Genomic DNA, 111,085 nt, shown 5'->3' on the forward strand with positions numbered 1-111,085 from the left:
CACCAAGTGCGGGCTGGTGTGGCACACGCAGAAGGGAACGCACTTCTTCGAAGAAGACGGCCACCCGGTGTACCGCTACCTCGGGCGCGAATCGATCATTCACGAATGCGAACAGAGCCTGAAGCGCCTGCAGACCGACTACATCGACCTCTACATCACGCACTGGCAGGACGCCACCACGCCCGTGGCCGAGACCATGGACACGCTGCTCGCGCTGAAGAAGCAGGGAAAGATCCGCGCCATCGGCGTGAGCAACGTGAGCCCCGAGACGCTGGCCGAGTACCTGCAACACGGCCCGGTGGATGCCGCGCAGGAGCGCTACAGCCTGATCGACCGCGAGATCGAGCAGACGCTGGTGCCGCTGTGCACCGAGCACGACGTGGCGGTGCTGGGCTATTCGTCGCTCGCGCTCGGCCTGCTGGCCGGCCCCATCGACCCCGCGCGCCAGTTCACGGGCGACGACCAGCGCGCGAGCAACCCGCGCTTCAGCGCCGGGAACCGCGCGAAGCTCAAGGCCTTCTTCGAAGAGCTGGAGCCGCTGCGCAAGCAGCTCGAATGCTCGTTCGGCCAACTGATGATCGCGTGGACGCTGGCGCGCGGCAGCGTCTCGGTGGCGCTGTGCGGCGCCCGCGTGAGCAAGCAGGCCGTCGAGAACGCGGCCGCCGGCTCGGTGCGCCTGCAGGGCGACGCGCTGGCGCTCATCGACGCCGCCGCGGCCCGGCATCTGGCCGCGCTGGGCTGAGGCCCCTTCCATCCCATCTCAACACAAGGATTTCTTCCGTATGTCGAAGGACAAGACCGCACGCCTGAACCGGCTGCTGAACAACGGGCGCTGCCTGGACATCGCGCTGGACCACGGCGTGTGCAACGAGCCCTCGTTCCTCAACGGGCTCGAGGACATGCCGGCGGTGATCGACAAGCTCGTGGCCGCCGGCCCCGACGCGATCCAGCTCAACCACGGCCAGGCCGACCTGCTGCAGGACCGCCCGGGCCGTGACAAGCCGGCGCTGGTGCAGCGCATCGACATGGGCAACCCCTACAACGCCACGGCGCACCGCGTGATGTGGGCGGTGCTGCAGAACGAGCACGACCCGGTGCTGCCGGCCGTGCAGCGCGACGCGGCCTGCGTGGTGGTCAACCTGTTCATGCTGCCGAACGAGCCCGACCTGTTCCGCCAGTGCGTGCAGAACATCGCGCGGGTGCGCGCCGACTGCGACCGCTACGGCATGCCGTTGATGATCGAGCCGCTGGTGATGCGCCCGCACAGCGAGCAGGGCGGCTACATGGTCGACGGCGACGCCGAGAAGATCGTCACGCTCGTGCGCCTGGCGCGCGAGATGGGCGCCGACATCGTCAAGGCCGACCCCACCAGCGACCCCGCCGACTTCCACCGCGTGGTGCAGGCCGCGCGCTGCCCCGTGCTCGTGCGCGGCGGCGGACGCGAAGACCTGCAGCAGGTGTTCGCCCGCTCGCGCGTGCTGATGGACCAGGGCGCGGTCGGCATGGTGTACGGGCGCAACGTGTACCAGCACGCCAACCCGTCGGCGGTGGTGGATGCGCTGATGGCCATGATCCACCGCGGCGCGAGCGCCAAGGAGGCATGGGACATCTACGAATCGGGCGGCGCGAAGAAGAACTGAGCCGGGCCGATCCGGCGGGAGCTGAGCGACGGCGCAACGCCGTCCAGAAAAACGAGGAGGGAGAGGCTGTACGGCCGGCGACGCATGTCGCCGGCCGGGGTGCGCCCTGCGCGCGCGCTTTTGCAAGTGACCGATACAACAACCTGGAGGCGACGATGAGAATCCGGTATTACTTGATGGCGTTCCTGCTGCCGTTCGTCACGCTGCTGACGCACGCTGCAATCACCGGGGTCAGTCCGATGACGACCCTGAACAACATGGCGGCGGCGGTTTCCGCTGCGGTCGCCGACCCGCTCCCGCTGCAGGGGCCGGGCCTGGGCAACCTCACCTACACCTCGGCGGAACTGTTCAAACCGGTGTCGATGATCACCAGCGCCGCGCATCCGCTCGACCCGGCGCACAGCAGTGCCTACGAATCGCGCGAGGTGCCCGCCACCTACCCGGGCCGCAAGGACTACGGCATGAACGCGGGCATCATGATCAACGGCTACTTCCTCACCTCCTTCGCGCCGGACAGCGGCCTGGGCCCGGGAGGCTTCCTGCTGTACGACGTGTTGAACCCGCGCCAGATCCAGCTCGTCAAGAAGATCTACGAACCCGAGGGCCGCACCAAGGAGTTCCGCGAGACGCACTCCTTCGGCACGGCCAAGGTCGGCGGCAAGACGTACGTGGTGCTGCCCAGCATCAACGGCGTGGAGTTCTGGGACTTCACCGACATCAACGACATCAAGCAGGTGAAGAAGCTGGCGCTGCCCGGCGTCAACGGCGGCGACTACGAAGACGTGGCCTGGCAGCTCTGGTGGCAGGCGCCCTACCTGTACGTGGCCTCGGCCGGCCGTGGCATCTTCATCGTCGATGCCACGGACCCCGCGAACGCGGTGGTTGCCAACCGCGGCGCGGGCAAGCCCAACCCCGTGCCCACCGGCGAACTCGGCGGTTTCCGCATCGGGCCGATCTTCACGATGGGCAACCACATGGTGCTGACCGCGATGGAAAGCAACGGCGGCTTCGCGAGCCTGGACATTTCAGATCCGCTCAACCCCAAGGTGCTCGACTCCATCGTGGGCACCACGCCGTTCTATTACGCGACCTGCTTCGACGGCCGGAACCTGCACGTCTCCACGCGCAACAGCGGCGCGAAGATGTACAGCTACGACCTGAGCGACCGCTCGCGCTTCGTGGCAGAAGACAACCGCCTCGTCATCGACGAGCAGCTCTACTGCGCCACGCAGGACAACTACGTCATACAGGGCGCGCAGACCCGCATCCACAAGGTCGACGTGAGCAACCCGCTCAACCACGTGGAGGTGGGCCGCGGCAGCATCCTGCGCGAGGACGACCCGAACTTCTCGCACTCGGACAACGGCCAGGTCGCGATGTTCGGCAACCTGGTCTTCGTGGGCAACGACCACGGCTCGGGCAGCGGCTTCATCGTGCATTCGGTGGATCCCGACATCACCAGGCCCGAAGTGAAGCAGGTCTCGCCCGCCAGCGGCGCGAAGCAGCAGGCGCTGACCTCGCGCATCGGCCTGGGCATGACCGACAACATCCGGCCGGAGAGCGTGAACGCCAACACCTTCATCGTGCGGCCGGTGGGCGGCAACACGCTGGCAGGCACCTACAGCGTGCAGCTGGGCATCATCAACTTCTCGCCTGACCAGCCGCTGCAGCCCGGCACCAGCTATGAAGTGTTCCTGCCCGCCAACGGCGTGAAGGACTATGCGGGCAACGCCATCGCGGCGGACTACAAGTCGGTGTTCCACACCGGCAACGCGAGCGACATCAGCCTCATGCACTACTGGACGCTGGCGGGCAGCCTGTCGGACCAGATCGGCGCCAATAACGGCACGCCCGCCACCGGCGACGCCTTCGAGAGCATCGGCCTGAACTTCGCCAACCGCACGGCAGGCGTGCCGCTGAAGAACGACACCGTGGCCACCGTGCTCGGCGGCACCGCTTCGCTGAGCTTCTACATGAAGACCACGCAGACAGGCGCGGCCAACTCGTGGACCGCCCCCGGTGTCTTCGGGCGCGACCAGGCGAACGGCACCGACGACGTGTTCTGGGGCTGGCTCGACACCAGCGGGCGCATCAAGCTGTCGGTCGGCAACGACGCGGGCACCGCCTCCTCGGCCGCGGTGAACGACGGCAACTGGCATCACGTGGTGATGACGCGCGACGCCGCCTCCGGCGCGCAGGCGGTGTACGTCGACGGGGTGAAGACCACCTCCGCCGGGCTCGCCGGCACCAAGGGCCTCGCGAACAAGTTCCAGCTGCTGGGGCAGATCCAGGGCAACGCCGCGCTCTTCAAGGGCACGCTGGCGGAAGTGCGGGTGTACGGCCGCGTGCTGAGCGATTCCGATGTGGCCACGCTGCGCGGCCAGGCCATCATCGGCGACCCCGGCATCGGCGGCGGGCCGAAGCTGGTCAACGGCCAGCTGGTGTTCAACCCCGCGACGCTGGGCGCGAGCGGCGCGCAGTACCGCTGGAACTTCGGCAACGGCACGCAGACGGCCTTCTCGAACCAGGCGAACTACACCTACACCTACAACATGCCCGGCCACTACACCGTGACGCTGACGGTGCGCGACGCCCAGGGCCGCGAGACCTACTACACCTACAACCTGACGGTGATCGCGCCGGTCACCGCACAGGCGCCCACGCACACCACCAACATCGCGGGCGACGCCAACTCGGTGTACTCGGTCAACCCCGACAGCGGCACGGTGGCCGCCATCGATGCGCAGACCCTGGCCAAGCGCTGGGAGACCCGCGTGGGCGACGAGCCGAAGACGCTGGCCGTGGGCCCCGACGGCCGCATCTGGGTGCCGGTGCACGGCGAGGACAAGCTGGTGGTGCTCAACCCGGCCAACGGCACCATCTCGGCCACCGTGGCGCTGGCCTACGGCAGCGGGCCCTACGGCGTGGTCTTCACGCCCAACGGCAGCAAGGGCCTGCTGACGCTGGAGAGCAAGTCGGTGCTCATGAGCTTCGACCCCGCCAACGGCAGCACCACCGGCGCGGTGGCGCTCGAGGGCGATGTGCGCGGCATCGCGGTGGCGGCCGATTCGCAGGTGGCCTACGTCACGCGCTTCAAGTCGAAGATGACGGGCAACCAGCTGCACAAGGTCAACCTGCAGAGCATGAGCGGCATGGGCGCCATCGCGCTGCCGGTGGACACCACCACCGTCGACACCGAGAGCCGCGCGCGCGGCGTGGCCAACTACACCGCGCAGGTAGTGATCTCGCCCGACGGCAAGCGCGCCGTGCTGCCTTCGAAGAAGGACAACATCGTGCGCGGCAAATTCCGCGACGGCACGAACCTCGTGCACGACCAGACGGTGCGCTCCATCCTGTCGCAGGTCGACCTGCAGGCGGCGGCGCACAAGTTCGACGAGCAGATCGACTTCGACGACCGGGCACCGGCGCGCGCCGCGCTGTTCTCGCCGGCCGGCGACTACATCTTCGTCGCGCAGATGGAAGGCAACCGCGTGGCCATCGTCGACGCCTACAGCCGCTCCATCCGCGGCGAGATCAACGCCAGCAGCGCGCCGCACGGCCTGTACCTGGACGCGGCGCGCAAGCGGCTGTTCGTCAACAACTTCCTGGCGCGCTCGGTGTCGGTGCACGACGTGGCCTCGGTGCTGTCGTCGGAGACCAATGCGCCGAGCTTCCTGCAGAACGTGCAGACAGTGGCGGTGGAGCCCATGGGCGCCGCGGCGCTGCGCGGCAAGCAGGTGTTCTACAACGCGTCGGACCGCCGCATGAGCAAGGACAACTACCTGTCATGCGCGAGCTGCCACGCCGACGGCGGCGACGACGGCATGGTGTGGGACTTCACCCAGCGCGGCGAGGGCCTGCGCCGCACCATCAGCCTGCAGGGCCGGCGCGGCATGGGCCACGGCAAGCTGCACTGGACGGCCAACTTCGACGAGGTGCAGGACTTCGAGAACGACATCCGCAACGAGTTCGGCGGCACCGGCTTCCTGAGCAATGCAGACTTCGCGGCCACCTCCGACCCGCTGGGCGCGCCCAAGGCCGGCAGGAACGCGCAGCTCGACGATCTGGCGGCCTACCTGACTTCGCTGAACAAGTTCATGCGCAGCCCGGCGCGCGCGGCGGACGGCAGCCTCAGCGTGGACGCGGTGCGCGGCCAGACCGTGTTCAACACGGCACAGTGCGCCACCTGCCACACCGGCGCCACCTTCCGCGACGGGGTGCGGCATGACGTCGGCACGATCCAGGCCTCCTCGGGCAAGGGCATGAACCAGTCGCTGGCGGGCGTGGGCTTCGACACGCCGACGCTGCTGGGCACCTGGAACACCACGGCGTTCTTCCACAACGGCCAGGCGGCCACGCTGCAGGACGTGCTCGCCAGCGGCCACGGCAATGCGCCCAGCCTGCCGGCCAACGACGTGGTGGCGCTGCGCGAATACGTTCGCTCGCTCGACAACGACCCGACGCCGGTGGTCACGCGTATCCGCTCCAACCTGAGCAACCTGTGCGTGAACGTGAAGGGCGCGGCAACCACGAGCGGCACGACGGTGGTGCAGTGGCCGTGCGGAAACGCCGGCAACGAGCGCTTCACCATGGCGCAGACCGGCGACGGCTTCGTGCAGTTCAAGGTCGAGCACAGCGGCCTGTGCCTGGCGCAGAGCGGCACCGCGACCACCAACGCGGCCGTGGTGCAGCTGGCCTGCTCGGCCGGCAACACGACGCACTGGAGCCTGGTGGGCTCGACCCTGCGCAACCGCGCCTCGGGCTCCTGCCTGGACGTGCCCGGCGGCGCGACCGCCCAGGACACGGCGCTGATCACCTGGACCTGCAACGGCGGCAACAACCAGAACTGGACGCAGGCGCCCTGAGGCTTCGACGCTTCGCCTGCGAGCCGGCCGTATTCACGGCCGGCTTTTTTTCGCTTGCCCCATGACCTCCCACGTCATGGACCGTGCGCACCCGCTCTGGGAAAGTCTCTCCATCAATCAACCAACCAGGAGAAAACACCATGACCGGCTTCAACATCCTTCCGCTCGCAGTCGCATTGCTGATCGGCATTGCCGCACTCGGTTCGTGCCTCGGCATCGGGCTGGTGGGCCAGAAGTTCCTGGAAAGCAGTGCGCGCCAGCCCGAGATGGTGGACACGCTGCAGACCAAGTTTTTCCTGATCGCCGGCGTGACCGACGGCGCATTCATCATCGCCACCGGCATCGGCCTGTGGTTCGCCACGGCCAACCCCTTCGGCTGAACGGAAACGACACGACGCACTGGCACCATTCGTGCTAGTACCGTTGACACCAAATCGTTTATGGCTAAAGTATTTAGCTATCAACGGTTCGGTGCCATGGCTGCCGCAAGACGCGGCAGCCGGTGCGTCGTTTCATCCTTCCACGCCGGAGAATCCATGAGCCATCTGCCCCCGAAGTCGCCCGCGCTGCCGCGCACCCTGCTGTCGCTGCTGCTGTGCGGCGCCGCCCTTGGCACCGCCGCGCAGGCCATGGCCGCACCCGTGAAGGTGGGCCTGGCGCTCGACATCTCGGGGCCCTTCGCGGCACTTGGCGCCGAAGCGCGCGACGGCTTCGCGCTGGGCATCAAGCAACTGGGCGGCAAGCTCGGCGGACAGGACGTGGAGTTCGTGCAGGCCGACATGGCCGGCAGCCCCGACCAGGCCAAGCAGCTGGTCGACCGCATGATCCAGCGCGACAAGATCGACCTCTTCAGCGGCCCCATCGGCTCCAACGTGGCGCTGGCCGTGGGCCCGACGCTGTTCAACGCCAAGGTGCCCTACCTCTCGGCCAACGCCGGCCCGAGCCAGTTCGCCGGTGCGCAGTGCAACGCCTACTTCTTCGGAACCGCCTACCAGAACGACCAGTTCCACGAAGCCGCCGGCAAGTTCGCGCAGGACCGCGCGTTCAAGAAGATCGTGCTGATCGCGCCCAACTACCCCGCCGGCAAGGACGCGCTGGGCGGCTTCAAGCGCCAGTTCAAGGGCCAGGTGGCCGACGAGCTCTACACCAAGCTCGGCCAGATCGACTACGCCGCCGAACTCGCGCAGCTGCGCGCGGCCAAGCCCGATTCCATCTACTTCTTCCTGCCCGGCGCGATGGGCATCAACTTCATCAAGCAGTTCGTGGGCGCGGGCCTGTCGAAGGACATCACGCTGGTGACCAGCGGCTTCTCGGCCGACGAAGACGTGATCGGCGCCGTGGGCGATCCGATGCTCGGCCTGTTCAACACCTCGCACTGGGCGCACGACCTCGACAACCCCGCCAACAAGGCCTTCGTGGCCGCTTTCCGCAAGGAATACAACGGCCGCTATCCATCGGTGTACGCCGCGCAGGCCTATGACGCGATCCTCGCGATGGACGCGGCGGTGAAGCAATCGGGCGGCAACGCGCAGAACCGCGAAGCCGTGGTGGCCGCGCTGAAGAAGGCCAACTACGCATCGACGCGCGGCAGCTTCAAGTACGCCAACAACCACTACCCCATCGAGAACTTCTACCTGCGCGTGATCGGCAAGGATGCGCAGGGCAAGGTCACGAACAAGCTGATCAACACCGTGCTCACCAACTACGGCGACTCCTACGCCGACAAGTGTCCGCTCAAGTAGCTTGCCCCCAGGCTTCGCGCACTTCGTGTCGCTTCGCCTACCCCCTGCCGGGGGCGACACCTGAGGCCCGGCGAAGCCGGTTCCTCGGTGTCTCCTGAATGAAAACGCGGGCAACCCTGTTGGTTCTTCTATGAGTGGAATTCTTGTTCTGGAGCAGCTGCTCAACGGCCTCGGCTACGGGCTGATGCTGTTCCTGCTGGCGGCCGGGCTGACGCTGGTGTTCGGCATCATGGACGTGCTGAACCTGGCGCACGGCTCGCTGTTCATGGCGGGCGCGTATGTGGCGGCCGAGGCGCACACGCGCACCGGCTCGTTCGCCGCGGCCATCGTCATCGCGGTGGCGGTCACGGTGGTGGTGGCGCTGCTGCTCGAAGTGCTGCTGATGCGCCGGCTCTACACACGCGACCATCTCGCGCAGGTGCTCGCCACCTTCGGCGTGATCCTGGTGGCCGACGACATCGTGACGATGACCTGGGGGCCCTCGCCGGTGATGGCGCCGACGCCTGCCGCGCTCTCGGGTCCGGTGCAGCTGATGGACGGCCTGCCCTATCCGGCGTACCGCCTGGTGATCCTCGTGGGCGGGCTGCTGGTGGCGCTGGCGCTGTACCTGCTGGTGAACCACACGCGCATCGGCATGCGGGTGCGCGCGGGCGCCTCCGACCGGCCGATGGCCGAGCTGATGGGCGTGCGCGTGGGCCGCATCTTCAACGGCGTGTTCCTGCTGGGTGCCGCGCTGGCGGCGCTGGCCGGCGCGCTGATGGGGCCGATCGTCGCGGTGCAGGTCGGCATGGGCGAAGCGATCCTGATCCCGGCGCTGGTGGTGCTGGTGATCGGCGGCATCGGTTCGGTGCGCGGCGCCTTCGTGGCCGCACTGTTGGTGGGCGTGGTCGACACCGTGGGGCGCGCCTTCGTGCCGATGCTGCTGCGCGCCACGCTGCCGCCGGCCACCGCCGCCGACCTGGGGCCGCTGTTCGCCGAAGTCGCGATGTACGCGCTGATGGTGGTGGTGCTCATCTTCCGGCCATCAGGCCTTTTCTCGGCACGCGCATGAAGTCACCCTCACGCTACATCGGCCTCGGGCTGCTCCTTGTGCTGCTCACGGCGTTTCCGCTGGTCGCGCCGCTGTTCGGGCTCGAGTTCTACATCGGCTTCGTGCGGCGCGTGCTCATCGTGGCACTGGCGGCGGCGAGCCTCAATTTCATCCTCGGCTTCGGCGGCATGGTGGCGCTGGGGCATGCGGGCTTCATCGGCATCGGCGCGTACACGGTGGTGGCGCTGAGCGACGCGGGCGTGATGTCGGGCTGGATCATGTGGCCGGCCGCCGCGCTCATGGCCGGCCTGGTGGCCACGCTGATCGGCACGGTGGCGCTGCGCACGCGCGGCGTGTACTTCATCATGACCACGCTGGCCTTCGCGCAGATGCTGTACTTCGTGGTGGTGTCGCTGCGCCGCTATGGCGGCGACGACGGCTACACGCTGATGTCGCGCCCCACGCTGCTGCCCGGCCTCGACCTGGGCAATGAGTCGAACTTCTACTGGGTGGTGCTGGCGATCGTCGCGCTGGCGCTTTGGTGGCTGCACCGCGCGACGCAATCGCGCTTCGGCCATGCGCTGATGGGCATCCGCGACAACGAGACGCGCATGCGGGCGCTGGGCTATCCGGTGTTCCGGCTGCAGCTGGTGGCGTTCGCCATCGCGGGCGCCATCGCGGGGCTGGCGGGTGCACTGCTGGCCGGCGGCAACGGCTTCGTGAGCCCGGCCACGATGCACTGGACGCAGTCGGCGACGCTGCTGGTGATGGTGGTCATCGGCGGGCTGGGGCGCAGCTGGGGCGGGCCTGTGGGAGCTGTCGTGTGGCTGGTGCTGGAAGAAGCGCTCAAGCAGCATACGGAGCATTGGCACATGCCGCTGGGACTGTTGCTGATTGCCGTTGCCCTGTGGGCGCCCAAAGGATTGGCCGCACTGTACAAGCGCCGCCTGCCCCTCACCCCAACCCTCTCCGCAGAGGGGAGAGGGAGTAAAGCACCATGAGCCTCTTCAGAATCGAAGGGTTGGTCAAGCGCTTCGGCGGACTGCTGGCCACCGACCACGTGAACCTCACGGTGGAGCGCGGCGAAGTGCATGCGCTCATCGGGCCGAACGGGGCGGGCAAGACCACGCTGGTGAACCTGATCACCGGGCTGCTGAAGGCCGACGCCGGTCGCCTGCTGCTCGACGAGAAGGACATCACCTCGCTGAAAGACCACCAGCGCGTGGCCGCCGGCATGTCGCGCTGCTTCCAGGTGACGCGCGTCTTCGCCAAGGAAACCGTGCACGACAACCTGATGCTCGCGGCGCAGGCCCATGCGGGCAGCAGCCTGCGCTTCATGGCGCCGCGCGCCAAGGAGCGCGACCTCGTCGACCGCGCGGTGACACTGGCCGACCGCGTGGGCCTGGGCAGCGAGCGCGACCGCATCGCCGGCACGCTGCCGCACGGTGCGCAGCGCGCGCTCGACGTGGCGCTGGCACTCGCGGCCGAGCCCAAGCTGCTGCTGCTCGACGAGCCGATGGCCGGCATGGGGCCGGACGAATCCGCGCGCATGGTCGAGCTGATCGAATCGCTGCGCGCGTCGATGGCCATCCTGCTGATCGAACACGACATGGACGCGGTGTTCCGCCTGGCCGACCGGCTCACCGTGCTGGTGCAGGGCAAGGTGCTGATGAGCGGCACGGCCGACGAAGTGCGCGGCCATCCCGATGTGCAAGCCGTGTACCTCGGCACCGAAGCGGAGGGGCATTCATGACTCGCCCCCAGGCTGCGCGCACTTCGTGTCGCTGCGCCAACCCCCTATCGGGGGCAACACCTGCGGCCCGGCAAAGCCGGTTCCGCGGTGTTCCTCAAACTGGAAACACCCACTTCGCACTTCAAAGTGCGACGAGGTACTGAGATGCTGTTGGAAGCGAAGGCCATCGAAGCCGGCTACGGCGCGAGCCAAGTGCTGTTCGGCATCGACATCGACATCCGTCCCGGCGAAGTGCTGGCGCTGCTCGGCCGCAACGGCATGGGCAAGAGCACGCTGCTCAAGGTGCTGACCGGCACGCTGGCACCGATGCGCGGCGACGTGCGTTTCGACGGCGCGGCCATCGGCGGGCACAAGCCCGACGCCATCGCGCGGCGCGGCGTGGCCATCGTGCCCGAGGGGCGGCATGTGTTCCCCAACCTCAGCGTCGACGAGCACCTGCGCGCCTTCGCACGGCCGCGCCCCGGCAGCGCGCCGCGCTGGACGGTCGAGGCGCTCTACGGCCTGTTTCCGCGCCTGTCGGAGCGCAAGGCCAACGCGGGCAACCAGCTCTCGGGCGGCGAGCAGCAGATGCTGGCCATCGCGCGCGCGCTGTCCACGCACCCGCGCCTGCTGATCCTGGACGAAGCCACCGAAGGCCTCGCACCGGTGATCCGCGAGGAAATCTGGAATTGCATCGCCACGCTCAAGGCAGAGGGCGAAGCGATCCTGGTGGTCGACAAGTACGTGCAGCGCCTGCTGCCGCTGGCCAACCGCCATGTGATCCTGGAGCGCGGACGCGTGGTGTGGCAGGGCGACTCGGCGGCGCTGGATGCCGACCGGTCGCTGTGGACGCGCTACCTGGGCGTTTGAGCCTGGGGCGCCGCGTCGAGCTGCAGGATCAGGTCCTGGCTGGCGCGGTTGAGCCCGCTCACTTCCACCACGCTGCCATGCTTGCGCAGCCGCTCGACCACCTTCCTGAGTGCGGCCACGGCCGTCACGTCCCAGAAGTGCGCGCCTGACACGTCGATGTGCACCGGCGCACCGTCGATCTCGCGCACGTCGAATGCATCGACCAGCATGTCTGCCGATGCGAAGAACACCTGCCCGGTGACGCGGTACACGCGCGTGCCATCCGCGTGCTGCGCGGCATGCACGTGCAGCAGCCGCGCCACCTTGAAGGTGAAGAACACGCCGCTGAGCATCACGCCCGTGGCCACGCCGGCCGCGAGGTTGTCGGTGGCGACGGTGACGGCCACCGTCGCGAGCATCACCGCGCTGGACATGCGCGGATGCCGCACCAGCGCGCGCAGCGAACCCCAGTCGAAGGTCGATGCCGACACCATCACCATGATCGCCACCAGCGCCGCCAGCGGCACCTGCGACACCCAGGGCTTGAGCAGCACCATGAGGATCAGCAGGAAAGCGCCGGCGAAGAGCGTCGACAACCGCCCTCGCCCGCCGTAGCGCACGTTGCTCACCGTCTGGCCGATCATTCCGCAGCCCGCGATGCCGCCGAAGAAGCTGGCGGCTACGTTGGCCACGCCCAGGCCGCTGCATTCGCGGTTCTTGGAGCTGGGCGTGTCTGTCAGCTCGTCGACCACGCTGGCGGTCATCATCGATTCGAGCAGGCCGACCATCGCGATGGCGAAGGCAGGCAGCGCGATGATGCGCAGCGTGTCCAGCGTCAGCGGCACGTCGGGCATTGCGAACGCCGGCAGCGCGCCGGGCAGTTGCCCGAGGTCGGCCACCGTCTTCAGCGGCAGGCCCAGCCAGTGGCCCGCCAGCGTCACGACCACGATGCACACCAGCGGCGACGGCACAGCCGTGGTGATGCGCGGCAGCAGGTAGATGACGGCCAGCCCCAGGCCGACCATGGCCCAGGTCGCGGTGTTGGCGCCGATGAAGTGCGGCATCTGCGCCGCGAAGATCAGGATGGCCAGCGCATTGACGAAACCGGTGCGCACCGACGACGACACGAAGCGCATCAGCACCCCGAGCCGCAGCAGCCCGAACACGATCTGCATCAGGCCCGCGAGCACGCCGGCCGCCAGCAGGTATGGCAGGCCATGCGCATGCACCAGCGGCGCAGCCACCAGCGCCACCGAACCGGCCGCGGCCGACACCATGGCCGGCCGCCCGCCCGTGAAGGCGATGACGATGCCGATGACGAAGGAAGCGAACAGCCCCACGGCCGGATCGACGCCGGCCACGAAAGAGAAAGCGATGACTTCGGGAATGAGCGCGAAGGTGGCGACGGCGCCGGCCATCAGCTCGCGGGGAATGCTCGGGCACCACTCGGCGCGCAGGCGACTGTGCGGGGAAGAAGACATGGGAAGAAGAAAAATGAAGGCGCCCCGCATCGGCCGACGAGGCGATGCGGGACATGCATGGGCAGGAAGCGAAAAGGAAGCCGGCTTGCTTGCGGCTCCCCAGGTGTGGTGGCGGCCGGAGCAGGCCGCCGCGCATCACTGCGCAGCCTTCATCAAGGAGGCGTGGGCCGCGAGCAGCCTGACTGCCGGCGACGGATGGGGAAGCGGGGCATCCTCGGACACATGGGCCGCAATTGTAGGCAGCCCGAAGGACTGCCCTCTACGACTTGCTCACTTACACCGAGCGCGTGATGCCGCCGTCCACCCGCAGGTTCTGCCCCGTGATGTAGCCGCCGCCTTCCGACGCCAGGAAGCCGATGACCGCCGCGATCTCGCTGCTCTTGCCGTAGCGGCCCATCGGAATGCGCGAACGGAACTCGGCCTTCTCGGGCAGGCTGTCGATGAAGCCCGGCAGCACGTTGTTCATGCGCACGTTCTGGGCGGCGTACTTGTCGGCGAACAGTTTGGTGAAGGCCGCGAGCCCGGCGCGGAATACGCCGGAGGTGGGGAACACCGGGTCGGGCTCGAAGGCGGCGAAGGTGGAGATGTTGATGATGCTGCCGCCGCCCTGCGCCACCATCAGCGGCGCGACGAGCCGGCTGGGCCGCACCGCGCTCAGCAGGTAGACGTCCATGCCGCGGTGCCAGTCTTCGTCGGTGATCTCGAGGATGGGCGCACGAGGCCCATGGCCCGCGCTGTTGACCAGCACGTCGACGCGACCCCACTGGTCGGTGACCTTGTCCACCAGGCGCTTGATGTCGTCGTTCGACTGGTTGGAGCCCGTCACGCCGATGCCGCCCAGTTCCGCGGCCAGCGCCTCGCCCTTGCCAGACGACGAAAGAATGGCGACACGAAAGCCATCGGCCGCGAGCTTGCGGGCCGCAGCCGCGCCCATGCCGCTGCCACCGGCGGTGACTATGGCTACTTTTTTCTGTGCTTCGGAAGACATGTATGGGGTCCTTGGTTCATGCTGGACCTGCATTTTTAGCCGAGGATTTTCTGGGGGGTGTGCACAGGCCACCGGGTACTCCCCTCCGCGAATGTCCCCCGGGGCTGCGCCCCTCCTCCTTTATTTCGCTGCGGGGAGCACCCGGTGTCCTGTGCACGGGGCACGCTGCCGGTGCTCGACCGGTCAACCGGCGCTGCGTCCAACGCTCACGCCGGCGGGGTACCTTGCGCAGCGAAATAAAGGAGGAGGCCGCAGGCCGGGGGACATTCGCGGAGCAAGGTACCCCGTCGGCGTGAGCGCGCCCCGAGCCGAACGAAACTCAGGCAGTAGGCAAAGTGGCCTGCATCGACGAACGCTGGTTGAACACCTCGAACCACTTCGCGCTGTTAGGCGCTTCGGCACGCCAGTCGACCGAAGGAAAGCGGAAGTCCATGTACCCCAGCGCGCAACCGAATGCGATGGTGCCGATGTCCACTCGGTCGCCGAAGGAGGGCGCCGCAGTCTCGAGCCATTCGAGGCCGGTGCGCACCTTCGACAGTTGGCCATCGGTCCACTCAGACCAGCGCAAGGCCTCGGGACGCAACACGTTCTCATACCGTGCGAGCAATGCGGCACCCGTCATGCCGTCGGCCAGCGACAGCTCGGTCAACCGCGCCCAGCGCTGCGCACCTTCGGCCGGGAACAGCTTGCCCGACTGCGTGGCGTTGAGGTACTCGCAGATCACGCGGCTGTCGAACAGCACCTGGCCGTCGTCCGTGAGGAACGTCGGCACCTGGCCGAGCGGGTTCTTCGGGATGATGGTGGCGTCGCGCTTCACGGGGCCGGCCGCGCTCGGCAGCTTCTCGATGCGATCGGCAATGCCGAGCTCGTGCGCCACGACCATGCACTTGCGGACGAAGGGGGATGCGGGAGAGAAGAAGATTTTCATGACGAGGTGCTGTTGTCTTTCAATGGTGTTCGGCGGCGGAGCCGTGTGCCAGGTGCATGCCCGCCACCCAGCCGAAGGTTAGCGCGGGTCCGAGCGTGATGCCCGGCGCAGGGTACTCACCACCCATCACGGAGTGCATGTCGTTCCCGGCCACGTACAGGCCAGCGATGGGCTCGCCCTGCGCATCGAGCGCCCGCGCGTTGCCGTCGGCGCGGATGCCCAGCGCGGTGCCGATGTCGCCGGGGTACACCTTCACGGCATAGAACGGCGCCTGATTCACCGGCGCGAGGCAGGCATTGGGTTGATGCTCCGGATCGCCGAGGTAGCGGTTGTAGGCATCGCTGCCCTTGCCGAACACCGGGTCCTGGCCCTGCGCGGCAAGCGGGTTGAACCTGGCGACGGTTCGCGCCAGCCCGGCCGGGTCCACGCCCGCCTGCTGCGCGAGCGCTTCGAGCGTGTCTGCGCGATGGAGATAGCCGGCGCGCACCAGATGCTCGCGCGGACGACCGCCGGGCAACGCAAGGCCCAGGCCCCACTTCTCCATGAACGCGCTGTCGCACACCAGCAGCGCCGGAATGCTCGCGGCCTTGGCGTTCGCACGGTACATGCCGCGCACGAACTCGTGGTACGAGGTCGATTCATTGACGAAGCGCTCGCCGCGCGCATCGACCGCGATCAGCCCCGGCTTGGCGCGGTCCCACACCAGGTGCGGGTACCGCAGCACGCTGCCGTCAGGGCGCGTGAGCAACGAGACGGGCGCCCACAGCGCCGGCCCCGCGTGGCCCGTGCCGAGCACGCCGCCGGCCTGCTGCGCCATCGCAATGCCTTCGCCCGCATTGTCTTGCGGCGACATCGAGTACGGCCCGGTGGGTGCCGGATAGTGCTGGCCGCGCATGGCTGCGTTCCACGGAAAGCCGCCGGTGGCGATGACCACGCCGCGCCGCGCGTGCACCGTCAGTTCCTTGCCGTCGCGGCGCAGTCGCACGCCGGTGACCGCGCCTGTCGCGTCTTTCTCCAGCCCCAGCGCCGGCGTGTTCAGCCAGAACGGAATGCCCTTCTTCAGCACGCTGTGAAAAAGCCGGGCAGCCAGCGCATTGCCGAGCAGCAGCCGCGTGCCGCGGTGGTGGCCGCTCAGGCGGTCGCCGAAGTAGCGCAGCACCATCTTCACCCCATGCTTCCACGACGCGAACGAACGCCAGACCGCAAGCAGGTGCTTCACGTCGGTCATGTTGACCATCATGCCGCCGAGCACGCAGAACTCGGGCAGCGGGTCGCGCAGCGTCTTGAAGTGCGGACCGAGCAGCCGGCCGTCGAACTCGATGGGATCGAGCGAGCGGCCGCCCATCGCGGCGCCTTCGCGGTCGGGGTAGTAGTCGGGCGAGTAGGTGCGCGCGGCGAGCTGCACGTCGGTGCGCTCGCGCAGGTAGCGCAGCGCGAGCGGGCCGGCGTCGAGGAATGCGTGGCGCAGATCTTCGTCGCCGGCCGCGCCCACGGTGTTCTGCAGGTAGGTCCAGGCCTTGCCGCGCGTGTCGGGATGGCCGGCCGCCTCGGCTTGGTCGTTCAGCGGCACCCACACGGCGCCGCCCGAGATGGCCGTCGATCCGCCGATGCGGTCGGTCTTCTCGACCACCAGCACGTCGAGGCCTTCGAGGCTGGCGGTGAGCGCGGCGGAAAGGCCGCCCGCGCCACTGCCGACGACGACCACGTCGTACGCGGTCTTTTCCTGTTGTTGCTGCCGTGCCATCAGGACCCCGACCCGCCGAGCGACTTGCCGCCGTCAACGAACAGCACCTGCCCGGTAACGAAGCAGGTCGCCGGCGACGCGAAGAAGGCCACCGCGTGCGCGATGTCCTCGGGCCGTCCCGCCGCGCCGGTGGGCTGCAGCGCAAGCTGCGCGGCCAGGCGTTCGGGCGACAGCGCGCGCAGCAGCGGCGTGTCGATCAGCCCCGGCGCGATGGCGTTGACCATGATGCCGCGCGGCGCAAGCTCCATCGCGCTGGCGCGCGTGTAGCCGACCAGTGCCGCCTTCGAGGCCACGTAGTGCGCGTGGTTTTTCGCGCCCAGGTAGGCACGCGATGCGATGTTGACGATGCGCGCGCCGTCCGCCATCTTGCGCGCGGCCTCTTGCGTGAGTGTGGCCACGGCCAGCAGGTTCACTTCGTACATGCGGCGGAAGTCCGCCGAGGTCACGTCGAGGAAGGCTCGCTCGTCGAAGATGCCTGCGTTGTTGACCAGCGCGGTGAGCGGCGGCAGCTGCTGCACCATCGCGCGCACGGCGGCTTCGTCGGTGAGGTCGATGGCGCGGCATTCCACGTCGAGGCCCGCGCTGCGCAGCACCTGCGTTTCGCGCTCGGCAAGCTCGCCGTTGTAGTCGGCCATGACCACGCGCCAGCCGCCCTGCGCCATGCGCTCGACGATGGCGCGGCCCATGCCGCTGGCGCCGCCCGTCACCAGGACGAGCGGCTTCTCTGTACTGCTGTTATTCATGATTGTTCCGATGTGCGGCGGTGCTCAGACCGCCAGGTAGCCGCCATCGACCGGCAGCACCACGCCATTGACGTAGCTGGCCATCGAGGACGCAAGAAAGACGACCGGCCCGGCGATCTCGTCGGCCTCGCCGTGGCGCTTGATGGGCACGCGGCTCATGTACCAGTCGGTGCCGTGTTCGGTCTCGCGCTGGCCGGCCGTCATGTCCGTGACCATGAGGCCCGGCGCCACCGCGTTCACGCGCACGCCGTAAGGCGCCAGGTCACGCGCCAGCACCTGCGTGAGCGAACGCACGCCGCCCTTGGCCACCACATAGCCGGCCGACGAGATGCCCGCACCGAAGGCCACGATGGACGACAGGTTCACGATGCTGCCCTGCGTGCGCTTGAGCGCCGGCACGAATGCCTGCGTGACGTTGAACACGCCCTGCAGGTTGACCGACATGACGCGGTCCCAGGCTTCGCGCGCACCGGGCTCGTCGAACTTCGAGCGCGCGGAGATGCCCGCGTTGTTGACCAGCACGTCGATGTCGCCGTGCGACGCCGCGACGCGCACCGCGAGCGCATCGACCGCCGCCGCATCGCTCACGTCGACGCTCTCGGCATCGGCGCGGCCGCCGGCTTCGCGGATCGATGCGGCCACCTTTTGCGCGACTTCGAGGTCGCGGTCCACCACCAGCACATGCGCGCCTTCGGCCGCCATGCGGCGCGCGATGGCTTCGCCCAGGCCGCGCGCGGCGCCGGTGACCAGCGAGAGTTTGTCTTTGAGGAGCATGAACTTTCTTTCTGGGAAGCGGCGTCAGACGCCGAGGTAGGCGCGGCGCACCGCTTCGTCGTTTGCCAGTTGTGCGGCGGGACCGTGCAACGAGATCTCGCCGTTCTCCAGGATGTAGCCGTAGCTCGACACCGCCAGCGCGAGCTGCACGTTCTGCTCGACCAGCAGGATCGTGATCTTCTGTTCGCGGTGCAGGCGCTCGATGATCCCGAACATCTGCTCCACCAGCAGCGGCGACAGGCCCATCGACGGTTCGTCGAACAGCATCACGCGCGGGCGCGCCATCACCGCGCGGCCGATGGCCAGCATCTGCTGCTCGCCGCCCGACAAGGTGGCGGCCATCTGGTGCTGGCGCTCCTTCAGGCGCGGGAACATCGCGTAGACCGACTCCAGGTCGTTGCGGATGCCCGCGCGGTCGCGCCGCAGGTAGGCACCGAGGTCGAGGTTCTCGCGCACGCTCATGTCGCGGAACACCTGGCGGCCTTCGGGCACCTGCACGATGCCGCGCTTGACCAGCGCGTCGGAGCCCAGCCGGTCGATGCGTTCGCCGTCGAGCCGCACCTCGCCCTCGGTGCAGGCGACCAGGTTCGAGATGCAGTTCAGCGTGGTGGTCTTGCCTGCGCCGTTGCTGCCGAGCAGCGCGACGATCTCGCCCTCCGGCACGTCGACCGACACGTCGCACAGCGCCTGGATGCGGCCGTAGGCGGCCGAGATGGCGCGCAGGGACAACAGTGCTTCAGCCATGCGCGGCTCCTTTTCCACTTCCTTTGCCAAGATAGGCCTCGATCACGCGCGCATTGCTGCCGATTTCCGCGGGCGTGCCTTCCGCGATCTTTTCGCCGAAGGCCATGACGGTGATGCGGTCCGAAATCGACATCACCAGCTGCATCACATGTTCGACCAGCAGCACGGTGATGCCGTCGCGCGCCACCAGTTCCTTGAGCAGCCGGTCGAGGCTTTCGATCTCGCGGTTGCGCAGGCCGGCCGCGGGCTCGTCGAGCAGCAGCAGCTTGGGCTTGATGGCGAGCGCGCGCGCCAGCTCCAGCAGCTTCTGGCGGCCGAAGTCGAGGTCGCGCGCCGGCTGGTGACGCTCGTCGGCCAGGCCGACGCGCTCCAGCAGATGCATCGCGAAGTCTTCGGTCTCGCGGTCGGGACGGCGCAGCAGCCTGCCCAGCGTGGCGGCGCCGCGCGAGTGCGTGCCTAGCAGCACGTTTTCGAGCACCGACAGTTCAGCGAACAGCTCCAGGTTCTGGAAGGTGCGCGCGATGCCAAGAGAGGCCATGCGGTGCGGCGACACGCTGGTGAGCTCGCGGCCTTCGAAGGTCACGCTGCCGCTGCTGGGCGTGTAGAAACGCGAGATGCAGTTGAAGGTGGTCGACTTGCCCGCGCCGTTCGGCCCGATGAGCGCATGGATGCGGCCCTGCTCCACCTGGAACGAGAGCCCGTTCACTGCCTTCAGGCCGCCGAACACCACGCTGATGTCGCGCACGTCGAGGAATGCTGTCGTGTTCATTGAATAACCTCCGCGCTGCGCGCTACGGTGCGAGCTTGCTCGGGGCGGCCCAGCGCGGCGCTCATGCGTGCTTCTCCGTTGCGTTCACGGAAGTCGCGCGCTGCGACTTGCGGCGCGCCGCGAAGAGCGACGCCATGCCCTTGGGCAGGAACATCATGAAGAGCATGAGGATGCCGCCGTAGATGATTTCCTGGTACGACGGCGCCTGCCGCAGCAGCTCCGACGCCAGGCCGAACACGATGGCGCCGGCCACCGCGCCGCGCACCGAACCCAGGCCGCCCACCACCACCATCGTGAGGATCAGGATGGTGGTCTGGAAGCCCAGGCTCTCGGGATGGATGAAGGAGGTGAACAGCGTGTACATGCCGCCAGCCACGCCCGCGAAGGCGGCCGACAGCACGAAGGCCGTGACCTTCACCGCGCGTGTGTTCACACCCATGGCGATGGCCGCCACGTCGCTCTCGCGCACCGCGCGGAACGACGAGCCCAGCCGAGAGCGCGACAGCGCCACCGTGAGCCACAGCATCAGCGCCGCGATGGCCACCACGAAGGGGTATGCCTGCAGGTCGTTGAGCAGCTGGTGGCCGCCGAGCGAGGCCGGCTTCATCTGCAGGCCGTTGGAGCCGTTGGTCACCGATTCCCAGTTCAGGAACACCCACTGCATCGCCTCGCCGAAGGCGAAGGTGGCCAGCGCCAGGTAGATGTCGCGCATGCGCAGCGCCAGCAGTCCGATCACCCAGCCCAGCGCGGCCGAAAGCACGGCGCCCGCGAGGATCGACACGAAGAACGGCGGCTGCCACTGGTTGTTGATGAGCCCGGCCGTGTAGATGCCGATGCCGAAGAAGGCCGCGTGCGACAGCGCGAACTGGCCCGTCTCGCCGATGACCAGGTGCATGCCCAGCGCCAGCACCGAGAACACCATCAGCAGGTTGACCACGTACAGCACATAGCCGCTGGTGGTGAAGGGCAGCACCGCGAGCACCACGGCCATGCCGAGCAGCACCCCGCGGTCCCACCAAGGGGACGAAACTGTCGAAGCGCTCATACCTTCTTCACCTGAGGCTTGCCGCCGAGCAGCCCTTGCGGACGCACCAGCAGCACCACCATGATCGCCACGAAGGGCGCGACCACGATGGCGTTGGACGAAATGAAAAGCCCCACCAGGTTCTCGACGATGCCGATGATGAAGCCGCCGACCACCGCGCCCGGCAGGCTGGTGAAGCCGCCGACGATGGCCGCCGCGTAGGCCAGGATCGCGATGTGGCCGATGTCGGGCGTGATGAGGATCTTGGGCGTGATCAGCAGCGCCGAGATGGCCGAGATGACACCCGTGAGCGCCCAGATCTTCATGCGGATGGTGCCGAGCTTCACGCCCACGATCTGCGCGCCGCGCGGGTTCATGCCCACCGCGCGCATGGCCTGGCCGGTGCGGGTGCGCGTGAACATCAGGTACAGCAGCACCATCACCACCACCGCCGAGCCGAAGATGGCCAGGTCGAGCAGCGTGAGCGAGGCCTGCCCGATCATGATGGGGTCCTGCGGCACCAGCGAGGGCAGCGAGCGCGGCGTGTCGCCCAGGCCGGTCTTGCGCACCAGCCCCTTGAGCAGGTACGCGAAGCCGAGCGTGGCAATGACGAGCTGCACGCCCACGCCGCGCGAGGCGGTCACGCGCTGCATCACCACGCGCTGGAAGGCCGCGGCGAGCAAGGCGGTGACCACGATGCTCGCGAGCACCGCGGCCCAGTAGGGCCAGCCCCACACCACCAGCGGAAAGAGCGCGGCGTAGCCGCCGGCCATGAAGATTTCGCCTTGCGAGAAGTTCGGCACGTCGGTGGTCTTGAAGACCATGACGATCGCCACCGCGAGCAGCGCGTAGACGCTGCCGGTGACGATGCCGGACAGCACGCCCTGCTGGACGAACAGCCAGATGTCGGAAAGACTCATGTCGCGCCGGCCGTTAGGGCTTGTACTGCCACACGCTCTTGTAGCTGCCCGGCACCAGCGCCATGTTGCTGCCGTCGAACTTGATGTAGATCGCCGCTTCCTGCGCCGCGTGGTCCTGCGGGCCGAACTCGATCGGGCCGGCCATCACGCCGGAGTCGAACTTCATCGTCGACAGTGCCGCGAGCACCTTCTCGCGCGTCGGGTTGGGGCCGGCCGCCTTCAGTGCGTTGACCACGGCCATCGCGGGCGGAATGCCGTAGGGCATGTAGGCCTGCGGATAGCCCGGCTTGGAGGCCAGGTCGGGGTAGGAGGCCTTGTACATGTCGTACACCCACTTGAGCTTGGGGCCGCCGGGAACGTCGGCCAGCACTTCCTGGATGTAGACGTTCTTGAAGGCATCCTTGTTGCCCACGTTCTCCACCAGCTGCTTGAGGTCGGCGGTGGAGTTGACGGCCAGCACGATGGGCTTGTTGAAGCCCAGCTCGAAGGCGCGCTTGACGATCAGGCTCACCGGCCGTGCATAGGTGGTGAGCAGCAGCACGTCGGGGTTGGCGGCCTTGATCTTCAGCATGGGCGCGGTCACGTCGGTGATGTTCGGGTTGACCGACTGCACCTGCAGGTCGACGCCGCCCAGGGCCTTGGCCTGCGCCTGGGCCGACTCCAGGTTCCAGCCGCCGTAGGCGTCGTCGTGGTTGATGTAGCCGATCTTCTTCGCCTTGAGCTGCTCGCTCGCGAACTGCACCATCGAGCCGCCCACCGCATGCTGCGAGATGGAGAACGCGCCGTAGATGTACTTCGACGGCGGATACAGCGCGCCGTCGCCCGAGGCGTTGAGCATGACCAGCGGGATCTTCGCGCGCTCGACGTATTCGCGCGCGCCCACCACGGCGGCCGAGCAGGAGCCGCCGTTGAGCAGGAACACCTGGTCCTGCTCGGTGAGCTTCTTCACCGCGGCCAGCAGGTCGTTGGCGTTGCAGCGGTCGTCTTCCACCACGAGCTCGATCTTGCGGCCGTTCACGCCGCCTTCCTTGTTGATCTTGTCGTAGTACATCTTCGCGGCGTTGATGACGTCGAAGCCGTAGTTCATCGACGGGCCCGACATCGGCGAGAACATGCCGATCTTGATGGTCTTGTCGGTCAGGCCGGGCTCGGCCTGCGCGAGCGCGGCGGGCGCCGTCGCGCAGAGCGCCACGCCCAGGGCCAGTGCCGAAATCAGGAAGTTCTTTTTCATGAGCTGTCTCCGTTGCAATGAAAGGGTGAAAGACCTGCGCGGCCGTCACTGCATGCGGTAGCCGCCGTTGACGTCGATCACGTTGCCGGTGATGTACGCCGCCTGCTCCGACACCAGGTAGTCGACCGCGCCGGCCACGTCGTCCACCGTGCCGATGCGCCCGAGCGGGATGCTGGCGGCGGCCGCGTCGAGCGCGCCGCTGCTGCGCACGGTGCCGCGCAGCATGTCGGTGTCGATCAGCCCGGGGGCCACCGAATTGACCGTGACGCCCAGGTGCGCCGATTCGCGCGCCATCGCCTTCGTGAGGCCGAGCACCGCCGACTTGGCGCCGATGTAGGTGGCGCTGGAGCGGTAGCCCCCCAGCTGCGCCGCCACCGAGCCGAAGGTGACGATTCGGCCGTGCGCCACGGGCGCCGCTTCGCGCCGGCGCAGGTAGGCGCGCCCGCACAGGAACACGCTGCGCGCGTTGACGGCGAAGGTGCGCTCCCAGTCTTCGAGCGTGGTGTCCTTGATGGGCGAACGCTCGCCGCCGGGCATCAGCAGGATGCCGGCCACGCAGACTATTGCGGCCACCGGGCCGAGCATGCTCTCGATGTCGTCGAACGCGGCTTCGACGGCGGCTTCCTGGCTCACGTCGAACTGGCGGAAGTGGTGGCCCTCGCCGAGCGACCGGGCCACGGCGCGGGCGTTGTCGCCGTCGATGTCGGCCACCACGACGCGAAAGCCGCTGGCCGCGAGGCGGCGGCACACGGCCTCGCCGATGCCGCGGCCGCCGCCGGTCACGAGGGCCAGCCGGCCGTGAGGTTGTGCATGATGTTCCGACATGGGCTGCAAGGTCTCCGGGCCGCTTCGAGGCGGCATGAAAGTTGATCGAGGGCCGCATTGTGTATACATGAACACTTTTCGAAGCCCTCGTTTTCCCTGATATCACGCCTTATTTCTGACTTTCACTGGCATCATGTATACCTGACATGGACACACTCTCCCAACAAGTCACCGAGACGCTGCGCACCTGGATCCTTCACGGCAGGCTGCAGCCGGGCATGCGCGTGGAAGAAGTGCCGATCGCCGAAACCCTCAAGGTGTCGCGCACGCCGGTGCGCGCCGCGCTGGCTGCGCTGGCGATGGAAGGGCTGATCGACCACCAGCCGAAGAAGGGCTACCTTGTGCGCTCGTTCGCGCTCGAGGACATCCTCGCGGCCTACGAGGTGCGCTCGGTGCTGGAGGGGCTGGCCTGCAGGCGCTTCGCCGCGCTGGGCGTGGACGAGCCGACCGCCGCGCTGTTGCAGGAGTGCCTGCGCGAAGGCGACGAAATACTTGCGAAGGGAAAGCTGCTGGCCGAAGACCTCGCGCCCTACCAGCAGATGAATGTGCGGCTGCACAACGCGCTGATGCATGGTGCGGGCAACCAGTGGATCGTGCGCTTCGGCGCGCAGGCGCAGGCGGTGCCGTTCGCCTCGGACCGCATCATGCTGTGGCACGACCACGGCGTGATCCTGCGCTCGCACGACGACCACCACCGCATCGTGCAGGCCGTGATTTCAGGCGACGCCGCTCGCGCGGAGCAGCTGATGCGCGAGCATGTGTACTACGCAGGCATCCTGCTGCGCGACAACTACCAGCGGCTGCTGGGCGAGCGCAGCCGCGACGGGCTGCAGCAGGCCGCGCTCACGGGCGAGTCGTCGCCGTCCACGGCTTCCTGATGCGCAGCATGCCTTCCTGCGCGGCCGAGGCCACGAGGCGGCCGTCGCGCGCATAGAGGCTGCCGCGGCACAGGCCGCGCGCGCCGCCGGCGCTGGGCGAGTCGAGCACGTACAGCAGCCAGTCGTCCATGCGGAAATCGCGGTGGAACCACATCGCGTGGTCCAGGCTGGCGGGGCGCACCTGGCCGCTCATGAAGCTCAGGCCGTGCGGCAGCATCGCGGCGCGCAGCAGGCCGTGGTCGGAGGCGTAGGCCAGCAGTGCGCGGTGGACCATCGGGTCGTCGGGCAGCGGCGCGATGGCGCGCATCCAGATCGCGCTTTGCGCCGAGGCCGGACGCGGCAGCGGCGCCATCAGGTCCTCGGGGTCGACGCGGCGGTACTCGATGCCGTGCGGCTGGATCGCCTTGCTGCGCCATGGCTCGGGCAGGCGGTCGCCGAGGGCGATGCGCTGGTCGAGCTCGCTGGCGAGGCCTTCGGGGCCGGCCACGGCGGGCATGTCGAACTGGTGCTCGACGCCCTCGTCCACGGTCTGGAACGAGGCCGACATCTCGAAAATGATGCGTTCCTGCTGGCGCGCCACCACGTGGCGGGTGGTGAAGCTGCGGCCGTCGCGCACGCGGTCCACGCTGTATTCGATGGGCGCATGCTCGCCCGGCAGCAGGAAGTAGGCGTGCATGGAATGCACCGGGCGCTCGGCGCCGACCGTGAGGCTGGCGGCCATGAGCGACTGGCCGAGCACCTGGCCGCCGAAGACGGCGGGGGTGCCGATGTCCTCGCTCCGGGCCCGGAAGCGGTCGCCGCCCAGGGGTTCGAGCTGCATGAGCGCGACGAGTTCGTCGACGAGGCGGGAGGCGGTGGCGGAGTCGGTGGTCATCGGAAGGGAGAAAGCGGGTCGAGGCTATCGAAGCGGGCTGGAAGCAACCCTCCACCATAGCAAAGCCCGGGCCGGCCAGCTGTCGCGGGCCGGTCAGCAGCCCCACCGTCAGCTGCTGCTACTTGTAGAAGCACATGCCCATGAGGCGGGCGCGGCAGCCGTAGTCCGTGCCGCCCTGCACCACGCGCACCGGCACGCCGGCCAGCAGCAGCGAACCGTCGTCGGCATACACCAGCGGCGAAGGCGCGGCCTTGCTGAAGGGGGCGCTGAGCGTTTCCTGCTCGACGTAGCCCAGGTACTGGCGCCGGGAGAAGTCGACCGTGTCGGCCGACTTGATCGGCACCGCCGCGTAACGCTTGCCGTAGACGGTGCCGAAGTAGCGCAGCGTGGGGCCGGGGCGGTCGCCGTATTTCGCGTCGGTCCTGGCGAAGCCGGTCTGGATCAGGAAGGCGCGGTCCTCGGGCGTCAGGTCGGCGTCGAAAGCCATCAGCACGTACTGGCCCTCGAAGCTCTGGTTGCGCGCCACCTTCAGCTCGCCGAGCAGCGCGGGCGTGACCTTGGCGCGGCCTTCCCAGCGCAGCAACGCCGCCACCGAAGGATCGCCGTCGAACACGTAGTGGTAGTTCTCGCCGGCAATGGCGACCTTGCGGCCGTCCTTGGCGGCGAAGAAGCTCAGCAGCCGGTCCTTGCCGTGCACGGGCTCGCCTTCGGGGGTACTGGCGCAGCCGGCCAGCATGAGGCCGATGGCGGCGCAGGACAGCGTCAGGAGGGTGCGACGCGCGGGTGTCGACAACGAAGGAAAGTGCACGGTTCGTCCGGGGTTCGAGTTCATCAAGCCCCGGACTCTAGCGCGCCGCCGCGATCAGCGGTCGAGGTCGACGCCGTCGGCGAGCAGCTTTTGCTGCAGCGCGGGAACGTCCACCTTCGCGAAGCTGCCGCCGCCCAGCGAGGCCGCAGCGGTGCCCGCCGCCTGCCCCATGACGAAGCAGCCCCCGCTCGCGCGCGCGGCCGACTGGCCTTCGTGCGTCATCGATGCGCAGCGGCCGGCCACCAGCAGGTTGTCGACCGCCTGCGGCACCAGCATGCGCCACGGCAGGTGGTTGTAGGCGTTGTCTTCGTCGCGCGGGAAGGCCCACTCGATGCGGCCGTCGGCGTGCATTTCCATCGGCCAGGCATTCAGGCCGATGTTGTCGTCGAACTTGGCCGAAGAAAGGATGTCCTCGCGCCCGAGCGCATAGAGGCCCTGGATGCGCCGCGTCTCGCGGATGCCGACCTGCGGCGCGATCTCCACGATGGCCGACTGCGCGAAGCCCGGCACCTCGGCCTTCAGGAACCTGAAGTACTCGCTGATCTGGCGGCGGCCTTCGAGTTCGCCTTCGGTCAGCTCGCGCGCGTCCACGCCGTTCATCGCGCGGCCCTGGGCGTTGCGGATCTGCGTGACGTTGGCGCGCCATTCGCGCGGGTCCTTGTTGGGCCGCAGGATGGCGCCTTCGCGCGGGAACTTGTAGACACCCGGCTTCTGCTGCTCGGCGCGCGCCATGAAATCGTTGATGGCCTTGAACTCGCCCACCGCCTCCAGCGCGGCCGGCGCGTCGACCTGGCCGATGCGGAACATGGTGGTCGGGAACAGCCCGCTGCCGTGGCCGTCGCCCACCTCGAAAGGCACGCCCGCGAAGGCGGCCACGTCGGCGTCCCCGCTGGCGTCGATGAAGGCGTTGGCGCGGATGGCCTGGCGGCCCGACTTGGTCTCGACCACCAGCGCCGCGATGCGGCTGCCGTCGCGGATCACCGCGGCCGCATACGCATGGAACAGCAGCTTCACGCCGGCCGCTTCGAGCAGCTGGTCGGCGGCCAGTTTGTAGGCCGAGGTGTCGTAAGAGCGCACGCAGATGCGCCCGCCCATGCCGTTCTGCGGCTGGTTCATGCCGTTGAGCCCGGCGATGCGCTCGATCAGCTCGTCGACCACGCCGCGCACCAGCTGGGTCATCTCGCCCTTGCGCTTGCCGTACAGGCCCGCGAAGTTGGTGACGCCGCCGGCCGTGCCCATGCCGCCGAGGAAGCCGTAGCGCTCCACCAGCAGCGTGCTGGCGCCGTGGCGCGCCGCGCTCACGGCGGCGGCGATGCCGGCGGGGCCGCCGCCGACCACCACCACGTCGTATTCGCCGAAGACCGGCAGCTCGCGCGCCGGTTCGTGCAAGGTCTGGACTGTCGTCATCACTGGAGCTTGATGCCGCGTGCGGAAATGATCTTCGTCATGATGGCCGCCTCTTCGTTCACGCGCGTGCGCATGCCGTCCGGCGAGGTGCCCACGGCCTGCCAGCCTTGCTCGAAGAGCTTGCGGCGCACGTCCGGGTCCTTCATGACCACTTCGAGTTCGCGGCTGATGCGCGCCTGCGCCGCCTTCGACAGGTTGGCTGGGCCCAGCAGCGCCACCCAGACTTCGAGGTTGAAGTCCTTCACGCCGGCCTCCGACAGCGGCGGGATCTCGGGCACCAGCGCGCTGCGTCCGCCCGTGAGGCCGATGGCTTTGAGCTTGCCGGCCTTGATCTGCGGCATGGCCACGCCCGGCGGGATCAGGCCCATCTGCACCTGGTCGCCCAGCATGGCGGTGATGACCTGCGGGTTGCCCTGGTAGGGCACGTGCTCGGGCTTGAAGCCGGGCACGCGGGTCTTGAGCAGCTCCATGCCCAGGTGGCCGACAGAGCCGATGCCCACCGAGCCGTAGTTCCACTTGTCGCCGGCCTTGCGGCCCGCGTCGAAGAAGGCGGCGCCCGAGGGCAGGTTGTTCTGCGCCACCAGCACCAGCGGCGCGGTCGCGATCAGCGACAGGTAGGTGAAGTCCTTGACCGGGTCGTACGGCAGCTTGGCGTACAGCATCTTCGACGACGTGAGGTTGCCGTTGATGACGATGCCCAGCGTGTGGTCGTCGGTGGCCTTGGCCACTTGGTCGGCCGCGATGTTGCCCGATGCGCCCGCCTTGTTGTCCACCACGATCGGCTGGCCCAGCGCCTTGGACAGCGGCTCGGCGATGGTGCGCGCGGCGATGTCGGGCGTGGAGCCGCCGGGGAAGCCCACGAGCAGGCGGATCGGCTTGTTCGGCCAGGCGGCGTTCTGCGCGCCGGCGGTCATCGGCAGCGCGGCGGCGGCGGCCAGGCCGCAGGCAATCAGGAGGGCTCTCTTGGTGACGGACATGGAGAAAAGTGTGAAAAAGTTAGCAAAAAGCAAAGAGGGCCAGCTTAACTGCCGAGCGAAGCGCTGGGCAAGGCGCGGGCCGCGCTAATCGAGGCTGATGTTGCCCCTGCGCACCAGCTCGCCATACACCTTCGACTTGGCCTCGGCGTTGCGCTCGATTTCCTCGGGCGACCAGGCCAGCGGCTCGAAGGCGAAGGTGTCGAAGCGGGCACGGATCTCGGGGTCGGCGATGACCTTGGCCACGTCGGCGTTGATCTTCGCCTTCACGGCCGCCGGCACGCCCTTTGGCGCGAGCAGCGACACGAAGGAATTGACCTCCAGCGAGGCCGGGCCGCCGGCCTCGGCCATGGTCGGCACGTCGGGCATCTGCGGAATGCGCCGTGGCGCCGCGACGGCCAGGTAGCGCAGCTTGCCGGCCTTGTAGATGCCCTGGCTCGACGGAATGCTCGCGAAGGCCCACGGCACTTCGCCGGTGCCCACGTTGGAATACAGCTGCGACACCTCGCGGTACGGCGCGTGGCGCATGCGGATGCCGGTGAGCGCCTCGAGCTGCTGCGCGCCCAGGTGGCCCGGGCTGCCGACGCCCCACGAGCCATAGACGATGGCGTCCGGCTCGGCCTTGGCGGCGGCGATCAGGTCGCCCATGTTCTTCCACTTCGGGTCGGTGCCCACCGCCACGAAGAAAGGCGTGCGAAACAGCGAGGCCACCGGGTCGAAGTGCTGCAGCGTCACGAAGTTCTTCGACTTGTACAGGTGCGGCAGCGCGGCGATGTGCTCGCTGTCGAGCTGCAGCAGCGTGTAGCCGTCGGGCGCGGCGCGGCGGGCCTGGTCGATGGCGATGAAGCCGCCGCCGCCGGGCTTGTTGTCGATCAGCACGCGCTGGTTCCACAGGCGCGAGAGCTTGTCGGACACCAGGCGCAGCACCGCGTCGGGGCCGCTGCCGGCCGCGAAGGGCGTGACCAGCGTCACGGGTTTGTTCGGAAAATCGCCGGCCTGCGCCAGCGCGGCGGTGGTGGCGGTGGCGCCGGTCACGGCAAGGATGCCGGTCAGCAGTGCGCGCGGGAAGTTCATGCTTTGTCTCCTGGGCCTCTGGCCTCGAATAGTGATGATGAAGGGAACAGGTTTCAGCGCGGCGAAAGCGCCCGGGGCGCGTCGTCCAGGCAGTGCTCGGGCCGCCATGCATAGAGCCACTCGACCGCATCGTAGAAGCGTTCGGGCGTGCGGCCGGTCCAGAGGCTGTTGCGCACCAGCCGCTCCACGCCCTTGGCGTGATAGATGCGGCCCATCTCGCGCACCGACAGCACCACGCGCGCGGTGCGGGCGACGCGCGCGGCCTCGTACAGCTTGAACGCGGCGGCCATGTCGAAATCGCAGGCTTTCACGGCCTCGCCCAGCGTCACCGCGTCTTCGAGCGCCATGCAGGCGCCCTGCGCGAGGTACTGCATCATGGGGTGCGCCGCGTCGCCCAGCAGCGTGGCCGGGCCGTCGCTCCAGCGCTCGACCGGGTCGCGGTCGGCGGTGCTCCAGCGGCGCCACGAGGTCGGGCGGTCGAGCAGCTGGCGCGGGCGCGCGTGCACGCCCTCGAAGTACGACAGCACTTCCTCCTTGCTGCCGTCGGTCACGCCCCACTGTTCCTGCTCGCGGCTGTGGAAGGTGACGACCAGGTTGTATTGCTCGCCGTGGCGCAGCGGGTAGTGCACCAGGTGGCAGTCGGGGCCGGCCCACACCACCGGCGCGTTCCAGCACAGGTCGGCCGGCATGTCGGCGGCCGGCACCACCGCGCGGTAGACCACGTGGCCAGACACGCGCGGCGCGTCGCCGATGAGCCTGGCGCGCACCACCGACTTCACGCCGTCGCAGCCGACGATGGCGTCGGCCTTGAAGCGGCGGCCGTCGGTGGTGACGGCGGCCACGCCCTGGGCGCCGATGTCGAGCGCCTCGACCTGCGCCGAGGTGTGGAAGCGGATCAGCGGATGCTGCTTCACCGCCTCGTGGATGGCGCCGTGCAGGTCGGCGCGGTGGCTCACCGCATACGGGTTCCGGAAGCGCGCGCGGAAGGCTTCGCCCACCGGCACCGAGGCCACTTCGCCGCAATCGACGGCGTCCATCATCACCAGCCGGTCGGTGAACACCGAGCCGCGGCGCACCGCCTCGCCCACGCCCAGCGCGTCGAGCGCGGCGAAGGCGTTGGGGCCGAGCTGCAGGCCGGCGCCGATCTCGCCGATGGCGGCGCTCTGCTCCAGCAGGTCGATGGACACGCCAAGGCGCGCCAGCGCCAGCGCCGCGGCCATGCCGCCGATGCCGCCGCCGACCAGCAGCACGGAGGGGGGGTTCTTCGAAAGGGTCATGGCGCGTGCCTGTGCGATCGGGAGAAAGACTCAGTCGATACGGACCGTGAGAGACGGCAGGCGCTCGATGCTCACCTTGATGGTCTGCCCGGCCTTCACCGCGCCCACGCCTTCGGGCGTGCCGGTGAAGATCAGGTCGCCGGGCTGCAGCGTGAAGAGCGTCGACAGGTTGGCGATGACCTCGTTCACCGACCAGATCAGGTGCGTGATGTCGCTGTTCTGGCGCACCTGGCCGTCGACTTCGAGGGTGATGGCGCCGGCGTTGATCTCGCCCACGTCGGCCAGCGTGCGCAGCGGCGCGATGGGCGCGGAGAAGTCGAACGCCTTGCCGATTTCCCAGGGGCGGCCCTGCTCGCGCATCTTCATCTGCAGGTCGCGGCGGGTCATGTCCAGGCCCACGGCATAGCTGTGGATGTGGCTGGCGGCGTCTTCGACCTTGATGTCCTTGCCGCCCTTGCCGATGGCCACGACCAGTTCGGCTTCGTAGTGGTAGTTGCTGGTGAGCGGCGGGTACGGAATGCTGCCGGTCGCGCCCGCGGCCACGGGCACCACCGAGGCGTCGTCATTCGGCTTGCAGAAGAAGAACGGCGGTTCGCGGTCGGGGTCGAAGCCCATCTCGCGCGCATGGGCCGCGTAGTTGCGGCCGACGCAGTACACGCGGCGCACGGGGAACAGCTTGTCGGAATCCACGATGGGCAGGCCGACGACGGAAGGAGGCGTGAAAACGAAGGACATGGGGGGTTCCTGCCGCACTGGGCGGCACACGGTCAACAAAACAAAAGAAGAAATTCGGCCGGCGCCGGGCCGCCCCAAGGCGGCCGAGCCTCCCCCTCGGGGGGTGGCGAATTACACGAAGCGAAGCGCAGTGAAAAGCCGGGGGGTCAACATCCTTCGAGGAAGGCTTCGCGCAGGATGCCCATGGCCTGCTGCACGGGGCGGTCCGAGAAGCTGAAGAGCACGGCGTCTTCGCTCGGCGACGACAGCTTCAGCGGCGCCCACGAAGGCACCACGAAGGTGTCGCGCGGGCCGAACGTGAAGCGCTGGCCGGCGATCTCGGCCGTGCCGTGGCCTTCGACCACGCTGTACACCGCGCCGTCCGTGGCGCGGTGGGTCTTGCCCGCGAAGCCCTTGGGGCAAAGCTGCAGGTTGGTCGAGATGGTCGGCATCGGCGAGCCGCCCGTCAGCGGGTTGACGTAGCGCAGCTTGTGGCCCAGCCACGCGTCGGGCGCTTCCTGCTTCTGCAACATGGCCAGTGCCTCGCGGCTGCGCGCATAGGGGTAGTTGAAGATCGGCGAGGTGGCCGACACATGGTCGTGGCGCACCGGCACCATGTTGTGGCCGAAGCGCGCGAGGCTGTTGCCTTCCGCGCGCGAGACGTGCTGCACCTTGGAATCGTCGTTCTCGGCGAAGCCCGCGTCGAAGAAGCGCAGCATCGGAATGTCGAGCCCGTCGAGCCACACCACCGGCTCCACGCTGCCGCCGATGCCCTCGTTGCCGTGGTCGTGCCAGGCCCACGACGGCGTGATGATGAAGTCGCCGGGGTACATGGTGGTGCGCTCGCCGCCCACCGTGGTGTAGGCGCCCTTGCCGTCGACGATGAAGCGCAGCGCCGACTGCACATGGCGGTGCGAAGGCGCCACCTCGCCCGGCATGATGAGCTGCAGGCCGGCATACAGCGACTGCGTGATCGACGAGTTGCCGGGCAGCGCCGGGTTCTCGAGCACCAGCACGCGGCGCACGGCCTCTTCGGCGGTGATGAGGTCGGCCGACTCCATCAGCAGCGGGCGGATCTCGTCGTAGCGCCACAGCGCGGGCACGCAGGGCGTCTGCGGTTCGCGCGGCACGAGCGCGTGCAGCGACTCCCACAGCGGCGTGAGATGCAGCGGGCCGATGCGGGCGTAGTAGTCGCGGCGCTCTGCCGCGTTGGAGGGAACGGGTTTCATGGGCGTGGTTGTCTCCGTGGCCGGGCATTGTTGAGCCGCACCACTATTTCCTCAAGCCCGGCAGCTAATACACGGAATCCGGAATTTCGATAATGGTGCCTTTCGCTCCAGGGAAACACCCATGTCCAGGCTCGATCTCGAATGGCTCGCCGTGTTCGACGAGGTCTACAAGACCGGCAACGTCTCCAAGGCGGCCGAGCGGCTGGGCATGGCGCAGTCGGCGGCCAGCACCGCGCTGAACAAGCTGCGCGCGCACTTCGACGACCGCCTCTTCACCCGCACCGCGCAGGGCATGCAGCCCACGCCGCATGCGGAGCGCATCTACCCGAACCTGCGCGAGGCGCTGGGCCAGCTGGCGCAGGCCCAGGGCAACCGCAGCAGCTTCGACCCCGCGCAGGCGCAGCGGCGCTTTCGCATCTGCATGACGGACATCAGCGAGGTGGTGCTGCTGCCAGGCCTGCTCGACCACCTGCGGCATGCGGCGCCGGGGGTGCACATCGAGACCGAGATCATCTCCACCATCAGCGGGCGCCGCCTGCAGGACGGCGAGGTCGACCTGGCCGTGGGCTTCATGCCCCAGCTGGACGCGGGCTTCTACCAGCAGACGCTGTTCATGCAGAACTTCGTGTGCCTGGCCGCGCAGAACCATCCGCGCATCGGCGCGCGGCTCACGCGCAGGCGCTTCGAGGCGGAGGCGCATGCGGTGGTGTCGACGTCGGGCACGGGGCACGCCATCGTCGACACCACGCTCGCGCGGCTGGGGCTCAGGCGCAACGTGGTGGTGCGGCTGTCGAGCTTCCTGAGCGTGGCGCGCATCGTGGCGCATACCGAGCTGCTGGTGGTGGTGCCGCGCATCCTGGGCAAGGTGCTGGCCACGCAGGAGCCGGTGAAGCTGCTGGAGCCGCCCTTCTCGCTGCCCGACTACGCGGTGAAGCAGCACTGGCACGAGCGCTTCCACGCCGACCCGGGCAACGCGTGGCTGCGGCGCACGCTGGCCCAGCTGTTCAGCGGCGCCTGAAGGGGCCGCGTGAAGGGGCGCGCGCTCGCATAATCGCGGCTCCCCACCACAGCCATTCCAGAAAAGGCGAACCATGTCCTCGATCACCCTGCGCTTTCTTGCCGAGCCGAACACCGTCAACTTCGGCGGCAAGGTCCACGGCGGCACGGTCATGAAGTGGATCGACGAGGCCGGCTACGCCTGCGCGACCAGCTGGGCCAAGCGCTACTGCGTCACCGCCTTCATCGGCAGCATCCGCTTCCACCGGCCGATCATGATCGGCGACCTCGTCGAGGTGGAGGCCCGCCTGGCCTACACCGGCAAGACCAGCATGAACATCTCGGTCGAGGTGCGCAGCGGCGACATGAAGGGCGGCGCGATGGAGAAGACCACCGAGTGCCTGATCGTCTTCGTGTCGGTCGACTCGCACGGGCGGCCATTGCAGGTCGAGAGCTTCGCACCCGGCACCCCGGGCGAAATGGCGCTGGCCGAGCGCGCCAAGGCCCACCTGGACGCCAGCCGCGCCGCGGGCGCCACGCCCTGAGCCAGGCGCTAGGCGCAAAGCCCTAATCGCGAGCGCCGGGGGCCGCTAGAGTCCTGCGATCGATTCGAATCTTTCAAGGAACACCTCGCATGGCCTCCCAGGACGACAACAGCAAAGCCGCCGACCGCATCAAGGACTCCGCCCAGCAGATCTGGCTGGCCGGGCTCGGCGCCTTCGCCAAGATGCAGCAGGAAGGCAGCAAGGCCTTCGAGGCGCTGGTCAAGGACGGCGCAGGCATGCAGAAGAAGACCCAGCAGGCCGCCGAGGAAACGCTGGCCCAGGCCCAGCAGCGCATGGCCGGCTTCGCGAGCGAGTTCGGCACCAAGGCGGCCGGCCAGTGGGGCAAGCTGGAGAACATCTTCGAGGAACGCGTGGCGCGCGCGCTCGAAAAGCTCGGCACCCCCTCGGCCGCCGACATGGCCGCGCTGCAGGCGCGCGTCGAAGCGCTCGAGGCCCAGCTGAAGAAGCAGGCGGCAGCAACAGCAGCCCCGCGCAAGGCTGCGGCCCGCAAGACGGCGGCTCCGGCCGCCAAGAAGACCACCTTGCGCCGCAGCAAGGCCGGCTGACTCTCCGCGCCGGCCCGCATCGGCCGGCCGCTATTGCGGCACTGCACAAGAAAACAGCCCCTCAAAACATGCACCGCGCCGTTCATGGTGCGGTGCACATGCGCTAGAGTGCCTTCAAGAGACAACCGGGGGCACCGAGACATGGCAAAGAAGGCGCCACGCCGCACAGCGCAACGCATCCTCGAAGCCGCATTGGACCTGTTCAACCGCTTCGGGGAGCCGAACGTCTCGACCACCCTGGTGGCAGGCGAACTCAACATCAGTCCGGGCAACCTCTACTACCACTACCCGGCCAAGGAAGAGCTGATCAACAAGCTCTACGAAGGCTACGAAGCCGAGCTCAACGAGCTGCTGCACGCGAGCGAAGGCGTGCACGACGTGGAGGACGCGTGGTTCTTCATGCACAGCCTGTTCGAGCTGATCTGGCGTTACCGCTTCCTGTACCGCGACCTCAACGACCTGCTGAGCAAGAACCGCCACCTGGAAACCCAGTTGCAGCTGGTGCTGGAGAACAAGGCCCGCGCCATCCGCCAGCTGATCGCCGGGCTGAGCCGCGCCGGCCACCTGGAGATCGATGCGCACGAGGTCGGCACCCTTGCACACAGCATGGTGGTGGTGCTGACCTACTGGCTGAGCTACGAGTACGTGCGCAACCCGCGCGAGGCGCTGGAGCCGGCGCATGCGCAGGGTGCGCTGATGCGCGGCGGCCAGCACACGCTGCACCTGCTGGCGCCGTACCTCGGCACCGAGCAAAGGCGGCATCTGCTGACATTGAGCAATGCCTACGGCGCGGAAGATGCATCCAACGCGACGTCCCCGGTCGCGTCCCCGGTCGATATGGCGGCCTAGACAAGACCATGCCCCACCCCGATTTCAAACCGCTCTCGCTGATGTCCGGCGGCGCCGCGGCCGCCGCCACCGCCGCGCAACCGTGGACGCCCCTGCCCTACGCCGACACGCCCCGCCACGACGCGCGCAGCGTGCTGGCGCACTGGCCGCGGCTGCACGCGGGCCACGACCACATGCCGCCGCCCGCCGCGGACTCGCCGCTCGCCGAGGGCTGGGCGCTGTACCACAGCGGCGAATTCGAGCGTGCGGCCACGGTCGGCCTGCTGCACGGCGCCGACGGCATGGTGCTGGCCAACCAGGCCACGGCCATCTACGCCAACTACCTGGAGCCGCGCGAATCCGTGCGGCTCGCCATGTTCCGCCAGGTGATCGAGCGCGCCGGCGCGCAGGTGCTGGCCGATCCCGGCAACTGCCAGGCCCTCTACTGGCAGGCCTATGCGCTGGGTCGCTACAGCCAGGGCATCAGCGTGGCGCGCGCGCTGGCGCAAGGGCTGGGCAGCAAGCTCAAGGGCGCGCTCGAACACGTCATCGAACTCCAGCCGGGGCATGCCGATGCGCACGTCGCGCTGGCGGCGTTCCACGCCGAGGTGATCGACAAGGTCGGCGCGCTGGTCGGACGCATGACCTACGGCGTGCGGGCCGAGGCCTCGATCGAGCTGTTCGAACGCGGCCTGGCGCTCAACCCCGATTCCGCGGCCGGAATGATGGAATACGCCCGCGCGCTGGTGATGCTGCACGGCGAGTCGCGCATGCGCGAGGCCACGCAGTGGTTCGAGAAGGCCGCCGCGCTGAATCCGGCCGACGCCCGGGAGCGGCTGGACGTGGAACTGGCGCGCGCGGGGCTGCGCGACTGACCCCGGTACTTTCAAGTACCACGCGATTTAAGATGCGCGTTTTCAGCTTTTCAATTCGACCAAGCCCATGTCCGACCTCAACGCCCAATTCGAAGCCGCCCAGGCCAACTCCAAGCTGCTCGCCGAGCGCCCCGACAACCCGACGCTGCTGAAGATCTACGGCCTGTTCAAGCAGGCCACCGAAGGCGACAACACCGCCAAGAAGCCGAGCTTCAGCGACATCGTCGCGCGCGCCAAATGGGACGCCTGGACTGCGCAGAAAGGCGCGAGCGCCGACGAAGCCAAGCAGAAGTACATCGACCTGATCGAGTCGCTGCGCGGCTGACCAGCCAACCGCCGGCTCTACCCCACGATCCCGCGCGCACGCAGCGCGGCGATCTGCTCCTCGCTCAGCCCGATTTCCTTCAGCACCGCATCGGTGTCCGCCCCCACTGCCGGTGCGTTGTGGCGGTGGCTGGCCGGCGTGAGCGACAGCTTGGGCACGAAGCCCGGCACGGCCAGCTGGCTGCCGTCGCTCATTCGCACCTGCTGCAGCATGCCGCGCGCCGCGTAGTGCGGGTCGACCGCGATGTCGGCGATGGTGTAGATGCGCCCTGCCGGCACGTGCGCCGCGTCGAGCGCGGCCAGCACCTCTTCCACCGTATGCCGCGCGGTCCAGTCGCCGATGGCGGCGTCCAGCATCCCGACCTGCGCCACGCGCCCGGCGTTGCCGGCCAATGCCGGGTCGGCGGCCAGGTCGGGCCGGCCGATGCATTCCATGAGCCTGCGGAAGATGCTGTCGCCGTTGCCCGCGACGATGGCGTAGCCGCCGTCCGCGCAGCGGTAGGCGTTGGTCGGCGCGATGCCCGGCAAGGCGCTGCCGGCCGCCTCGCGAACCGCGCCGAAGGCGTCGTACTCGGGCAGCAGGCTTTCCATGCAGTTGAACACCGCCTCGTAGAGCGCCACGTCGATCGCCTGGCCGCGGCCCCTGGGGTATTCGGCGCTCACTGTCGCATGCCGGTGCTGCATGGCCAGCAGCACGCCGATCACGCCGTGCAGCGAAGCCAGCGTGTCGCCGATCGACACGCCCACGCGCACCGGCACGCGGCCCGGTTCGCCGGTGAGGTGGCGCAACCCGCCCATGGCCTCGGCCACCACGCCGAAGCCCGGCCGATCGCGGTACGGCCCGGTCTGGCCGTAGCCGCTGATGCGCAGCATGACGAGGGCGGGGTTGGCGGCCAGCAGCTCGTCGGGGCCGAGGCCCCAGCCTTCCATGGCGCCGGGGCGGAAGTTCTCGATCAGCACGTCGGCCTCGGCCGCGAGCTTGCGCACCACGGCCTGCGCCTCGGGCTCGCGCAGGTCGAGCGCCAGCGAGCGCTTGTTGCGCGACTGCACCTGCCACCAGACCGAGGTGCCGTCCTTCAAGAGCCGCCAGCTGCGCAGCGGATCGCCCGTGCCGGGCGGCTCGATCTTGACGACCTCGGCGCCGAAGTCCGCCAGCGTGCGCGCCGCGAACGGCCCCGCGATCAGCTGGCCCAGTTCGATGACCTTGAGGCCGGCCAGCGGACCGCCGGCATGCGTAGAGGAGGCGTTCGTCGTCGCGGTCATGCCCCGGACCGCTCAGGCCAGCCGGGTACCGCCGCCGCCGGGCGCGCCGAGCAGCGCGTCGAGGTTGCGCGTGATCTTCTGCTCGATGACCTCGCTGAAGCTGCTGAACAGGAAGCCCAGCGTCGCGTCGAGCGTGAAGGTGTCGGCCGTGACCTCGACCGTGCCGTCGATGCCGGCGCGGGTGAACTGCGCCACGTCGCGGTCCTTGCCTTCGGTGTAGGCGCATTCGAGGCCGAATTCCTCCTGAGCCTGCTTCACCCACTGGCGCGCGACTTCGCGTGCGCCGGCAATGCCAAGCGCGTGGTTGCGTTCGATATGGATGTCAGGCACCGGGATCTTCCTTCTTGTCTTGGGGGCTGGAATGGGTCTGCAGCACGCCGCTGGCCGCCTGCAGCGCGGCGCGGCGCGCCTGCTCGGTCGGCAGCGCGGCGATGCGCTTGACCTCAGTGTAGAAGCGCGGCCAGTCGCGGCCTTCGCGCTCGAAGAGTTGCTCGAAGCTCGGCACCAGGTCGTCGTAGGCGCCCTGCGCGCCGAAGGCCGCGTTGTTGGCGCGCGCCACCCAGGCGTCGTAGGCGTTCTGGCGCGGGCCGCTCCAGCCGGCCTTCAGGCTGGCGTAGCGTTCGCGGAAGTCGGCCATGGCGGCCTGCTTCATGGTCTCTACCTTGGACCAGTCCTTGGCCTTGGCTTCGGGCGACTCGTAGACCTTCGTGAGCGCGCGGCGGGTGTCGAGCGCAAGCGCGCGAAAGTCCTGGCGCTGCCTGTCGAACTGCGCGTATTCGCGGCGGGCCGGCTCGCCGGCCTCGCGCTGCAGCCACAGCGCGCCGCCGATGCGCTCGACCGCGGTGGCGTAAGACTCGTTGAACACCGTGTCCCCCGGCACGTAGAGCACCTGGTGCGCCAGCTCGTGGAACACGATGCGCGCCAGCTCGCCCTCCGGATAGCCGATGAAGGTGGACAGCAGCGGATCGCCGCCGGCCCAGTTCATCCAGCCGAGCGTGGAGTACGCGGGCACGGGGTAGACGGCCACCTCCATGCCTTCTTTCTTCTGCGCCTCGGCTTCGGCCTTGGCCGAGGCTTCGTCGTAGTAGCCGCGATAGCCCACGCAGCCCGCCACCGGGAAGCACCAGCTCTTGAGCGTGAGCGAATACGGCGGCGCGGCCACCACGTTCCACACGGCGGCGGCGCGGTGCAGGTCGGCGTACGACTTGTAGCTGGGGTTGTCGGGCAGGCCGAGTTCGGAAGAAGCGAAGCGCCGGATGCGCTGCGTGAGCTCGAGCTTGGCTTTCAGCGCCGCGGACACCGCCGGATCGGCCAGCCACTCGGGCACGGGCTTGGCGGCCCGCATGATGCCGATGTGGCCGCTGGCCGACTGCCAGTAGTAGCCGAGGTCGGCACAGCCGGTGAGGAACACCGAGCCTGCCAGCGCGAGCGCCCCAAGCAGCTTCACGCCTTCTCGACCTCGACGAGGCAGTCGTAGAAGGTCGGGCCGCGGCCGATGTCGGTCAGGCGCTGGCTGGTGAGCTCGTTGACGTTGGTGCCGTCCATGCCGAACTTGCGCCACCAGATGCCCATGCCGTGCACCACGCCCTGGCGTGCGCGGCGCGAGACTTCGGCGCGGCAGCGGTGCTCTCCGCGCTTGTTGAACACGCGCACCAGCGCGCCGTCCTCGATGCCGCGCGCGGCGGCGTCGGCCTCGTGGATCTCCAGCAGCGGCTCGACCTCGATGGCGCGCAGGCTCGTCACGTTCACGAAAGTCGAATTGAGGAAGTTGCGCGCCGGCGGCGAGATCATGGCCAGCGGGAACTCGGTCGAGCTGCCGGCCGGCTCCCAGTTGGGCACGTGGTCGGGCAGGCCGTTCATGCCCATGGCCTCCAGCCGCGCGCTGAAGAATTCGCAGCGGCCCGACGGCGTGGGGAACTTGCCCTCGGCAAACGGCGCTTCCGGCAGCTTCAGGCTGGTGAAGCCTTGCGCCAGCAGCTGCGGGAAGTCGATTGCGTTCTCCGCGAAGGCGGTGCGGCACAGCGTCTCGTCGGAATCTGAAAAGCAGGGTTCGGTGAAGCCCATGCGTTTTGCCAGTTCGCGGAACACCCAGGCGTTGCTGCGGGCTTCGCCGCGCGGCGCCACGGCCGGGCGGTTCAGCAGCACGTCGGTGTGGCCGTAGCTGCAGTGGATGTCCCAGTGCTCCAGCTGCGTGGTGGCGGGCAGCAGGTAGTCGGCGTAGTCGGCGGTGTCGGTGCGGAACTGCTCCAGCACCACGGTGAAGAGGTCTTCGCGCGCGAAGCCCGCCGCCACCTTGGCCGATTCGGGCGCCACCGCCACCGGGTTGCTGTTGTAGACCACGATGGCCTTCACCGAGTTGGCGGTGTCCAGCAGCGCATCGCCGATGGTGCTCATGTTGATGGTGCGCGGCTTGCGCCCGGCCAGCAGGTCGGGGCGCTGCAGCGCGGCGCGGTCGACCGGGTAATGGCCCGAGCTGCTCAGCAGCAGGCCGCCCGCGCGGTCGCGCCAGGCGCCCACCAGCGCCGGCAGGCAGGCGATGGCACGGGCCGCGTTGCCGCCGCCGCGCACGCGCTGCATGCCGTAGTTCAGGCGGATCGCGGCCGGCTTGGTGGTGCCGTAGGCCCTGGCCAGCGAGACGATCTGTTCTTCGGGAATGCCGCAGACTTCGGCCGCGCGCGAGGGCGGCCACTGCAGCGCGCGTTCGCGCAGCTGCTCCCAGCCCAGCGTGTGGCTGGCGATGTAGTCGTGGTCGAGCCAGTCGTGCACGATCAGCTCGTGCATGAGGGCCAGCGCCAGCGCGGCATCGGTGCCTGGCAGCAGCGCGATGTGCTCGTCGCACTTGTCGGCGGTTTCGGTCTTGCGCGGGTCGATGCACACCAGCCGGGCGCCGGCGCGCTTGGCGGCCTGGGCGTGGCGCCAGAAATGCAGGTTGCTGGCGATGGAGTTGCTGCCCCATATCAATATGAGCCTGGCCTCGGCGAAGAACTCGATGCGCATGCCGACCTTGGCGCCCAGCGTGTAGACCATGGCCTCGCCGCCGGCCATGGAGCAGATGGTGCGGTCCAGCAGGGTGGCGCCCAGCTTGTGGAAGAAGCGCCGGTCCATCGACTCGCCCTGCACCAGGCCCATGGTGCCCGCATAGCTGTAGGGGACAATACCCTCGGGTTTTCCCTGTAATACTCGAAGATGCGCGGCGATGTCGTCCAGCGCGGCCTCCCAGCTCACCGGCTCGAACTGCCCGCTGCCCTTGGGTCCGACGCGCTTGAGCGGCTGGACCAGCCGCTCGGCGTGGTCGTTGCGCTCGATGTAGCGCGACACCTTGGTGCACAGCACGCCGCCGGTATGCGAATGCGCGGCATTGCCCTGCAGCTTCACGGCCACGCCGTCCTTCACGGTGGTGACGAGCGCGCAGGTGTCCGGGCAGTCATGGGGGCAGGCCCCCAGCACGGTGGACGTGGCGGGCGGGGGTGCTTCTTCGAGCAGGGAATCCGGTGCGTGGGGCATCGGGCAAGTCTAATTTGTGCGCAAGTCAGAGCGCGGGAACGGGTTTTCAACATGACGATGAATCGACGACATTTTTCGCTGGCCGCCGGCGCGGCCGCCACGCTGGGCGGCTTCGGCATCGCCCGGGCACAGGGTGACACGCCGCTGGTGCTGGGCCAGTCGGCGCCGTTCAGCGGGCCGTCCGCCCAACTGGGCATCCAGTTCAACCAGGGCGCCAAGCTGTTCCTGGACCAGTACAACGCCCAGCCGGGCCGCCGCAACCTGGTCATCAAGAACCTCGACGACGGCTACGAGCCCGACCGCTGCGCCGCCAACACGCAGAAGTTCATCGAGGAAGACGTGTTCGCCCTGTTCGGCTACGTCGGCACGCCCACCAGCCTGGCGGCGCTGCCGCTGGCGGTGAAGGACAAGGTGCCCTTCGTGGCCCCCTTCACCGGCGCGATGTCGCTGCGCGAGCCGTTCCAGAAGAACGTGTTCCACCTGCGCGCCTCGTACAACGACGAGACGGCGCTCATGGTGAAGCAGCTCACCCACCTGGGCCTGAAGAAGATCGCGGTCTTCTACCAGAACGACGCCTACGGCAAGGCCGGGCTCGACGGCGTGACGCTGGCGCTCGGCGAGCAGCAGCTCAAGCCGGTCGCACTGGCCACCGTGGAGCGCAACTCGGCCGACGTGGCCCAGGCCGTGAAGAAGATCGTGGCGGCGCGGCCCGACGCCGTGGTGCAGGTGGGCGCGTACAAGGCCTGCGCGACCTTCATCCGCGAAGCGCGCAAGGCGGGCTACGGCGGCACCTTCTTCAACATGTCCTTCGTGGGCACGCAGGCGCTGGCGGACGAACTGGGCAAGGACGCGGCCGGCGTGATGATCACCCAGGTGGTGCCCTCGCCCTACAACCAGGCCAATGCGCTGGCACGCGAGTTCGCCGAAGCGGTGCGCAAGGCCGGCAACGGCGCGAGCGCCAACTTCTCGAGCATGGAAGGCTACCTGGCCGCGAAGGTGCTGGTCGAGGGCCTGCGCAAGGCGCCGGGCAAGCCTGCGCACGAGAGTCTCATTGCAGGGCTGGAGAGCATCGACCGCCAGCAGTTCGGCGGGTTCGAGGTGTCGTTCTCCTCGAAGAACCACGTGGCCTCGAAGTTCGTCGAACTGTCGATGCTGACCGGAGACGGCCGGGTCAGGACCTGAGGCCGTCCACCGCCTGGAACATCGCCTGGCGGGCCTGGCTGACGATCTGTCCGCGCCAGGCATCGGTGTCGGTATAGAAAGCTTCCACCATGCGCGCGCGGATGCTGTCCGCCAGGTCGGCCGGCGCCTCCGGGTGCTTGTGCAGCCAGTGGTCGGCGCGCAGCGCGCCGGTCACTTCCAGGATCGGCAGCGTGCCGTACTCGAGCGCGATGCCGGTGTACTCGGCCTGCGGGCACTCTTCATACATGGCGTCCCACATCAGCCCGCGCAGCAATGCGGAGGTCGACGACCCGTCGTAGATCGATGTGACCGGCGCGGCCGGCGTGCCCCACCACGCATTGGCGCGGGCGTAGGCGACCTTGTCGTCGCGGCAGGCGAAGATGCGCTCGCCGAGGCCGTTCGGGCCCAGGCCCGTGTGCAGGTCGATCCAGGCCACGCGCCGGGCCTTGCCCGCATGCCGCTTGAGCACGCCGCGGATGGTCTTGTTGCTCCAGGTCGGCGCCTTGCCGCCGAAGAACAGGCCGTCGTCGAACTGGTACTGGCCGCTGGTGACGGCCGCCTGGTAGGCGGTGGCGCCGTGCTTCTCGATCCACCTGGCCACGGCCGCCTGGTTCTCCGGCGTGGGCGGCCAGGTGGCGGGCAGCAGCAGTTCGTGCAGCTTGGCGTAGGGCTCGTTGACCGGCACCGGCTTCGAGAAGTCGATGAAGTTGCGGTTCAGGTCGACGTTCTCGTGCGTGACGCGCCGGCCGTACGAAAAGCCGTGCGGGTTGAGCGCATGCACGTACAGCACCGCCACGCCCTGCGCCTTGGCTTTCTCGCGCCATTCGGCGTCGTGCAGCGCGAACACCTGCACGCCGCTGCCGCAGTGGCCTTCCACGCCATGGCAGGCGCTGGTGACGATCAGCAGATGCTCGGCATCGGCATTGCCGTCGAGCGCCACGTCCATCGACAGCTCCTCGCCGTCGCGCCCCTTGAGCGGATGCGCATGCGGCTCGACCGTGAGGCCGGCGCTCACGCAGGCCTGCAGGAACTTCTGGCGCGCCTGCGCGTAGCGCGGCGAAAAGGCTTCGGGAATGGCGATCATCGGGCGGTCACTCCGCGGCGGCGCCGGGCCTGAGGAACTGCTCGGCGATCTGCACCCAGCAGGTGGCGCCCAGCGGAATCAGATCGTCGTTGAAGTCGTAGCTCGCGTTGTGCAGCGTGCACGGGCCTTCGCCGTGGTGCACGTCGCGGTGCGCGCCGTCGCCGTTGCCGATGAAGGCATAGGCGCCGGGCTTGGCCTGCAGCATGAAGGCGAAGTCTTCCGATGTCATGGCCGGTTCCTGCTTCAGCACGTTCTCGGGCCCGACGATGCCGCCCATCACGCGGCGCGCGAAGTCGGCCTCGGCCTCGGTGTTGACGGTGGGCGGGTAGTAGCGCTCGAAGCGGAACTCGCAGGTGGCGTCGTGCGCGGCGCAGATGTTGTCGGCGATCTGCTTCATCTTCGCCTCGATCAGGTCCAGCACCTCCAGCGAGAAGGTGCGCACCGTGCCCGACAGCTCGCAGTTGTCGGGGATCACGTTGTTGGCTTCGCCGGCATGGATGGTGGTGACCGAGATCACGGCCGAATCGGTCGGCTTCATCTTGCGCGTGAGGATGGTCTGGAAGGCCTGCACGATCTCGCAGGCAATCGGCACCGGGTCGATGCCGGTCTGCGGCAGCGCCGCATGGCCGCCCTTGCCGACCACGTTGACGAAGAACTTGTTGCCCGACGCCATCACCGGCCCGGGGCTCACCGCGAACTGGCCGGCCTTCATGCCGGGCCAGTTGTGCATGCCGAAGACGGCATCCATGGGGAACTGCTCGAACAGCCCTTCCTTGATCATTTCGCGGGCACCGCCGCCGCCCTCTTCCGCCGGCTGGAAGATCAGGTACACGGTGCCGTCGAAGTTGCGGTTCTTCGCCAGGTGCTGCGCGGCCGCCAGCAGCATGGCGGTGTGGCCGTCGTGGCCGCAGGCGTGCATCTTTCCGTGGTGCTTGCTGGCGTGGGCGAAGGTGTTGAGCTCGGTGACGGGCAGCGCGTCCATGTCGGCGCGCAGGCCGACGGCGCGGCTGCTGGTGCCGTTCCTGACGATGCCCACCACCCCGGTGGTGCCGAGCCCCCGGTGGATGGGAATGCCCCATTCGGTGAGCTTGCCTGCCACCACGTCGGCGGTGCGGACTTCTTCGAAGCAGAGTTCGGGATGGGCGTGGAGGTCACGTCGCACGGCGGCGATGCCAGCCGCCTGCGTGACGAGCGAATCGATGAGTTTCATGGCGTGGAGGTCTCAAAATGCCAGTCTATACAGTCTGCCCGCCCGGGGCACCGCGTAGATACACGCAGCCCGCGCACCCGCTCAGTGCGCGGCATGCCAGAAGCCCCGGTGCGGTGCGGCCGCCTCGTCCTCGAGCAGCGGGCCGACCACCTCGACCTTGTGCTGCCCGCGCACGAACACCTCGCGGCAGGGCAGCGAGAAGGTCGGGTTCTCGGGGTGATCGCCGGTCAGGCCCAGCAGCGTGTGTTCCGACAGCGCATAGACCACGCGGCCGATGTTTGTCCAGTAGATGGCGCCCGCGCACATGCAGCAGGGCTCGGCGCTGGTGAACAGCGTGCAGCGCGCCAGTTGCTCGGGCGTGAGCAGCCGCGCGGCCTGCGCGGCGGCCACCAGCTCGGCGTGCTGGGTGGGGTCGCCCTCGGGCGGCATGGAGTTGTTGCCGGCGCTGGCGACGACCTCGCCGTGTTCGTCGGCCACCAGCGCGGCGAAGGGATGGCGACCGCGCGCCTTCGATTCGTCCGACAGGCGGATAGCCATGCGCAGCAGTTCGAGGTCGCGCGCGGAGAGCTCGGCCGGCGTGGCGGGATTTGCGTGAGCGTTCATGGAAATGTTCGGGATAAAAAAGGAGGCGGGACGCCCCGGATCGATGCACCACAAGCGTGGCAGATCATCGCCGAGCACCCGGCGGCATGGCCACGTGCACGCATCGTGCCGACTTCCGGGAGAATGCGGCGCATGCTCCACACGCTTTCCCCCCAAAGCCTCCTGCTGGCCCAGACCCTGGTGCGCATGAACACCGTCAGTGCCAACAGCAACCTCGACCTGATCGACTTCGCGCAGAGCCACCTGAAGGCCCTGGGCGTGCAAAGCCGCATCACCTACAACGCCGAGCGCACCAAGGCCAACCTGTTCGCCACGCTGGGCGAAGGCAAGCCGGCCGGCGTCATCGTCTCGGGCCATACCGACACGGTGCCCTGGGACGGGCAGGACTGGAGCGTCGACCCGCTCTCGGCCGTCGTGCAGAACGAGCGCCTCTACGGGCGCGGCTCGGCCGACATGAAGAGCTTCATCGCCATCGCGCTGGCCAATGCCCATCGCTTCCTCGAAAGCGATTCGCCCTTCGCGGTGCACTTCGCGTTCAGCTATGAGGAAGAGATCGGCTGCTTCGGCGTGAAGGAACTGATCGCCGACATGCGCGACGCCGGCATCAAGCCGCTGGCCTGCATCGTGGGGGAGCCCACCAGCATGGTGCCGGCCATCGCGCACAAGGGCGTGTACCGCTACAAGTGCTGCGTGCGCGGCAAGGAGGCGCACTCGTCGCTCACGCCGAAGTCGGTCAACGCCATCGAGATGGCGGCGCGCGTGATCGGCAAGGTGCGCGACATGGCGGAGGACTTCGAGCGCAACGAACCGCGCTACGAGGGCTTCGACGTGCCCTTCAGCACCGCCAGCGTGGGCCAGTTCCATGGCGGCATCGCCGACAACGTGGTGCCGCGCGACGCGGAGTTCCGCTACGAGTTCCGCGACCTGCCCACAGCCGACGCCGGGCAGATGCAGGCCAAGGTGGTGGCCTATGCGGGCAGCCTGGAGCCCGCCATGAAGAAGGTGGCGCCCGACGCGGGCTTCAGCTTCGAGACGATCTGCGAGATTCCGAGTTTCCTGGGCGCGGCGGACAACCCGGTCACGAAGCTGGCGCAGCGCCTGTCGGGCGAAGAAGGCACCACGCTGGTGGCTTTCGGCACCGAGGCGGGCCTGTTCAAGAACGCCGGCATTCCCACGGTGGTGTGCGGGCCGGGCAGCATCGAGCAGGCGCACCAGCCGGACGAGTTCGTGAGCCTGGAGCAGCTCGCGCGCTGCGAGCTGTTCATGGAGCGGCTGGCTTCTTCTCCTGCCATCGGCTGACGTGTGTCGGGTGGGGACCGTCGTTTTTCGGGGCGCGCTCACGCCGACGGGGGACATTCGCGGAGGGGAGCACCCGGCGCCCTGCGCGCACACCCCGAACCAAACCAACACGGCCCTCAATTGAAAGAACAAAGCAACGGCCTGCAGCAAATGAAGCGCATGGCACTGGGCCTGCTGTGCGGCGCCGCCGTGCTCTATGCGGTAGCCAGCGTGCTGCATGCGCAGCACCCCGCCTGGGGCTACGTCGCCGCGTTCGCCGAGGCCGCGATGGTCGGCGCCATCGCCGACTGGTTCGCGGTGGTGGCGCTGTTCCGCCATCCGCTGGGCCTGCCGATACCGCACACGGCCATCATCCCCAGCAACAAGGACCGCATCGGCGCCAAGCTCGCCGGTTTCATCTGCGACAACTTCCTGAGCACCGCGCAGGTGCTGGGCAAGCTGAGGGAATTCGACACGGCCGGCCGCATCGCCGGCTGGCTGGCCCGGCCCGAGAGCGGCCGGAAACTCGGCGAATGGGGCGTGGCCGCCACGCGCTACGGGCTCACCGCATTCGACGACGAACGGGTGCGCGACTTCATGGGCCGCGCCGCCGCCGCCGGCCTCGCGAAAATCGACCTTTCCCGCCTCACCGGCCAGGCGCTCGATGCGCTCACCGCGGGCGGGCGCCACCAGGCGCTGCTCGACGACGTGTTGCAGCAGGTGGCCGGCCTGCTCGAAGGCGAGGAGGTGCAGGCGCACATCACCGAAGCCATTGCGCGCGAGATCAAGACGCTGCGCTACGTGGGCCTCGACCAGGTGGCCGCCAAGCTGGCCACGCGCAAGATCGTGGCGGCCGTGGCGCACACCATCGGCGAACTGGCGGCCGAGCCCGACCACCCGATGCGCCGGCGCTTCGACCACTTCGTCGACGACTTCGTGGTGCGCCTGAAGCTCGACCCCGAATTCCAGCAGCGCGGCGAGCAGATCCGCGCCGAACTCATCGCGCACCCGGCCCTCGGCGACTACCTGCACGGGCTTTGGGGCGAACTGCTCGCATGGCTGCACGACGACCTGGGGCGCGGCGACTCGACCATCGGCCAGCGCATCGCCTCGATGGCGGGTGCGCTGGGCACCCGGCTGCAGGGCGACGAAGCCATCCGCCGCTGGATCAACGAGCAGATCGAGGCCGCCGCGCCGCTGGCCATCGAGCGCTACCGCGAGGACATCCGCCGCTACATCGAGCAGCGCGTGGGCGAGTGGAACGCGCAGGAGATGACGGTGGAACTGGAGCGCCACATCGGGCGCGACCTGCAGTTCATCCGCATCAACGGCACGCTGGTGGGCGGGCTGGTGGGGCTGCTGATCCACACCGTCACGCAGCTGCTGCGCGGCTAGGCCGCGGCTGAATGGCGGCTGAAGCCCGCGGGTAATCCACAGCAAACGAAAGTCCGCATCCTGTCCCTGGCGCGACGCCGTGGACACGTTCGGCTCCTAGACTGTTTCGCGAATACAGAAACAGAAGAGGAGAAGAACCCATGCACCGCAGATACCTTCGCGCCGCCTGGCTGGCCGCACCCCTTGCACTGCTGGCCGCCTGCGGCACGGTGATGCCGCCGGCCTCCGCGCCGCCCTCGTCGGCGCCGCCGGCCGCCTCGCCCGCGCTGCCTCCGCCTGCGACGCCGCCCACGCGCCCCGCCGCCTGGGCCGCGCCAGAGGTGCTGGTCGCGCCGTCATCGTTCGCGGGCGTGCACGGCCTGGCGATCGACGCCAAGGGCCGGCTGCTCGCGGGCTCCGTGCTGGGCAACACGCTGTGGGAGGTCGACCGCGCCACCGGCGCCGCCAAGGTGCTCATCGACGCGCCCGAAGGCCAGGCCGACGACATCGCCGTCGGCCCGAACGGCGAACTGGCGTGGACCAACTACCTCATGGGCAAGCTGCGCTACCGCGAGCACGACGGCGCACCGCTGCGCGTGCTGGCCAGGGACCTGCCCGGCCTCAACTCGCTGGACTTCGACCGCCGCAACGGCAAGCTCTACGCCTCGCAGGTGTTCCTGGGCGACGCGCTGTGGGAAATCGACCGCGCGGGCCAGAAGCCGCCCCGGCTCATCAAGAAGGACATGGGCGGCTTCAACGGCTTCGAGGTCGGCCCCGACGGCATGCTCTACGGGCCGCTGTGGTTCAAGGGCCAGGTCGTGAAGATCGACCCGGCCGACGGCCGCATGGCGGTGATCGCGGACGGCTTCCAGGTGCCGGCCGCCGCCAACCTCGACGGCAAGGGAAACCTCTGGGTGGTGGACGCGCGCAGCGGCGAGCTGGTGCGGGTGGAGCTGGCCAGCGGGCGCAAGACCGTGGCCAAACAGCTGCGGCCTTCGCTCGACAACCTGGCCATCGCATCGGACGGCACGATCTACGTGTCGAACATGGCCAACAACGAGATCCAGGCCTTCGACCCCGCCACCGGCGCGCTGCGCACGCTCACCAGCGGCAAGGTGGCGGTGCCGGCGGGCATGAAGATCGATGGCAACGACCTCTGGGTGGCCGACGTCTTCGGCTTCCGCCGGGTCGACGTGCGCACGGGCGAGGTGCAAGACGTGTTCCGCATGCAGCGCGACCCGGAGCTCGACTACCCGTTCGCGGTCGGCCTGTCGCCGAAGCTGTTCGCGCTGAGTTCGTGGTTCACCGGCTCGGTGCAGCTGGTGGACCGCCGCACGCTCAAGACAGTGGAAGTGATCCACGGCCTGAAGGCGCCGTTCGACGCAATTCCCATGCCGGACGGCAGCGTGATCTACGCCGAGATCGCCACCGGCGCCATCACCCACGCCAGCGGGCCGAAGTTTGCCGAGAAGTCAGTGCTTGCCAGCGGCCTGAGCGGCCCGGTGCAGATGGTGCTGGGCCAGGACGGCGCGCTCTACGTGACCGAGGCGGCCGGCAAGCTGCTGCGCATTCCGCTGGACGCCAGCGCGCCGCTGCGCACGGTGGCGGACGGGCTGGCGCTGCCCGAGGGCCTGGCGCAGACCCCCTGGGGCAGCTTCATCGTGGCCGAGAGCGCGGCGCGCCGGCTGGTCGAGATCGACCCGGCCGACGGCAGCCGGCGCACCGTCGCGGACAACCTGCCGATCGGCTTGGCACCCGGCCCGGGCCTGCCGCCGCCCTATGTGGTGACGGGCGTTGCCGTGGGCGCCGACGGCACTGTTTACATGGCGGCAGACCGCAACAACGCGATCTATCGAATCCGTGCCGCAAGGTAGGTAACAGAAGGTGTAATTTCCCTGTTTACTTTTTAAAACAATCATTACAAACTGATCGGGACGTCCCAACGGCGTCCCGATCGCATCCGGTTGTCGGGAGTCTGCGAGGCGTTTTCTTCTTGAAAGGGAACTGCATGACTCCGCTTGTCGTAGGCCAATTGCTCTCGCCCGAATACACACCGGGCATGGTCGCCCTCTCCTTCCTCATCTCCTTCGCCGGCTCGCTGGTGGCGCTGATCTGCGCGCGGCGCATGATCGGTCCCGACGGCAAGCCCAACCTCGCGGTCGTGGCCTGCGCCGCCGTGGCGCTGGGCGGCATCGGCATCTGGTCGATGCACTTCATCGGCATGCTGGCGTACCGGCTGCCGGTGCCCGTCTCCTACAACATGCCGCTCACGGTGGTGTCGCTGGTGGCGGCCATCCTGATCTCGGGCATCGCGCTCTACATGGCCGGCGGACGGCGCCACTTCAGCCGCTCGGGCTGGCTGGCGGGCAGCCTGCTGGCCGGGCTCGGCGTGTGCGTGATGCACTACATGGGCATGTACGCCATGAACATGCGCGCATCGATTTCCTTCGACATCGCGACGGTGGCGCTGTCGGCGCTCATCGCCGTCACCGCCGCCGCCGCCGCGCTGTGGCTGGCGTTCAACCTGCGCAGGTTCACGCACCAGGTCGCGGCCGCGGCGGTGATGGGCGCGGCGGTGTGCACCATGCACTACGTGGGCATGAGCGCGGCCAGCATGATCTGCACCGCGAGCGCACCCGCCGACGCACTGGCCATCGGCGGCAGCTCCATGGGCCTCATCGTGTTCGGCACGGCCGGCGCGGTGCTGATCTTCATCTACTGGGTGGTCACCGGAAGCAGCCTCGACACGCCGGTCGCCACCGGGCGGCGCGCACGCCTGAACTGACGCGCGCCGGCCAACCAGCTAGTTGGCGCAAGCGGGCGCGAGGGCCCGCTTCTACAGTCCGTGCAGAACGAAAACACACGATCCGCACAGACTCTCATGCCCGTCATCGAATCCCGGCTGCACGCGGCCAGCGACACCTTCCAGGCCAACCGCACCGGCACGCTCGCGCTGCTCGACCAGGTGCGCGCGCACGAGGCCCGCGCCGCAGCGGCGTCGGGCGCGTCGGCCGAGCGCTTCGCCAGGCGCGGGCAGCTGCTGCCGCGCGAACGCCTTGCGCTGCTGCTGGACACCGGCGCGCCCTTCCTGCCGCTGGCCACGCTCGCGGGACTGGGCCACGACAACCCCGACCTGTCGAAGAGCGTGCCCGGCGGCGGGCTGCTGTCGGGCATCGGCCAGGTGTCGGGCGTGCGCTGCATGGTCAACGCCTCCGACTCGGGCATCGACGCCGGCGCGCTGCAGCCCATGGGCCTGGACAAGCAGCTGCGCGTGCAGGAGATCGCGCTGGAGAACAAGCTGCCCTATGTGCAGCTGGTGGAAAGCGCCGGCGCCAACCTGATGCAGTACCGCGTGCAGGACTTCGTGCGCGGCGGCAACATCTTCCGCAACCTCGCGCGGCTCTCGGCCGCCGGGCTGCCGGTGGTGACGGTGACGCACGGCTCCTCGACCGCCGGCGGCGCCTACCAGACCGGCCTGTCCGACTACATCGTGATGGTGCGCGACCGCACCCGCGCCTTCCTGGCGGGCCCGCCGCTGCTGAAGGCCGCCACAGGCGAGATCGCCACCGAGGAAGAACTGGGCGGCGCCGTGATGCACACCCACATCTCGGGCCTGGGCGACTACCTGGCCGAAGACGACCGCGACGCCATCCGCATCGCGCGCTCGATCCTCGGCGGCATCGACTGGGCGCGCCACGAAGCGCCGCGCCGGTTCGCGCCGCCGCGCTACGACGCCGAAGACCTGCTGGGCATCATGCCCAGCGACGGCCGGCGGCCGGTGGACATGCGCGAGGTCATCGCGCGCATTGCCGACGGCTCGGAGTTCCTGGAGTTCAGCGAGCACTACGGCAGCGCCACCGTCTGCGGCCACATCCGGCTGGAAGGGCATGCGGTCGGCATCATCACCAACAACGGTCCGATCGACTCCGACGGCGCGACCAAGGCCACGCACTTCATCCAGGCCTGCTGCCAGTCGCGCACGCCCATCGTCTACCTGCAGAACATCACCGGCTACATGGTGGGCCGCGCACATGAGGAGGCCGGCATCATCAAGCACGGCGCCAAGATGATCCAGGCCGTGACCAACGCCAGCGTGCCTCAGATCACGCTGCACTGCGGCGCCTCCTACGGCGCGGGCAACTACGGCATGTGCGGACGGGGCTTCGCGCCGCGCTTCTGCTTCAGCTGGCCCAACGCGCGCACCGCGGTGATGGGCGGCGAGCAGGCCGCGAAGACCATGGCCATCGTCATGGAAGCAGGCATGGCGCGCAAGGGCGCCGTGGACCAGGCGAAGATCGACGCGATGCAGCAGCAGGTCGTCGAGCGCTTCGACCGGCAGATGAGCGTCTTCACCACCAGCGCGCTGCTGCTGGACGACGGCGTGATCGACCCGCGCGACACCCGCGCGGTGCTGGCCGAGGTTCTCTCGGTATGCCGCGACGCCGATGCGCGCGTGCCGCAACCCATGCAGTTTTCGGTGGCCCGGCCATGAGCACGAACTTCCAGAAGATCCTTATCGCGAACCGCGGCGAGATCGCGGTTCGCGTGATGCGCAGCGCGCGTGCCATGGGCCGGCGCACCGTCGCCGTTTACTCCACCGCGGATGCCGACGCCGAGCACGTGCGGCAGGCCGACGAGGCGGTGTGGATCGGTGAATCGCTGCCCGCGCAGAGCTACCTGAACATCGCCGCCATCATCGATGCGGCACGCACGAGCGGCGCCGATGCGGTGCACCCGGGCTACGGCTTCCTGGCGGAGAACGCCGCGTTCGCGCAGGCCTGCCGCGACGCCGGGCTGGTGTTCATCGGGCCTTCTCCGGAAGCCATTCGCGCGATGGGTGACAAGGCCGGTGCCAAGCGGCTGATGCAGGCGGCGGGCGTGCCGTGCATTCCGGGCTACCAGGGCGAAGACCAGGGCGCCGCCAGGCTCGCGGCGGAAGCCGCGCGCATCGGCTGGCCCGTGATGATCAAGGCGACGGCGGGCGGCGGCGGACGCGGCATGCGGCTGGTCGCTTCTGCCGAAGGCTTCGCCGATGCGCTGCAGAGTGCGCAGTCTGAGGCGCTCAACGCCTTCGGCGACGCGACGGTGATCCTGGAGCGCGCCATCGTCGCGCCGCGCCACATCGAGATCCAGGTGTTCGCCGACCGGCACGGCAACGCGATCCACCTCGGCGAGCGCGACTGCTCGGTGCAGCGGCGGCACCAGAAGGTGATCGAGGAAGCGCCCTCGCCCGCCGTGTCCGAGGCGCTGCGCCAGCGCATGGGCGCGACCGCCGTCGCCGCCGCCAAGGCCATCGCCTACGAAGGCGCGGGCACGCTCGAATTCCTGCTCGACGCCGACGGCCAGTATTGGTTCATGGAAATGAACACGCGCCTGCAGGTGGAGCACCCGGTGACCGAGGCGGTGACGGGCCTGGACCTGGTCGAGCTGCAACTGCGCGTGGCGGCCGGCGAGCCCCTGCCGCTCGCGCAGCAGGACGTGCGCATCGCCGGCAATGCCATCGAAGTGCGGCTGTGCGCCGAAGACCCGTTGCAGGGCTTCGTGCCGCAGAGCGGCACGCTCGCCGCATGGCGGCCTTCGCCGGCGCTTCGCACCGAACATGCGCTGCGCGACGGCGCGGCGGTGCCGCCGTTCTACGACTCGATGGTCGCCAAGCTCGTGGCGCACGGCCGCACGCGCGACGAAGCCCGCCGCAAGCTGATCGCCGGCCTGGCCGACACCGTGGCGCTGGGCGTCGCGACCAACCAGCAGTTGCTGCAGCGCGCGCTTTCGCACGAGGTGTTCGCCGGCGGCGGCGCGACGACCGCCTTCATTGCCGATCACCTCGATTCGCTGCTCGCGTCCGATGAGGCCGCCGACACGCAGGCCGCCTTGCTCGCCGCATTGCTGCTGCAACTGGGCGAGCGCGGCTGGCCCTCATCGCTCGCGCACACGCTGCCGAACGCGCTGCGCTTTTCGCTCGACGGCGTGGTGCACGCCGCCCGCGTGATGCCGTGCGGCGCGGGCCGCTTCGACATCGCGCTCGACGAATCCGCGCCGGCACAGGTCGCGTTGCTCGCGCTGCCCGGCGACGGCACGCTGCGCTTCTCTTGCGGCGGGCTCTCGGAGCAGGCCTTCGTCGTGCGCGACGCGGGCCGCGTGAGCTTCCATTTCCGCGGCCGGGCCTTCCAGCTCGACGACCTCACGCATGCCGCCGTCGCACGCGCCGATGCGGCGGACGGCGACGGCCTGCTGCGCGCATCGATGAACGGCCGCGTCATCGCGCTGCTCGCGGCCGAAGGCGACACCGTCGCCGCCGGGCAGCCGCTCGTCACGCTGGAGGCCATGAAGATGGAGCATGTGCATTGCGCCCCGCGCGCCGGCCGCGTCGCCGCGCTGCACGTGGCGGTGGGCGCGCAGGTCGCGGCCCGCCACGTGGTGGCGGAGATCGCCGACGCCTGACGAATAAACCGGCCGCAGCCCTTTGCGCAGTTTCAAGAAAGCATTTCGAATGAACGCCTCCCCTGCGAGCTACCGCTCCATCTTCACGCCCGGCCTGTTCGGCGGGCAGGTCATCGTGGTGACGGGCGGCGGCTCGGGCATCGGCCGGTGCACCGCGCACGAACTCGCATCGCTCGGCGCGCAGGTCGTGCTGGTCGGCCGCAAGCCCGAGAAGCTGGAAGCGGTGAAGGCCGAGATCGAGTCCGCCGGCGGCAAGGCCGCGACGCAGGCCTTCGACATCCGGCACGAAGACGCGGTGCGCGACGCCGTGCGCGCCATCGTCGCGGCGCACGGCCGCATCGACGGGCTGGTGAACAACGCGGGCGGCCAATACATCACGCCGCTGGCGGACATCTCGGCCAAGGGCTGGGAAGCGGTGATCCACACCAACCTCACGGGCGGCTTCCTTGTCGCGCGCGAGTGCTTCGTGCAGAGCATGCGCTCGCACGGCGGCGCCATCGTCAACATCGTGGCCGACATATGGGGGTCGATGCCCAACATGGGCCACAGCGGCGCGGCGCGCGCGGGCATGGTGAGCTTCACCGAGACCGCCGCGCTCGAATGGGCCGCGAACGGCGTGCGCGTGAACGCGGTGGCGCCGGGCTATATCGCCTCCAGCGGCATGGACCACTACCCGCCCGAGGCCGGCGACATGCTGCGCGCCATGCGCAAGACCGTGCCCGCGGGCCGCTTCGGCACCGAGGCCGAGACCTCCGCCGCCATCGCGTTCCTGCTGAGCCCCGCGGCCAGCTTCATCAGCGGCAGCGTGCTGCGCGTGGACGGCGCGCGGCCGCAGGTGCGCATGGGCTGGCCGATGGCGCTGCCGGACGCGCAGGCCCGGCAGCGCCCCGCGGTGAAGCCCTACGACGGATTCCACCTCGCGCAGACGCCGCGCGTGTTCCAGGACAAGTGAAGAACGAAAGACCGGAGACACACCTCATGCAGTACACGCACGAACACCTAGAGATCCAGAAAACGCTGCGCCGCTTCATCGACGAAGAAATCAACCCGCGCGTGGACGAATGGGAAGAAGCCGAGATCTTTCCCGCGCACGAAGTCTTCAAGAAGCTCGGCAACCTGGGCCTGCTGGGCCTGAACAAGCCCGAGGCCTTCGGCGGCGGCGGGCTCGACTATTCGTATGCGATGGCCATGGCGGAGGCGCTGGGCCACATCAGCTGCGGCGGCGTGCCGATGGCCATCGGCGTGCAGACCGACATGTGCACGCCGGCGCTCGCGCGCTTCGGCAGCGACGAACTGCGCCGCGAGTTCCTGGCGCCGGCCATCGCGGGAGACATGGTCGGCTGCATCGGCGTGAGCGAGCCCGGCGCTGGCAGCGACGTGGCGGGCCTGAAGAGCCATGCGCGCAAGGACGGCGGCGACTACCTCATCAGCGGCCAGAAGATGTGGATCACCAACAGCCTGCAGGCAGACTGGATGTGCATGCTGGTCAACACCAGCGACGGGCCGGTGCACCGCAACAAGTCGCTCGTGATGGTGCCGATGGACAGCCCCGGCATCGAGAAGGCGAAGAAGATCCGCAAGATCGGCATGAATTCGAGCGACACCGGGCTCATCTACTTCGACAACGTGCGCGTGCCGCAGCGCTACCGTGTGGGCGAGGAAGGCCAGGGCTTCGTCTACCAGATGCAGCAGTTCCAGGAAGAGCGGCTGTGGGCGGCGGCGAGTTCGCTGGAGCCGATGGAAGACTGCATCGCGCAGACCATCGAATGGGCGCAGCAGCGCAGCATGTTCGGCGCCACGCTGGCCGACCAGCAGTGGGTGCAGTTCAAGCTGGCCGAACTCAAGACCGAGGTGGAGGCGCTGCGCGCGCTCACCTACCGCGCCTGCGACCTGCATGTGCAGGGCCAGGACGTGCTCGAACTCGCGTCGATGGCCAAGCTCAAGACCGGCCGGCTCACGCGGCAGGTGGCCGACACCTGCCTGCAGTTCTGGGGCGGCATGGGCTTCACGCTGGAGAACCGCGTGTCGCGGCTGTACCGCGACGGCCGGCTGGGCTCCATCGGCGGCGGCGCGGACGAGGTGATGTTGGGCATCCTCGCGAAGACCATGGGCATCGCCAAGCGGCCGCCGCGCGGCTGAACACGGCATGGACGCCGAACTGCAGGCCGACCGCGCGGCGCTCGCCGACACCGTGCGGCGCTTCGCCGACAACGAGATCGCACCGAACGTGCAGGCGTGGGACGACGCGGGCGAGTTTCCGCGTGCGCTGTACGCGCGCGCCGCCGAACTGGGCCTGCTCGGGCTGGGCTACCCCGAAGCGCTGGGTGGCACGCCCGCCTCGTATGCGCTCAAGCTGCCGGCATGGGTCGCGCTCGCGCGCCACGGCAGGAGCGGCGGCGTGCTCGCGAGCCTGTTCTCGCACAACATCGGCCTGCCGCCGGTGGTGCTGCACGGCAGCGAAGCGGTGCGCCAGGAAGTGGTGCCGCCGGTGCTGCGCGGCGAGAAGATCGCGGCGCTGGCCATCACCGAGCCCGGCGGCGGCTCCGACGTGGCCGCGCTGCGCACCACGGCTCGGCGAGTCCCGGACGGCGATGGCGACCACTACGTGGTGAACGGCGAGAAGACTTTCATCACCTCGGGCATGCGCGCCGACTGGATCACCGTGGCGGCCCGCACCGGCGAAGGACGCGGCGCGGGCGGCATCTCGATGCTGCTGGTGCCGGGCGATGCACCGGGCCTCTCGCGCACGCGCCTGTCGAAGATGGGCTGGCTGTGCTCCGACACCGCCACGCTGCACTTCGACGACGTGCACGTGCCCGCGCGCTACCTTCTTGGGAACGAGGGCGAAGGCTTCCGCATGGTCATGGGCAACTTCAACGGCGAGCGCATCGGCCTCGCGGCGGGCGCGCTGGGCTTCGCGCAGGCCTGCCTCGACGAGGCGCTGGCCTGGGCGCGCGAACGCAGGGCTTTCGGTGCCGCGCTCATCGAACATCAGGCGGTACGCCACAAGCTGGTCGACATGCAGATGCGCATCGCCTCCACCGAGGCCTGGATCGAGGCGGTGTCGGCCGAGGGCGATGCGCTGGAGGCCGCCGGGCGCTTCAACGCCCCCGAATGGGTGGCGCAGATCTGCCTGCTGAAGAACCACGCCACGCAGACCATGCAGTTCTGCGCCGACCAGGCGGTGCAGATCCTGGGCGGCATGGGCTTCATGCGCGGCACGGTCAGCGAGCGCATCTACCGCGAGGTGAAGGTGATGATGATCGGCGGGGGTGCCGAGGACGTCATGAAGGAGCTGGCGGCGAGGCAGCTGGGCTGGTAGGGCCCCTGCTGCATCCTCTCTGTTCAGCCTTCGCTCTTGCCGCCGGCAGTGTCGCGTGCCGCGGCTTTCGCGGCCGCCGCGCGCAGCTTGTCCTTCTTGCTCGGCCGCTTGCCCTTGATGCCGCCCGTGCCCGAGGCGTCGACCACCGGCGGCGCCACCTCCGTCGGCTCGAAGCCCTCGACCTGCTCGCGCGGCAGGCTCAGGCCCTGGCGCTTCTCGATGAGGCGGAAGTGCGCCTCGCTCGCCGCGCTCACGAAGCTGATCGCCAGGCCGCTCTCGCCCGCGCGGCCGGTTCTGCCGATGCGGTGGATGTAGTCGGTCGGCGAGCGCGGCAGGTCGTAGTTGATGACCACCGGCAGCTGCGCGATGTCGATGCCGCGCGCGGCCAGGTCGGTGGCGATGACCACGTCCCAGCGGCTCTGCTTGAACTGCGCCAGGATGTCGGTTCGCGTGCCCTGCGCGATGTCGCCGTGGAAGGGCACGGCGTAGATGCCGTTCTTGTAGAGCTTCTCGGCCACGGTCTGCGCGGCATGCTGCGTGGCGACGAAGACCAGCACCCGGTCCCACTCGCCTTCGTGCTGCTTGAGCAGGTGCCGCAGCAGCTGCGTGCGGCGCGCGGCGTCGACCTCGATCACGCGCTGCACGATGTTGGGCTCGGTGCCGGGCTCGCCCTGCACGTCGATGACGGCGGGGTCGCGCAGCGTGGCGTCGGCCAGCGCCTGGATGGCAGGCGGGAAGGTGGCGGAGAACAGCAGGTTCTGGCGCTGCTTCGGCAGCATCGCGAGGATGCGGCCCAGCTCTTCGGCGAAGCCGAGGTCGAACAGGCGGTCGGCCTCGTCGAGCACCAGCGTGGCGACGGCGTCGAGCCGCAGCGCGTTGTGGTCGGCCAGGTCGAGCAGCCGGCCGGGGGTGGCGACGACGATGTCGGCGCCGCCGCGCAGGCTCATCATCTGCGGGTTGATCGACACGCCGCCGAAGGCGACGACGATCTTCAGCCGTTCGGGCAGGTGCTGCGCGAGGCTGCGCAGGGTCTCGCCGACCTGGGCCGCGAGTTCGCGCGTGGGCACCAGCACCAGGGCGCGCACGCGGCGCGAGGCGCCCTGCGCTCGCTCGGCGCCCAGGCGCTGCAGCAGCGGCAGGGAAAATGCGGCGGTCTTGCCGGAGCCGGTCTGCGCCGAGCCCCGCACGTCGCGGCCCTGCAGAATCGCGGGGATGGCCGCGGCCTGGATGGCGGTCGGTGCGGCATAGCCGCTTTCGGCGGCGGCGTGCACGAGCGCGGGGGCCAGGCCCAGTGAATCGAATGGCATGTGAGCAGACAGAGAGAGAAACCCGGTAACAGAGAAGAGATGGATCGAATGGCGACGACGAAAAGCAATCAGGCCGGCAGCACCCTGGTGTATTCCACCGAGGCGGGCGGACGCATGTGCCCCGGCTGCGGGGCGCCGGTGGCGCAGTGCCGCTGCAAGGAACTCAAGGCGCGCCTGCCGGCCACTGACGGCATTGTGCGTGTATCGCACGAGACCAAGGGACGCAAAGGCAAGGGCGTGACGGTGGTCAAGGGCGTCGCGCTCGATGCCGCGGGGCTCACGGCGCTGGGCAAGCAGCTGAAAACGGCCTGCGGCTCGGGCGGCACGGTGAAGGACGGCGTGATCGAGATCCAGGGCGACCACCGCGAACTGGTGATCGCGGCGCTCGTGAAGCAGGGCCACACGGTCAAGCGCGCCGGCGGCTAGAACGGGAAACCGCCGATGAACCCCGAAGACCTGCAGCGGCTCGTGACGCTCCAAATGCCTTTCGGCAAGCACAAGGGCACGCTGATTGCCGATTTGCCCGGAAATTACCTGACCTGGTTTGCACGCGAGGGTTTTCCCTCAGGAGAAATTGGCCGGCTGCTCGCCTTGATGCATGAAATAGACCACAACGGGCTCTCGGACCTGCTCAAACCGTTGCGAAACCGCCCGTCGCCTCGCGATGTTTCTCAATAACACACGAATTTCCCACCCTTTTTGCAATTGGGCTGGATAATCCGGCTTACGTGTCTGTGAGCTTCGTCTCCCGTGCACGTATTTTGGTGATCGGTCAGTTTCGCGCCACAGCGCATTTTGTTTGTTGTGATTCTGGGACTCCATCGCTTTGTCTTGTTGGTTTGAATTAGGAGTCCCTCAATGGGCAAGAAACTCTACGTAGGCAACCTCGCCTACTCCGTGCGTGACAACGACCTGGAACAGGCTTTCGGCGAGTTCGGCTCGATCGTCAGCGCCAAGGTCATGATGGAACGTGACACCGGCCGTTCGAAGGGCTTCGGCTTCGTCGAAATGGGTTCGGATGCTGAAGCACTCTCCGCTATCGAAGCCATGAACGGCCACTCGCTGCAGGGCCGCGCCCTGACGGTGAACGAAGCCCGTCCGATGGAAGCTCGTCCCCCCCGCACCGGCGGTGGCGGCGGCTACGGTGGTGGTGGCGGCGGTGGCGGCTACGGCGGTGGTGGTGGCGGCTACGGCGGCGGCGGCGGTGGCCGCAGCGGTGGTGGCGGCGGCTACGGCGGCGGCGGCGGTGGCCGCGGCGGCTACTAAGCCCTCACCCGCACTCCGAGAGCTCCGGCTCTCTGAATGAAAAGAAAGCTCCTTCGGGAGCTTTTTTCGTTTCAGGGCGAGCGAAGCCGGCCGGGACAACCCTTGCCCTGCGGTACGCATTTGTTCGTACCGTGCCGGTCAGCCAACGGTCAGGCCCGCGGAACGACCCTCGTCTCTCCATAACAAGAGGAGAGAGACAGTGCGCATCAAGAGCCAGGCAGACTTCTTTTCAGGAGTCATGTTCACCACCGTGGGGGGCGCATTCGCGATCGGCGCGACGACCTACACCGTCGGCAACGGCGCCCGCATGGGCCCCGGCTACTTCCCGTTGATGCTCGGCATCCTGCTGGCCGTCCTCGGGATCATCATCATGTTCCAGGCGATGGTGGTGGAGACCACCGACGGCGACCCGATCGGCAAATGGGCCTGGAAGCCGCTGGCCTTCGTGCTCGGCGCCAACCTGGCCTTCGGCGTGCTGCTGGGCGGCCTGCCCAGCATCGGCGTGCCGGCCATGGGCATGATCATCGCGATCTACGCGCTCACGATCATCTCGAGCATGGCGGGCGAGCACTTCAAGCTGCGCGACGTGCTGGTTCTCGCGACCATCCTGGCGGCCGGCAGCTATGTGGCCTTCATCTGGGCGCTGAAACTCCAGATCCAGGTCTGGCCCACATTCATTTCGGGCTGAGGAGAGAAACACCATGGACCTGATCCACAACCTCTCCATCGGTTTCGGCGTTGCCTTCACCTTCACCAACCTGCTGTACTGCCTGGTCGGCTGCATCCTGGGCACGCTGATCGGCGTGCTTCCCGGCATCGGCCCGGTCGCGACCATCGCGATGCTGCTGCCCGCCACCTATGCGCTGCCCCCCGTGTCGGCGCTGATCATGCTGGCCGGCATCTACTACGGCGCGCAGTACGGCGGTTCCACCACCGCCATCCTGGTGAACCTGCCGGGCGAGTCTTCGTCGGTGGTCACTTGCATCGACGGCTACCAGATGGCCAGGCAGGGCCGCGCGGGTCCGGCGCTGGCCGCGGCGGGCCTGGGCTCGTTCTTCGCGGGCTGCGTGGGCACGCTGATCCTGGCTGCCTTCGCGCCGCCGCTGACCGAACTGGCCTTCAAGTTCGGCCCGGCCGAGTATTTCTCGCTGATGGTGCTGGGCCTGATCGGCGCGGTGGTGCTGGCTTCGGGCTCGCTGATCAAGGCGGTGGCCATGATCGTGCTGGGCCTGCTGCTGGGCATCGTCGGCACCGACGTGAACTCCGGCGTGGCGCGCTACAGCTTCGACATTCCGGAACTCACCGACGGCATCGGCTTCGTGGTCATCGCCATGGGCGTGTTCGGCTACGGCGAAATCATCGGCAACCTCTCGCAGCCGGACGACGAGCGCGAAGTGTTCACGCACAAGGTCAAGGGCCTGTGGCCGACCAAGGACGACTTCAAGCGCATGCTGCCCGCGGTGCTGCGCGGCACTGCGCTGGGTTCGGCACTGGGCATCCTGCCTGGCGGCGGCGCGCTGCTGGCCTCATTCGCCTCTTATGCGCTGGAGAAGAAGATCAAGATGCGCCCCGGCGAAGTGCCCTTCGGCAAGGGCAACATCCGCGGCGTGGCGTCGCCAGAATCGGCCAACAACGCCGGCGCGCAGACCTCCTTCATCCCGCTGCTGACGCTGGGCATTCCGCCCAACGCGGTGATGGCGCTGATGGTGGGTGCCATGACGATCCACAACATCCAGCCGGGCCCGCAGGTGATGACCAGCAACCCCGAGCTGTTCTGGGGCCTGATCGCCTCGATGTGGATCGGCAACGCGATGCTGATCATCCTGAACCTGCCGCTGATCGGCATGTGGATCAAGCTGCTGACGGTGCCCTACAAGTTCCTGTTCCCGGCCATCGTGCTGTTCTGCGCCATCGGCGTGTACTCGACCAATAACAACACCTTCGACGTGTGGATGGTGGCGGCCTTCGGCTTCATCGGCTACCTGTTCATCAAGCTGCGCACCGAGCCGGCGCCGCTGCTGCTGGGCTTCATCCTGGGCCCGATGATGGAAGAGAACCTGCGGCGCGCGCTGCTGCTGTCGCGCGGCGCATGGAGCGTGTTCGTCACGCGGCCGCTGTCCGCCGGGCTGCTGGTGGCTGCCGTGGCGCTGCTGGGGATCGTGCTGCTCCCGGCCATCAAGGCCAAGCGCGAGGAAGCCTTCGTCGAGGAATAGGCTCGCCCCCAGGCTGCGCGGCACTTCGTGTCCGCTGCGCCTTCCCCCTGCCGGGGGCAACACCTGCGGCCCGGCAGAGCCGGTTCCGCGGTGTTCCTGAATGGAGAAAGGCCCGGGGTTCCGGGCCTTTCTCATTTGAGGAACGCGTCGTAGGCGGTCTTGAGGATCAGCGCGCTCACCACCACGATGAACACCACCCGCACGAAGCCCGCGCCGTGCTTCAGCGCCACGCGGGTGCCCAGCAGGCTGCCCGCCACGTTGGCGACCGCCATCACCAGCCCGTAGTGCCACCAGACGTGGCCCTTGGCGGCCAGCAATATCAGCGCGGCGGCGTTGGTCAGGGTGTTGATGATCTTGGCCGAGGCCGAGGCGTTGAGGAAGTCATAGCCCATCCAGCGCACGAACAGGAACACCAGGAAGCTGCCGGCGCCCGGGCCGAAGAAGCCGTCGTAGAACCCGATCGACAGGCCGATGGTGCAGGCCGCCAGCGTCTCGGCGCGGCCGCTGAAGCGCGGCGCATGCAGCCGGCCCATGTCCTTGCGCGCCAGCGTGTAGAGCAGCACGCCCAGCAGGATGACCGGCAGCGCGCGGCGCAGGAAGTCGCCCGGAAACAGCGTGACGCCCCAGGCGCCCAGCATCGAGCCGACGAAACCGAGCAGCGCGGCCGGCCACAGGGCGCCCCAGCGCATCTTCACCCGCTGGCTGAACTGCGCGGCGGCGGCGGCCGTGCCCCATATCGACGCACTCTTGTTGGTGCCCAGCAGCGTGGCCGGTGGTGCGCCCGGGAACACGGCAAACAATGCCGGCACCAGGATCAGCCCGCCTCCGCCCACGATCGAATCGACAAAACCCGCGAGCAGCGAGGCGCCCGTCACCACCAGCATTTCCATAGGGGACGGATTCTCTCACCGGGGTAACGCTATCAAAAAAGTAGCAGGAGACGACGGCGCTTCAAGCCGCGCGGGCATAAAAAAGGCGCCGACCAGCGGCGCCTTTCAAACTCAAACACGGCATCTCGTACGGAGCCTTTGAAGCATTTTTTTCTAGTTGCTTGGAAACTGTCTCCTCGGACCCTCGGCAGCACGAGCAGGGCCCGTTCGCGAGTGGCGTGACTTTAGGGCGTGCACCGGCCCAGTGCATTAGGAATTACCCGCTTTGCATTAAGTCGGAAGGTAGATTCGCAAACCAAAGTGTTTCTGCTGGTTAACGATGTGGCACGACTTGTGCACGTCCGGCCACAGCCCAACACTCGAAGAAGAAACGACCATGGCACTGGCATCGCAAGCCTCCATCAACGCGGCGGACACCGCCTGGATGATGACCTCGACCGCGCTGGTGCTGCTGATGACGCTGCCCGGCATCGCGCTCTTCTACGCGGGCATGGTGCGCCGCAAGAACGTGCTGGCCACGATGGCGGCCGTGGTGGCGGTCGCTGCGGCGGTGTCGCTGACGTGGTTCGCCGTGGGCTACTCGCTGGCTTTCACCGAGGGCTGGCCGTGGCTCGGCGGCGCGGGCCGCTTCTGGTTCTCGGGCTTCGAATACCTGAAGGAAGCCGGCCAGGTGGCGGTGAGCCACGTGGCGCCCAACGTGCCGGAGTCGGTCTACGCGATGTTCCAGCTGACCTTCGCGATCATCACCACCGCGCTGGTGCTCGGCGCCTTCGTCGAGCGCATGCGCTTCTCGGCGGTGCTGTGGTTCGCGCTGCTGTGGAGCGTGCTGGTCTATGCGCCGATCGCGCACTGGGTGTGGGAGCCGGGCGGCTGGCTCGCGCAGATGGGCGCGCTCGACTTCGCGGGCGGCTCGGTGGTGCACGTCAACGCCGGCATCGCCGGGCTGGTGTGCGCCTATGCGCTGGGTCCGCGCAAGGGCTACGGGCGCGAGGCCTTCGAGCCCTACAACCTGGCTTTCACCATGATGGGCGCGGGCCTGCTGTGGGTCGGCTGGTTCGGCTTCAATGCGGGCTCGGCGGTGGCGGCCGACGGGCGTGCCGGCCTGGCGATGCTGGTGACGCACATCGCGGCGGCTGCCGGCGCCATGAGCTGGATGCTCGGCGAGTGGATCGTGCGGCGCAGCCCCTCGCTGCTGGGCCTGTGCTCGGGCCTGGTGGCCGGGCTGGTGGCCATCACGCCGGCGGCCGGCTTCGTCACGCCGCTGGCGGCACTGGCCATCGGCGCCATCGCGGGCCTGGCCTGCTACTGGGGCGCCACCGGGCTGAAGCACATGCTGGGTGCGGACGACTCGCTCGACGTGTTCGGCGTGCACGGCATCGGGGGCATCGTGGGCGCACTGCTCACGGGCGTGTTCGCCGACGCGCGCATCTCGGGCGCCACCGGCGACGTGCTGACGCAGGCGATCGCGGTCGGCAGCGTGGCGATCTACAGCGCAACGGGGACGGCGGTGGTGCTTTTCCTGGTGCACGTGCTGGTCGGGCTGCGCGTGGAGGCCGACAGCGAAGTACTGGGCCTCGATCTTGCACAGCACAAGGAACAACTGGGGAGTTGATCCACCGACGGAGGAACCATGCCATCCATGTCCGAAAGCGAACGCATCGCCCTCGCCGCCCGCCTTCACGTGGCGCTGCGGCGAAAGCACGGGCGCGTGACCGACACCGAGTGGATGGCGACCAACGCCGAGTACGCCGCCGAGATCGTGCGCATGACGCGCGCGCACGCGGCCGACACCAAGGACGAGGAGCTCTACCAGCTCGCCACGCGGCTGGAGCAGGCGATGGAGCCGCTGGCGCGCGCGGCCAGGCTGGCGGCGCGGCAGCCCGACGGCCAGCCGCCCACGCCGCCGCCGCGCTATGTGGGCGGGCTGCGCTGAGGCGCCAGCCGGCCCCGGCTCGTCAGCTCACTCCAGCGCTTCGCAGGCCGCGGCAATGCGTGCGCAGGCCTCTTCCAGCTGCGCCATCGACGTCGCATAGGAGATGCGGAAGTACGGCGCCAGCCCGAACACGCTGCCCGGCACCACCGCCACCTCGAAGTCCTGCAGCAGGTAGCGGCAGAAGTCGCTGTCGCTTTGCAGCACGTCGCCGCCGCGGGTGCGCTTGCCGAGCACGCCGGCGCAGCTCGCGAAGGTGTAGAACGCGCCCTCCGGCACGCGGCAGCCCAGGCCCGGCGCGCGGTTGAGCGCGGCCACCACGAAATCGCGGCGCGCCTGGAAGTCGGCGCAGCGCTCCGCCACGATGTCCTGCGGGCCGGTCAGCGCCTCGATGGCCGCGGCTTGGCTGATCGACGACGGGCACGATGTCGTCTGGCTCTGCACCACGGCCATGGCCGCGACCAGCGCGCGCGGACCCGCGCCGTAGCCGACGCGCCAGCCGGTCATGGCATAGGCCTTCGACACGCCGTTGACCGTCAGCGTGCGCTCGCGCAGGCGCGGCTCCACCACCGCCGGCGTCGCGAACGCGAGCCCGTCGTAGAGGATGTGCTCGTAGATGTCGTCCGCCAGCACCCACACCCGCGGATGGCTCAGCAGCACGTCGCACAGCGGCTGGAGTTGCGCCGCGCTGTAGGCCGCGCCGCTCGGGTTCGACGGCGAGTTCAGGAAGATCCAGCGCGTGCGCGGCGTGATCGCGGCTTCCAGCTGCGCGGCGTCGAGCCGGAAGCCGTTGGCCTCGGTGCAGGCCACCGGCACCGGCACGCCGCCGCAGACCTGCACGATGTCGGCGTAGGAGGTCCAGTACGGCGCGGGCAGGATCACCTCGTCGCCCGGGTCCAGGCTGGCCATCATCGCGTTGAAGATGACCTGCTTGGCGCCCGCGCTCACGCTGATCTCGTCGAGCGCGAATTCGAGCGCGTTGTCGCGCCTGAACTTCAGCTGCACCGCCGCCTTCATGGCCGGGCTGCCGTCGAGCACGGTGTAGCGCGTGTCGCCGCGGCCGATGGCGCGCACCGCGGCGTCGCGCACGTTCTGCGGCGTGTCGAAGTCGGGCTCGCCCGCGCCCAGCACGATCACCGGGCGGCCCGCACGCTTGAGCGCGTTGGCATGGTCGGTGATGCGCAGGATCTCCGAGACGCCGATGGCGCGCACGCGCTGCGCCGGCTCGAAGACGCCAGGGGCCGTTGCTGCGATGTCCGTGGTCACTTGGCGTAGGTCTCCAGCGGCTTGTCGTTGGGCTCGGCCATCAGCTGCCTGAGCGTGGCGCTCATGGGCAGGTTCAGGCTGGTGTTCTTCGGCGGAATCGCGGCCACGAACCACTTGGTGTAGATCTTCTCGAGCTCGCCGCTCTTCATCATGCGGCGCAGCGAGTCGTCCACCGCCGCCTTGAAGGCCGGGTCGTCCTTGCGGAACAGCAGCGCGATCGGCTCGGAGCCCAGCGCCTCGCCGACGATGCGGTACGCGGCGGGGTCCTTCGAGTTGGCGATGATGCCGGCCAGCAGGTTGTCGTCGAGCACGAAGGCGTCGGCGCGGCCCGACTCCAGCTGCAGGAAGCTCTCGAGGTGGTCCTTGCCGAGCACGGTCTTGTACGACACGTTGTTCGTGCGCTCGCGCTTGCGCAGCAGCTGCACGGCGGTGGTGCCGGTCGAGGCCGACACGTTGCGGCCCGAAAGCTGGTCGAGCGTGGTGATGCCCGAGTCGACCTTGGTGGCCATGCGCACTTCGCTCACGTAGGTGGTGAGGGCGAAGGCCACCAGCTGCTGGCGCGCCATGTTGTTGGTGGTCGGGCCGCAGCCGATGTCGAGCGTGCCGTTCTGCACCAGCGCAATGGTGTTCTGCGCGGTCACCGCCATGTACTCCCGCCTGGCCTGCGGCGCGATGTCCTTGAGCACGCGCTCGCACAGCTCGACGTGGTAGCCCACGTACTTCTCGCCCGCGCCCAGCATGTAGGCCATGGGCGGCGAGGCTTCGCGCACGCCGAGCACGGCCTTGCCGCTGGCCTTGATCTTGTCGAGCGTGCCGGTGGCGGTCTGCGCGGCGGCGCCGAACGCGAGCGCGAGCAGCGCGACGGCCGCGGCGGTCTTGAAGGGAATGTTCATGGGTCCTGTCTCCTGTGGTTTTGTGATCTGCAAGGCAAAGGCTGCCCCCGGGCAGCGGACAGCCCGTTCGCAAGACATGGCGCAACCGGCTTTGCCGGGCCGCCGATGTCGCCCCCGGAAGGGGGTTGGCGAAACGACACGAAGTGCGCGAAGCCTGGGGGAGAGCCCTACTCTTCGATGTCGAAGGTGACGCCCTGGGCGAGCGGCAGCGCGGTCGAGTAGTTGATGGTGTTGGTGGCGCGGCGCATGTAGGCCTTCCAGCTGTCGGAGCCCGCTTCGCGCCCGCCGCCGGTTTCCTTCTCGCCGCCGAAGGCGCCGCCGATCTCCGCGCCGCTCGGGCCGATGTTGACGTTGGCGATGCCGCAGTCGGAACCGGCGCTCGACATGAAGCGCTCGGCCTCGCGCACGTTCAGGGTGAAGATCGACGACGACAGGCCCGCGCCCACCGCGTTGTGCCATTCGATGGCCTCGTCGAGCGAGCTGTAGCGCACCACGTACAGGATGGGCGCGAAGGTTTCGCGCAGCACCGGGCCGTCATGCGACTTGAGCTCCACCAGCGCGGGACGCACGTAGTAGGCGTCCTGGGTGCCGATGCCTTCCACGCGCTGGCCGCCGTGCACCGTGGCGCCGATCTCGCGGCTTTCGGAGAGCGCCTTCTGCATGCCGTCGAAGGCCGCGCGGTCGATCAGCGGGCCGACCAGCGTGCCGGCCTCGCGCGGATCGCCGACGCGCACGTTGCCGTAGACCCTGGCGAGCTTGGGCACCAGCTTGTCGTAGACGCTGTCGTGCACGAACAGGCGGCGCAGCGTGGTGCAGCGCTGGCCGGCCGTGCCCATGGCCGCGAAGGCGATGCCGCACAGCGTGAGGTCCAGGTCGGCCGAGGGCGTGACGATGGCGGCGTTGTTGCCGCCGAGTTCGAGAATGGCGCGGGCAAAGCGCGCGGCCAGCTTCGGCCCCACCTGGCGGCCCATGGCCGTGGAGCCGGTGGCCGAGAGGATCGGCACCCGGTGGTCGTCGACCAGCACCTCGCCGATGTCGCGCTGGCCCAGCAGCAGGCCCAGCAGGCCTTGCGGCGCGTCGCCGAAGCGCTCGATGGCGCGCTGCGCGATGGCATGCACGGCCAGCGCGGTCAGCGGCGTCTTCTCGGACGGTTTCCACACCACCGAGTCGCCGCACACCAGCGCCAGCGCCGCGTTCCACGACCACACGGCCACCGGAAAGTTGAAGGCCGAGATCACGCCGCACACGCCCAGCGGATGCCAGGTTTCCATCATGCGGTGCTCGGCACGCTCGGTGGCCAGCGTGAGGCCGTAGAGCTGGCGCGAGAGGCCGACCGCGAAGTCGCAGATGTCGATCATTTCCTGCACTTCGCCCGCGCCTTCGGACGGGATCTTGCCGGCCTCGAGCGTGACGAGCAGGCCGAGCTCGCGCTTGGCGGCGCGCAGCTCTTCGCCCAGCAGCCGCACCAGTTCGCCGCGGCGCGGCGCGGGCACGTTGCGCCAGGCCTTGTAGGCCTCGTGCGCGCGGCCGATGGCGTCGGCGGCCTCGGCCGGCGTGGTCTGCGGCACCTGCGCGACCACCTCGCCCGTCACCGGCGAGCGCACCGTCAGCGTGCCGCCGGTGTACGCATCGCGCGGCACGCCCAGGCGCTGCAGCAGTTGTTCGACTTCGGTGGCGACGGACGCCTGGGAGGTGGGGGTGTGGTCTTCGGACATGGACGCGCTCCGGGGAGGAGGAGAAGGAAGGAAGGCAGGAAGGCGGTACGGAGAGGACGGAACCCGGCCAATATCAGCGAACTGCGCGCGATTGGCTAGTGAAAATATGGAAGGACCTGATGCGTTTCAGGAATGAACTGCGCCCGAGGTCCTGCATGAAAAGGCCGATCGACGAAGAAGGGACCGGCTTGCCGTGCAAGGCAAGCCCGCATCCATGCGCTGAATTGACGACGTGGCTCTCGGGCTGCGCGCCTACGCACAAGGCGCCAGGCCGCATCGAAGATGCGCCACCCCCACTCGCCCGATGCGCCATGAAGACGATCCTCTCCCTCTACGCCGCGCTCCACGCGCTGACGGCGTTCGCGTTCGCCGCGGCGGCCGTGGTGTTGATCGCGGTCGCGGGGCACGCGGGCTTTGCCGCCGTCATGCAGGGCATAGACATCTCGACGGCCGAAGCGGTGATCGAGGCGGTCGGCCTGCTGGCGGCCGCGGTCGTGGCGCTGCAGATCTCCCAGACCGTGCTCGAAGAAGAGGTGGTGCGCGACGCCCACATCGGCGCCCCGACGCGGGTGCGCCGGTTCCTGTCGCGGTTCATGGTGGTGATCGTGGTGGCCGTGGCGGTCGAGGGCCTGGTCGCGATCTTCAAGGCCCGCGAGACGCCCGAACTCATGCTGTACGGCGCCGCCCTGCTGAGCGCGGTGGGCCTGCTGATGGCGGGCTGGGGCGTGTTCATTCGCCTGAACCGCTACGCGGAAGAACTGGAACCCGAAGCGATGCAGGAAGCCAAGAGCGAAGACATCAAGCTGAAGGATTGAGCATGCCTTTTCCGAGCTTTCTCAAGCCCGCCCTGGCCGCGCTGAGCGTGGCCCTGCCGCTCGCGGCCGTCGCCGCGGACCGCAACCCGCTCGTGGCCGAGCGCTGGAAGACGCGCCCGGTGGTCGTGGTGGTTCCGGCGGAAGGTGACGCGCTGCTGCGCAAGGTCGAGTCCGCCCTGCGCCAGACGGCCACGCGCGAGGCCTTCATCGACCGCGAGATGGTGCTCTACACGGTGGTCGCGGGCCAGGGCCGCCGCAACGCGCAGCCCCTCGACGCGGCGCAGACCCGCGCGCTGCTGGCCGCGCTGAAGCTCGATGCGGCAGGCCCGCCCACCTTCGTGCTGGTCGGCAAGGACGGCGGCGTGAAGATGACCGAAGGGCCCGACGTCGACCTGCAGGCGGTGTTCGCGGAGATCGACAGGATGCCGATGCGTCGGCGCTGAAGGCTCAGGCCTTGCCCGGCCCGGGTGCTTCCGGCAGCTCGATCTTCTGCCCCGCCGGCGAACTCGCCAGGCTCTGCGCCGGCCGCCTCAGCGTCGCGTCGAACGGGTTGATCTTCGGCCCGATCGCGGCGGCCTCGCGCTTGAGCAGCTCGACCACCGTCGGCATGCGGTCGGCATTGAGCCGGTCGGCGATGGTGCCCACGCTCAGCGCGGCCACCGCGCGGCCTTCGCGGTCGAGGATGGGCACCGCCACGCCGGCCATGCCTTCCAGAAGCCCGGTGTTGCGACCCGCATAGCCCTGCTGCCGCACGCGCTCGATCTCGGTGCGCAGGTAGACCTCGTCGTACACGCCGTACTCGCGCACCCGCGACAGGTTGAAGCGGATCACCTCCTCGCGCTCGGCCTCCGGCAGGAACGCGAGGATCGCCAGCGCGCCCTGCCCCACGCCCAGCGCGATGCGCCCGCCGATGTCGCCGGTGAAGGAGCGGATGGGAAACGGGCCTTCGCTGCGGTCCAGGCACACCGCGTCGAAGCCGCTGCGCGCCAGCAGGAAGATGCTGTCGCCCAGGCTCGCGCACAGCCGCAGCAGCACCGGCCGGCAGATGGAGCGCAGGTCGCCGGGGTTGCCCGCGCTCGCGGCCAGCGCGAAGAAATCGATGCTGAGCCGGTAGAGCTTGCTGCGCTCGTCCTGCTCGACCATGCCCTCGGCCATGAGTGACTGCAGCAAACGGTGCGTGGTGGCCTGGGTGAGGCCCACGGAACGTGCGATCTGGGTCACGCGCCCGCCTTCGGCCTGCACCGCGCCGAGCGCGCGGATCACCGAGAAGACGCGCGGCACGCCGCCGCTGGCAGCCGATGGGGTTTCCATACCTTCCTCCTTTGGAATTTCAATGATGCCTTGTCCGCATGATATTCCATTGAACGGAATAAATTGAAGAAAGATTCTGATTAATGGAATACCCGAGGCGATCTGGCGCAATCGTTGCAATAGAGTGAACTGAAAGACGCAAGCTGTCCATGGCGTGCACCAAGCTGGAACAAGCTGCCCGCAGCCATCTTTTAGCCACCGCAGAAAGGCCCGATCCATGTCATTCCTCAGGCTCACCGACGTGACCAAGTTCTATGGCGCCACCCGCGCGGTGTCGGCCATGAACCTGGCGGTGGAAAAGGGCGAGTTCGTCTCGCTGCTCGGCCCTTCGGGCTGCGGCAAGACCACCACGCTGCAGATGATTGCGGGCTTCGAGGCCGTGAGCAGCGGCCGCATCGAGCTCGCGGGCAAGGACATCACGCACGCCAAGGCCAACACGCGCGGCCTGGGCATCGTGTTCCAGACCTACGCCCTGTTCCCGCACATGACGGTGGCCGACAACGTGAGCTTCGGCCTGGAGATGCGCAAGATGCCCAAGGCCGAGCGCGCCGAGCGGGTGAAGCAGGCGCTGGCGCTGGTGCACCTGCAGGCGCACGCCGGGCGCTATCCGCGCGAGTTGTCGGGCGGCCAGCGGCAGCGCGTGGCGCTGGCGCGCGCGCTCGTCATCGAGCCGCCGGTGCTGCTGCTCGACGAGCCGCTGTCCAACCTCGACGCCAAGCTGCGCGAGGAAATGCAGTTCGAGCTGCGCCAGATCCAGCGCAAGGTCGGCACCACCACGGTGATGGTCACGCACGACCAGAGCGAGGCCATGTCCATCAGCGACCGCGTGGTGGTGATGGAAGGCGGCCGCGCCACGCAGATCGACCATCCGCAGCGGGTGTACGAGCATCCGAGCACGCGCTTCATCTCCACCTTCGTGGGCAAGGCCAACCTGCTCGACTGCCGCGTGTCGAGCAGCAGCGCCACGCGCACCTGCGTGGAGGTCGGCGCGCTCTCGCTCGACGTGGACGACACCGGCTTCGGCATGGACGCCGCCGCGCTGCTGAGCGTGCGGCCCGAGAAGCTGCAGCTGGTGCCGCCGGGCCAAGGCCGCCTCGACGGCGAGGTGCAGGAGCGCTTCTTCCTCGGCAGCCAGTGGCTCTACCGCATCGCCACGCCGGTCGGCGACCTCACGGTGCTGAGCCCCAACGACGGGCGCAACGCGCTGGACGAAGGCGCCCGCACCGGCATCGACTGGCCGGCGCACTGCATGCGGCTGCTGCCGGCCGAAGAAAGGGCTGTCGCAGCATGAGCGCCTCGAAGAGCAAGGCCACCCCGTGGTGGCTCTCCGGCCCGGCGCTGCTGCTGTTCACCGCGCTGCTGCTGGTGCCGCTCGCGCTCACTGCCGTGCTGTCGTTCAACGTGTACGACCCGGCCACCGGCCCCAAGTCGGGCGAGTTCACGCTCGCGCACTACGCGCTGGTGTTCTCCGATTCGTACTACCTCGGCATCTTCTGGCGCACCTTCTGGGTCTCGGCGCTGGTCACGGTGATCTGCGTGGTGGTCGGCGCGCCCGAGGCCTATGTGCTCAGCCGCATGCGCAACCCGTGGCGCTCGGTGCTGCTGCTGGTGGTGCTGGCGCCGCTGCTGGTGTCGGTGGTAGTGCGGGCCTTCGGCTGGAGCATGCTGCTGGGCCCCGAGGGCGCGGTGAACGGGCTGCTGGGCCTCGTCGGCATCGGGCCGGTGAAGATCCTCTACACCAACGCGGCCGTGATCATCGCGCTGGTGCACGTGATGCTGCCCTTCATGGTGATCCCGGTGTGGACATCGCTGCAGAAGCTGGACCCAGGCGTGGAGAACGCGGCGCTGTCGCTCAACGCCACGCCCTTCACCACGCTGCGGCGCATCGTGCTGCCGCAGGTGATGCCCGGCATTCTTTCCGGCAGCCTGATCGTGTTCGGCCTGGCCGCGAGCTCGTTCGCCATTCCGGGGCTGCTGGGCGGGCGGCGGCTGAAGATGGTCGCGACCATCGTGTACGACGAATACCTGAGCGAGCTCAACTGGCCGCTGGGTGCTGCCGTGGCACTCGTGTTGCTGGTGGCTAACCTGGTGGTGATGCTCAGCTACAACCGCCTCGTAGAAGGCCGCTACAAGAAAGCGCTGGGCTGAAGCGATGAACAAAAACGGCCCCATCGCCCTCGCGTTCAACGCGCTCGTCATCGTCTTCATGCTCGCGCCGCTGGTAGTGGTGTGCATCGTGGCGTTCACGCCCGAGAACACGCTGACCATCCCGACCACGCGCTTCTCGCTGCGCTGGTTCGAGGCGGTGTTCGCGCACCCCGACTTCATGCAGTCGTTCTGGAACAGCCTGTGGCTGGCACTCGGCTCGGCCACCATCGCGACGCTGCTCGCGGTGCCGGCGGGCATGGCGATCACGCGCTACGAGTTTCCGGGGCGCGATTTCCTCAACGGCCTGTTCCTGTCGCCGCTGATCGTGCCGCACCTGGTGCTGGGCGTGGCGCTGCTGCGGCTGTTCGCGCTGGTCGGCGGCACCGGCAGCTTCGGCTGGCTGGTGATGGCGCATGCGCTCATCGTCACGCCCTACACGCTGCGGCTGGTGGTGGCGGCGCTGGTGGGCTTCGACCGCAGCGCAGAGCAGGCCGCGCTGTCGCTGGGCGCGAGCCAGGCCACGGTGTTCCGCCGCATCACGCTGCCGATGATCCTGCCAGGCGTCACCGGCGGCTGGATGCTGGCCTTCATCAACAGCTTCGACGAAGTGACGATGTCGATCTTCGTCACCGCGCCAAGCACGGTGACGCTGCCGGTGCGCATGTACATGTATGCCACCGAGTCGATCGATCCGCTGATGGCGGCGGTGTCAGCGCTGATGGTGGCGGTGACGGCTTTCGCGATGGTGCTGCTGGACCGGATCTACGGCCTGGACCGCGTGCTGGTGGGGCGCAGATAGATGACGACGACTCCAACCGCCCTGCTTCACCGCGTGGCCGAAACCACCGGCCGCGAGGCCGTGCACTTCACGCTCGACGGCGATCCCGCCAGCGCGCTGGCCGGCGACACCGTGCTGACCGCCGTGCTCACCCAAAGCGCCCAGCTGCGCCGCAACGAATTCAGCGGGCTGCCGCGCGCGGGCTTCTGCATGATGGGCGCCTGCCAGGACTGCTGGATCTCCACCGGCGAAGGCGAGCGGCTGCGCGCCTGCTCGACCTTCATCGCGCCCGGCATGGCGCTCGTCACCGGAAAGAACGGCGCATGACGACGACAACAGGCGAACTCCGACCCGCGATCGTCGGCGCCGGCCCGGCCGGCGTGCGCGCGGCGCAGACGCTGGTGGCGCACGGCCTGCGGCCGGTGGTGATCGACGAGGCGCCGCGCGCCGGCGGGCAGATCTACCGCCGCCCGCCCGCGGGCCTCGCGCAGCGAACCGCCAGAACGCTCTACGGCTTCGAGTCGAAGCGTGCCGACGCGCTGCACCAGGCCTTCGACGCACTGCGGGGCCGCATCGACCACCGCCCCGACAGCCTGGTGTGGAACGCGCAGGACCACCAGCTCGACGTGCTGCACAACCCGACGCGCGGCACGAGCCGTGTGCCCTACAGCCATCTGATCGTGGCGACGGGCGCCACCGACCGCGTGCTGCCGGTGCCGGGCTGGACGCTGCCGGGCGTGTACACGCTGGGCGGCGCGCAGGTCGCGCTCAAGTTCCAGGGCTGCGCCATCGGCCGGCGCGTGGTGTTCATGGGCACCGGGCCGCTGCTGTACCTGGTGGCGTACCAGTATGCGAAGGCCGGCGTGCAGGTGGCGGCGGTGCTGGACACCGCGCGCCTGGCCGACCAGCTCGCCGCCACGCCCGCGATGCTGTCGCAGCCGGCGGTGTTCGCCAAGGGCGTGTACTACGTCGGCTGGCTGCGCGCGCACGGCATTGCGCTGCACGGCGGCGTGCGGCCGCTGCGCGTGCTGGGCGACGAGGCGCAGGGCTGCGTCACCGGCGTGGCCTGGCAGGACGGCAACGAAGAGCGCACGCTGGCCTGCGATGCCGTCGGCTTCGGCTACGCGCTGCGCTCCGAAACTCAACTGGCCGACCTGCTCGGCTGCCGCTTCGACTACGCGCCGCTGCACCGGGCACACCTGCCGGTGCGCGACGCGGCGGGCCGCGCGAGCGTCGAGGGCGTGTACCTGGCCGGCGACGGCGCCGGCATCATGGGCGCGGACGCGGCCGAGTGGGCCGGCGAACGCGCGGCGCTGGCGCTGCTTTCGGACAACGGCGTGGCGGTCGACACCGCGCGCGCCGCCGAACTCGAACGCAGGCTCGACCGGATCACCGGCTTTCGCCACGGCCTGGAGCGCGCCTTCCCCGTGCCCGATGACTGGGCCGCGCATGCGCCCGACGAGCTCGTGGTCTGCCGCTGCGAGAACGTCACGGCCGGCAGCCTGCGCCGGACGATCGCCGATGCCGGCGCCAGCGAGATGAACCGCCTGAAGGCCCTGTCGCGCGTCGGCATGGGCCGCTGCCAGGGCCGCATGTGCGGCGTGGCCGCGGCCGAGATCCTCGCGCATGCCACGCAGCAGCCGCTGCAGCAGGTCGGACGGCTGCGCGGCCAGGCGCCGATCAAGCCGATCCCGATCCGGCTCGTGCCCGCGGAAGGGGCCGGCGCATGAGCGGCATCAGGAAACTGCAGACCGAGGTCGCCATCGTCGGCGGCGGCATCGTCGGTTCTTCCGCCGCGCTGGCGTTGCGGCGCATGGGCGTCGACGTGGTGCTGCTGGAGCGCGACTTCTGCGGTTCGCGCTCCAGCGGCGTGAACTTCGGCGGCGTGCGGCGCCAGGGCCGGCCGCTGAGCCAGCTTCCGCTGGCGCAGCGCGCGCACCGCATCTGGGGCCGGCTGCCCGAACTGCTGGGCACCGACGGCGAATACGTGCGTTCGGGCCATTTCAAGATCGCGCGCAGCGAGGCCGACATGGCGTCGCTGGAGCGCTACCGCGCACTCAGCAGCGACTTCGACCTGGGCCTGGAACTGATCTCCGCCGCGCGGCTGCGCGCCGAATGCCCCTGGCTCGGCACACGCGCCGTGGGCGGCTCGCTGTGCATCGAGGACGGGCAGGCCAACCCGCGGCTGGTGTCGCCGGCCTTCGCGCTCGCTGCGCGACGCGCGGGCGCGCAGGTCTTCGAGCGCCACCAGGTCGACGAGGTGGCGCACGACGGCGCGCTGTTCACGGTGCGCTCGGGCAACGAGCTCGAAGTGCGCGCGCCGGTGCTGCTCAACTGCGCGGGCGCCTGGGCTGGCGCCATCGCCAGCCAGTTCGGCGAGACGCCGCCGATGCGCTCCCGCAGCCCGCTGATGGCGGTGACCGAGCCGTTGCCGCGCTTCATGGCGTGGAGCCTCGGCGTGGAGGGCGGCGGCATCTACTGCCGGCAGGTGGAGCGCGGCAACCTCGTGCTCGGCGGCGGCACCGGCATCACGCTCGATGCCGACCGCGCACGCGCCGAGCGCGACGGCATCGCCACGCTCGCGATGCAGGCGGTGGAACTGCTGCCCGCGCTGCGCCATGCGCACATCATCCGCACCTGGGGCGGCACCGAGGGCTACCTGCCCGACCGCGAACCGGTGCTGGGGCCCAGCCGCACCACGCCCGGCCTGTTCCACGGCTTCGGCTTCGCGGGCGCGGGCTTCCAGATCGGCCCGGCCGCCGGCGAGGTGCTGGCCGAGCTGGCGCGCGACGGACGCAGCGACACGCCCATCGACGCCTTCGCCATCGAGCGCTTCGACGAACAACCCGTTTCTTCACTTGTCCCCACCTGAACCTGATTGGAGAGCATCACCATGTCACGCACCGCCAAGTCCCCGAGCCCCGCCCTCATCCTGGCCGCCCTGCTCGCGGCCGCCGGCACCGCCGGCGCGCAGACCAAGACCCTCTACATCGGCATGAACGGGGGCACCATGGAGAAGGCGTACACGCAGTACGTGTTCCCGGCCTTCGAGAAAGCCTACGGCGCCAAGGTGGTGGTGGTGCCCGGCACCTCGTCCGACATCCTCGCGAAGGCGCAGGCCAACAAGGACAAGCCGCAGATGCACGTGATGTTCCTGGACGACGGCATCATGGTGCGCGCCATCGGCATGGGCCTGTGCCAGAAGCAGAAGCCCAGCCAGTCGCTCAGCGAGATCTATCCCGCGGCGCGCTTCAAGGACGACATGGCCAGCGGCGTGAGCCTGGGCATGACCGGCCTGGCCTACAACGCCAAGATGTTCAAGGAGAAGGGCTGGGCGCCGCCCACTTCGTGGATGGACCTGGCCGACCCCAAGTACAAGGGCAAGGTGGTGTTCCAGTCGATGTCGTCGTCGTCCTTCGGACTGCACGGCTTTCTGATGTTCAACCGCATCCAGGGCGGCAACGACAAGAACGTGGAGCCGGGCTTCAAGGCCTGGCCCACCACCGTCGGGCCGAACGTACTGGAGTACATCCCGAGCTCGGCCAAGCTGTCGGAGATGGTTCAGACCGGCGAGGCGGCCATCTTCCCGCTGACGCCCACGGCCGTCGCGGCGCTCAAGACCAAGGGCATTCCGGTGGAGTACGCGCCGCCCAAGGAAGGCGCGGTGGTGCTGATGGTGGGCCAGTGCGTGATCGCCAACAACAGCGAGCCCGAACTGTCGCAGAAGCTCGCCGAGTTCCTGCTGAGCCCGGTGGCGCAGGCCAACGTGCTGCAGTACGGCGCGCAGATCCCGACCAACCCCAAGACCCCCGCCGAGGGTGAAGGCGCCGCGCAGGTGGCGGACATCAACAAGTGGATGAAGACGGCCGTGACCATCGACTGGGAAAGCATCAACGCCAATCGCCCCGCGTGGAACGCGCGCTGGAACAAGACGATAGAGAAGTGATCCGTCAGCCCTGCGCGCCGGTTCTGCCAGTCCTGCGCAGCAGCACCGGCAGGCACAGCAGATAGAGCGACGCGCCCGCCAGCCACACGATGCCGGGGAAACGCGTGCGGAACGCGAAGTAGAGCGGGCTGATGAGCAGCGGGCCGAACACCGCCGCCAGGCTGGTGATGCTCGCGAGCACGCCCTGCAGCCGCCCCTGCTGCGCCTCGCCCACGCGCGCCGAGAGCGTCGCCTGCAGCGCTGGCGCGCAGACGCCGCCCATGCACAGGAGCGGCAGCATCGCGATCGCCATCCAGCCCTGCGTGGCGAAGGCGATCAGCGCATAGCCTGTGCCGTCGGCGATGGTGCCGATGGCGATGGCCGCGCGCTCGCCCCAGCGCTCGACCACCGGCCCCGCGACGAAGCCCTGCACCAGCGCATGCAGCAGGCCGAACACCGCGAGCGAGAGGCCGACCATGGTGCCGTTCCAGGCGTAGCGGTCCTGGCCGTAGATCACCCAGGTCGTGCCGGCGACCTCGCCCACAAGCACCAGCAGCAGGAACACGCCGAGAAGGGGCAGCAGCGCCGGAAAGCTGTTGGCCCAGCGCAGCGGCGCGAGCGGATGCAGCACGCCGCGGTCGAACGGTTTTGTGGCGAGCGCCGGCGGGCGCGACTCGCGCAGCACCAGCAGGCCGACGAGGAAGGTCACGCCGTTGAGCACCGCAGCCGCGATGAACGGCAGCCGCACGCCGTGGTCGCCGAGCACGCCGCCGATGGCGGGCCCGGCGATGAAGCCCAGTCCGAAGCAGGCGCCCATGCGGCCGAACCAGCGCGCGCGCTGGTTCTCGGGCGTGAGGTCGGCGATGGCGGCTGAGGCCACGGCGGTGCTCGCGCCCGTCATGCCCGCGATGGCGCGGCCCACGAACAGCATCCACAGCGAGGGCGCGAAGGCCATGAAGAGCGCGTCGATGGCGGCGCCCGCCACCGAGATGAGCAGCACCGGCCGGCGGCCGAAGCGGTCGCTGAGCGCGCCGAGCACGGGTGCGCAGAGGAACTGCATCAGCGCGTAGAGCGAGAGAAATGCGCCGAAGCGCCAGCCGAGATCGCCGGTGTGGCCGACCTCGCGCAGCAGGCCCGGCACGATCGGCATGACCAGGCTGATGCCGATGGCGTCGAGCGTGACGATCGCCAGGATCACGACATGCGCATGGCGGCCCTTCGCGGCGGAAGGCGTTGGGAGCGTGGTGGAATTTATCATTGATAAGTAATTATCAGCGATAAATTCCGGGCCGTGAAGTACCCTCCCGAATCGACATCGGCATGCACATCTGAATGAAACTGGACCGCGAAGTGATCCTCGAGACCGCCCTGGGGCTGCTCGACGAGGTCGGAATGGACAAGCTCAGCACCCGGCTGCTGGCCGAGCGGCTGGGCGTGCAGCAGCCGGCGCTGTACTGGCATTTCAGGAACAAGCGGGCGCTGCTCGATGCGATGAACAGCGAACTGCTGCGCCGCGCCCACAAGCGGCAGCTGCCGCTGCCCGACGAATCGTGGGAAACCTTCCTGCGCGAGAACGCGCGCAGCTTCCGGCGCGCGCTGCTGGCGCGGCGCGACGGCGCGCGGCTGCACGCGGGCACCGAGCCCGATCCGGGCGACCTGGAAATGGTGGAGGCCCAGCTGGCGGCCGTGGTCGACCGCGGCGTGCCGGCAACGCAGGCCATGACGCTGCTGATCGCGCTGGGCCGCTACACGGTGGGCTGCGTGCTGGAGGAACAGGCGGCGCCGCCCGACGCCGAGGCGCGCCAGCAGGCGCTCGATGCCTCCGCGGCCTCGCGCCCGCTGCTGGCCGAAGCCTTCGCGAGCTACCGCGAGGCGGGCCCGGATGCGATGTTCGACATCGGCGTGGACCTGATGATCGAGGGCGCGAAGGCGCGCCTCGACAACATCGAGGCGGCCGGGGCTAGTCCTGCGCCTCGCCGCAAATCCAGCCGGCGGCCTTCTCCGCCATCATCAGCGTAGGGCTGTTGGTGTTGCCGCTGGTGATGGTGGGCATCGCGCCCGCATCCACCACGCGCAGGCCCCGCACGCCGCGCACGCGCAGCTTCGAGTCGAGCACCGCCATCGGGTCGCCGTCGGCGCCCATCTTGGTGGTGCCGACCGGATGGAAGATGGTGGTGGCGATGTCGCCGGCCAGGCGGGCCAGGTCTTCGTCGGTCTGGTACTGCACGCCGGGCTTCCATTCCTCGGGCTTGTACTTGGCGAGCGCGGGCTGCGACGCGATGCGGCGCGTCACCCGCAGCGAGTCGGCCGCCACCTTGCGGTCTTCGTCGGTGCTCAGGTAGTTGGGGGCGATGGCCGGCGCGTCCTGGAAGCGCCCGCTCTTGATGCGCACCGCGCCACGGCTGGTGGGGTTGAGGTTGCACACGCTGGCGGTGAACGCCGGAAAGCTGTGCAGCGGATCGCCGAAGGCATCGAGCGACAGCGGCTGCACGTGGTACTGCAGGTTCGGCCACTCGTGCTCCGGCGAGCTGCGCGTGAAGGCGCCGAGCTGCGAGGGCGCCATGCTCATCGGGCCGCTGCGCCTGAGCATGTACTCGAGCCCGATCTTCGCCTTGCCGACCATCGACGAGGCCAGCACATTGAGCGTGGGCGCGCCGCTGATCTTGTAGACCGCGCGGATCTGCAGGTGGTCCTGCAGGTTGGCGCCGACGCCGGGCGCGTCGACCACCACGTCGATGCCGTGCTGGCGCAGCAGCGCGGCCGGGCCGATGCCCGAGAGCTGCAGGATCTGCGGCGAGCCGATGGCGCCCGCGCTCAGGATCACCTCGCGCGTGGCTTGCGCGGTGACCGTCTCGCTGCCGTTCCACACCTCGGCGCCCGTGCAGCGGCGCGTGCCGTCGGGCAGCGTCTCGAACAGCAGGCGCGACACCTGCGCGCCGGTCCACAGCTCGAAGTTGGGCCTGCCATAGCAGGTCGGACGCAGGAAGGCCTTGGCGGTGTTCCAGCGCCAGCCGTTCTTCTGGTTGACCTGGAAGTAGCCCACGCCCTCGTTGCTGCCACGGTTGAAGTCGGTGGTGTGCGGCACGTCGGCCTGGGCCGCGGCTTCGGCGAAGGCGTCGAGGATGTCCCAGCGCAGCCGCTGCTTCTCGACGCGCCATTCGCCGCCGGCGCCGTGCATCTCGTCGGCGCCGAGGTAGAAGTCTTCGTGTTTCTTGAACGCCGGCAGCACGTTCTGCCAGCGCCACGACTCATCGCCCGTGAGCTGCGCCCACTGCTCGTAGTCGCGCGACTGGCCGCGCATGTAGATCATGCCGTTGATGCTGGAGCTGCCGCCGAGCGTCTTGCCGCGCGGATAGCGCAGCACGCGGCCGTTGAGGCCGGCGTCGGGCTCGGTGCTGTAGAGCCAGTCGGTGCGCGGATTGCCGATGCAATACAGGTAGCCGACCGGAATGTGGATCCAGTGGTAGTCGTCCTTGCGGCCGGCCTCGATGAGCAGCACGCGCTTGCTCTTGTCGGCGCTGAGCCGATTGGCCATGAGCGAGCCGGCGGTGCCGGCCCCGATGATGATGTAGTCGAATTGGGTCTCGCTCATGGCGTTTGACTTGTCTCTCTTTTTTGTTCGACGAAATTGCTGGCCGGGATGGCGGCGCCCCTCGCGCCGCACCGCATGCTACTTGGCCGTGGGCATGACGAACTCGGCACCCTTGCCGATGCTCTCCGGCCAGCGCTGCATGACCGACTTCTGCTTGGTGTAGAAACGCACGCCCTCTTCGCCGTAGGCATGCATGTCGCCGAACAGCGAGCGCTTCCAGCCGCCGAAGCCGTGCCAGGCCATGGGAACCGGGATCGGCACGTTGATGCCGACCATGCCGACCTGGATGCGGCGGCTGAATTCGCGCGCCACGTTGCCGTCGCGGGTGAAGCAGCTCACGCCGTTGCCGAACTCGTGCGCGTTGACCAGGTCGACCGCGTCCTTGAAGTTGGCCACGCGCACGCAGCTGAGCACCGGGCCGAAGATTTCTTCCTTGTAGATGCGCATCTCGGGCGTGACGTGGTCGAACAGCGTGCCGCCCATCCAGAAACCGTCGCCGCATCCTTCGCCCGCCTTGTTGCCGTCGAACTGGCGGCCGTCCACCAGCAGCTTCGCGCCTTCCTTCTCGCCCAGGTCGATGTAGCCGGTGATGCGTTCATGCGCGGCGCGCGTGACGATCGGGCCCATCTCGGCCGCGAGGTTGGTGCCGTTGAGCACCTGCAGCGTCTTGGTGCGCTCGATGAGCTTGGGGATGATCTTGTCGGCCACGTCGCCCACCAACACCGCCACGCTGATGGCCATGCAGCGCTCGCCGGCCGAGCCGTAGCCCGCGCCGATCAGCGCGTCGACGGTCTGGTCGATGTCGGCGTCGGGCAGCACCACCATGTGGTTCTTCGCGCCGCCCAGGGCCTGCACGCGCTTGCCGTGGCGGGCGCCGGTTTCGTAGATGTAGTTGGCGATGGGCGTGGAGCCGACGAAGCTGATGGCCTTGACGTCGGGGTGCTCCAGCAGCGCGTCGACCGCGGCCTTGTCGCCCTGCACCACGTTGAACACGCCGTCGGGCAGGCCGGCTTCCTTCAGCAGCTCGGCCATGCGCAGCGAAGGCGTCGGGTCGGTCGGGCTGGGCTTGAGCACGAAGGTGTTGCCCGCGGCGATGGCCACCGGGAACATCCACATCGGCACCATCACCGGGAAGTTGAAGGGCGTGATGCCGGCGACCACGCCCAGGGGCTGGCGCAGCGTCCAGTTGTCGATGCCGGTGCTCACCTGGTCGGTGAAGTCGCCCTTGAGCAGCTGCGGAATGCCGCAGGCGAACTCGACGATGTCGATGCCGCGGCTGACTTCGCCCTGCGCGTCGGTGAAGACCTTGCCGTGCTCGGCGGTGATCATGTGGGCCAGCTCGTCCTTGTGCTCGTTGAGCAGCTGCAGGAACTTGAACATGACGCGCGCGCGGCGGATCGGCGGGGTGTCGGCCCAGGCCGGGAAGGCGGCCTGCGCGGCGGCCACGGCGGCGGAAACCTGCGCTGCATCGGCCAGGCCGACCTTGCCGGTGACGGCGCCGGTGGCGGGGTTGGTCACGTCCTGCGTGCGGCCGGAAGTGTTGGCGGCAGGCTGGCCGCCGATGAAGTGGTCGATGTTCGTGGTGGGCATGGGGACTGTGCTTTCGCGTGACGGGTCAAGAGGGGGAATGCGGCCAGTTTAGGCAGCGTGCCCCCTCGCGCCTAGACACGAAACTTGAATTTATTGTTCACCATGGCGAACAATGGATGCATGAAACCCCAAAATATCGAGTCGCTCTGGACCCACCTGCACTGGCTCACGGTGCTGGCGCAGCAAGGCAGTTTCACCGCCGCCGCGTTGCGCCTGGGCGTGAGCAAGGCGGCCATGAGCCAGCGCATCGCCGAGCTGGAGCATGCGGCCGGCGCGCCATTGGTGCAGCGCACGACGCGCAGCGTGCGGCTCACCGAGGCGGGCCGGCGGCTGGTGGACGACATGCGCGCGCCCTTCGAGCAGATTGCGCACAGCTTCGCGGGCGTGCGCGACCTGGCGGGCGTGCCGCGCGGGCTGGTGCGGGTGACGGCGCCGGTGGCCTTCGCGCGCCAGCAGCTGGTGCCGCGGCTGGCCGACTTCCTGCGCGCGCAGCCCGAGGTGCGCATCGAGCTCGACCTGTCGGACCGGCTGAGCTCGCTCGCAATGGAGGGCTTCGACCTCGCGATCCGGCACACGGCGGCACCGCCCGACACCCACGTGGCCTGGACGCTGTGCGAGACCCAGTCGGTGCTGGTGGCCAGCCGCGCCTACCTGCGCCGCCGCGGCACGCCGCGCGAGCCCCAGGCGCTGGCCGGCCACGACTGCCTGCACTACCCGCGCGCCCAGGAAACGCCGACTTGGCACTTCGAGGCCAAGGCCTCGGCGCCGCGCATCACGGTGCCGGTGTCGGGGCCGCTGGTGGCGAACAACAGCGAGGCGTTGCGCGACGCGGCGCTCACCGGGCTGGGCATCGCGCTGGTGCCCGACTTCAGCGCGCAGTCGGCGCTGCAGTCGGGCAAGCTGCAGCAGGTGCTGCCTCAATGGCGATCGGTGGGGGCTTTCGGCGAGCGGCTGTATGCAATACGGCCCTATGCCACGCACGTGCCGCAGGCGGTGACGGCATTCGTGGCATGGCTGCGCGAGGCGCTGGCGGACGGCTTCGCGGCCTGAGCGGGTGGGCATTCCCGGCCAGAGCCCGTGGGCCTCGGCACGCCCGAGGTGTTAATTAAGAAAAGCTGAAGAAACGGCGTGGTGCCCTACGCGAACGAGGGGTCTGCAACACGTGCACGGCGGATGCACCCGGTTACGATGCGCGATTCGCACCTGGCTTTTGTTAACTTTCCCGCTCGTACGCCCTATGTCCCCTGCCCAATCGCCTGCCGACGCTCCAGCCGCCGACAGCGCGTGGCCCGGCCTCGGACAGCAGGAGCGGGACGGCCGGCAGTGGACCGTGGCCACCGGCCGCTGGACCACGCTGGCGATGTCGTCCAAGCCGGCCTGGCAGGCGCTGTCGAAGAGCCTGGAGGCAGCCCCGGCAACCGACGACCGCGCCTGGGACCTGCGCGCGATCGAGCAGCTCGACCACATCGGCGCGCAGCTGCTGTGGGAACACTGGCGCCACGCCTGGCCCGCCGCGCTGGAGATGGCGCCGCAGCACAAGGCGGTGCTCGACCATGTGGCGCAATACACCGTCGCCACGCCCGAGGAACCCTCGCCCACGCTGAACGACCGCCTGCGCGCGTTCTCGCACAACGGCCCGCGCGCGATGATCGTGATGCGCGACTTCACCAGCCTGCTCGGCCAGCTCGCGATCGACCTCTGCGCGCTGGTCCGCGCGCCGCACCGGGGACCGTGGCGCGATTTCTCCGGGCACCTGTACCAGTTCGGCGCCACCGCGCTGCACATCACGGCGCTGGTCGGGCTCCTGATCGGCGTGGTGCTGGCCTACCTGATCTCGCAGCAGCTGCGGCAGTACGGCGCCGAGACCTTCGTGGTGAACATCCTCGGCCTCTCGCTGATCCGCGAGCTGGGGCCGGTGCTGGCGGCGGTGCTGATCGCCGGGCGCTCGGGCTCGGCCATCACCGCGCAGATCGGCGTGATGCGCGTGACCGAAGAGCTCGACGCGATGCGCGTGATGGGCATCGCCCATGGCTTCCGGCTGGTGATGCCGCGCGTGCTGGCGCTGGCCATCGCCATGCCGCTGATCAGCCTGTGGACCTCGATGGCGGCGCTCGCGGGCGGCATGCTGGCGGCCGACGCGGCGCTCAATATCTCGCCGTCGTACTTCCTGTCGGCGCTGCCGCGCGCGGTGCCCATTTCCAACCTGTGGCTTGCCATGGCCAAGTCGGCGGTATTCGGCGTTCTGATCGCGCTGATCGGCTGCTACTTCGGCATGAAGGTCAAGCCCAACACCGAGAGCCTGGGGCGCGGCACCACCTCGTCGGTGGTGACCTCGATCACCGCGGTGATCCTGGTGGATGCGCTCTTCGCCGTGCTCTTCAAGGGCATCGGCTTCCGGGGATGACGAGATGAGCATGCCCGTGCGCCCCGACACCGACCAGACCGTGGTGGACATCCGCGGCCTGTGGACGGTGTTCAAGAACGCCGACGGCGAGCAGGTGGTGCATCGCGACCTGCGGCTGCACATCGACCGCGGCGAGGTGCTGTCGCTGGTCGGCGGTTCGGGCACCGGCAAGACGGTGCTGCTGCGCCAGATCCTCGGGCTGGAAAAGCCCACGCGCGGCCATGTCGAGGTGCTGGGCCAGGAGCCCGGCGAACTCAGCGCCTCGGGCGCGGCCAACGTGGGCATGCTGTTCCAGCACGGCGCGCTGTTCTCGGCCTTCAGCGTGCTGGAGAACATCGCGTTTCCGCTGCGCGAGCTGAAGCTGCTGCCCGACGAGCTGATCCGCCATGCGGCGCTGGTGAAGCTGCAGATGGTGGGCCTGGAGCCCCGGCACGCCAACATGAGCCCGTCGGACCTGTCGGGCGGCATGATCAAGCGCGTGGCGCTGGCGCGCGCGCTCATCATGGACCCGCCGCTGCTGCTGCTGGACGAGCCCACGGCCGGCCTCGACCCCGAGGCCTCCGACAGCTTCTGCAACCTGCTGCGCGGCCTGCACCGCGAGCTGGGCCTGACGGTGGTGATGGTCACGCACGACCTGGACACGCTGTTCGATCTGAGCACCCGCATCGCGGTGCTGGCAGACCAGAAGGTGATCGTCACCGGCGCGGCGCGCGAGGTCATCGCGTATCCGCATCCGTTCATCCACGAATATTTTCTCGGCGGGCGCGGGCAGCGCGCCCTGGAGGCCCTGCACGACAAGCCCGCCGACGCAACTCTCGCATCGCAGCCCGCCGCGGAGGCGGGCCGCTGAAAGGTAGGTAGCCACCATGGAAAACAAGGCCCATGCCCTCGCCGCCGGCGCCTTCGTGCTCGGCCTGATCGCCGCGCTCGTCGCGCTGGTGATCTGGTTCACGCGCGACAACACCGTGCGCAACGTCTACGAACTGTCCACGCGCGAGGCCGTGAGCGGCCTGCAGCCGCAGGCCATGGTGCGCTACCGCGGCATCGCGGTGGGCAAGGTGACGTCGATCGACTTCGACCCCAAGGTCAAGGGCAACGTGCGGGTGCGCATCACGGTCGACGAGCGCGTGCCGCTCACCACCTCCAGCTTTGCCACGCTGAGCTACCAGGGCGTGACCGGCCTGGCCTTCATCGCGCTGGACGACAAGGGCGAGTCGACCGTGTCGCTCAAGCCGGACAACGACGACCCGCCGCGCATCCCGCTCAAGCCGTCGATGCTGGCGCAGCTGCAGGACCGCGGCGAAGCCATCATCAACCAGGTCGAGGAAGTGACCAAGCGCGCCAACCAGCTGCTGAGCGACCCCAATCAGAAGCGCGCCGCCGATGCACTGGAGAACATCGCGGCCGCCTCGGCCAGCGCCAACACGCTGCTCAAGACGCTCGACAACACGGTCAAGACCGGCCTGAACCCGGCGCTGACGAAGCTGCCCGACACCATGGCCTCGGTGAAGAAGGCGGCGGGCGACGTCTCGCGCGTGGCCAACAACTTCAACACCACCGTCGTGCGGCTGAACGCGCCCGACGGCCCGGTCGAGCGCCTGAGCGACGGCACCAAGGCGCTGGCGCAGGCGGTCGACTCGTTCAACTCGGCCACGCTGCCGCGCGTGAACCGCGTGGCGGACGACACCTCGCACGCCATCCGCCGGCTGGGCCGCGCGGCCGACAGCATCAACGACAACCCGCAATCGCTGCTGTTCGGCAACGGCGGCACGGCGGCGGGCCCGGGCGAGCCGGGTTTCAGCGCCCCCGCCGCGACGCGGCCCTGAGGGAGAGAAGAGGCCCATCATGACCATGAACGCCACCATCCACGCCATCCGTTCCCTGGCGAAGCCGCGCCGCGCTGCCGCCACGGCGGCGCTGGCCATCGGCTTCGCGCTGCTGGCCGCCGGCTGCGGCGCGCTGCCCGACAAGCCCGCGCGCGCGACGCTGTACGACTTCGGCCCCGGCCCCACCACTGCCACCGCCACGCAGGCGCAGGCATCGGCCCCGGCGCAGATGCGCCCCACCCTGGCGCTGGCCGAGTTCGAGAGCAACAGCCGCCTCGACGGCACGCAGATCCTCTACCGCCTGGGCTACGCCGACGCCAACGAGCTGCGGCCCTACGGCCAGTCGCGCTGGAGCATGCCGCCGGCGCAACTGCTGCGCCAGCGGCTGCGCGACACGCTGTCGGAGCGCCGCACGGTGCTCGGCCCGGAAGAAAGCGCGACCATCTCGCGCAGCAAGGGCGAAGTGCCCGACACGCTGCGCATCTCGCTCGACGAGTTCAGCCACTATTTCGATTCGGCCAGCGCCAGCGTGGGCCTGGTGCGCCTGCGCGCCACGCTGATCCGCGGCACCCCGGCCGGCGACCGCGTGCTGGGCCAGCGCCTGTTCACCGTGCGCAGCCCCGCGCCGAGCGCCGACGCGCCCGGCGGGGTGAAGGCGCTGGTCTCGGCCAGCGACGCCGCCGTGGCCGATGTGGTGCAGTGGGTCGACCAGTTGCAGCAGCAACAGCCCCGGCAGTAACCTGCGGCTTGATCGGAGGAGCTACACCATGAACGCAACACGCATCGTCGGCATCCTGCTGATCGTGGCCGGCATCGCAGCCTTGGGCCTCGGCGGCTTCAGCTTCACCAAGGAAACCCACGAGGCCAAGCTCGGCCCGCTCGAGTTCTCGATGAAGGAGAAGCAGACGGTCAGCTTCCCTCCCTGGGCCAGCGTGGCCGTGATCGTGGTGGGCGGGGCGCTGGTGCTGCTGGGTGGCAGGAAGGGCTGAGCGCCCCTCGTCAGCCCCAACCCGCAAGCAACTTCGGCAACAGGTCTTCCGACGCCCCCCGCAGCACCACGGAGGCCGCATCGTCCAGGTGCGGCAGCGGCTCCAGGTTCAGCGTGACGAGCCGCGCACCGTGCGCCAGCGCCGTCTGCGGCAGTTCGGCGGCCGGGTAGACGATGGTGGTGCTGCCCACCACCATGAACAGATCGCACTCCTGCGCGGCCACCTGCGCGTCGAGCAGCACGCCGGCGTTCAGCATCTCGCCGAACATCACGACGTCGGGGCGCGCATGCGAGCCGCAGCGCAGGCAGCGGTGGAAGGGCCAGGGGCCGCTTCGGTTGCCGCAGTGGTCGCAGCGCCAGCGGCGCAGCGAGCCGTGCAGTTCGAGCACGTCCTGCCCGCCGGCCAGCGTGAGCAGGCCGTCGACGTTCTGCGTCACCAGCCGCGTGGCGGGGCGCAGCCGCTGCAGCGCCGCGAGCGCGGCGTGGCCCGGGTTGGGCTGCGCCGATTCGATCACCGACATGCGATGCGCCCAGAACTTCGTGAACCCCGAGGGGTCGCGCGCCAGGTCTTCGGCATGGGAGAACTGCAGGGCGTTCTGGCTCTTCCAGAGGCCGTCGGTGTCGCGGTAGGTCGGAATGCCGGAGGCGCGGGACAGGCCGGCGCCGGAGAACACCACGATGCGCCGGGCATCGCGCAGCCGCCGTGCGGCCGCCTGTACTGCTTCGAAGGTGGAGGTGTTTTCTGGTGTGACGCGCGTCATCGCTCTGGTTTGGGGGAATTCGCCGGGGCGGGAACGGCGGTGGCGCCCAGGCGCTGCGACACGGTGTCCGCACAGGCCTTGAGCGCGCGGGAGATCTCGCCGTCCCACGCCGTGTCGAAGATGCCGGCCGGGCCGATGGCGGTGACGGCCAGCACGATGGCGCCAGTGTGATCGAACACCGGCGCGGCCATGGCGCTCACGCCCTCGATGACCTCGCCGTCGGAGCGGCTGATGCCGTGGTCGCGCACTTCTTTCAGCTGGCGCTCGAAGTCGCTCCATGAAGGCAGCGGCTGCACCGGCGGCATGCCGGCCGGCTGCGCGGGCTCGGCGCCCTTGCGCTGCTTCTGGCGCTGGCGCTCTTCCTCGAGCAGGCGGCGCACCACCTCGGCGTCGAGGTAGGTGGCGAAGACGCGGCCCGAGGCGGTGTTGGTCAGCGAGAACACCGTGCCGTGCCGCATGTTCACGTGCACCGGCGACGGCGACTCGGCCGTGCGGACGATGGTCGCGCCGCGCGCGCCCCATACGGCCAGCGCCACGGTGTGGCCGATCTGCTGGGCGAGCTGGCCGATCAGCGGCGTGGCGATGTGCACCGGGTCGGCCTGCTGCAGGCTGATGAGCCCCAGTTGCAAGGCCAGCGGGCCGAGCAGATAGTGGCCGCTGGCGCGGTCCTGCTCGATGAGGCCCAGGCGCCCGAAGCTGACCATGTACGGGTGCGCCTTGGCCGCGGTCATGTCGGCTTCCCGCGCCAGGTCCTTCAGCGCCATGGGCCGGCCGTGGTGCACCAGCGCACGCAGCAACTGGCCGCCGACCTCGATGCTCTGGATGCCGCGCTGGGCGCGGTCGGTGTCAGTGGCCATGGCTGCCTTTGGCGTCCGGTTGTTCGTTCATGAAGAAGGGATTAGACATTAACTGATCCGGCGCTTACACTCCAAAAATTCGTTAACCGCAAATTCGTTCGACTTAAACGAATCCCAGATTCCAACCCACCGACGGAGACACACGATGAGCCAAGCCAAGAAATTCGCCAGCCAGGCCGACATGGAAGAGAAGAAGATCACCTTCAGCCAGATCTCCGAACATGCCTGGGCCTACACCGCCGAGGGCGACCCCAACACCGGCATCGTCATCGGCGACGACTGCGTGCTGGTGGCCGACACCCAGGCCACCCCCGCCATGGCCGCCGACGTGGTGCGCCGCATCCGCGAGGTGACCGACAAGCCCATCAAGTACGTGGTGCTCACCCACTACCACGCGGTGCGGGTGCTGGGCGCGGCGGGCTACGGCGCCGAGCACATCCTGGCCAGCCAGGACACGCGCGACCTGATCGTCGAGCGCGGCGAACAGGACAAGGCCAGCGAAATCGGCCGCTTCCCGCGCCTGTTCCAGAACGTCGAGACCGTGCCCCCGGGCCTGACCTGGCCCACCATGACCTTCACCGGCAAGATGACGCTGTGGCTGGGCAAGCTCGAAGTGCAGCTCATCCAGCTGGGCCGCGGCCACACCAAGGGCGACACCGTCGTCTGGCTGCCGCAGGAACGCACGCTGCTGTCGGGCGACCTGGTCGAGTTCGGCGCCACCCCGTACGCCGGCGACGCCTACTTCAAGGACTGGCCGCAGACGCTGGACAACATCGCCGCGCTCAAGCCCGTGGCGCTGGTGCCGGGCCGCGGCGCCGCACTCACCACGCCCGAGGCCGTGGCGGAGGGCCTGACGGGCACGCGCAACTTCATCTCCGACGTGTACGCCAGCGTGCAAGAAGGCGTGAAGGCCGGCCGCGACCTGAACGCGGTCTACAAGGACACCTACGAAAAGCTCAAGCCCAAGTACAGCCAGTGGGTGATCTTCGACCACTGCATGCCCTTCGACGTGAGCCGCGCGTACGACGAGGCCTCGGGCCATGCCGATCCGCGCGTGTGGACGGCCGAGCGCGACATCGAGATGTGGAAGGCGCTCGAAGGCTGATCCCGCATCGCTCCCTCCCCCGCTGGGGGAGGGCTGGGGTGGGGGCAGGCAGAGCGCCAGTTTCGAGCGCCGTCGAGCCCCCATCCCGACCTTCCCCCAGCGGGGGAAGGAGCAAGACAAGGACAAAGGACACGGAGACAAGTACGTGATCGACTATCAAAGCCTGCGCTTCGACTACAAGCGCCACGCCGACCAGGACGCGGCGGTACCGGCGCGACACCCCGTCGTGATCGTCGGCGCCGGCCCGGTGGGCCTCACGCTGGCCATCGACCTCGCACTGCGGCAGGTGCCCGTGGTGCTGCTCGACAACGACAACACCCTGTCCAGCGGCTCGCGCGCGATCTGCTTCGCCAAGCGCACGCTCGAGGTGTTCGACCGCCTCGGCTGCGGCGACCGCATGGTCGACAAGGGCGTGTCGTGGAACGTCGGCAAGGTGTTCTTCCATGACGAGCAGGTCTACAGCTTCGACCTGCTGCCCGAGCCCGGCCACGAGCGCCCGGCCTTCATCAACCTGCAGCAGTACTACGTCGAGGGCTACCTCGTCGAGCGCGTGGCCGCGCTGCCGCTCATCGACCTGCGCTGGAACCACAAGGTGACCGGCATCGAGCAAGGCGGCGACGGCACGGTGCTGACGGTGGAAACGCCCGAGGGCGAGTACCGGCTGCATGCCGGCTACGTCGCCGCCTGCGACGGCTCGCGCTCCCCCACGCGCCAGATGCTGGGCCTGGAAGCGAAAGGCCGGATCTTCCGCGACCGCTTCCTGATCGCCGACATCACGATGGACGCGCACCTGCCCACGGAGCGCCGCTTCTGGTTCGACCCCTCGTTCCATCCCGGCCAGAGCGTGCTGCTGCACAAGCAGGCCGACGGCATGTGGCGCGTCGACTTCCAGCTCGGCTGGGACGCCGACCCGGCGGAAGAACGCAAGCCGGAGAACATCACGCCGCGCGTTCGCGCGCTGCTCGACAGCATCGGCTTCGAAGGCGTGCAGTTCCAGATCGGCTGGGCCAGCGTCTACACCTTCGCCTGTCAGCGCATGGAGCGCTTCCGCCACGGCCGCGTGCTGTTCGCGGGCGACTCGGCGCACGGCGTGTCGCCGTTCGGCGCGCGCGGCGCCAACTCGGGCGTGCAGGACGCGGACAACCTCGCCTGGAAGCTCGCGGCCGTGGTGCAGGGCCAGGCGCCCGATGCGCTGCTCGACAGCTACGCCACCGAACGCGAGTTCGCGGCCGACGAGAACATCCGCAACTCCACGCGCGCCACCGACTTCATCACGCCCAAGAGCGACGTGAGCCGCCTCTTCCGCGACGCGGTGCTGGAGCTGACCCGCCGCCATGCCTTCGCGCGCACGCTGGTCAACAGCGGGCGCCTGTCGGTGGCCACGGTGCTGCGCGATTCGCCGCTCAACACGCCCGACGCCGACGCCTTCGCCGGCACGATGGTGCCCGGCGCGGCGGCTGCCGACGCACCCGTGGCCCGCGCCGGCGGCAGCACCGGCTGGCTGCTGCGCGAATGCCATGCCGAGCGCTTCACCGCGCTGGTGTTCGGCCAGGGCGAAGCCGCCGAGCGCAGCCTGCAGGCGCTGAAGGAATGCGACCTGCCGCTGCATGTGGTGCGCGTGGAAGACGCCACGCCCGACGGCGAACTCGCCACGCGGCGCTACGACGCGCGGGCCGGCACCGTCTACCTGCTGCGGCCCGACCAGCACGTGTGCGCGCGCTGGCGCAGCCCCACGCCCACCCTCATCCGCGCGGCCGTCGACCGCGCACTGGCCAAGGCATGAAAGCCATGCAAGCACCACAGCAACTGATCACCACGCCCAACCTCGAGGCGCCCGACGATTTCTACGAGGCGCTCATCGAAGCGCACCAGGGGCTTTCCAACGAAGAGAGCCACGCCTTCAACGCCCGCCTGGTGCTCGTGCTGGCCAACCACATCGGCTCGCTGGCCGTGCTGCGCGAAGCCTTCGACGCGGCGCGCGCCGGCTGAGCCCCGGCAGTCACGCATTCCAACCTCATCGCGATTTTTCGAAAGAGAAAACACATGACCCAAGCAACCCCGCCCTCCGAACGGCGCTACCAGAGCGGCTTCGGCAACGAATACGCCTCCGAGGCGGTGCCCGGCGCCCTGCCCCAGGGCCGCAACAACCCGCAGCGCGGCCCCTTCGACCTCTACACCGAGCTGATCTCCGGCACCGCCTTCACCGCGCCGCGCCATGAGAACCGCCGCACCTGGCTGTACCGCCGCCAGCCCTCGGTGGTGTCGGGCCGCTACCAGCCGTATGCGCAGCCGCACTGGACCACCGGCGCCGACCGCGAGATCGCGCTGCCGCCCGAGCCGCTGCGCTGGCATCCGCAGCCGCTGGACGGCGCGGACGGCGTCGACTTCATCGACGGCATGCACACCATCGCGGCCAACGGCGACGCCGAGTCGCAGGTCGGCATCGGCTCGCTGATGTACCTGGCCGGCCGCTCGATGGAGCGCCGCGCCTTCGTCAACGCCGACGGCGAAATGCTGCTCGTGCCCCAGCAGGGCCGCCTGGTCGTCACCACGGAGCTGGGCGTGCTCGACGTGAAGCCCGGCGAGATCGCGGTGCTGCCGCGCGGCATGGCCTTCAAGGTGGCGCTGCCGGACGGGCTCTCGCGCGGCTACGTGTGCGAGAACTACGGTGCGCACTTCCGCTTGCCCGAACTCGGCCCCATCGGCTCGAACGGCCTGGCCAATGCGCGCGACTTCCAGGCGCCCGTGGCGGCCTTCGAAACGGAGGAAGGCGGCTACGAGATCGTCAAGAAATTCGGCGGCCGCTTCTGGCAGGCGCCGATGAAGCAGTCGCCCTTCAACGTGGTCGCCTGGCACGGCAACCTGTCGCCAGTGAAGTACGACACGGCGCACTTCATGGTGATCGGCTCGATCAGCTTCGACCATCCCGATCCGTCGATCTTCACCGTGCTGACATCGCCCAGCGACACGCCCGGCACCGCCAACTGCGACTTCGTGATCTTCCCGCCGCGCTGGATGGTGATGGAGAACACCTTCCGCCCGCCGTGGTTCCACCGCAACCTCATGAGCGAGTTCATGGGCCTGGTGCTGGGCGAGTACGACGCCAAGCCGGGCGGCTTCAAGCCCGGCGGCGCGAGCCTGCACAACTGCATGGTGCCGCACGGGCCGGACGAGGAAGCCTTCGACAAGGCCACGAATGCCGACCTCAAGCCGCACAAGCTCGACAACACGCTGGCCTTCATGTTCGAGAGCCGCTACCGCTTCATTCCCACCAACTTCGCGCTGAAAAGCAGCGCACTCGACACCGACTACGCCGACTGCTGGGCCGGTCTGAAAGATCAATTCAAAGCATGAAGACTGTTTTCACCCTCACCCGCCGCGCGGCGGCCGTCGCACTGCTGGCCGTGCCCTTCCTTGCGCACGCGGCCGACTATCCGTCGAAGCCGATCAGGTTCGTCGTGCCCTACACGCCCGGCGGCACCACCGACCTGGTGGCGCGCACCGTGGGACAGAAGGTGTCGGAGAAGCTTGGCCAGCCGGTGCTGATCGACAACCGCGGCGGCGCGGGCGGCAACATCGGCATGGACGCCGTGGCCAAGGCCGCGCCCGACGGCTACACCATCGGCTTCGGCGCCATCTCGACCAATGCGCTGAACCCGCACATCTACAAGTCGATGGCCTTCGATCCGCGCAAGGACTTCACCGCCATCAGCCTGCTGGGCACCTCGACCATCGTGCTGGAAGTGCCGGCGGCCTCGCCCATCAAGACCGTGCCCGACCTGATCGCCGCCGCCAGGAAGAACCCGGGCATGCCCTACGCCACCGCGGGCGCCGGCACCTCGATGAACCTGGCGGGCGTGATGTTCGCGCAGATGACCGGCACCGAACTCGTGCACGTGGCCTACAAGGGCAGCGGTCCCGCCATCACCGACATGCTGGGCAACAACATCGGCGTGATGTTCGACAACCTGCCGGCCTCGCTGCCGCACATCCAGGCCGGCAAGCTGCGCGCGCTGGCGGTGGCGGGCCCGGCGCGCTCGCCCTCGCTGCCCGACGTGCCGACCATGGCCGAGGCGGGCCTGAAGGGCTATGCGCTGGAGCCGTGGTTCGGCGTGTACGGCCCGGCCAACCTGCCGGCGCCGGTCGTCAAGGCGCTGAACGAAGCTTTTGTCGAAGCGCTCGCCATGCCTGACGTGAAGGCCAAGCTGGCACAGGCCGGCTTCTCGCCGCGCGGCTCGACGCCGCAGGAGCTCGCGAAGCTGAGCGACACCGAATACAAGCGCCTGGGCGAAGTCGCCAAGAAGGCCGGCATGTCGGCAGATTAAGGCTCGCCCCCAGGCTTGCCCACTTCGTGTGGCTGCCAACCCCCTACCGGGGGCAACACCTGCGGCCCGGCAAAGCCGGTTCCGCGGTGTTTCCCGAACGAACCCCAGGCTGCATAGAACATTTGCTTGAAAGACACACATGACCGCACTGAACGCCACCCATGACCCGAAGCTGCGCAGCTGGGTCGCCTCGGCCAACGAGGCCGGCAACGACTTCCCCATCCAGAACCTGCCCTTCGGCCGCTTCCGCGCCGCGGGCAGCAGCGAGGCCTTCCGCATCGGCGTCGCCATCGGCGACCAGGTGCTGGACCTGCGCGCCACCGGCCTCGTCGATACCGACGACATGAACGTGCTGATGAACGCCAGCGTGAAGGACCGCCAGGCCCTGCGCGCCGCCATCTCGGCCGGCCTGGCCGAAGGCAGCGACAAGCAGGCCGCATGGTCGAAGGCGCTGCTGGCGCAGGCCAAGGCCGAGATGACGGTGCCATGCCGCATCGGCGACTACACCGACTTCTACACCGGCATCCACCACGCGACCACCATCGGCAAGCTGTTCCGCCCCGACCAGCCGCTGATGCCCAACTACAAGTGGGTGCCCATCGGCTATCACGGCCGCGCCTCGTCGATCGGCATCAGCGGCCAGAGCTTCAAGCGCCCGCAGGGCCAGACCAAGGCGCCGGACGCGGAGACGCCCAGCTTCGGCCCTTGCAAGCGGCTGGACTACGAACTGGAGCTGGGCTTCCTGGTCGGCCAGGGCAATGCGCAGGGCGAGCCGATCGCCATCGGCGAGGCGGAAGACCACCTGTTCGGCGTGACGCTGCTCAACGACTGGTCGGCGCGCGACATCCAGGCCTGGGAATACCAGCCGCTCGGCCCCTTCCTGTCGAAGAACTTCGCGAGCACGCTGTCGCCGTGGATCGTGACGGCCGAGGCGCTGGCGCCGTTCCGCGCCAAGTTCGAGCGGCCCGCCGGCGACCCGCAGCCGCTGCCCTACCTCGACTCGCCCGCCAACCGCGAAAGCGGCGCGCTCGACATCACGCTCGAAGTGCTGCTGCAGACCGCGAAGATGCGCGCGGCCGGCGAGGCGCCCGTGCGCCTCACGCGCAGCAACACCACCCAAGCCGCCTACTGGACCGCCGCGCAGCTCATCGCGCACCACACGGTGAACGGCTGCAACCTGCAGCCGGGCGACCTGCTGGGTTCGGGCACGCTGTCGGGCCCCGGCCCCGGCGAGGCGGGCTCGCTGATCGAGCTGACGCTGGGCGGCAAGCAGCCGATCACGCTGGCGAACGGCGAGAAGCGCACCTTCCTGGAAGACGGCGACACGCTGGTGATCCGCGGCTACTGCGAACGCGCCGGCGCCGTACGCATCGGCCTGGGCGAAGTCAGCGGCACGGTGGTCTGATTGCTCAGGGCGCGGTGGCGGGCGTCGTCGTTGCCGCGGCCGGCCATGCCACTTCGCTCGCCACGCGCGGCTTGCCGATCGGCGCGGTCGCCTTGCCGATCTTGATGGCCGCCAGGTCGGCCTCGCTGGGGTACTGGTTGGCGAGCCAGTAGTCGAACACCCGCCGCGCGATGGGCGCCGCGGCGCCCGCGCCCCAGCCCGCGTTCTCGACGATCACGGCAATGGCGATCTTCGGGTCGTTCACCGGCGCGAAGCCCATGAACAGCGCGTGGTCCCGCTGGTGCTCTTCGAGCGCGCGGGCGTTGTACTTGGTGTTCTGGGCCTGCGTCACGGCCTGCGCAGTGCCCGTCTTGCCCGCCGCCTGGTAGGCCGCGCCCGCGAACACGCCGCGCGCCGTGCCGCTGGTGACCACGCTGGTCAGGCCCTCGCGGATCACCGAGATGGCCGACGCCGTGTAGCCGAGGTTTTCCGCCGGCGGCTGCGGCATCGGCACCACCTGCCCGCTCACGGTGTTGCGCGTGGCCAGCACGAGGTGCGGCTTGTGCTTGAGACCGCCGTCCGCCACGATGGCCGTGGCCTGCGCCAGCTGCAGCATCGTGAAGTTGTTGTAGCCCTGCCCGATACCCAGCGAGATGGTCTCGCCCGCATACCACTTCTTGGCCTCGGGGCGCTTGTAGGCGTTGCGCTTCCACTCGGTGCTCGGCAGCACGCCGCGCACTTCGCCGCCCAGGTCGATGCCGGTGATCTGGCCGAAGCCCAGCGGCTTCATGGAGTCGTGGATCAGGTCCACGCCCATCTCGTTGGCCAGCGAGTAGAAATAGATGTTGCTCGACAGCTGGATAGCGCGGCGCATGTCGACGCCGCCCAGGTTGCCTTCGGGGCTGCCGAAGCGGTGGCCGCCGAAGTTGAAGTAGCCGGGGTCGTTCACCACCACGCTGGGACCGCGCTTGCCGGTCTGCAGCGCCGCCAGCGCCATGAAGGGCTTGTAGGTGGAGCCGGGCGGGTAGGTGCCGCGCAGCGCGCGGTTCAGCAGCGGCTTGTCGATGGATTCGGTGAGCGCCGCCCAGCTCTCGTTGTCGATGCCTTCGACGAACAGGTTGGGGTCGAAGGTGGGCTTGCTCACGAAGGCCAGCACCTCGCCGGTCTTGGGGTCGATGGCCACCACCGCGCCGCGGCGGTCGCCGTACATGTCCTCGATGAGCTTCTGCAGCTTGATGTCGAGCGACAGCATCACGGTGTTGCCCGGCGTGGCCGGATGGCTGGCCAGGCGGCGCACGGCGCGCCCGCCGGCGGAGGTTTCCATCTGCTCGACGCCGGTCTGGCCGTGCAGCGTCTTTTCGTAGCTCTGCTCGATGCCGAGCTTGCCGATGTAGTCGGTGCCCTTGTAGTTGGCCTGCTCTTCCTCGTCCCAGTCTTCCATCGCGGTCTTCTCGCGCTGGTTGATGCGGCCGATGTAGCCGAGCACGTGCGAGGCCAGCTCGCCCTGCGGGTAGTTGCGGAACAGCCGCGCCTTGATTTCCACGCCCGGGAAGCGGTAGCGCTGGGCCGCGAAGCGCGCCACCTCTTCATCGCTCAGGCGGGTGCGGATGGGGATGGAATCGAAGCTGCGCGAGTCTTCGCGCAGGCGCTTGAAGCGGCGGCGGTCGCGTGGCGACACTTCGAGCACCTGGGTCAGGCTGTCGATGGTTTCCTCGACGTCGTTGACCTTGGAAGGCGTGATCTCCAGCGTGTAGGCCGAATAGTTGGAGGCCAGCACGATGCCGTTGCGGTCGAGGATCAGGCCCCGGTTCGGCACCACCGGCACCACCGCCGTGCGGTTGCTCTCGGCCTGCTCGGCCAGGTCTTCGTGGCGCGTGACCTGCAGGTACACCAGCCGCGCGCACAGCAGCCCGAAGGCGAACAGCACCGCCAGCCCGATGACGATCACCCGGCGCTTGAAGCGCGCGAGGTCGGCGGCGACGTTGCGGATTTCGGTCATGGCGGTGGGAGCTTAGGCGCGCGCAGGTGCGATGGCAAATGGGAGCCGAATGCCGCACGAAAGCAGGACGGATTGACTGGGGAACACCGCGGAACGGGCTTTGCCCGGCCGCCGGTGTTGCCCCCGGCGAGGGGGTTGGCGAAGCGACACGAAGTGCGCGGAGCCTGGGGGCGAACTCATAGCGGGCGGTTCTCGTCGGGTTCCGGGGTGCGGCGCTGCGGGGCAAGTAACAGTGCGGTGGCCAGGGGCCAGAGCGCGGCCTCGATGGCCGGTGAGATCAGCACCGTCCAGCCCGGGAACACGCCGCCGCCGATCATCCGCGTGACGACCTCGATCAGCTGCGACAGCGCAAAGAGCGGCAGCACCTGCAGCGCCTGCGACAGCACCGGATACCAGAGCAGGCGCCGGTGGATGGTGATCGCGAAGAAGCCCAGCGTGGTGTAGGACAGCGCATGCTGGCCGAGCATGGACGACTGGTGCACGTCCATGCACAGGCCGAAGACGAAGGCCGCGCCGATGCCCACGCGGGCGGGCTGGTGCACGCCCCAGAACACGATCACCAGCGCCAGCAGGTCGGGCATCCAGACGGCGCGGCCGATCGGCACCATGTTGACGAGCAGCGCCACCACGAGGCTGGTCCACATGAAGAAGGGGCTGACGGGCAGCAGGAGCTGCTGCTGGCCGGGACGCTTGATCATCGACGTTCTCCCGGCTTCTTTTCGTTCTTGCCCGCGCCGGGCTTGCCTTCCGGCCGCTTGCGCTGGGCGGTGGCGGGCGGCGCGGGCGGCGGCGCGGTGGGCGCGCCGGTGGGCTCGAGCACCAGCACGTAGCGCGCGGCCGTCACATGGGCCAGCGGCACACAGTAGATGCGGGCGAAGGCCGAATCGGCGCGGCGCTCGATGCGTTCGATCTTCGCGACCGGCAGGCCGGTGGGGTAGATGCCGTCGACGCCGCTGGTGGAGAGCAGGTCGCCCTCCTGCAGGTCGGCATTGGCGGCCATGAAACGCAGCTCCAGGCCGCCGCCGTGGGCCGACGCATCGCCGAAAGCCACGCTGCGCACGCCGGTGCGGGTGTTCTGCACGGGAATGGCCAGGTCGCGGTCGATCACCAGCGTGACCTCGCTCGTGAAGGGCAGCACCTGCGTGACCTGGCCCAGCACGCCGCGCGCGTCGATCACCGGCGAGCCGGCCACCACGCCCTGGGTCATGCCCTGGTCGATCACGATCTTGCGGGTGTAGGGGTCGGCCGCGTCGTACAGCACCTCGGCCGCGCGGCCCGGCGTGGTCGTGGCCTGGCGCAGCTCGAGGAGTTCGCGCAGGCGGGCGTTGTCCTGGGCCAGCGTGTCGGCCTGCGCGGCGCGCTCGGCCTGCATCATGAGCGCCTTGCGGGCGTCGGCCTCGTTGCGCTGGGCGGTCTGCAGGTCTTCGAGGTAGCGGCCGCCGCCCAGCAGGGCCTGCACCGGCTTGAGCGCCACCCATTGCACCGGGTACAGCACCGCGCCGATGCCCGCGCGGATGGGCTGCACGATGTGGAAGCGTGCGTCGGCCACCATGAGGAACAGGGCCAGCGCGCCGAAGAAGATCAGCTTGCTGAGTGCCGACTGCCCCTGGTTGAACAGGGGTGGCGCTGTGCGATCAAGCGTGCCCAGGGGCATGAATTCGGCCTAGTTTTCACCGCGCCATGCGCGAGTTACGGCACAAGAAATTAACACATCACGATGCCAGAAATACCGCGGAACCGGCTTCGCCGGGCCGCCGGTATTGCCCCCTGCAAGGGGGTTGGCGCAGCGACACGAAGTGCGCGAAGCCTGGGGGTGTGCCTCGATTATTCGCTCGTGAAGATGCTGCCCAGGCGGTCCATGCGCTCCAGCGCGATGCCGCAGCCGCGCACCACGCAGGTCAGCGGGTCTTCGGCCACCAGCACCGGCAGGCCGGTTTCCTCGGCCAGCAGGCGGTCGAGGTCGCGCAGCAGCGCGCCGCCGCCGGTGAGCATCATGCCGCGCTCGGCGATGTCGGCGCCCAGTTCGGGCGGCGTCTGTTCGAGCGCGTTCTTCACGGCCGAGACGATGTTGTTGAGCGGATCGGTCAGGGCTTCCAGCACTTCGTTGCTGCTGATGGTGAAGCTGCGCGGCACGCCTTCGGAGAGGTTGCGGCCCTTGACTTCCATTTCCTTGACTTCGGAGCCCGGGAAGGCCGAGCCGATGTTCTTCTTGATGACTTCGGCCGTCGGCTCGCCGATCAGCATGCCGTAGTTGCGGCGGATGTAGTTGATGATGGCTTCGTCGAAGCGGTCGCCGCCCACGCGCACGGAGCCCTTGTAGACCATGCCGCCCAGCGAGATGACGCCCACTTCGGTGGTGCCGCCGCCGATGTCCACCACCATCGAGCCCGAGGCTTCGCTGACGGGGAGGCCGGCGCCGATGGCCGCGGCCATGGGTTCCTCGATGAGGTAGACGGAGGTGGCGCCTGCCGCCTCTGCCGCGTCCTTGATGGCGCGGCGCTCGACCTGGGTGGAGCCGCAGGGCACGCAGATGATGATGCGCGGGCTCGGCGTGAGCAGCGTGCGCGGGTGCACCATCTTGATGAACTGCTTGATCATCTGCTCGGTGATCACGAAGTCGGCAATGACGCCGTCCTTCATCGGGCGGATCGCCTCGATGTTGCCGGGCACCTTGCCCAGCATGGCCTTGGCTTCGCGGCCGACGGCCTGGATCACCTTCTTGCCGTGGGGGCCGCCTTCATGGCGGATCGCCACGACGGACGGTTCGTCCAGCACGATGCCCTTGTTGCGGGCGAATATCAGGGTGTTGGCGGTGCCGAGGTCGATCGCAAGGTCGGTGGAAAAGTACCGACGGAAAGCTCCAAACATGTGCGGAATCCTCTGAGCACGGCCTGCGCATCGGCAGGTCGTCGCTCTATTTTTTGGGTCGTTTGACGGGGTGAATTGATCGTTTTTGGCGCAAAAGCCGGCGCGTTCGCGGGGGTTGCGGCAAAGGCGGGATAATAACCGAATCCCCTCTGATTCCCGTATTAGCACCGGCTTCGCGGTGCGATTCCCCCTGCTTTTTTTAGCGTTCCGACCCTATGGCACTTTCCGCTTCCGATATTGCGCGCATCGCCTCTCTGGCGAGGCTGCAGCTTGCTCCCGACGAAAGCGAGCGCATGCTCAGCCAGCTCAACGGCTTTTTCGACGTCGTCGAACGCATGCGTTCGGTGGACACCTCCGGCGTCGAGCCGCTGGCCCACCCCGTGGCGGCCATCGAAGACATCACGCTGCGTCTTCGTGACGACGTGGCGAGCGAGCCCAACAATCGCGAAGCCAACCAGAAGAGCGCCCCGGCCGTCGAGGCCGGCCTGTTCCTCGTGCCCAAGGTGATCGAATGACGAGCAGCAACACCGAACTGCACCAGATGGGCGTGGTCGCGCTGGCCCAGGCGCTGGCCGACCGCAAGGTTTCGGCCGTCGAGGCCTCCCAGGCATTCCTCGGCCGCATGAAGGCCCATGAATCGCTCGGCACCTTCGTCGACGTCAACGAAGATGTCACGCTGGCCCAGGCCCGCGCCGCCGACGCGCTCATCGCCGCCGGCAATGCCCCGGCGCTGGCCGGCGTGCCCATTGCGCACAAGGACATCTTCGTCACCACCGATTTCGCCACCACCGCCGGCTCGAAGATGCTCGCGGGCTACCGCTCGCCCTTCGACGCGACCGTGGTCAAGCGCCTGGCCGAGGCTGGCGCGGTCACGCTCGGCAAGCTGAGCTGCGACGAATTCGCGATGGGCTCGGCCAACGAGAACATCGCCGTGCCCGCCGTGGGCCACGACAAGGCCGTGCCCGTGCAGAACCCCTGGAACCGCGAGCGCATTCCGGGCGGCTCCTCGGGCGCCAGCGCGGCTGCCGTGGCGGCGCGCCTGGCCCCCGCGGCCACCGGCACCGACACCGGCGGCTCGATCCGCCAGCCGGCGTCGTTCTGCGGCGTGACCGGCATCAAGCCCACCTACGGCCGCGCCTCGCGCTACGGCATGGTGGCTTTTGCGTCGAGCCTGGACCAGGCCGGCCCGATGGCCCGCTCGGCCGAAGACTGCGCGCTGCTGCTGTCGGCCTTCTGCGGCCCCGACCTCGACCGCGATTCCACCTCGCTCGACAAGCCCGCCGAGAACTTCGCCCGCTCGCTGAACGACTCGCTCGAAGGCCTGCGCATCGGCGTGCCAAAGGAGTTCTTCGGCGAAGGCGTGGCGCCCGGCGTGCGCGCGGCCATCGACGCGGCGCTCGCGCAGTACGAGAAGCTCGGCGCCAGGCGCGTCGAGGTGACGCTGCCGCGCACCGAGCTGTCGATCCCCGTGTACTACATCATTGCCGCGGCCGAGGCCTCGAGCAACCTGAGCCGCTTCGACGGCGTGAAGTTCGGCCATCGCGCCAAGGACTTCATCGACCCCGCAAGCAAGAAGAGCGCGCTCACGCAGATGTACGAACGCACGCGCGCCGAAGGCTTCGGCGACGAAGTCAAGCGCCGCATCATGATCGGCACCTATGTGCTGTCGCACGGCTACTACGACGCCTACTACCTGCAGGCGCAGAAGGTGCGCCGCATGATCGCCGACGACTTCCAGCAGGCCTTCGGTCAGTGCGACGTGATCGCCGGCCCCGCCGCGCCCACCACCGCATGGAAGCTCGGCGAACACGGCGGAGACCCCGTGGCCGACTACCTCGCCGACATCTTCACGCTGCCCGCATCGCTGGCCGGACTGCCCGGCATGAGCGTGCCCGCGGGCTTCGACGGCGGCATGCCGGTGGGCCTGCAGCTGATCGGCAACTACTTCGGCGAAGCGAAGCTGCTGAATGCAGCGCACCGCTTCCAGCAGGCCACCGACTGGCATTCGCGCACGCCGGAGGGCTTCTGAAATGAGCGAGACAGTGAACACCTTCGAAGCACAACAACAGGGCCGCCCGACCGGCCCGCTGGTGCGCGGCTATGAAGTCATCATCGGCTTCGAGACGCACGCGCAGCTTTCCACCGCGAGCAAGATCTTCAGCCGCGCCTCCACCGCCTTCGGCGCAGAGCCCAACACGCAGGCTTGCGCGGTCGACCTCGCGCTGCCCGGCACGCTGCCCGTGATGAACAAGGGCGCGGTCGAACGCGCCATCAAGCTCGGCCTGGCGCTGGGCTCGCACATCGCGCCGCGCAGCGTGTTCGCGCGCAAGAACTACTTCTACCCCGACCTGCCCAAGGGCTACCAGATCAGCCAGTTCGAGATTCCCGTGGTGCAGGGCGGCGCGGTATCTTTCTTCGTGGGCGAGGAACAGAAGACCGTGCGCCTGGTGCGCGCCCACCTTGAGGAAGACGCGGGCAAGTCGCTGCATGAAGACTTCGTCGGCCAGAGCGGCATCGACCTGAACCGCGCCGGCACCCCGCTGCTGGAGATCGTGACCGAGCCCGACATGCGCTCCACCGCCGAGGCCGTGGCCTATGCGAAGGAGCTGCACAAGATCGTCACCTGGATCGGCATCTGCGACGGCAACATGCAGGAAGGCAGCTTCCGCTGCGACGCCAACGTGTCGGTGCGCCGGCCCGGCGACAAGCTCGGCACGCGCCGCGAGATCAAGAACCTGAACAGCTTCAAGTTCATGCAGCAGGCGATCGACTACGAGATCCGCTGGCAGATCGAGGAAATCGAGGACGGCCGCTCGATCGAGCAGGCCACCGTGCTGTTCGACCCCGACACCGGCGAGACGCGCGCGATGCGCGCCAAGGAAGACTCGGCCGACTACCGCTACTTTCCCGACCCCGACCTGCCGCCGCTGGTGATTGCCGCCGACTGGATCGAGCGCGTGAAGGCCACCATGCCCGAGCTGCCGCGCGCGATGGCCGAGCGCTATGTGCGCGACCACGGCCTGTCGGAATACGACGCCGCCCAGCTCACGCAGAGCGCCGCGCTCGCCGGCTACTTCGACGAAGCCGTGAACGCGGGCGCCACGCCCAAGCTCGCGAGCAACTGGATCACCGGCGAAATGGCGCGCCGCCTGAACGCCGCCGAAATCGGCATCGAGGCCGCGCCGGTGAAGGCGCAGCAACTGGCCCAGCTGGTCAAGCGCATCGCCGACGGTACGCTGCCCAACAACGCCGCGCGCCAGGTGTTCGACGCGCTGTGGACCGGCGAGGGCAGCGATGTCGACGCCATCATCGAGGCGAAAGACCTGAAGCCGATGAACGACACCGGCGCGCTCGACAAGATCCTCGACGAGGTGATCGCGAAGAACGCCAAGAACGTCGAGGAATACCGCGGCGGCAAGGAGAAGGCGCTCAACGCCCTCGTGGGCCAGGTCATGAAGGCCAGCGGCGGCAAGGCGAACCCTGCGCAGGTCACCGAACTGCTGAAGGCCAAGCTGGCCTGATCGAATGAAGCCGGGGCCTTGCGCAAGGCCCCGGTTGCTTCAGCGGTTGTTGCCGCCGTTCTGGGGCGACCAGAGCAGCTTGAGGCGCGCGCGCTCTTCGTCGAAGCGCGCATTCACCCGCTTCTTCTCTTCTTCCTGCTCGCCGATGAAGCGGTTCTGCACCGCCACGCTCTGCGTGTTGTCATCGAGCCTGCGCCGCACCGAGCCGGGCGCCTTGCCCGGGTCATGCTTGTAGAACTCCATCTCCTCGTCGATCTTGCGGCGGTCTTCGGCCAGCTCGGCGATGCGCTTGCGCGCCGCCTGCGTTACCGCATCGATCTGCGCCAGCGCCTCGGCGCGTTCGCGGTCGTGCGTGGCGGCATTCGGATAGCGCACCAGCAAGGCCCGCTCGCGCCGGCGCTCGTCAGTGAGGCGGGCGGCCTGGATGGCGGCTTCGCGGGCGCGGTCTTCGCGCTCCTGCAGCTCGCGCGCCGTGTACGTCGGCTCGACCTTGCGGCGGACGGAGCCGCTCGGGTTGAGCTCGCGCTGCTCGCGGTCGCTGCATTCGGCAATGGGCCGGTCGGCGGTCAGCGTGCGGCCGCGGGCGTCGGTGCAGGTGAAGATGCCGGGAGAGGCGCCTTCCGGTTTCTGCGATTGCGCATGCAACGCCCCGCAGAAGCCCGAGGCCGCCATGATCGATGCCGCCGCCAGCAGGCGAATCGGCTTGCCGTTGTCGCGTGCGTCGTGCATCGGCTGTACGCCTCAGCTCGCGCCGTAGCGCGTGCGGTAGGCCAGCACGCGTTCGCGATGCGTGCCCAGGTCGGCCGCCGCGTTGCCCGACAGATAGCTCAGCAGGTCGTCCAGCGTGGCGATGGCGATCACCGCCAGGCCGAGCTGGTTGCGCACGTACTGCACGGCGCTGTGGTCCACGTCGACGCCGTTCTCCGTGGCTTTCTCCTGGCGGTCGAGCGCGATGGCCACGGCATGCGGCGTGGCGCCGGCGGCCTGGATGGCGGCGATGGATTCGCGCACTGCCGTGCCGGCCGACATCACGTCGTCGACGATCAGCACGCGGCCCTTGAGCAGCGCGCCGACCAGGTTGCCGCCTTCGCCGTGCGCCTTGGCTTCCTTGCGGTTGTAGGCAAAGGGGTAGTTGCGGCCCCGGCGGGCCAGCTCGGCGGCCACCGTGGCGCCCAGCGGAATGCCCTTGTAGGCGGGGCCGAAGATCATGTCGAATTCGAGCCCGCTCTCGATCAGTCGGTCTGCATAGAATCCCGCGAGACGGGCGATCTTGCCGCCGTCGTCGAAGAGTCCCGAATTGAAGAAGTAAGGACTCATTCGGCCGGCTTTGGTCTTGAATTCGCCAAAACGCAGCACGCCGGCATCCAACGCGAACTGGACGAAGTCCTGTGCGACCGCGCTGCTTTTCTGACTATCTACAGCCATCGGAATTTCCTTGTGTTCAAACTGACCAGTCTCAATCTCAATGGCCTGCGTTCGGCCGCTACCAAAGGCGTGGCCGACTGGGTGGCCGAACTTGCGCCGGATTGTATTTGCATGCAGGAGATCCGCGTCCAGGCCAGCGACGTGGAAGGCCGCTTCGAGGAGATGGCGGGCCTGAAGGGCCACTTCCACTTCGCCGAGAAAAAGGGGTACGCCGGCACTGCCATCTACACCAAGCACGCTCCGAGCCAGGTCGTGGTGGGCTGGGGCGACGCCGAGTTCGACGCCGAGGGCCGCTACCTGGAACTGCGCTTCGACACGCCTGGCCGCAAGTTCTCGGTCATCAGCTGCTACTTCCCGAGCGGCAGCTCGGGCGAGGAACGGCAGGAGGCCAAGTTCCGCTTCCTCAAGGGCTTCTTCCCGCACCTGGTGGCGCTCAAGAAGGAGCGCGAGTTCGTCCTGTGCGGCGACATCAACATCGCCCACCAGCAGATCGACCTGAAGAACTGGCGCGGCAACCAGAAGAACAGCGGCTTCCTGCCCGAGGAGCGCGCCTGGATGACGCGCCTGCTCGACACCGGCACCGAAGGCGCGGGCCTGGTCGACGTGTACCGCAAGCTCAAGCCCGACACCACCGACGAGGCCTACACCTGGTGGAGCAACCGCGGCCAGGCCTACGCGAACAACGTGGGATGGCGGCTGGACTACCACCTGGCCACGCCGGCCATCGGCGCGCTGGCACGCACCGAGCAGATCTACAAGACCGTGAAGTTCTCGGACCATGCGCCGATCACGGTGGAATACGACTTCACGCTGTAAGCTGGCCCATACCGCTCAGCGCGACAACTCGGGCAGCGCCTTCACCAGCGTGGCGACGAAGGCCTGCATGGCTTCGGTCTCGTGCGCGCCGCGCTTGGTGATGCGGTAGAAGTCGAGCCCCACCTTCGGCTTGGCCAGCACGTCGGTGCGCACGCGGTGGCGGCGGCAGGCCGCGAGCGCGAAGGTCGGCATCACGGCGGTGCCGAAGCCGGCCTCCACCATCGAGATCAGCGTGCCGAAGAAGTTGAACGCGGGCCGCTGCGCGTCGGCGCAGCCGATGGTGGCCAGGTGCTGGTCGATCACCTTCTGGATCGGGTTGCCGGGCGGCAGGCCGACCAGTTCCGCGCCGCGCAAGGACGACCACGGCGCGGTGCCGACGCCCGGTGGCACATCGGCATCGTCGTCGAGACGGCTCACCCGCATCAGCTGGAAGCGGCCGACGGGTGTGCGCTCCAGCCCGGGCGCGGCCTTGAAGAAGAAGCCCAGGCCCATGTCGGCATCGCCGGCCGCGACCATCGCCTCCACGTCGCGCAGGTCGGCGTCGAACAGCCGCAGGCTGACTTGCGGATGCGCCGCGCGGAAGGTGGAGAACACCTGGGGCAGCAGATGCGACGACACCAGCGGCGTGGCCGCGATGCGCAGCGTGCGGCGCGCCGCGTCGCCCGCCGCGCCCAGCTCGGCGGCCACGTCGTCGAGGTCGGTCATGAGCCGCTCGACCACCGGCAGCAGCCGCCGGCCTTCGGGCGTGAGGCTCACCACGCGCGTGGTGCGCTCGAACAGCCGGCAGCCGAGCTGCTTTTCCATCTCGCGGATCAGGATGCTGAGGCCGGCCTGGGTGATGTGCGCCTGCTCGGCCGCGCGGGTGAAGTTGCCGATGCGCGCCACGTGCAGGAACGCGCGCATCTGGCGGGTCGAGAGGTTCATAAGGATTCATGATAAATCCATATCACATCTAAATTTCCCAAATGGTTTGACTGCGTTCCTAATGCGCGCCGAGGCACAACGCACCAACACCAACGACCATGAGCAACGAAGTCATCATCCTGGGCGCCGGCATCGGCGGCCTGACCCTGGCGCTGAGCCTGCACCAGGCCGGCATCCCCTGCCGCGTGTACGAGGCCGTGCCCGAGCTGAAGCCGCTGGGCGTGGGCATCAACCTGCTGCCGCACGCGGTGCGCGAGCTCAGCGAACTCGGCCTGCTGAGCGCGCTCGACAGGGTCGGCGTGCGCACGCAGGAGGCGGTGTTCTTCACCGAGCACGGCCAGCTGGTCTTTCGCGAGCCGGCGGGACAGCATGCGGGCTACGACTGGCCCCAGTTCTCGATCCACCGCGGCGACCTGCAGACCGTGCTGCATGAAGAGACGCTCAGGCGCCTGGGCCCCGGCAGCGTGGTGTGTGGCCACCGCTGCACCGGCGTGACGCAGGACGCCGAGGGCGTCACCGTGCACTTCGCCGACGCGCCGGCGGTGCGCGGCGCGGTCGCGGTCGGCTGCGACGGCATTCACTCGGCATTGCGCAAGCAGCTCTATCCGAACGAAGGCGCGCCGCGCTATTCGGGCATCAACATGTGGCGCGGCACCGCGCGCTGGAAGCCCTTTCTCTCGGGCGGCAGCATGGTGCGCGCGGGCTGGCTCGCGGTCGGCAAGATGGTGATCTACCCGATCCGCAACGACATCGACGCCGAAGGCCACCAGCTCGTGAACTGGGTCGCCGAGATCCACGCGCCGCAGCCCGCCATGCGCGACTGGAGCCGCGCCGGCCGGCTCGAAGACTTCCTCCCCGCGTTTGCCGACTGGCATTTCGACTGGCTCGACGTGCCGGCGCTGATCCTCGCCTCCGACACCATCCTCGAATATCCGATGGTCGACCAGGACCCGCTGCCGCGCTGGACCCACGGCCGGCTCACGCTGCTGGGCGACGCCGCGCACCCGATGGTGCCGCGCGGCTCCAACGGCGCCGGGCAGGCGATCATCGACGCGCGCTTCCTGGCAGGCGCGCTCAAGGACCAGGGCGTGGGCACGGCCGCGCTGGAAGACTACGACCGCGTGCGCGTCAAGGCCACCACCGAGGTGGTGCTGACCAACCGCAGCAACCCGCCCGACGCGATCCTGCGCGAAGTGTTCGAACGCTCGGGCGGCAAGCGCTTCGAGAAGATCGAGGACGTCGTGCCCGTGGCCGAGCTGCAGGCCATCTCGGACAACTACAAGCGCGTGGCCGGCTACGACCCCGTCACCCTGAAGGCGCGCGCTTCCTACCTTTGAGCATCACTGAAAAAAACACGGAGACACCACCATGCGTTCGCTTCTCAAGAAGACCCTTGCCACCCTGCTCCTGGCCGCCGGCGCCACCGCCGCCTGCGCCTGGCCCGACCAGCCGATCACGCTGGTGGTGCCCTACACGCCCGGCACCGGCATCGACCTGGTGGCACGCCAGCTCTCGGCCCGCCTGCCCGCGAAGCTGGGCCAGCCGGTGGTCGTCGAGAACGTGGCCGGCGCCAGCGGCAACATC

General features: G+C 68.8%; 106 protein-coding genes (2 of these 106 cut by a window edge). 61 read left to right on the forward strand and 45 right to left on the reverse strand.

The window, feature by feature from the left end:
- The 9 genes from C4F17_RS16875 to C4F17_RS16915 form a co-directional block, all read left to right on the forward strand.
- Positions 1-742 carry the 3' portion of an aldo/keto reductase gene (locus tag C4F17_RS16875; RefSeq protein WP_106937596.1) on the forward strand. The gene continues 239 nt to the left of window position 1, outside the view, so the window shows 742 of its 981 coding nt (coding positions 240-981); its start codon lies off the left edge, out of view; the stop codon is at positions 740-742.
- 40 nt (positions 743-782) lie between these two features.
- Positions 783-1,640, forward strand: coding sequence for a class I fructose-bisphosphate aldolase (locus tag C4F17_RS16880; RefSeq protein ID WP_106936009.1), 858 nt, complete (start codon positions 783-785; stop codon positions 1,638-1,640).
- Between the two features lie 155 nt (positions 1,641-1,795).
- Positions 1,796-6,505: an RICIN domain-containing protein gene (locus C4F17_RS16885; protein WP_106936010.1), complete on the forward strand. Its 4,710-nt coding sequence runs from the start codon at positions 1,796-1,798 to the stop codon at positions 6,503-6,505.
- Positions 6,506-6,645: 140 nt separating this feature from the next.
- Entirely contained in the window at positions 6,646-6,885 is a 240-nt protein-coding gene (atpE, locus tag C4F17_RS16890; RefSeq protein ID WP_081270724.1) for a F0F1 ATP synthase subunit C, read from the forward strand.
- 156 nt (positions 6,886-7,041) lie between these two features.
- Complete coding sequence (locus tag C4F17_RS16895; RefSeq protein WP_081270723.1) at positions 7,042-8,247, forward strand: ABC transporter substrate-binding protein; 1,206 nt, start codon at positions 7,042-7,044, stop codon at positions 8,245-8,247.
- A gap of 130 nt (positions 8,248-8,377) precedes the next feature.
- Complete coding sequence (locus C4F17_RS16900) at positions 8,378-9,298, forward strand: branched-chain amino acid ABC transporter permease (protein WP_106936011.1); 921 nt, start codon at positions 8,378-8,380, stop codon at positions 9,296-9,298.
- Positions 9,295-10,278, forward strand: coding sequence for a branched-chain amino acid ABC transporter permease (locus C4F17_RS16905; protein ID WP_106936012.1), 984 nt, complete (start codon positions 9,295-9,297; stop codon positions 10,276-10,278). Before C4F17_RS16900 ends, C4F17_RS16905 begins: the two co-directional genes overlap by 4 nt.
- Positions 10,275-11,030 carry an ABC transporter ATP-binding protein gene (locus C4F17_RS16910; protein ID WP_106936013.1) on the forward strand — a complete coding sequence of 252 codons (756 nt, stop codon included), beginning with the start codon at positions 10,275-10,277 and terminating at the stop codon, positions 11,028-11,030. Before C4F17_RS16905 ends, C4F17_RS16910 begins: the two co-directional genes overlap by 4 nt.
- A 144-nt stretch (positions 11,031-11,174) precedes the next feature.
- Complete coding sequence (locus tag C4F17_RS16915) at positions 11,175-11,879, forward strand: ABC transporter ATP-binding protein (RefSeq protein ID WP_106936014.1); 705 nt, start codon at positions 11,175-11,177, stop codon at positions 11,877-11,879.
- Here C4F17_RS16915 and C4F17_RS16920 read toward each other — a convergent pair.
- The 12 genes from C4F17_RS16920 to C4F17_RS16975 form a co-directional block, all read right to left on the reverse strand.
- Positions 11,864-13,339 carry a SulP family inorganic anion transporter gene (locus C4F17_RS16920; protein WP_106936015.1) on the reverse strand — a complete coding sequence of 492 codons (1,476 nt, stop codon included), beginning with the start codon at positions 13,337-13,339 and terminating at the stop codon, positions 11,864-11,866. The two genes, C4F17_RS16915 and C4F17_RS16920, sit on opposite strands and share 16 nt — an antisense overlap.
- Before the next feature lie 274 nt (positions 13,340-13,613).
- Positions 13,614-14,327 carry an SDR family oxidoreductase gene (locus C4F17_RS16925; protein ID WP_081270717.1) on the reverse strand — a complete coding sequence of 238 codons (714 nt, stop codon included), beginning with the start codon at positions 14,325-14,327 and terminating at the stop codon, positions 13,614-13,616.
- Between the two features lie 319 nt (positions 14,328-14,646).
- A complete protein-coding gene (locus tag C4F17_RS16930) occupies positions 14,647-15,255 on the reverse strand; it encodes a glutathione S-transferase (protein WP_106936016.1) in 609 nt (202 codons plus the stop codon).
- A gap of 19 nt (positions 15,256-15,274) precedes the next feature.
- Entirely contained in the window at positions 15,275-16,999 is a 1,725-nt protein-coding gene (locus C4F17_RS16935; protein ID WP_106936017.1) for an FAD-dependent oxidoreductase, read from the reverse strand.
- Positions 16,999-17,742, reverse strand: a complete 744-nt coding sequence (locus C4F17_RS16940) for an SDR family NAD(P)-dependent oxidoreductase (protein WP_106936018.1) — start codon at positions 17,740-17,742, stop codon at positions 16,999-17,001. The genes C4F17_RS16935 and C4F17_RS16940 overlap by 1 nt, the downstream gene beginning before the upstream one ends.
- Before the next feature lie 24 nt (positions 17,743-17,766).
- Positions 17,767-18,516 carry an SDR family NAD(P)-dependent oxidoreductase gene (locus C4F17_RS16945; protein WP_106936019.1) on the reverse strand — a complete coding sequence of 250 codons (750 nt, stop codon included), beginning with the start codon at positions 18,514-18,516 and terminating at the stop codon, positions 17,767-17,769.
- Between the two features lie 24 nt (positions 18,517-18,540).
- Positions 18,541-19,260 carry an ABC transporter ATP-binding protein gene (locus tag C4F17_RS16950; RefSeq protein WP_106937597.1) on the reverse strand — a complete coding sequence of 240 codons (720 nt, stop codon included), beginning with the start codon at positions 19,258-19,260 and terminating at the stop codon, positions 18,541-18,543.
- Positions 19,253-20,029, reverse strand: coding sequence for an ABC transporter ATP-binding protein (locus C4F17_RS16955; protein WP_106936020.1), 777 nt, complete (start codon positions 20,027-20,029; stop codon positions 19,253-19,255). The genes C4F17_RS16950 and C4F17_RS16955 overlap by 8 nt, the downstream gene beginning before the upstream one ends.
- Before the next feature lie 61 nt (positions 20,030-20,090).
- Positions 20,091-21,074, reverse strand: coding sequence for a branched-chain amino acid ABC transporter permease (locus C4F17_RS16960; RefSeq protein ID WP_106936021.1), 984 nt, complete (start codon positions 21,072-21,074; stop codon positions 20,091-20,093).
- Positions 21,071-21,973: a branched-chain amino acid ABC transporter permease gene (locus tag C4F17_RS16965; protein WP_081270710.1), complete on the reverse strand. Its 903-nt coding sequence runs from the start codon at positions 21,971-21,973 to the stop codon at positions 21,071-21,073. The genes C4F17_RS16960 and C4F17_RS16965 overlap by 4 nt, the downstream gene beginning before the upstream one ends.
- A 13-nt stretch (positions 21,974-21,986) precedes the next feature.
- The gene (locus C4F17_RS16970) at positions 21,987-23,204 is read right to left on the reverse strand and encodes an ABC transporter substrate-binding protein (protein WP_081270709.1); all 1,218 of its coding nucleotides are present in this window, start codon (positions 23,202-23,204) and stop codon (positions 21,987-21,989) included.
- A 45-nt stretch (positions 23,205-23,249) separates the two neighbouring features.
- A complete protein-coding gene (locus C4F17_RS16975) occupies positions 23,250-24,029 on the reverse strand; it encodes an SDR family NAD(P)-dependent oxidoreductase (protein ID WP_106937598.1) in 780 nt (259 codons plus the stop codon).
- A gap of 146 nt (positions 24,030-24,175) precedes the next feature.
- Between C4F17_RS16975 and C4F17_RS16980 the strand changes: the two genes are divergently transcribed.
- A complete protein-coding gene (locus tag C4F17_RS16980; RefSeq protein WP_106936022.1) occupies positions 24,176-24,907 on the forward strand; it encodes a GntR family transcriptional regulator in 732 nt (243 codons plus the stop codon).
- Here C4F17_RS16980 and C4F17_RS16985 read toward each other — a convergent pair.
- The 8 genes from C4F17_RS16985 to gtdA all read right to left on the reverse strand — a co-directional run bounded on the left by C4F17_RS16985 (position 24,873) and on the right by gtdA (position 33,264).
- Positions 24,873-25,781: an acyl-CoA thioesterase gene (locus C4F17_RS16985; protein WP_081270707.1), complete on the reverse strand. Its 909-nt coding sequence runs from the start codon at positions 25,779-25,781 to the stop codon at positions 24,873-24,875. The two genes, C4F17_RS16980 and C4F17_RS16985, sit on opposite strands and share 35 nt — an antisense overlap.
- Before the next feature lie 118 nt (positions 25,782-25,899).
- Complete coding sequence (locus C4F17_RS16990; RefSeq protein ID WP_234382143.1) at positions 25,900-26,589, reverse strand: hypothetical protein; 690 nt, start codon at positions 26,587-26,589, stop codon at positions 25,900-25,902.
- Between the two features lie 54 nt (positions 26,590-26,643).
- On the reverse strand, positions 26,644-27,996 hold the full coding sequence (locus C4F17_RS16995; RefSeq protein WP_106936023.1) for an FAD-dependent oxidoreductase: 1,353 nt from the start codon (positions 27,994-27,996) through the stop codon (positions 26,644-26,646).
- Positions 27,996-28,973, reverse strand: a complete 978-nt coding sequence (locus C4F17_RS17000) for a Bug family tripartite tricarboxylate transporter substrate binding protein (protein WP_081270704.1) — start codon at positions 28,971-28,973, stop codon at positions 27,996-27,998. The genes C4F17_RS16995 and C4F17_RS17000 overlap by 1 nt, the downstream gene beginning before the upstream one ends.
- A gap of 84 nt (positions 28,974-29,057) precedes the next feature.
- The gene (locus tag C4F17_RS17005; RefSeq protein WP_106936024.1) at positions 29,058-30,044 is read right to left on the reverse strand and encodes a Bug family tripartite tricarboxylate transporter substrate binding protein; all 987 of its coding nucleotides are present in this window, start codon (positions 30,042-30,044) and stop codon (positions 29,058-29,060) included.
- 53 nt (positions 30,045-30,097) lie between these two features.
- Entirely contained in the window at positions 30,098-31,321 is a 1,224-nt protein-coding gene (locus C4F17_RS17010; protein WP_106936025.1) for a 3-hydroxybenzoate 6-monooxygenase, read from the reverse strand.
- 30 nt (positions 31,322-31,351) lie between these two features.
- The gene (locus C4F17_RS17015; protein WP_081270701.1) at positions 31,352-32,056 is read right to left on the reverse strand and encodes a fumarylacetoacetate hydrolase family protein; all 705 of its coding nucleotides are present in this window, start codon (positions 32,054-32,056) and stop codon (positions 31,352-31,354) included.
- Between the two features lie 146 nt (positions 32,057-32,202).
- A complete protein-coding gene (gtdA, locus tag C4F17_RS17020) occupies positions 32,203-33,264 on the reverse strand; it encodes a gentisate 1,2-dioxygenase (RefSeq protein WP_106936026.1) in 1,062 nt (353 codons plus the stop codon).
- A gap of 121 nt (positions 33,265-33,385) precedes the next feature.
- Between gtdA and C4F17_RS17025 the strand changes: the two genes are divergently transcribed.
- From C4F17_RS17025 to C4F17_RS17050, 6 genes are all read left to right on the forward strand, one after another.
- Positions 33,386-34,282: a LysR family transcriptional regulator gene (locus C4F17_RS17025; protein ID WP_081270699.1), complete on the forward strand. Its 897-nt coding sequence runs from the start codon at positions 33,386-33,388 to the stop codon at positions 34,280-34,282.
- Between the two features lie 73 nt (positions 34,283-34,355).
- Positions 34,356-34,805 (forward strand): acyl-CoA thioesterase, encoded by a 450-nt coding sequence (locus tag C4F17_RS17030; RefSeq protein ID WP_081270698.1) that lies wholly within the window; start codon positions 34,356-34,358, stop codon positions 34,803-34,805.
- An 89-nt stretch (positions 34,806-34,894) separates the two neighbouring features.
- On the forward strand, positions 34,895-35,371 hold the full coding sequence (locus tag C4F17_RS17035) for a phasin family protein (RefSeq protein WP_081270697.1): 477 nt from the start codon (positions 34,895-34,897) through the stop codon (positions 35,369-35,371).
- Positions 35,372-35,512: 141 nt separating this feature from the next.
- Positions 35,513-36,220: a TetR/AcrR family transcriptional regulator gene (locus tag C4F17_RS17040; RefSeq protein WP_106936027.1), complete on the forward strand. Its 708-nt coding sequence runs from the start codon at positions 35,513-35,515 to the stop codon at positions 36,218-36,220.
- An 8-nt stretch (positions 36,221-36,228) separates the two neighbouring features.
- Positions 36,229-37,074, forward strand: a complete 846-nt coding sequence (locus C4F17_RS17045) for a hypothetical protein (protein WP_172839945.1) — start codon at positions 36,229-36,231, stop codon at positions 37,072-37,074.
- 67 nt (positions 37,075-37,141) lie between these two features.
- A complete protein-coding gene (locus C4F17_RS17050; protein ID WP_007835415.1) occupies positions 37,142-37,399 on the forward strand; it encodes an acyl-CoA-binding protein in 258 nt (85 codons plus the stop codon).
- A 17-nt stretch (positions 37,400-37,416) separates the two neighbouring features.
- On the opposite strand, the gene C4F17_RS17055 is transcribed toward C4F17_RS17050, so the two are convergent.
- Genes C4F17_RS17055 through C4F17_RS17070 form a run of 4 tightly spaced genes read right to left on the reverse strand, consistent with a single transcriptional unit; the run spans position 37,417 to position 42,165 of the window.
- Positions 37,417-38,661, reverse strand: a complete 1,245-nt coding sequence (locus tag C4F17_RS17055) for a CaiB/BaiF CoA transferase family protein (protein ID WP_106936028.1) — start codon at positions 38,659-38,661, stop codon at positions 37,417-37,419.
- Positions 38,662-38,673: 12 nt separating this feature from the next.
- Positions 38,674-38,991, reverse strand: coding sequence for a polyhydroxyalkanoic acid system family protein (locus C4F17_RS17060; RefSeq protein WP_106936029.1), 318 nt, complete (start codon positions 38,989-38,991; stop codon positions 38,674-38,676).
- Complete coding sequence (locus C4F17_RS17065) at positions 38,984-40,108, reverse strand: aminopeptidase (protein ID WP_106936030.1); 1,125 nt, start codon at positions 40,106-40,108, stop codon at positions 38,984-38,986. Before C4F17_RS17065 ends, C4F17_RS17060 begins: the two co-directional genes overlap by 8 nt.
- The gene (locus tag C4F17_RS17070; protein ID WP_106936031.1) at positions 40,105-42,165 is read right to left on the reverse strand and encodes a molybdopterin-containing oxidoreductase family protein; all 2,061 of its coding nucleotides are present in this window, start codon (positions 42,163-42,165) and stop codon (positions 40,105-40,107) included. The genes C4F17_RS17065 and C4F17_RS17070 overlap by 4 nt, the downstream gene beginning before the upstream one ends.
- A gap of 51 nt (positions 42,166-42,216) precedes the next feature.
- On the opposite strand from C4F17_RS17070, the gene C4F17_RS17075 reads away from it, so the two are divergent.
- Positions 42,217-43,347, forward strand: coding sequence for an ABC transporter substrate-binding protein (locus tag C4F17_RS17075; RefSeq protein ID WP_106936032.1), 1,131 nt, complete (start codon positions 42,217-42,219; stop codon positions 43,345-43,347).
- Here the strand turns inward: C4F17_RS17075 and C4F17_RS17080 are convergent.
- The 3 genes from C4F17_RS17080 to C4F17_RS17090 form a co-directional block, all read right to left on the reverse strand.
- Positions 43,337-44,431 carry a M14 family metallopeptidase gene (locus C4F17_RS17080; RefSeq protein WP_081270687.1) on the reverse strand — a complete coding sequence of 365 codons (1,095 nt, stop codon included), beginning with the start codon at positions 44,429-44,431 and terminating at the stop codon, positions 43,337-43,339. The two genes, C4F17_RS17075 and C4F17_RS17080, sit on opposite strands and share 11 nt — an antisense overlap.
- Positions 44,432-44,438: 7 nt before the next feature.
- Positions 44,439-45,641 (reverse strand): M20 aminoacylase family protein, encoded by a 1,203-nt coding sequence (locus C4F17_RS17085; RefSeq protein ID WP_106936033.1) that lies wholly within the window; start codon positions 45,639-45,641, stop codon positions 44,439-44,441.
- Positions 45,642-45,722: 81 nt separating this feature from the next.
- Positions 45,723-46,244: a nucleoside deaminase gene (locus C4F17_RS17090; protein ID WP_081270685.1), complete on the reverse strand. Its 522-nt coding sequence runs from the start codon at positions 46,242-46,244 to the stop codon at positions 45,723-45,725.
- Positions 46,245-46,376: 132 nt separating this feature from the next.
- Here C4F17_RS17090 and argE point away from each other — a divergent pair, with 132 nt between their 5' ends.
- The 9 genes from argE (at position 46,377) to C4F17_RS17135 (ending at position 58,659) form a co-directional block, all read left to right on the forward strand.
- Complete coding sequence (gene argE, locus C4F17_RS17095) at positions 46,377-47,543, forward strand: acetylornithine deacetylase (protein WP_081270785.1); 1,167 nt, start codon at positions 46,377-46,379, stop codon at positions 47,541-47,543.
- 120 nt (positions 47,544-47,663) lie between these two features.
- Positions 47,664-48,917, forward strand: coding sequence for a DUF445 domain-containing protein (locus C4F17_RS17100; RefSeq protein ID WP_234382145.1), 1,254 nt, complete (start codon positions 47,664-47,666; stop codon positions 48,915-48,917).
- A 140-nt stretch (positions 48,918-49,057) separates the two neighbouring features.
- Positions 49,058-50,770: a hypothetical protein gene (locus C4F17_RS17105; RefSeq protein WP_106936035.1), complete on the forward strand. Its 1,713-nt coding sequence runs from the start codon at positions 49,058-49,060 to the stop codon at positions 50,768-50,770.
- Between the two features lie 134 nt (positions 50,771-50,904).
- Positions 50,905-51,681 carry an MHYT domain-containing protein gene (locus C4F17_RS17110; RefSeq protein ID WP_106936036.1) on the forward strand — a complete coding sequence of 259 codons (777 nt, stop codon included), beginning with the start codon at positions 50,905-50,907 and terminating at the stop codon, positions 51,679-51,681.
- Between the two features lie 96 nt (positions 51,682-51,777).
- Complete coding sequence (locus C4F17_RS17115) at positions 51,778-53,388, forward strand: acyl-CoA carboxylase subunit beta (RefSeq protein ID WP_106936037.1); 1,611 nt, start codon at positions 51,778-51,780, stop codon at positions 53,386-53,388.
- Positions 53,385-55,337 carry an acetyl/propionyl/methylcrotonyl-CoA carboxylase subunit alpha gene (locus tag C4F17_RS17120; RefSeq protein WP_106936038.1) on the forward strand — a complete coding sequence of 651 codons (1,953 nt, stop codon included), beginning with the start codon at positions 53,385-53,387 and terminating at the stop codon, positions 55,335-55,337. The genes C4F17_RS17115 and C4F17_RS17120 overlap by 4 nt, the downstream gene beginning before the upstream one ends.
- A 49-nt stretch (positions 55,338-55,386) precedes the next feature.
- The gene (locus tag C4F17_RS17125; protein WP_106936039.1) at positions 55,387-56,289 is read left to right on the forward strand and encodes an SDR family oxidoreductase; all 903 of its coding nucleotides are present in this window, start codon (positions 55,387-55,389) and stop codon (positions 56,287-56,289) included.
- A 26-nt stretch (positions 56,290-56,315) separates the two neighbouring features.
- On the forward strand, positions 56,316-57,476 hold the full coding sequence (locus C4F17_RS17130) for an acyl-CoA dehydrogenase family protein (RefSeq protein ID WP_081270784.1): 1,161 nt from the start codon (positions 56,316-56,318) through the stop codon (positions 57,474-57,476).
- A gap of 7 nt (positions 57,477-57,483) precedes the next feature.
- Entirely contained in the window at positions 57,484-58,659 is a 1,176-nt protein-coding gene (locus tag C4F17_RS17135) for an acyl-CoA dehydrogenase family protein (RefSeq protein ID WP_106936040.1), read from the forward strand.
- Between the two features lie 23 nt (positions 58,660-58,682).
- Here the strand turns inward: C4F17_RS17135 and C4F17_RS17140 are convergent, their stop codons facing one another.
- Positions 58,683-59,966, reverse strand: a complete 1,284-nt coding sequence (locus C4F17_RS17140; RefSeq protein WP_106936041.1) for a DEAD/DEAH box helicase — start codon at positions 59,964-59,966, stop codon at positions 58,683-58,685.
- A gap of 48 nt (positions 59,967-60,014) precedes the next feature.
- On the opposite strand from C4F17_RS17140, the gene C4F17_RS17145 reads away from it, so the two are divergent.
- The 5 genes from C4F17_RS17145 to C4F17_RS17165 all read left to right on the forward strand — a co-directional run bounded on the left by C4F17_RS17145 (position 60,015) and on the right by C4F17_RS17165 (position 63,445).
- Entirely contained in the window at positions 60,015-60,392 is a 378-nt protein-coding gene (locus tag C4F17_RS17145) for a translation initiation factor Sui1 (RefSeq protein WP_081270676.1), read from the forward strand.
- Positions 60,393-60,407: 15 nt separating this feature from the next.
- Positions 60,408-60,644 (forward strand): DUF3820 family protein, encoded by a 237-nt coding sequence (locus tag C4F17_RS17150; protein WP_081270675.1) that lies wholly within the window; start codon positions 60,408-60,410, stop codon positions 60,642-60,644.
- A 180-nt stretch (positions 60,645-60,824) separates the two neighbouring features.
- Entirely contained in the window at positions 60,825-61,232 is a 408-nt protein-coding gene (locus tag C4F17_RS17155; RefSeq protein WP_081270674.1) for an RNA recognition motif domain-containing protein, read from the forward strand.
- 199 nt (positions 61,233-61,431) lie between these two features.
- The gene (locus tag C4F17_RS17160) at positions 61,432-61,920 is read left to right on the forward strand and encodes a tripartite tricarboxylate transporter TctB family protein (RefSeq protein WP_081270673.1); all 489 of its coding nucleotides are present in this window, start codon (positions 61,432-61,434) and stop codon (positions 61,918-61,920) included.
- A 13-nt stretch (positions 61,921-61,933) separates the two neighbouring features.
- On the forward strand, positions 61,934-63,445 hold the full coding sequence (locus tag C4F17_RS17165; RefSeq protein WP_081270672.1) for a tripartite tricarboxylate transporter permease: 1,512 nt from the start codon (positions 61,934-61,936) through the stop codon (positions 63,443-63,445).
- 131 nt (positions 63,446-63,576) lie between these two features.
- Here the strand turns inward: C4F17_RS17165 and C4F17_RS17170 are convergent, their stop codons facing one another.
- On the reverse strand, positions 63,577-64,335 hold the full coding sequence (locus C4F17_RS17170) for a TSUP family transporter (protein ID WP_106936042.1): 759 nt from the start codon (positions 64,333-64,335) through the stop codon (positions 63,577-63,579).
- 376 nt (positions 64,336-64,711) lie between these two features.
- On the opposite strand from C4F17_RS17170, the gene C4F17_RS17175 reads away from it, so the two are divergent.
- Positions 64,712-65,947, forward strand: coding sequence for an ammonium transporter (locus C4F17_RS17175; protein WP_081270783.1), 1,236 nt, complete (start codon positions 64,712-64,714; stop codon positions 65,945-65,947).
- Between the two features lie 18 nt (positions 65,948-65,965).
- Positions 65,966-66,268, forward strand: coding sequence for a hypothetical protein (locus C4F17_RS17180; protein ID WP_106936043.1), 303 nt, complete (start codon positions 65,966-65,968; stop codon positions 66,266-66,268).
- A gap of 27 nt (positions 66,269-66,295) precedes the next feature.
- Here the strand turns inward: C4F17_RS17180 and C4F17_RS17185 are convergent, their stop codons facing one another.
- The 3 genes from C4F17_RS17185 to amaB all read right to left on the reverse strand — a co-directional run bounded on the left by C4F17_RS17185 (position 66,296) and on the right by amaB (position 70,139).
- Positions 66,296-67,531: a pyridoxal phosphate-dependent aminotransferase gene (locus tag C4F17_RS17185; protein ID WP_106936044.1), complete on the reverse strand. Its 1,236-nt coding sequence runs from the start codon at positions 67,529-67,531 to the stop codon at positions 66,296-66,298.
- A complete protein-coding gene (locus tag C4F17_RS17190) occupies positions 67,528-68,424 on the reverse strand; it encodes an amino acid ABC transporter substrate-binding protein (RefSeq protein ID WP_106936045.1) in 897 nt (298 codons plus the stop codon). The genes C4F17_RS17185 and C4F17_RS17190 overlap by 4 nt, the downstream gene beginning before the upstream one ends.
- A gap of 167 nt (positions 68,425-68,591) precedes the next feature.
- Complete coding sequence (gene amaB, locus C4F17_RS17195; protein WP_106936046.1) at positions 68,592-70,139, reverse strand: L-piperidine-6-carboxylate dehydrogenase; 1,548 nt, start codon at positions 70,137-70,139, stop codon at positions 68,592-68,594.
- Positions 70,140-70,450: 311 nt separating this feature from the next.
- Here amaB and C4F17_RS17200 point away from each other — a divergent pair, with 311 nt between their 5' ends.
- Complete coding sequence (locus C4F17_RS17200) at positions 70,451-70,954, forward strand: hypothetical protein (RefSeq protein WP_081266960.1); 504 nt, start codon at positions 70,451-70,453, stop codon at positions 70,952-70,954.
- Between the two features lie 2 nt (positions 70,955-70,956).
- The gene (locus tag C4F17_RS17205) at positions 70,957-71,397 is read left to right on the forward strand and encodes a DUF4174 domain-containing protein (protein ID WP_106936047.1); all 441 of its coding nucleotides are present in this window, start codon (positions 70,957-70,959) and stop codon (positions 71,395-71,397) included.
- A 4-nt stretch (positions 71,398-71,401) separates the two neighbouring features.
- Here C4F17_RS17205 and C4F17_RS17210 read toward each other — a convergent pair whose 3' ends face one another.
- Positions 71,402-72,265, reverse strand: a complete 864-nt coding sequence (locus tag C4F17_RS17210; RefSeq protein ID WP_081266962.1) for an IclR family transcriptional regulator — start codon at positions 72,263-72,265, stop codon at positions 71,402-71,404.
- Positions 72,266-72,482: 217 nt separating this feature from the next.
- Between C4F17_RS17210 and C4F17_RS17215 the strand changes: the two genes are divergently transcribed.
- Genes C4F17_RS17215 through C4F17_RS17245 form a run of 7 tightly spaced genes read left to right on the forward strand, consistent with a single transcriptional unit; the run spans position 72,483 to position 79,137 of the window.
- Entirely contained in the window at positions 72,483-73,556 is a 1,074-nt protein-coding gene (locus tag C4F17_RS17215) for an ABC transporter ATP-binding protein (RefSeq protein WP_106936048.1), read from the forward strand.
- On the forward strand, positions 73,553-74,413 hold the full coding sequence (locus C4F17_RS17220; protein WP_081266964.1) for an ABC transporter permease: 861 nt from the start codon (positions 73,553-73,555) through the stop codon (positions 74,411-74,413). Before C4F17_RS17215 ends, C4F17_RS17220 begins: the two co-directional genes overlap by 4 nt.
- 4 nt (positions 74,414-74,417) lie before the next feature.
- Positions 74,418-75,212 (forward strand): ABC transporter permease, encoded by a 795-nt coding sequence (locus C4F17_RS17225; RefSeq protein WP_106936049.1) that lies wholly within the window; start codon positions 74,418-74,420, stop codon positions 75,210-75,212.
- Positions 75,213-75,518, forward strand: coding sequence for a (2Fe-2S)-binding protein (locus C4F17_RS17230; protein ID WP_106936050.1), 306 nt, complete (start codon positions 75,213-75,215; stop codon positions 75,516-75,518).
- Positions 75,515-76,921, forward strand: a complete 1,407-nt coding sequence (locus tag C4F17_RS17235; protein WP_106936051.1) for an NAD(P)/FAD-dependent oxidoreductase — start codon at positions 75,515-75,517, stop codon at positions 76,919-76,921. Before C4F17_RS17230 ends, C4F17_RS17235 begins: the two co-directional genes overlap by 4 nt.
- A complete protein-coding gene (locus C4F17_RS17240) occupies positions 76,918-78,063 on the forward strand; it encodes an NAD(P)/FAD-dependent oxidoreductase (RefSeq protein WP_106936052.1) in 1,146 nt (381 codons plus the stop codon). Before C4F17_RS17235 ends, C4F17_RS17240 begins: the two co-directional genes overlap by 4 nt.
- Positions 78,064-78,084: 21 nt before the next feature.
- A complete protein-coding gene (locus C4F17_RS17245) occupies positions 78,085-79,137 on the forward strand; it encodes an ABC transporter substrate-binding protein (protein ID WP_106937599.1) in 1,053 nt (350 codons plus the stop codon).
- A gap of 4 nt (positions 79,138-79,141) precedes the next feature.
- Here the strand turns inward: C4F17_RS17245 and tet are convergent, their stop codons facing one another.
- Positions 79,142-80,374 (reverse strand): Tet(A)/Tet(B)/Tet(C) family tetracycline efflux MFS transporter, encoded by a 1,233-nt coding sequence (gene tet, locus C4F17_RS17250; protein ID WP_106936053.1) that lies wholly within the window; start codon positions 80,372-80,374, stop codon positions 79,142-79,144.
- 74 nt (positions 80,375-80,448) lie between these two features.
- On the opposite strand from tet, the gene tetR reads away from it, so the two are divergent.
- The gene (gene tetR, locus C4F17_RS17255; protein ID WP_106936054.1) at positions 80,449-81,135 is read left to right on the forward strand and encodes a tetracycline resistance transcriptional repressor TetR; all 687 of its coding nucleotides are present in this window, start codon (positions 80,449-80,451) and stop codon (positions 81,133-81,135) included.
- Here tetR and C4F17_RS17260 read toward each other — a convergent pair.
- Together C4F17_RS17260 and C4F17_RS17265 are read right to left on the reverse strand one after the other, a co-directional pair.
- Positions 81,077-82,708: a GMC family oxidoreductase gene (locus C4F17_RS17260; protein WP_106936055.1), complete on the reverse strand. Its 1,632-nt coding sequence runs from the start codon at positions 82,706-82,708 to the stop codon at positions 81,077-81,079. The genes tetR and C4F17_RS17260 overlap by 59 nt on opposite strands.
- Positions 82,709-82,786: 78 nt before the next feature.
- Positions 82,787-84,298: a CoA-acylating methylmalonate-semialdehyde dehydrogenase gene (locus C4F17_RS17265; RefSeq protein ID WP_106936056.1), complete on the reverse strand. Its 1,512-nt coding sequence runs from the start codon at positions 84,296-84,298 to the stop codon at positions 82,787-82,789.
- A gap of 120 nt (positions 84,299-84,418) precedes the next feature.
- Here C4F17_RS17265 and C4F17_RS17270 point away from each other — a divergent pair, with 120 nt between their 5' ends.
- From C4F17_RS17270 to C4F17_RS17295, 6 genes are all read left to right on the forward strand, one after another.
- Complete coding sequence (locus C4F17_RS17270) at positions 84,419-85,348, forward strand: LysR family transcriptional regulator (RefSeq protein WP_081266972.1); 930 nt, start codon at positions 84,419-84,421, stop codon at positions 85,346-85,348.
- A gap of 187 nt (positions 85,349-85,535) precedes the next feature.
- A complete protein-coding gene (locus C4F17_RS17275; RefSeq protein ID WP_081266973.1) occupies positions 85,536-86,702 on the forward strand; it encodes an MlaE family ABC transporter permease in 1,167 nt (388 codons plus the stop codon).
- A 4-nt stretch (positions 86,703-86,706) separates the two neighbouring features.
- Complete coding sequence (locus C4F17_RS17280) at positions 86,707-87,552, forward strand: ABC transporter ATP-binding protein (RefSeq protein WP_081266974.1); 846 nt, start codon at positions 86,707-86,709, stop codon at positions 87,550-87,552.
- 16 nt (positions 87,553-87,568) lie between these two features.
- Positions 87,569-88,528, forward strand: coding sequence for an MlaD family protein (locus C4F17_RS17285; protein WP_106936057.1), 960 nt, complete (start codon positions 87,569-87,571; stop codon positions 88,526-88,528).
- A gap of 25 nt (positions 88,529-88,553) precedes the next feature.
- Complete coding sequence (locus C4F17_RS17290) at positions 88,554-89,267, forward strand: ABC-type transport auxiliary lipoprotein family protein (RefSeq protein WP_199851977.1); 714 nt, start codon at positions 88,554-88,556, stop codon at positions 89,265-89,267.
- Between the two features lie 28 nt (positions 89,268-89,295).
- Positions 89,296-89,517: a hypothetical protein gene (locus C4F17_RS17295; protein WP_106936059.1), complete on the forward strand. Its 222-nt coding sequence runs from the start codon at positions 89,296-89,298 to the stop codon at positions 89,515-89,517.
- 10 nt (positions 89,518-89,527) lie between these two features.
- Here the strand turns inward: C4F17_RS17295 and C4F17_RS17300 are convergent, their stop codons facing one another.
- Both C4F17_RS17300 and C4F17_RS17305 read right to left on the reverse strand, forming a co-directional pair.
- Positions 89,528-90,277, reverse strand: coding sequence for an SIR2 family NAD-dependent protein deacylase (locus tag C4F17_RS17300; protein WP_106936060.1), 750 nt, complete (start codon positions 90,275-90,277; stop codon positions 89,528-89,530).
- Positions 90,274-91,134 (reverse strand): IclR family transcriptional regulator, encoded by an 861-nt coding sequence (locus tag C4F17_RS17305; protein WP_081266978.1) that lies wholly within the window; start codon positions 91,132-91,134, stop codon positions 90,274-90,276. The genes C4F17_RS17300 and C4F17_RS17305 overlap by 4 nt, the downstream gene beginning before the upstream one ends.
- Positions 91,135-91,279: 145 nt before the next feature.
- On the opposite strand from C4F17_RS17305, the gene C4F17_RS17310 reads away from it, so the two are divergent.
- From C4F17_RS17310 to fahA, 6 genes are all read left to right on the forward strand, one after another.
- Positions 91,280-92,239, forward strand: a complete 960-nt coding sequence (locus C4F17_RS17310) for an MBL fold metallo-hydrolase (RefSeq protein ID WP_106936061.1) — start codon at positions 91,280-91,282, stop codon at positions 92,237-92,239.
- A 145-nt stretch (positions 92,240-92,384) separates the two neighbouring features.
- On the forward strand, positions 92,385-94,022 hold the full coding sequence (locus C4F17_RS17315; RefSeq protein WP_106936062.1) for an FAD-dependent oxidoreductase: 1,638 nt from the start codon (positions 92,385-92,387) through the stop codon (positions 94,020-94,022).
- Positions 94,023-94,027: 5 nt separating this feature from the next.
- Positions 94,028-94,228, forward strand: a complete 201-nt coding sequence (locus C4F17_RS17320) for a DUF2783 domain-containing protein (protein ID WP_081267002.1) — start codon at positions 94,028-94,030, stop codon at positions 94,226-94,228.
- A gap of 54 nt (positions 94,229-94,282) precedes the next feature.
- On the forward strand, positions 94,283-95,593 hold the full coding sequence (hmgA, locus tag C4F17_RS17325; protein ID WP_081266981.1) for a homogentisate 1,2-dioxygenase: 1,311 nt from the start codon (positions 94,283-94,285) through the stop codon (positions 95,591-95,593).
- Positions 95,590-96,564 (forward strand): Bug family tripartite tricarboxylate transporter substrate binding protein, encoded by a 975-nt coding sequence (locus C4F17_RS17330; RefSeq protein WP_106936063.1) that lies wholly within the window; start codon positions 95,590-95,592, stop codon positions 96,562-96,564. The genes hmgA and C4F17_RS17330 overlap by 4 nt, the downstream gene beginning before the upstream one ends.
- A 139-nt stretch (positions 96,565-96,703) precedes the next feature.
- Positions 96,704-97,969, forward strand: a complete 1,266-nt coding sequence (gene fahA, locus C4F17_RS17335; protein ID WP_106936064.1) for a fumarylacetoacetase — start codon at positions 96,704-96,706, stop codon at positions 97,967-97,969.
- Positions 97,970-97,973: 4 nt separating this feature from the next.
- Here the strand turns inward: fahA and mrdA are convergent, their stop codons facing one another.
- The 4 genes from mrdA to C4F17_RS17355 all read right to left on the reverse strand — a co-directional run bounded on the left by mrdA (position 97,974) and on the right by C4F17_RS17355 (position 102,815).
- Entirely contained in the window at positions 97,974-99,947 is a 1,974-nt protein-coding gene (gene mrdA / locus C4F17_RS17340; RefSeq protein ID WP_081266984.1) for a penicillin-binding protein 2, read from the reverse strand.
- Positions 99,948-100,123: 176 nt separating this feature from the next.
- Positions 100,124-100,645 carry a rod shape-determining protein MreD gene (gene mreD / locus C4F17_RS17345; RefSeq protein WP_081266985.1) on the reverse strand — a complete coding sequence of 174 codons (522 nt, stop codon included), beginning with the start codon at positions 100,643-100,645 and terminating at the stop codon, positions 100,124-100,126.
- Positions 100,642-101,601 carry a rod shape-determining protein MreC gene (mreC, locus tag C4F17_RS17350; RefSeq protein WP_081266986.1) on the reverse strand — a complete coding sequence of 320 codons (960 nt, stop codon included), beginning with the start codon at positions 101,599-101,601 and terminating at the stop codon, positions 100,642-100,644. Before mreC ends, mreD begins: the two co-directional genes overlap by 4 nt.
- 170 nt (positions 101,602-101,771) lie before the next feature.
- Positions 101,772-102,815 carry a rod shape-determining protein gene (locus C4F17_RS17355; protein WP_007833435.1) on the reverse strand — a complete coding sequence of 348 codons (1,044 nt, stop codon included), beginning with the start codon at positions 102,813-102,815 and terminating at the stop codon, positions 101,772-101,774.
- A 215-nt stretch (positions 102,816-103,030) separates the two neighbouring features.
- On the opposite strand from C4F17_RS17355, the gene gatC reads away from it, so the two are divergent.
- From gatC to gatB, 3 genes are read left to right on the forward strand one after another with little or no spacing between them, the layout of a single operon-like run.
- Positions 103,031-103,330, forward strand: coding sequence for an Asp-tRNA(Asn)/Glu-tRNA(Gln) amidotransferase subunit GatC (gene gatC, locus C4F17_RS17360; RefSeq protein ID WP_081266987.1), 300 nt, complete (start codon positions 103,031-103,033; stop codon positions 103,328-103,330).
- Positions 103,327-104,844: an Asp-tRNA(Asn)/Glu-tRNA(Gln) amidotransferase subunit GatA gene (gatA, locus tag C4F17_RS17365; RefSeq protein WP_106936065.1), complete on the forward strand. Its 1,518-nt coding sequence runs from the start codon at positions 103,327-103,329 to the stop codon at positions 104,842-104,844. Before gatC ends, gatA begins: the two co-directional genes overlap by 4 nt.
- Before the next feature lies 1 nt (position 104,845).
- Positions 104,846-106,336, forward strand: coding sequence for an Asp-tRNA(Asn)/Glu-tRNA(Gln) amidotransferase subunit GatB (gene gatB / locus C4F17_RS17370; RefSeq protein WP_106936066.1), 1,491 nt, complete (start codon positions 104,846-104,848; stop codon positions 106,334-106,336).
- 39 nt (positions 106,337-106,375) lie between these two features.
- Here the strand turns inward: gatB and C4F17_RS17375 are convergent, their stop codons facing one another.
- On the reverse strand, positions 106,376-107,065 hold the full coding sequence (locus C4F17_RS17375; RefSeq protein ID WP_106936067.1) for a DUF4124 domain-containing protein: 690 nt from the start codon (positions 107,063-107,065) through the stop codon (positions 106,376-106,378).
- A gap of 12 nt (positions 107,066-107,077) precedes the next feature.
- Entirely contained in the window at positions 107,078-107,761 is a 684-nt protein-coding gene (gene pyrE, locus C4F17_RS17380; RefSeq protein ID WP_106936068.1) for an orotate phosphoribosyltransferase, read from the reverse strand.
- A 12-nt stretch (positions 107,762-107,773) separates the two neighbouring features.
- On the opposite strand from pyrE, the gene C4F17_RS17385 reads away from it, so the two are divergent.
- Positions 107,774-108,577: an exodeoxyribonuclease III gene (locus C4F17_RS17385; protein ID WP_081266991.1), complete on the forward strand. Its 804-nt coding sequence runs from the start codon at positions 107,774-107,776 to the stop codon at positions 108,575-108,577.
- Positions 108,578-108,592: 15 nt separating this feature from the next.
- Here C4F17_RS17385 and C4F17_RS17390 read toward each other — a convergent pair whose 3' ends face one another.
- Positions 108,593-109,501 carry a LysR family transcriptional regulator gene (locus C4F17_RS17390; protein WP_106936069.1) on the reverse strand — a complete coding sequence of 303 codons (909 nt, stop codon included), beginning with the start codon at positions 109,499-109,501 and terminating at the stop codon, positions 108,593-108,595.
- 98 nt (positions 109,502-109,599) lie between these two features.
- Here C4F17_RS17390 and C4F17_RS17395 point away from each other — a divergent pair, with 98 nt between their 5' ends.
- Positions 109,600-110,838: a flavin-dependent oxidoreductase gene (locus C4F17_RS17395; protein ID WP_106936070.1), complete on the forward strand. Its 1,239-nt coding sequence runs from the start codon at positions 109,600-109,602 to the stop codon at positions 110,836-110,838.
- Positions 110,839-110,869: 31 nt separating this feature from the next.
- Positions 110,870-111,085 carry the beginning of a tripartite tricarboxylate transporter substrate binding protein gene (locus C4F17_RS17400; protein WP_106936071.1) on the forward strand. The gene runs 750 nt beyond the window's last position, so the window shows 216 of its 966 coding nt (coding positions 1-216); its start codon is at positions 110,870-110,872; the stop codon falls past the right edge of the window.

The sequence above is a fragment of the Variovorax sp. PMC12 genome, from assembly GCF_003019815.1.
Classification (GTDB): Bacteria; Pseudomonadota; Gammaproteobacteria; order Burkholderiales; family Burkholderiaceae_C; genus Variovorax.

What these genes read in the sequence shown, in the direction of transcription:
- C4F17_RS17275 (WP_081266973.1), top strand. Translation starts at nt 85,536, where the DNA reads ATGTCCCCTGCCCAATCGCCTGCCGACGCTCCAGCCGCCGACAGCGCG.
- C4F17_RS17270 (WP_081266972.1), top strand. Translation starts at nt 84,419, where the DNA reads ATGAAACCCCAAAATATCGAGTCGCTCTGGACCCACCTGCACTGGCTC.
- C4F17_RS17035 (WP_081270697.1), top strand. Translation starts at nt 34,895, where the DNA reads ATGGCCTCCCAGGACGACAACAGCAAAGCCGCCGACCGCATCAAGGAC.
- C4F17_RS16965 (WP_081270710.1), bottom strand. Translation starts at nt 21,973, where the DNA reads ATGAGTCTTTCCGACATCTGGCTGTTCGTCCAGCAGGGCGTGCTGTCC.
- C4F17_RS17055 (WP_106936028.1), bottom strand. Translation starts at nt 38,661, where the DNA reads ATGACCGCGACGACGAACGCCTCCTCTACGCATGCCGGCGGTCCGCTG.
- C4F17_RS17010 (WP_106936025.1), bottom strand. Translation starts at nt 31,321, where the DNA reads ATGACCCTTTCGAAGAACCCCCCCTCCGTGCTGCTGGTCGGCGGCGGC.
- C4F17_RS17085 (WP_106936033.1), bottom strand. Translation starts at nt 45,641, where the DNA reads ATGAAACTCATCGATTCGCTCGTCACGCAGGCGGCTGGCATCGCCGCC.
- C4F17_RS17135 (WP_106936040.1), top strand. Translation starts at nt 57,484, where the DNA reads ATGGACGCCGAACTGCAGGCCGACCGCGCGGCGCTCGCCGACACCGTG.
- C4F17_RS17000 (WP_081270704.1), bottom strand. Translation starts at nt 28,973, where the DNA reads ATGTCCGTCACCAAGAGAGCCCTCCTGATTGCCTGCGGCCTGGCCGCC.
- C4F17_RS17120 (WP_106936038.1), top strand. Translation starts at nt 53,385, where the DNA reads ATGAGCACGAACTTCCAGAAGATCCTTATCGCGAACCGCGGCGAGATC.
- C4F17_RS16995 (WP_106936023.1), bottom strand. Translation starts at nt 27,996, where the DNA reads ATGACGACAGTCCAGACCTTGCACGAACCGGCGCGCGAGCTGCCGGTC.
- C4F17_RS16880 (WP_106936009.1), top strand. Translation starts at nt 783, where the DNA reads ATGTCGAAGGACAAGACCGCACGCCTGAACCGGCTGCTGAACAACGGG.
- C4F17_RS17210 (WP_081266962.1), bottom strand. Translation starts at nt 72,265, where the DNA reads ATGGAAACCCCATCGGCTGCCAGCGGCGGCGTGCCGCGCGTCTTCTCG.
- C4F17_RS16975 (WP_106937598.1), bottom strand. Translation starts at nt 24,029, where the DNA reads ATGTCGGAACATCATGCACAACCTCACGGCCGGCTGGCCCTCGTGACC.
- C4F17_RS17040 (WP_106936027.1), top strand. Translation starts at nt 35,513, where the DNA reads ATGGCAAAGAAGGCGCCACGCCGCACAGCGCAACGCATCCTCGAAGCC.
- amaB (WP_106936046.1), bottom strand. Translation starts at nt 70,139, where the DNA reads ATGTCCGAAGACCACACCCCCACCTCCCAGGCGTCCGTCGCCACCGAA.
- C4F17_RS16985 (WP_081270707.1), bottom strand. Translation starts at nt 25,781, where the DNA reads ATGACCACCGACTCCGCCACCGCCTCCCGCCTCGTCGACGAACTCGTC.
- C4F17_RS17070 (WP_106936031.1), bottom strand. Translation starts at nt 42,165, where the DNA reads ATGCCCCACGCACCGGATTCCCTGCTCGAAGAAGCACCCCCGCCCGCC.
- C4F17_RS17230 (WP_106936050.1), top strand. Translation starts at nt 75,213, where the DNA reads ATGACGACGACTCCAACCGCCCTGCTTCACCGCGTGGCCGAAACCACC.
- C4F17_RS16945 (WP_106936019.1), bottom strand. Translation starts at nt 18,516, where the DNA reads ATGCTCCTCAAAGACAAACTCTCGCTGGTCACCGGCGCCGCGCGCGGC.
- C4F17_RS16905 (WP_106936012.1), top strand. Translation starts at nt 9,295, where the DNA reads ATGAAGTCACCCTCACGCTACATCGGCCTCGGGCTGCTCCTTGTGCTG.
- C4F17_RS17080 (WP_081270687.1), bottom strand. Translation starts at nt 44,431, where the DNA reads ATGATCGCCATTCCCGAAGCCTTTTCGCCGCGCTACGCGCAGGCGCGC.
- C4F17_RS17005 (WP_106936024.1), bottom strand. Translation starts at nt 30,044, where the DNA reads ATGAACTTCCCGCGCGCACTGCTGACCGGCATCCTTGCCGTGACCGGC.
- C4F17_RS17220 (WP_081266964.1), top strand. Translation starts at nt 73,553, where the DNA reads ATGAGCGCCTCGAAGAGCAAGGCCACCCCGTGGTGGCTCTCCGGCCCG.
- gatA (WP_106936065.1), top strand. Translation starts at nt 103,327, where the DNA reads ATGACGAGCAGCAACACCGAACTGCACCAGATGGGCGTGGTCGCGCTG.
- tetR (WP_106936054.1), top strand. Translation starts at nt 80,449, where the DNA reads ATGAAACTGGACCGCGAAGTGATCCTCGAGACCGCCCTGGGGCTGCTC.
- C4F17_RS17190 (WP_106936045.1), bottom strand. Translation starts at nt 68,424, where the DNA reads ATGAACATTCCCTTCAAGACCGCCGCGGCCGTCGCGCTGCTCGCGCTC.
- C4F17_RS17260 (WP_106936055.1), bottom strand. Translation starts at nt 82,708, where the DNA reads ATGAGCGAGACCCAATTCGACTACATCATCATCGGGGCCGGCACCGCC.
- C4F17_RS17390 (WP_106936069.1), bottom strand. Translation starts at nt 109,501, where the DNA reads ATGAACCTCTCGACCCGCCAGATGCGCGCGTTCCTGCACGTGGCGCGC.
- mreC (WP_081266986.1), bottom strand. Translation starts at nt 101,601, where the DNA reads ATGCCCCTGGGCACGCTTGATCGCACAGCGCCACCCCTGTTCAACCAG.
- C4F17_RS17075 (WP_106936032.1), top strand. Translation starts at nt 42,217, where the DNA reads ATGACGATGAATCGACGACATTTTTCGCTGGCCGCCGGCGCGGCCGCC.
- gatC (WP_081266987.1), top strand. Translation starts at nt 103,031, where the DNA reads ATGGCACTTTCCGCTTCCGATATTGCGCGCATCGCCTCTCTGGCGAGG.
- C4F17_RS16885 (WP_106936010.1), top strand. Translation starts at nt 1,796, where the DNA reads ATGAGAATCCGGTATTACTTGATGGCGTTCCTGCTGCCGTTCGTCACG.
- C4F17_RS17025 (WP_081270699.1), top strand. Translation starts at nt 33,386, where the DNA reads ATGTCCAGGCTCGATCTCGAATGGCTCGCCGTGTTCGACGAGGTCTAC.
- C4F17_RS17320 (WP_081267002.1), top strand. Translation starts at nt 94,028, where the DNA reads ATGCAAGCACCACAGCAACTGATCACCACGCCCAACCTCGAGGCGCCC.
- C4F17_RS17015 (WP_081270701.1), bottom strand. Translation starts at nt 32,056, where the DNA reads ATGTCCTTCGTTTTCACGCCTCCTTCCGTCGTCGGCCTGCCCATCGTG.
- C4F17_RS16920 (WP_106936015.1), bottom strand. Translation starts at nt 13,339, where the DNA reads ATGTCTTCTTCCCCGCACAGTCGCCTGCGCGCCGAGTGGTGCCCGAGC.
- C4F17_RS17285 (WP_106936057.1), top strand. Translation starts at nt 87,569, where the DNA reads ATGGAAAACAAGGCCCATGCCCTCGCCGCCGGCGCCTTCGTGCTCGGC.
- C4F17_RS16955 (WP_106936020.1), bottom strand. Translation starts at nt 20,029, where the DNA reads ATGAACACGACAGCATTCCTCGACGTGCGCGACATCAGCGTGGTGTTC.
- C4F17_RS16915 (WP_106936014.1), top strand. Translation starts at nt 11,175, where the DNA reads ATGCTGTTGGAAGCGAAGGCCATCGAAGCCGGCTACGGCGCGAGCCAA.
- C4F17_RS17355 (WP_007833435.1), bottom strand. Translation starts at nt 102,815, where the DNA reads ATGTTTGGAGCTTTCCGTCGGTACTTTTCCACCGACCTTGCGATCGAC.
- C4F17_RS17240 (WP_106936052.1), top strand. Translation starts at nt 76,918, where the DNA reads ATGAGCGGCATCAGGAAACTGCAGACCGAGGTCGCCATCGTCGGCGGC.
- C4F17_RS17090 (WP_081270685.1), bottom strand. Translation starts at nt 46,244, where the DNA reads ATGAACGCTCACGCAAATCCCGCCACGCCGGCCGAGCTCTCCGCGCGC.
- C4F17_RS17165 (WP_081270672.1), top strand. Translation starts at nt 61,934, where the DNA reads ATGGACCTGATCCACAACCTCTCCATCGGTTTCGGCGTTGCCTTCACC.
- C4F17_RS16940 (WP_106936018.1), bottom strand. Translation starts at nt 17,742, where the DNA reads ATGAATAACAGCAGTACAGAGAAGCCGCTCGTCCTGGTGACGGGCGGC.
- atpE (WP_081270724.1), top strand. Translation starts at nt 6,646, where the DNA reads ATGACCGGCTTCAACATCCTTCCGCTCGCAGTCGCATTGCTGATCGGC.
- C4F17_RS17375 (WP_106936067.1), bottom strand. Translation starts at nt 107,065, where the DNA reads ATGCACGACGCACGCGACAACGGCAAGCCGATTCGCCTGCTGGCGGCG.
- C4F17_RS17310 (WP_106936061.1), top strand. Translation starts at nt 91,280, where the DNA reads ATGAGCCAAGCCAAGAAATTCGCCAGCCAGGCCGACATGGAAGAGAAG.
- hmgA (WP_081266981.1), top strand. Translation starts at nt 94,283, where the DNA reads ATGACCCAAGCAACCCCGCCCTCCGAACGGCGCTACCAGAGCGGCTTC.
- C4F17_RS16960 (WP_106936021.1), bottom strand. Translation starts at nt 21,074, where the DNA reads ATGAGCGCTTCGACAGTTTCGTCCCCTTGGTGGGACCGCGGGGTGCTG.
- C4F17_RS17140 (WP_106936041.1), bottom strand. Translation starts at nt 59,966, where the DNA reads ATGCCATTCGATTCACTGGGCCTGGCCCCCGCGCTCGTGCACGCCGCC.
- C4F17_RS17150 (WP_081270675.1), top strand. Translation starts at nt 60,408, where the DNA reads ATGAACCCCGAAGACCTGCAGCGGCTCGTGACGCTCCAAATGCCTTTC.
- C4F17_RS16900 (WP_106936011.1), top strand. Translation starts at nt 8,378, where the DNA reads ATGAGTGGAATTCTTGTTCTGGAGCAGCTGCTCAACGGCCTCGGCTAC.
- fahA (WP_106936064.1), top strand. Translation starts at nt 96,704, where the DNA reads ATGACCGCACTGAACGCCACCCATGACCCGAAGCTGCGCAGCTGGGTC.
- C4F17_RS17180 (WP_106936043.1), top strand. Translation starts at nt 65,966, where the DNA reads ATGCCATCCATGTCCGAAAGCGAACGCATCGCCCTCGCCGCCCGCCTT.
- C4F17_RS16980 (WP_106936022.1), top strand. Translation starts at nt 24,176, where the DNA reads ATGGACACACTCTCCCAACAAGTCACCGAGACGCTGCGCACCTGGATC.
- mreD (WP_081266985.1), bottom strand. Translation starts at nt 100,645, where the DNA reads ATGATCAAGCGTCCCGGCCAGCAGCAGCTCCTGCTGCCCGTCAGCCCC.
- C4F17_RS17305 (WP_081266978.1), bottom strand. Translation starts at nt 91,134, where the DNA reads ATGGCCACTGACACCGACCGCGCCCAGCGCGGCATCCAGAGCATCGAG.
- C4F17_RS17215 (WP_106936048.1), top strand. Translation starts at nt 72,483, where the DNA reads ATGTCATTCCTCAGGCTCACCGACGTGACCAAGTTCTATGGCGCCACC.
- C4F17_RS17145 (WP_081270676.1), top strand. Translation starts at nt 60,015, where the DNA reads ATGGCGACGACGAAAAGCAATCAGGCCGGCAGCACCCTGGTGTATTCC.
- C4F17_RS17110 (WP_106936036.1), top strand. Translation starts at nt 50,905, where the DNA reads ATGACTCCGCTTGTCGTAGGCCAATTGCTCTCGCCCGAATACACACCG.
- C4F17_RS17175 (WP_081270783.1), top strand. Translation starts at nt 64,712, where the DNA reads ATGGCACTGGCATCGCAAGCCTCCATCAACGCGGCGGACACCGCCTGG.
- C4F17_RS17295 (WP_106936059.1), top strand. Translation starts at nt 89,296, where the DNA reads ATGAACGCAACACGCATCGTCGGCATCCTGCTGATCGTGGCCGGCATC.
- C4F17_RS17045 (WP_172839945.1), top strand. Translation starts at nt 36,229, where the DNA reads ATGCCCCACCCCGATTTCAAACCGCTCTCGCTGATGTCCGGCGGCGCC.
- argE (WP_081270785.1), top strand. Translation starts at nt 46,377, where the DNA reads ATGCTCCACACGCTTTCCCCCCAAAGCCTCCTGCTGGCCCAGACCCTG.
- C4F17_RS17225 (WP_106936049.1), top strand. Translation starts at nt 74,418, where the DNA reads ATGAACAAAAACGGCCCCATCGCCCTCGCGTTCAACGCGCTCGTCATC.
- C4F17_RS17330 (WP_106936063.1), top strand. Translation starts at nt 95,590, where the DNA reads ATGAAGACTGTTTTCACCCTCACCCGCCGCGCGGCGGCCGTCGCACTG.
- C4F17_RS17290 (WP_199851977.1), top strand. Translation starts at nt 88,554, where the DNA reads ATGAACGCCACCATCCACGCCATCCGTTCCCTGGCGAAGCCGCGCCGC.
- C4F17_RS17030 (WP_081270698.1), top strand. Translation starts at nt 34,356, where the DNA reads ATGTCCTCGATCACCCTGCGCTTTCTTGCCGAGCCGAACACCGTCAAC.
- C4F17_RS17300 (WP_106936060.1), bottom strand. Translation starts at nt 90,277, where the DNA reads ATGACGCGCGTCACACCAGAAAACACCTCCACCTTCGAAGCAGTACAG.
- C4F17_RS16910 (WP_106936013.1), top strand. Translation starts at nt 10,275, where the DNA reads ATGAGCCTCTTCAGAATCGAAGGGTTGGTCAAGCGCTTCGGCGGACTG.
- tet (WP_106936053.1), bottom strand. Translation starts at nt 80,374, where the DNA reads ATGATAAATTCCACCACGCTCCCAACGCCTTCCGCCGCGAAGGGCCGC.
- gtdA (WP_106936026.1), bottom strand. Translation starts at nt 33,264, where the DNA reads ATGAAACCCGTTCCCTCCAACGCGGCAGAGCGCCGCGACTACTACGCC.
- C4F17_RS17170 (WP_106936042.1), bottom strand. Translation starts at nt 64,335, where the DNA reads ATGGAAATGCTGGTGGTGACGGGCGCCTCGCTGCTCGCGGGTTTTGTC.
- C4F17_RS16935 (WP_106936017.1), bottom strand. Translation starts at nt 16,999, where the DNA reads ATGGCACGGCAGCAACAACAGGAAAAGACCGCGTACGACGTGGTCGTC.
- C4F17_RS17235 (WP_106936051.1), top strand. Translation starts at nt 75,515, where the DNA reads ATGACGACGACAACAGGCGAACTCCGACCCGCGATCGTCGGCGCCGGC.
- C4F17_RS17050 (WP_007835415.1), top strand. Translation starts at nt 37,142, where the DNA reads ATGTCCGACCTCAACGCCCAATTCGAAGCCGCCCAGGCCAACTCCAAG.
- pyrE (WP_106936068.1), bottom strand. Translation starts at nt 107,761, where the DNA reads ATGGCTGTAGATAGTCAGAAAAGCAGCGCGGTCGCACAGGACTTCGTC.
- C4F17_RS16950 (WP_106937597.1), bottom strand. Translation starts at nt 19,260, where the DNA reads ATGGCTGAAGCACTGTTGTCCCTGCGCGCCATCTCGGCCGCCTACGGC.
- C4F17_RS17265 (WP_106936056.1), bottom strand. Translation starts at nt 84,298, where the DNA reads ATGCCCACCACGAACATCGACCACTTCATCGGCGGCCAGCCTGCCGCC.
- C4F17_RS17130 (WP_081270784.1), top strand. Translation starts at nt 56,316, where the DNA reads ATGCAGTACACGCACGAACACCTAGAGATCCAGAAAACGCTGCGCCGC.
- C4F17_RS17205 (WP_106936047.1), top strand. Translation starts at nt 70,957, where the DNA reads ATGCCTTTTCCGAGCTTTCTCAAGCCCGCCCTGGCCGCGCTGAGCGTG.
- C4F17_RS17280 (WP_081266974.1), top strand. Translation starts at nt 86,707, where the DNA reads ATGAGCATGCCCGTGCGCCCCGACACCGACCAGACCGTGGTGGACATC.
- C4F17_RS17155 (WP_081270674.1), top strand. Translation starts at nt 60,825, where the DNA reads ATGGGCAAGAAACTCTACGTAGGCAACCTCGCCTACTCCGTGCGTGAC.
- C4F17_RS16925 (WP_081270717.1), bottom strand. Translation starts at nt 14,327, where the DNA reads ATGTCTTCCGAAGCACAGAAAAAAGTAGCCATAGTCACCGCCGGTGGC.
- C4F17_RS16970 (WP_081270709.1), bottom strand. Translation starts at nt 23,204, where the DNA reads ATGAAAAAGAACTTCCTGATTTCGGCACTGGCCCTGGGCGTGGCGCTC.
- C4F17_RS17245 (WP_106937599.1), top strand. Translation starts at nt 78,085, where the DNA reads ATGTCACGCACCGCCAAGTCCCCGAGCCCCGCCCTCATCCTGGCCGCC.
- C4F17_RS17105 (WP_106936035.1), top strand. Translation starts at nt 49,058, where the DNA reads ATGCACCGCAGATACCTTCGCGCCGCCTGGCTGGCCGCACCCCTTGCA.
- C4F17_RS17200 (WP_081266960.1), top strand. Translation starts at nt 70,451, where the DNA reads ATGAAGACGATCCTCTCCCTCTACGCCGCGCTCCACGCGCTGACGGCG.
- mrdA (WP_081266984.1), bottom strand. Translation starts at nt 99,947, where the DNA reads ATGACCGAAATCCGCAACGTCGCCGCCGACCTCGCGCGCTTCAAGCGC.
- C4F17_RS17395 (WP_106936070.1), top strand. Translation starts at nt 109,600, where the DNA reads ATGAGCAACGAAGTCATCATCCTGGGCGCCGGCATCGGCGGCCTGACC.
- C4F17_RS16895 (WP_081270723.1), top strand. Translation starts at nt 7,042, where the DNA reads ATGAGCCATCTGCCCCCGAAGTCGCCCGCGCTGCCGCGCACCCTGCTG.
- C4F17_RS17125 (WP_106936039.1), top strand. Translation starts at nt 55,387, where the DNA reads ATGAACGCCTCCCCTGCGAGCTACCGCTCCATCTTCACGCCCGGCCTG.
- gatB (WP_106936066.1), top strand. Translation starts at nt 104,846, where the DNA reads ATGAGCGAGACAGTGAACACCTTCGAAGCACAACAACAGGGCCGCCCG.
- C4F17_RS16930 (WP_106936016.1), bottom strand. Translation starts at nt 15,255, where the DNA reads ATGAAAATCTTCTTCTCTCCCGCATCCCCCTTCGTCCGCAAGTGCATG.
- C4F17_RS17115 (WP_106936037.1), top strand. Translation starts at nt 51,778, where the DNA reads ATGCCCGTCATCGAATCCCGGCTGCACGCGGCCAGCGACACCTTCCAG.